The following is a 112,492-nucleotide window of genomic DNA, read 5'->3' as shown; positions in this document are numbered from 1 at the left end:
GCCTGGACCAGCTCGGCCGGGCTGTCGGTACCGTCGGACGCCGTCGAGTGGGTATGAAGATCGATGAGCACCTCGACAGTGTTCCAGGCTCTCCGTCTCGTCGTTTTGCTGGCGTACGATTGCCCGCCATGCCGTCCCTTCCACCTCGACCGTCGCTACCGTCGCTGCATCGACGAGGACCCAAGGCCGCACACGATCCGGGCCCGAGAATTCCGGTGCCCACGGCCCGCGCGATCGTCGACTGCGCGGTGTACGTCGACGGCTCCCGATTGCCCGGCAGATTCACCCACACCTCGGCCATTGCGGAGGTCCGTGCGCGCGGCGAGGGGTTCGTGTGGGTCGGCCTCCATGCGCCCGACGACCATCAGATGAACGCGATCGCGCAGTGCTACGGACTGCACGAATTGATGGTCGAGGACACCGTGCACGCACACCAGCGACCGAAACTCGAACGCTACGACGACGTTGCATTCCTGGTGCTGCGCACGGTGAAGTACGTCGAGCACGAGTCGGTCACCACCGCCAACGAGATCGTCGAGAGCGGCGAGATCATGGTGATGGTCGGCAGCGACTTCGTCATCACCGTCCGGCACGGTGAGCATTCGGGGTTGGCCGGCGTCCGGCAGCGCCTCGAAGCGAACCCGGAACAGCTCGCACTCGGGCCGTCCGCGGTGCTGCACGCTGTGGCCGACCACGTCGTCGACGAGTATCTGGCGGTGACCGAGTCGATCGAGCGAGACGTCGACGGTATGGAAGAGGAGGTGTTCTCCCCGCACCACCACGTGCCCATCGAGAACATCTACCTGCTCAAGCGGGAGGTCGTCGAGCTGCGCCGATCGGTGACGCCGCTGTCGACGCCGTTGGCTCGTCTGGTGCAGGAACCGAGCGTGCCGAAGGCCGTGCGACGGTATCTACGAGACGTCCAGGACCACCACACCACCGTTGCCGAGCGGATCTCCGAGTACGACGAGGTACTCAGTTCGCTGGTCGACGCCGCATTGGCCCGGGTGACGATGCAGCAGAACCTGGACATGCGCAAGATTTCGGCGTGGGTGGCGATCGCGGCAGTGCCAACGATGGTCGCGGGCATCTACGGGATGAACTTCGACAACATGCCCGAGCTGCACTGGACCTACGGCTACCACCTGATCGCCGGGATCGTCGCCTGCGTCTGCATCGGATTGTGGCGCACGTTCCACAAGAACGACTGGCTCTAGCAGCCACGCTCGACGTTGGACGTCGTCCAACGTCGAGCGCCGGTTGTTGGTGATTGCCCCGAACGCCGCCGGGTGACGAACCCACCTGTCCTCGCCGGATGAGACTGCAGAAGCCCTGCATTGTCATTCGGAAGGGATCGATGAGAATCCGCACGCTGGTATCGGCCGTCGCCGTCGCCGTGATCTGTTCGTCCGCACCGGGGGCCGCGTCGGCTCAGCCGGTCAACGCCGATCCCGCCGGTCCGCCGCTGACCGTCGCGCAGGCCGATCTCGACAAGGCACTCACGTGCACCACGGATGTGCACGAGGCCACCCGCGATCCGGTTCTGCTCACCCCCGCTTTCGCCACCGATCAGCAATCGTTCGGTTGGAACTATCTGCAGTCACTGCCCGCCGCAGGGATACCGGTGTGCAGCCTCTCGCTGCCGGACGAAGGGTACGGAGACCTACAGGTCGCCGCCCAGTACGTGGTGCACGCGGTTCGGACGATGGCAGCCGACAGCGGTCGCCAGGTCGTCCTGATGGGTCACCAGCACGGCCCGCTCGACGAGCTGTGGGCGTTGACGTTCTGGCCGGACCTGCCTGCCCTGGTGTCGGATTTCATCTCCCTCGCCACCCCGTACAACGGCACCGACTCGGCCCGCTCGGGGTGCGACGACTCGCAGGAGTGCCCGCCGGCGAACTGGCAGATCGCCACCGGATCGAAGTTCCTCACCGCGCTGGCGGCCCGTCCGCTGCCCGTCGGACCCAGCTACACCTCGATCTTCACGCGCTTCGACGAGCTCATCTATCCGCAACCGCACGCCAGCACTCTCGCTGGAGCCGCGAACATCGCCGTCCAGGACATCTGTCCGCTGCGGCCCGTCGAACACTTCAACATCATCGGCGACAACGTCGCCTTTCATCTCGTCCTCGACGCGCTCGAACACGACGGACCTGCTGTGCGCGAGCGCATCTCGGACAATCTGTGTTTCACCACCGCGATGCCGAACCTGCGCTACGACGCGCGTGCGGCGATCACCGGACTGAAGTATCTGGCTCAGGTACCTCGGCACCTGTTCGACGATTCCGTCACCGCCGAACCGGAATTGGCGTCCTACGCGCGGTGACTTCGTCAGAGGCTGGCGGCAGACCGGTTGGGATCGCGGACGTCGATTCCCGCCTCGGCCCAGGCCTCACGCAGCGCATCGGCTCCGCGCAACCGCACCCAGGCTGCCTCGGTGCCGGTGATAGGGACGGCGGCCAGAAAGCGAACCGGATCGTAGGGCTCGGGCAATGTCAGGTCTGCGATGTCGCTCGCCCCGAGCAGCACAGCGGTGAACGGCGCGTTGGTCCACAGCGGCTCACTCAGATCGAGCAGCGCGTCCTCGACGAGTACGACGCCCTCCACCGCGGGTGACGCAGCAAGGATGGCCAGGCTCTTGTGCACGCCCGAGGCCACGCCTGCGCCGCCTCGGAGAGTCAGCACCAGTTCGGCTCGGGGGCCACGCGAGGGATCTGCGACGAGTTCGTTGGGATCGGCCATGGGGTGCCGGGAACAGCCGAGACTGACGTACCGGACCACGTCGGAGTCCGCGCCGAATCTCAGGACGTCCAGCGGCTCGAGGCCGAGGAACGTCACCGACGCCGACGAAGGATTCTCGTCGCCGATCTCGGTCAGCAGATGTGCGCGTACCGCTGCAATGACACTGTCACTCACGTGACCCATCCAACACTGTCGCTCACCTGACCCATCCAACACCACCGATGCCCGAGAAGTCCGTTCGGAGGTGCCACGCAGCGGAGGTGGGTACCGTCGTACCCGTGGTCTCCGTTCTCGCAGTGTCCGACGAAACGATCGAATCCCTGTGGAGTCCGCAGGTGAAGTCGCTCGGAGTCGACTTGATTCTCGGCGCAGGCGACCTTCCGTTCGACTACCTCGAATACCTCACCGATGCCTTGAACGCGCCGTGCGTATTCGTTCCCGGCAACCACGACGCGGACCTCACCGGCTACTCGGCCGGACGTGCGGGATGGATGCGCGCCGGGCTCCCCACCACCTGGCCCGGACCCGTCGGAGCCGTCAACGTCGATCGCCGAATCGTCTCCGCGGCGGGCCTGCGGATCGCCGGTCTCGGCGGGTCCATCCGCTACAACGGTGGGCCCAACCAGTGGACCCAGCGGCAGCAACGTCGACGCTCACGCACCCTGACTCGGACGTTCGCGTGGCATCGCAACGTCCGCAAAGACCTTCGGCCCCTGGACATTCTGCTGACCCACAGTCCGCCGCTCGGCGTCGGAGACGACACCGACCCCGCACACATCGGTTTCGACTGCCTCGACGAGGTGACGCGAAGACTCGCCCCACAGTTGTTGTTGCACGGCCATATTCATCCGCACGGCGCAACGCCGGAGGATCTGACCCTGCACGGCGCAGCGGTGATCAACACCGTCGGGTACACCCTGCTCGAGATCGAACCGGGCGGACAGAGAACCGAATTCGAGGCACCGAGGATCGTGAGGCGCAGGCATGGCACGTGACACCGGATTTCCGGCCGCCGATGCGGAGAACGACTTCACCCGCCAGCGCCGACGCGCCGACGTCGCCCGTCTGGTCGGATGGCTCCGGCGTCAACCCGACGACGTCAACACCATCCTGCCGTTCGACGAGGTGGTCGCCGCGCTCGGCAAGGTAGGCGAGCGTCACCTCGGACTGCAGGTCATTCGCGTCGAGACCATCGTCGGAAGCGTCGACCGCACTCGCGATTTCGACCGCTTCTTCCGCCCGACGTCGGCGCGCATTCGTGAACGCTGGCAGCGACTTGCAGCCGCTCAACGCCGCGGCGAGGCGATGCCCCCGATCCAGGTGTACCGCATCGGCGGCATGCACTTCGTCGTAGACGGCCATCATCGAGTGTCCATCGCGTTCGCCATGCACCGAACGTCGATCGACGCCGTCGTCACCGAGATCATCACGCGCATCTCCCCCGAGGGCATCACCCGACGCGGCGACCTGCTGATCAAGGATCACCGGCGCATCTTCCTCAGTCGTGTCCCGTTGGTGGGCAAGGCCCGCGAGGCCGTCCAGGTGACCGATCCGTTCGACTACGCCCAACTCAGCGAGTCGGTGGAGGCGTGGGGCTTCCGGTTGATGCAGGAGGTCGGTGAATTCGTCGACCGCGGTACCGTCGCGCGGCGTTGGTTCGGTGAGGAGTACCTGCCGGTGGTGCGCATGGTGCGCGCGGCCGAGATCCTCGAGGATCGCACCGACGCGGAGGCGTACCTCTGGATGAGCCGGGAGCGTTACCGCCTGGTGCGCGAACACGTCTGGAACGACGAGATCGTCAGCGAACTCCGGCAGAAAGCGCTGGGCAAACCCACCCGGCCGTAGTACTGCCCGCGTCGATGCTCGGCCGTCGTGGCAGCCCCGGCTCACTTCCCTGGTGCACCGATCTCTGATAGTTACTTAGATGCGTTCATCATTTTAATTTTTTGTTCCACCGCATAGTCGATAGGTAACGAGGTAGTTCTTTCATGTCCACCCGCCGCATACTGCTGCCCGGACTCTGTTTCATCGTCATGACCCTCGCCGTTCTGCAGACGATGGTGGTCCCCATCGTGCTGACCATCGGCACCCAACTCGGGGTCAGCACCACCGCCGCCGGATGGGTACTGACGGCCAATCTCCTCGCGGCGGTGATCGCCACCCCGGTCATCGGTAGGCTCGCCGACCTGCACGGTAAGCGTCCGGTGCTGATCGGTGTGCTCACCGTCGTCCTCGCCGGATCTCTGCTCGCGGCCCTGACTCACTCGTTGCTGTGGCTGATCGTCGGCCGGGTCCTGCAGGGCGTGTCCTACGCACTGTTCCCCATCGCGCTTGCCGTCCTTCGTGACGAGATGCCTCCTCGTAAGCTCGTGGGCTCGATGGCCGTCCTGTCCGGCACACTCGGCGTCGGCGGCGGGTTCGGACTGGTGTTGACCGGGCTGCTGACGGCCAACGGTGCCGACTACCACCGCGTGTTCTGGCTCACTGTTGCGTTCGTGGTGCTCGCCCTCGCGATCGCCTGGTTCGGTGTACCGGCACGTCCGAGAACCAGTGGCGGCACCGTCGACTGGTGGGGAGCTGCACTGCTCGCGGTGACTCTGCTTCTGCTGTTCCTCGCCCTGACCCAGGGCCGCACCTGGGGGTGGGGTTCGGTTGCCACCATCGGCTGCGCGGTTGTCGGTGTAGTCGCGGGGGCCATCTGGTGGAAGTTCGAGAAGCGCACCGACGAACCACTCGTCGCACCGCGCATGCTCACCCACGGCCCGTTGCTCGCCACCAACGTCGCCACCCTGTTCGTCGGAATCGGGATGTTCGTCAATTTCCTCGCCTGCTCGTACTTCGTGCAGACGCCACGAGCCGTGGCCGGGTACGGCTTCACCGCGAATGTTCTCCAGGCGAGCGTCGTCTATCTGCTGCCCGGCGCGGCCGTCGGAGTGGTCGCAGCCGTCGTCAGTGGCCGCCTCATCCGCTCGTTCGGGCCGCGCCGAGTACTGATCGCAGGAGCCGTGATCGGGTTGTTCGGATTCGTCTTCGTCGCACTCGCCCACGATCACACCTGGCAGCTGATCACCGCAGGCATCGTCATCAACATGTTCGTCAGTCTTGCGTTCGCTGCCCTGCCGAACCTGCTCATGGCCGAGGTCAGCGCAGCGGACACCGGGGTGGCGAACAGCGTCAATTCGATCGTCCGGACAGTCGGTACCTCGATTGCCAGCGCCACGCTGTCCACCGTCCTGGCCATGTTCACCATCGACGGAACAGCCGTTGCCCGCGAGAGCGTATACACCGCAGCCTTTGTCGCAGGCGCGGTGGCCTGCCTTGTCGTCGTACTCGCTGCCCTGGCCATCAGGAGCACCCCCGCCGCAGGGGAATCGGTGCGAGTGGCCGAGTCCGAGCCGACCACCACGTCGAACATGCCGGTATGACGCACTGCCGACCGCCTCACAGCGACCTGACAGGTGACACCCTCCTCCGACCAGGACATGGACCGTCCAACCGCTGGTCGAGGCCCCTGGCAGGAAACTCGTAATCTACTGGGAGTCAACGAATCTGCCTTTCCGGCGACCTCATGCGTACCTAGTGTCGTGGAGGTACGAACACCGACGAGAGGCACACCGAATGAACACCAAGAAGATTCTCACCCGCGCAGCAGTCACCGGAGCATTGGTGGCCATCCCCCTGGTGGCAGTCACCGGCACCGCGTCGGCCGATCCTCTGTGGTCCGACCGCGACGATCGTGACCACAGCGCGCCGCAGTATCAGCAGAACCAGCAGCCCGATCAGTTCCGCCTGCCCGAACTGTTCCCACAGGCACCGGCACCGCAGCTACAGAACCCGGCACCGAACGTGGTGCCGTTCGACTTCTTCCAGGGGTACCAGTTACCGACCACCGGTTCGGCGTTCTGAGTGCTGCGCAGTGGTGTGGTCGAGTGCCGTCTGGGGCACTCGACCACACCACTGCCGTAGGCACTACAGCGTCAGATTGGCACCCGAGGCCTGGTCGAACACCGAGATCTTCGCCGGGTCGAACCACAGTTCCACCTGACCGCCCTCGGCGGCCTTGGACTCGGCCGCCAGACGTGCAACGACCTGTGCGCCACCGAGATCGGCGATACCCGCATCGGCCGCCAGCTCCTGCAGCTCGCTCGACTCGACGCGGGCACCCTTGAGCGTGAAGTAGACGTACTTGTCGCTGCCCATCGACTCGAGCACGTCGACGGTGGCAGTGAAGGTGGCACCGCTCATCTTCTGGTAGCCGTCGATCAGCGCCGCGTCCTCGAAATGCTCGGGGCGGATGCCGACGACCACCTCGCGGCCCGGGTTCTTGGCCTTGATCGCATCCATCCGCTCGAGCGGGATGTCGATCTCACCGAGCGCGGTGGACACGCCGTTCGAGGTGAGCTGTCCGGGAACGAAATTCATCGAGGGCGATCCGATGAAGCCGCCCACGAACAGGTTTCGCGGCTTGTCGTAGAGCTCCTGCGGCGACCCGATCTGCTGCACCAGTCCGCCGCGCAGCACCACGACGCGATCGCCGAGGGTCATGGCCTCGGTCTGATCGTGCGTGACGTAGACAGTGGTGGTGCCCAGGCGCTTCTGCAGCCGCGAGATCTCGGCGCGCGTCTGCACACGCAGCTTCGCGTCGAGGTTGGACAGCGGCTCGTCCATCAGGAAGGCCTTGGGTGTGCGAACGATGGCGCGGCCCATGGCAACTCGCTGGCGTTGACCACCGGAGAGGTTCGCCGGCTTGCGGTCGAGGTGCTGACTCAGGTCGAGGATCTTGGCTGCCTCCTCGACCTTGGTGTTGATCTCGGACTTCGAGAGCTTCGCCAGAGTGAGCGGGAAGGCGATGTTCTGACGCACCGTCATGTGCGGGTACAGCGCGTAGGACTGGAACACCATCGCGATGTCGCGATCCTTCGGAGCACGCTCGTTGACCCGCTCCCCCGCGATGCGCAGTTCGCCCGAGGAAATGTCTTCGAGTCCGGCGATCATGTTGAGGGTGGTGGACTTTCCGCAACCGGACGGCCCGACGAGGATGATGAATTCGCCGTCGGCGATGGTGATGTCGACGTCGCTCACCGCAGCCGCGCCGTCGGGGTAGAGCTTGGTGACTTTGTCGAGAACTATTTCGGCCATGACGGTTATCCCTTCACTGCGCCGGACGTCAAGCCCGCCACGATACGTCGTTGGAAGAAGAGCACAAAAATGATGATCGGGATCGTGATGACGACTGCTGCCGCCGCGATCGACCCCGTGGGCTCCTCGAACTGAGAGCTACCGGTGAACTGCGAGATGGCCGCCGGGACGGTGACCGAACGTTCCGTTGCCGTCAACGAGATGGCGAGCAGCAGGTCGTTCCAGGCGAAGATGAACACCAGGATGGCGGCGGTGACGATGCCGGGGGCGGCCAGCGGGGCGATGACCTTGCGGAACGCCTGTGCGGGCGTTGCGCCGTCCATCTTCGCTGCCTTTTCGAGCTCCCACGGAATCTCGCGGAAGAACGCCGAGAGGGTGTAGATCGCCAACGGCAATGCGAAGGTGATGTACGGAATGATCAGTCCCGGCCAAGTATCGAACAGTCCGAGCGAGCGGGAGATGTCGAACAGCGGTGTCACCAGCGAGATCTGGGGGAACATCGCGATGAGCAGCGCTGCACCGACGAGTGCCTTCTTTCCCGGAAAGTCCAGGCGAGCAACGGCATACGCGGCCATCGTGCCGATCACCACGGCGATCACCGTGGTGATCAGTCCGATGCCGATCGAGTTCACCAATGCCGAGGTGAACTGATTGGTCGAGAAGATGCCCTTGTAGTTGTCGAAGGTGATCGAACGCGGAATGAAGTTGCCGTCGGCGATGGTGGCCGTCGACTTGAACGACAGGCTGATGATCCACAGCAGTGGAACGAGTGCATAGAGCAGGACGAGGACGTTGACTACCGTCCAACCGACCTTCTTGCGAGGCGTAACAGTGGTCATTACTTGCGGCCTCCGTCGTCGGATCCCGGTGCCGAGGCACCGAACAACTTGATGAACACGAACGCGATGATCGCGACGCAGAAGAAGATCAGGATGCTGATCGCCGACCCGAGTCCGAGGTTGAACGCCCCGAACAGGTTGTTGTAACCGAGAATCGAGACCGATCCGGTTTCGTTGCTACCTCGGGTGAGCACGTAAATGTTGTCGAAGATGCGGAACGCGTCGAGGGTGCGGAAGAGCACCGCGACGAGAATCGCCGGCTTCATCAACGGAATCGTGATGCGCATCAACCTGGTCCACGCGCCTGCTCCGTCGACCTCGGCCGCCTTCAGCAGATCGTCGGGCACCAACGCCAGCCCTGCCAAGAGCAGCAGCGCCATGAACGGAGTGGTCTTCCACACCTCCGCCAACACGACGATCGCCAGCGACGGGAACTGCTCGGTGAGCGGAGCACTACCGTCGGGCAGCAGATTGGCGAGATATCCCGTGCCCGGGGTCCATGCGTAGTACCAGCTGTACGCCGCGGCGACGGTCACGATGCCGTACGGGATGAGCACCACGGTGCGCACCAGTCCGCGACCGAAGATGGTGCGGTGCATGACCAGAGCCACCGCGAGGCCGAGGACGAACTCGATGATCACCGAGATGATCGTGATGCCGGCCGTGACGCCGAACGCCGTCCACCAGTACCCGTCGGAGAGCACCGTGACGTAGTTGGAGATGCCGACGAATTCACGGTCCTCGGGGAACGCAAGGTTGTACTTCTGCAGGCTGAGCCAGAACGCGTAGATGATCGGATAGCCGGTGACGGCGATCATCAGAATCGCTGCGGGTGCGATGAGCAACAGCCCCAGCCGCCGTTCGGCCTTCTTGCCGTCGGAGACGTTCTTCAGGGCTGCCTGCTTGTCCAGAGGCTGCGACTGGGGCTCTGAATCGGTAGGAGCACTCATGGAATCAACCCTTCGGAATTGACGGCCTTCGTGACCAGATCTGCGAGCTTGTCCACGTCGGCTACCGGATCGATGTTCTGCGGTGGGTTGAGCGCATCGGTCAACAGAATCGAGATGCTCTGGTAGGCAGGCGAAACGGGTCGCACAGCCGCCGATTCGATGGAACCGAGCACGCCTTCCCACGCGGGGTAGGAGGCCTGGAACTCCGGATCGGAATACAGCGACTTCAGCACCGGCGGCACACCACCGTTGATGGCGTTGTTGCGCTGGTTCTCCTCGTTGGTGAGGCACTCGACGGCCTCCCACGCGAGATCCTCGTGCTGGGTCGTCTTGGCGACGCCGATGTTGAATCCACCGATGGTGACCTTCGCGGGCTCGCCGGGGTTCACCTCCGGGTAGGGCGCGCTGCGGAAGACCTCGGCGATCCGCGCGTCCTGCTGGTCGGCAGGCACGTTTGCCAGATCGAGGAACGAGACGGCACCGGCGATCGCGTTCTCCTTCAGACCGGGCAGCACGAACGGGTAGTTGACCTGGAAGGCCATCCGTCCCGATTCCATCCCGAGCCGGGCCGTTGCCTCGTCGCTCTGCGAGACCGACGGGTCGTGGCCGTCGGCCGTGGCGACCCGCTTAATGATCTCGAGGGCCTTCTCGGTGGCCGCGCGATGCTCGGGAGTGTCGTTCAGCGTCACCGTCGTTCCGTCCTCGGCGACGACCGAACCACCTGCACTCTCGAGCAGCGAGTTGAACCACACCATGAAGCCCTCGTACTGCTTGGCCTGTACGCCGATCTGCCCTGGCTTGCCCGCGGCCGCATTGGCCTCGGCCACGTCGATCAGCTGATCCCACGTCTGCGGCGGTACCCCGTCCGGCACCTCGTCGGGCCGATACCAGAGCAACTGGGTGTTGGAGTTGAGCGGAACCGCATACAGCTGGTCCTGCCATTCCGCAGTGGCGAGCGGTCCTTCGAGCGTGGAGCCGTCGCGCAGCTTCGCGGACAGGTCTTCCGGGACGGGCAATGCCCATCCGGCTTCGGCGAATTCGGCCGTCCACACCACGTCGAGCGTCATCAGGTCCAGCGTCTTGTCGTTTCCGGCGAGGCGTCGGGCGAGCTGGAGACGCTGATCGTTCGCGCTCTTGGGCAGCGTCCGCTGCTCCACGCGGTATCGACCGTTCGAGGCATCCGAACACACCTGCGCCGCAGCGGCGTACTGCTCTGCGCCGTCTGCGGCGGTGTAGAAACTCAGAACCGGAACCGAACTGTCGGACGAACCACACGCTGCGAGCAACGGACTCGTGACCAGAGCCGCTGCTGCCAACACCCCTATTCTCGTCGCTTTGCCACGCCTACGACCACGATGTCTCGGCACTTTCCGCCTCCGTACGTTCAATTACTCGCGCAGCACACTGTGTGGGACTGCCGTGCACGAAAGAAACGTAACCGAACTCACTGGCATAGAGGGCGATTTGGGGCTATTCCGTTACCTGTCGGTTGCCTGGTCGTCCACCAGGTGTGATCAGATCGACAGTTTGGCGAGCAGGTCGCGTGCTTTCTCCGCCGTTCGAGGCTCGCAGAGGACGTCGTATCGACCCGCCACCAACTGCATGCTCGACGCGAAATCTCGCTGCCCCTTGGTGGCCGCGTACGGAATGGACGCCGAGATCAAGCCGAAGATGATGCCGCCGCCGACACCGATGAGCAGGGCTCCGAAGATGTTCTCGCTGAAGATGCCGAGCACCAGGCCGAGGAACACTCCCAGCCACGCACCCGAAACGATGCCTCCACCAATGACTTTGGGCCACGTGAGGCGGCCGAGGACGCGTTCGACCTGCATCAGGTCGACGCCGACGATCGTGACGTCCTGTACCGAGAACTCTTCGTCGGAGAGATAGTCGACGGCGCGCTGCGCCTCGGCATAGGTGGGGTACGAACCGATGGGCCAACCGGAGGGCGGCGTCGGCAGTCCCTGCCCTGGGCGACCGGACTGAGAGAGGGGATTGGTCATGGCTCCATTGTGCCCCGAAACGGACACCGTCACACCCATTGTTCTGTCCGCGAACACGCCGTGGATCAGGAGGTGGGCGGCTCGAACGTCGTCGTGCGCGTCAGGCCGGCCGCGCGACCCTTCGCCGAGACGACCAACGCCATCTTGCGGCTCGCCTCGTCGATCATCTCGTCGCCGAGCATCACCGCACCGCGCGCGCCTCCCGCCGCGGAGGTGTGGAACTCATAGGCGTCGAGAATCATCTCGGCCTTGTCGTAGTCGGACTGGCGCGGCGCGAAGATCTCGTTGGCGGCCTCGATCTGCGTCGGATGCAGTACCCACTTGCCGTCGAAACCGAGGCCTGCCGTGCGGCCGGCCGCCCGACGAAAGGCGTCGAGGTCACGAATCTGCAGGTACGGGCCGTCGATCGCCTGCAGTCCGTGGGTCCGTGCGGCGAGCAGAATGGTCATCAGAATGTGGTGATAGGCGTCGCCGGTGTCGTATCCCACCGGCTGTTCGCCGACAACGAGGGTGCGCATGTTCACGCTGGCCATCAGATCCGCGGGCCCGAACACCAACGTCTGCACCCGGGGACTCGCGGTCGCGATCTCGTCGATGTTGCGCAGGCTGCGTGCACTCTCGATCTGCGGCTCGATCCCGATCGCACCGACGTCGAGACCGTGCTCCTTCTCGAGCTGAGTGAGAAGAAGGTCCAACGCCTGTACGTGCGCGGCGCACTCGACCTTCGGCAACAGGATGGCGTCGAGATTGCGGCCTGCACCCGAGACGACGTCGATGACATCGCCGTACGTCCACTGCGTCGTCCAGTCGTTGACGCGCACTACCTTGATCTGATCGCCCCAGCCATCGGAGTTGAGCGCATCGACGATGCGCGCCCGAGCCTCGACCTTCGCGATGGGTGCGACGGCATCTTCGAGATCGAGGAAAATCGCGTCTGCAGGCAGACCCTTGGCCTTGGCGATCATCTTGTCCGAACTGCCCGGAACTGCCAGTACCGATCGCCGTAGGCCCGACGCATTCACCGCAGCACAACCCCTGTCTGATTCATGTTCTGTATTGCCCAGCCTCTAACCTTGCCATCATGGCAGCACTGAGCAAGGTATTCGCGGCCAGGCTCGCAGGCCTGGGTGTCCTGGGCCCCGACGGCGAATCGATCGGCCGGGTTCGCGACGTGGTCATCTCGATGCGCGTCGGCAGAGCGCAACCGAGAGTCCTCGGCCTGGTGGTCGAATTGGCAACTCGCCGAAGAATTTTCGTGCCGATGCTCCGCGTGACCAGTATCGAGCCCAACTCCGTTCAACTCACGACCGGAAACGTCAGTCTGCGCCGATTCACCCAGCGCGCCAACGAGATTCTGGTGTTCGCGCAGATCCTCGACTCCAAGGTGCGCGTCGACGACCCCGAGCTCGACGAGCTGCACGACGCCGATTCGATCGTCGTCGACCTCGGTATCGAGCTCACCCGAACGAGGGACTGGGTGGTCGCCCGAGTGGCTGTGCGTAAGCAGCGTCAGCGCCTCGCCCGCCGCGGCGCGATCCACGTCGTGGACTGGCAGCACGTGCAGGGGCTCACGCAGAACGAGCTGTCGATGCCCGATCAGGGTGTGGCGCAGCTGCTCATGCAGTTCGAGGATCTTCGCGCGGCCGACGTGGCGAACGCGATGCGCGAGCTGCCCGTCAAGCGCCGCATGGAGGTGGCGCGAGCTCTCGACGACGAGCGGCTCGCGGACGTCGTTCAGGAGCTGCCCGACGACGATCAGGTGGAGTTGATGCACTACCTCGGCGTGGACCGTGGTGCCGACGTGCTCGAGGCCATGGACCCGGACGACGCCGCCGACCTCCTGGGCGAGCTGCCCGAGACCGAGGCGGAATCGCTTCTGCGCCTGATGGATCCGGAGGATTCCGCGCCTGTCCGTCGCCTGCTCGAGCACTCCCCCGACACCGCCGGTGGTCTGATGACCCCCGAACCCGTCGTGCTCACCGCCTCGACCACGGTGGCCGAGGCTCTCGCCCGGGTGCGCAACCCCGACCTGACGCCTGCGCTGGCCTCCCTGGTGTTCGTCGTGCGTCCCCCGACCGCGACACCGACCGGCCCGTACCTCGGCTGCGTCCATTTGCAGCAGCTACTGCGAGAACCCCCGGCCAGCCTGGTCGGCGGAGTGGTGGACAGTGCCCTTCCGCGATTGTCCCCCGACGACAGCCTCACCGCCGTCACGCGATACTTCGCGACGTACAACCTCGTCTGCGGCCCGGTTGTCGACGACGAGGACCACCTGGTCGGGGCCGTGACCGTGGACGACGTCCTCGATCATCTGCTGCCCGAGGACTGGCGAGATCAGGAAGTGGCCGGACAGTGAAAGAAACAGCACGCCAGAGAATGGACACTCCGCGCGGATCGCGGATGTTCAACGTCAATCTCGACTTCGATCTCGGCAAGTCGGGCGAGAAAGCCGCCAGATTCCTCGGCACCGGGCGCTATCTCGCTATTCAGACCGGCATCGTCATCGTCTGGATCTTCCTCAACGTCGTTGCGGTCAATCTGCAGTGGGACCCCTATCCCTTCATCCTGCTCAATCTCGCCTTCTCGACTCAGGCCGCCTACGCCGCGCCACTGATTCTGCTGGCCCAGAACCGGCAGGACGACCGCGACCGCGTCTCCCTCGAGGAGGATCGCTCCCGCGCCCAACAGACCAAAGCCGACACCGAATTCCTGGCCCGCGAACTCGCTGCGCTGCGTATCGCCGTCGGTGAGGTCGCCACCCGCGACTACCTGCGCCGCGAACTCGACGAGATCAAGGCACTGCTCGAGCACGCAACAGGTCAACCGGTCACCTCGCCGAAAAAAGCACGCAAGAAGGCCGCCGCGCGGGTGCAGGACGACGCGCGGGTGCAGGACGACGCCGGTGCGCCGGACGCGCCCGATAACGATCCGGCGCCCTGACCACACGGCATCGCCGCTGATAACAGCCCGATAACAGAACAGTCTCGAATCAGGTACCCTCGATCCCGGTCATCAGCTCGGGCCCCGGACGTCGTCCGGGGAAATCAGGAGGTACAGCACGCGTGGGTCGTCACAGAAAAGCATCGACTTCCAAGGTTCGACGGAATTCGGTGATTGCTCTGGCAGGTCTCGTCCCCGCAGGACTGGTCACCGCCGCCACCAGCGCCGGAGCCACGGAATACATTCCGTTCGTCAGCGCGAAGACCTCGCCTGCTGCGCAGGAATCGAACTCGGTGGTCGAGACCCCCCAGCCGATCACTCAGGACCAGCAGGCTCAGCCGGTGGCGCAGGCCGAGCTTCCGGTACCGGCACCGGTCCCTGCACCCGCGCCGGTCCCTGAGATCCCGCCCACACCGGAGCTCCCCACCAACCTGGCCGTCAGCCCCATCGCGATTCCGGTGGTCAACGTCGCCGCCTACAAGAACGCCGAGCGGATCCTCGCCCAGCAGCAGCCCGGCTGCGGCATCAGCTGGACCGTCATCGCCGGCATCGGCCGCGTCGAGTCCACCCACGCCAACAACGGCAAGGTCGACGACTCGGGCGAACTGCACGAGCCCATCCTCGGACCGGTTCTGAACGGCACCCTTGCAGGCAATCAGGTGATCCGCGACACCGACGGCGGCGCACTCGACGGCGACACCCAGTACGACCGCGCAGTGGGACCGATGCAGTTCCTGCCTTCGACGTGGAACCTCTATCACGCCGACGGCAACGGCGACGGAGTCTCCGACCCACAGAATCTGTACGACGCAGCCCTGGCCACCGGCATGTACCTGTGCGACGACGGCACCAACATGCGTGATCTGGGATCCACCACCAGAGCGATCCTGCGCTACAACAATTCGATGGCCTACGTGGCGAACGTGCTGGCATGGTCGGCCGGATACGCCACCGGCATCGTCCCGACGTCGGACCAGCTCCCGCGCATTCACTGATCGGGTGTCCGCACCTGCCCTGCTGTCCATCGACGCAGTGCCCACCGCCTAGCATGAGGCAATGGCTGTACTGACCGAATCCGACGTTCGGACCGCGCTCACGAAGGTGATCGACCCCGAGATCCGCAAACCCATCACCGATCTCGGGATGGTCAAGAGCATCGATGTGTCCGCCGACGGTTCCGTCGGTGTCGGCATCTACCTCACCACCTCCGGCTGCCCGATGAAGACCGAGATCAGCGATCGCGTCAAGAACGCCGTCGCCGACGTCGCAGGCGTGGGCACCGTGACAGTCGAGCTCGACGTCATGAACGACGAGCAGCGCACCGAACTACGCAAGTCTCTGCGCGGCGATTCCGCCGAGCCGATCATCCCGTTCGCGCAACCCGGATCCCTGACCCGCGTCTACGCGGTGGCGTCGGGCAAGGGCGGCGTGGGCAAGTCCAGTGTGACGGTCAATCTCGCGGCATCACTGACTGCTCGTGGGCTGTCGGTGGGGGTGCTCGACGCCGACATCTACGGCCATTCCGTGCCTCGTATGCTCGGCAACGACGCGCGGCCGACGCAGGTCGAGAAGATGATCATGCCGCCGCAGGCGCACGGCGTGAAGTTCATTTCGATCGCCCAATTCACCCAGGGCAACACTCCGGTCGTCTGGCGCGGACCGATGTTGCACCGCGCACTACAGCAATTCCTGGCCGACGTCTTCTGGGGCGACCTGGATGTGCTACTGCTCGACCTTCCCCCCGGCACCGGAGACGTGGCAATCTCTGTTGCCCAACTCATTCCGAGTGCCGAGATCCTCGTGGTCACCACTCCGCAGCAGGCCGCGGCCGAGGTTGCCGAGCGAGCCGGAGCAATTGCCCTGCAGACCCGCCAGCGCGTCGCAGGCGTCGTGGAGAACATGTCGTGGCTCGAACTACCCGACGGCACCCGCATGGACATCTTCGGATCCGGTGGCGGACAGGACGTATCGGACAGACTCACGAAAGCTGTCGGTGCCAGCGTTCCCCTGCTGGGCCAGATTCCCCTGGACACCGCCGTCCGCGAGGGTGGTGACGCCGGGATGCCGATCGTATTGAGCAACCCGGAATCGCCTGCGGCACAGGCATTGGAGGCCGTCGCCGCAAAGTTGGCAGTCCGCGAACGTGGACTGGTCGGAATGTCGCTCGGAATCGACTCGGCCCGCAAGCTCTAGAAACGACGGTTATACCCGACAAACGACGTCGGGAACAGGGTAGAAGCCTTAGGATTTGCCTTCAATCCTACTGTCGATAGAGAGTGGCCTTCATGAAGAAGCCGCATCGGATCAGGCCGGTCGTCGTTCCGGTTCTGATCGCCCTGATGATGACCCTGCTGGGATCGCTGCTCGGCCCTGGCCTGGCATCCGCACAACCCGCCCCGCCCGCGCAGAACTACTCGATCGCGACCGACACCACGTTCGCACCGTTCGAATTCCAGGACGAGAGCGGCAAACTCGTCGGAATCGACATGGACCTGCTGGCCGCGATCTCGGTGGATCAAGGCTTCGACTACACCGTCGAGCAGGTCGGGTTCGATACCGCGCTCCAGGGCGTCACCAGCGGCCAGTTCAACGGAATGATCGCCGGCATGTCGATCACCGACGAGCGCAAAGCCACTTTCGACTTCTCCGAGCCGTACTTCGATTCCGGTGTCCAGATGGCAATTCTGGATTCCAACGACGAGATCACGGGTTACGAGGATCTGCGCGGTAAGTCCGTCGCAGTCAAGAACGGCACCGAGGGCGCCACCTTCGCCGCGTCGATCGCAGATCAGTACGGCTTCACCATTCGCAGTTTCGACGACTCGGCCACCATGTTCGAGGAAGTGCGCACCGGCAACTCGGCGGCCGCCTTCGAGGACTACCCGGTGCTCGCATACGGTATCACCCAGGGCAACGGATTCAAGACCGTCACCGAGAAAGAAGCCGGTGCCAGTTACGGATTCGCCGTCGCCAAGGGCACCAACGCGCAACTGCTCGAACAGTTCAACACCGGCCTCGAGAACCTGCGCGCCAACGGCCAGTACGACCAGATTCTCGACACCTACCTCAACGCCGACGCCTCCACCGCAGACACGTCCATCCCCGGCCTGATCGCCAGCAGCTGGCAGTTGCTGCTCAAGGGCTTGTGGCTGACCATCGTGTTGACCGTCATTTCCATCGCCATCGCGTTGGTGCTCGGCGGAATCTTCGGCCTGTTCCGTGTCTCGACCAACATCGTGCTCCGCGGAATCGGCACCACCTACGTCGACATCTTCCGTGGCACACCGCTTCTGGTGCAGGCATTCTTCATCTACTTCGGTGTGCCCGCGGCGCTGAACTTCCAGATGTCGGCGTTCACCGCAGGCATCATCACGCTCTCGCTCAACGCCGGTGCCTACATGGCCGAGATCGTCCGCGGCGGCATCCTCGCCGTCGACAAGGGACAGATGGAGGCCTCGCGCAGCCTCGGCATCAGCTACCTCAAGTCGATGCGAAAAGTGGTGATGCCACAGGCAATTCGCACGATGATCCCGTCGTACATCAATCAGTTCGTCATCACGCTCAAGGACACGTCGCTGCTCTCGGTCATCGGCCTCGCCGAGCTGACGCAGACGGGTCGTTTGATCATCGCTCGTAACTTCGAGTCGTTCAACATGTGGCTCATCGTCGGCGTCCTGTACTTCATCATCATCATGGCTCTCACCAAGCTGTCGAACCGGCTCGAGAAGAGGATCAACAAATGAGCACCGAACTGACCAAGGACCTGCCGGTCGACAACGGTCCGGGAACGAAGATCTCGATCAAGGGCCTGCAGAAGGCGTTCGGCGACAACACGGTTCTCAAGGGCATCGACGCCGAGATCGCCAACGGTGAAGTGGTGTGTGTGATCGGCCCCTCGGGCTCGGGCAAGAGCACGTTTCTGCGCTGCCTCAACAAGCTCGAAGACATCACCGCCGGATCGGTCGTCGTCGACGGCACCGACCTCACGAGCAAGAACGTCGATCTGGACAAGGTGCGCCAGAACATCGGCATGGTGTTCCAGCACTTCAATCTCTTCCCGCACATGACCGCCCTCGAGAACGTCATGCTCGCGCCCGTCGAGACCAAGAAGATGTCGAAGTCGCAGGCGAAGGAGTCGGCTGCGAAGTTGCTCGAACAGGTCGGCCTGTCCGAGCGCGCCGACTACAAGCCGGCCAATCTCTCGGGCGGGCAGAAGCAGCGCGTCGCCATCGCCCGAGCATTGGCCATGAGCCCGTCGATCATGCTGTTCGACGAGGCCACCAGCGCACTCGACCCCGAGATGGTCGGAGAAGTACTGCAGGTGTTGCGCGACCTCGCCAAGGGCGGCATGACGATGGTCGTCGTCACCCACGAGATGGGCTTCGCACGCGAAGTCGCGGATCGAGTGATCTTCATGGCCGAGGGCGTCATCGTCGAGGAGGGAACCCCCGACGAGTTGTTCGGTAACCCACAGAACCCACGTACTCAGGACTTCCTGAACAAGGTTCTCTAGCCCGCCCGCTCTCCCGTTTGCGTCAGTGGACCACTGCCGCGCTCAGACGTGTGCAGTGGTCCATTCACGCAGCAGCGGGGTGTGGGTGAATGGACCATTGCCGCGCCCAGACGTATGCAAGGGTCCATTCACGCGGACGGGTGAGACCGAACGAGGAAGGGTTCAGGCTTACGTGGCGTCGGCGTCGATCGGCGGAGTCTCGCCCGCTGCGAGTTTCGGCGCGTCCTTGCTCATCGACACCCCACTCTGAGGGGTACCTGTCTGCGGCGTCGGTCCGCCGAGGTTCTTCGGCTTGGTGTCGAAGGGCTTGCCCTTGAAGGTGTCGTCCAAGGGGTTCTTGAAGATCGAATCGTCGCCGTCGAGCAGGTGCTTGGTGATCACCGCACGCGGCGTCATACCCCGGAGCTGGTTGAGGTCGGCGAGCGGTTTGCGAAGGTCCTCGAAGTCGGTACCCAGCTCGTCCTTGAGCTGCTGACTCGCGCCGTTGGCGTAGTCCTTGACCTGGCGGATGGACTTGGACACCCAGCTGATGGCGCCGGGAAGGCGATCCGGACCGAGGATGACCAGAGCTGCTACGAGGAGGATTACGAGCTCTCCCCAACCGATGTTGCCGAACACGCCTGCCAGCCTACGTCGTCAGTCCGAAACCGGCGTGACGGAGACGTCCACCAGCCGTCCCGAACGGACGAGTTGCACGGGTACCGCTTGACCGATCGTGGTCTCCTGCACCGCGACGACCAGTTCGTCCGCGTCTCCGACAGTGCGATCGCCGACCTTGGTGATGACGTCTCCTTCGACGATTCCGGCCTGCTGCGCCGGGCCGTCGGTGCGCACGTTGGCGACTTCGGCACCGGCCGAGGTGTCGTTGATGACCGAGCGGGCGTTGATGCCGAAGTCCGGATGTCTCATGACGCCGTCCCGGATCAGGCTCTGTGCCACCTCGGTGACCTCGTCGACCGGAATCGCGAAGCCCAAGCCGACCGATCCGCCGCTCTCGCTTCGGATCGCCGAGTTGATGCCGATGACGCGGCCCTCGAAGTCGATGAGCGGGCCACCGGAGTTACCGGGGTTGATAGCGGCGTCGGTCTGTACGGCGTCGATGACCGCATCGGTGTCGGTGCCCTCCCCCGACAACGCGACGGGACGGTCGAGCGCGCTGACGATGCCGGAGGTGACCGTCTTGTTCAATCCCAGGGGCGATCCGACGGCAATGACGTCCTGACCGACGCGAACGTCGCCGGAACTACCGAGCTGGGCCTCGGTGAGGTTGCCGACCTCGGTCTTCAGGACGGCGAGGTCGGTCTTGGTGTCGCGGCCGACGATGCGGCCGGGCACCTTGGTTCCGTCGGAGAAGGTGACTTCGAGTGTCGAGTTGTCCGGGTCGGACGCGGCAAGGGAGATCACGTGATTGTTCGTCACGATGTAGCCGTCACCGCTGATCACGACACCGGAGCCGGTGCCCCCGGTCTCCCCGAGCGTCACCTGGATCGACACGACGGACGGCAGAACCGCGTCGGCGACCTTGCTGATCTGCCCGCGCGGGATGTCGTCACCGCTGGACTGGGTCAGTGTCACTTTTTGGCTGGTCAGTGCGCCGGTCACCTCGGCGGTCAGGCGACCGAACAGGCCACCGACCAAACCGATGACGAGTGCGAGGACACCGAGTACGACGAGAGCTCGGACCGATACCGACCGTCCGAACAACACGTCGCGGACGCCGAGTTTGGTTCCGGGAGGAAGCACAGGAGGTGGTGGAGTATCGACCGCTGCGCTGCCGAGAGATACCCGGGACGCGGGATCACGCCACGGATCGGCCGGCTCCGACGCGGCGGTGTCGCCGTCGTTGTGTCCGTCGGGATCACGCTGGAGCGATTCCTGAGCGTCGTCCGGACGTCCGAATGCCTCGGCGAGGATCGGATCGGGTGGTCGAACGGACACACGCGACGGCAATTGCTCGCCGGGGCGGCGCGGCGAGAACGAGCCGTCGACGTCCTCGGGACGTCCGAACACTGAAGCCGATACCGGATCGACGGAGGGCCGATACACCGGACGCGGTGGCAACCGTGGACCGTCCGGACCGTTCTGCACGGCCTCGAAATCCGACGGGTCGGTGCCTGCGGTCTCGGTGCTGGTCGAATTCGATGTCACGCGTCCGGTTACCCCTCGCATACGTCGGTGTGAGAGTTCAGTATCACTCGAGCGGTCGGCTCGGCTCGATGCAGGTGAGAAGTCGGGCAGATCTCGATGTCGTCAGCGTCGGCGACGACGCACAGCGGCGACGGACGACATGAAGGTTCGCTTGGTGTGGGCCGGCCGATCCTCGCCGGCGCACGACGGGATCTGGCTGAGCAGGCCGAGCAGAGAGTGCGGCATCGACATCTCACCCGCCCCGCGCAACGCTTTGCGCGCTTGCTGCTGAGCCTCGACCTCGGCCGCGCATTCCGGGCATTCGGCGAGGTGGTGGGCAGCACGAAGGTACGCGGGCATCCGCAATTCGCCGTCGACGTATGCCGCAACGGCCTCACTGGCCAGATGTTCGGTGGAGCTGAACTGCCGGGGCTTGCGCGCCTGCGTCATCCAACCCTCCTCGTAGCTAGTGGACACTTGCGTGACCGGAGTCGACCTTCCCGTGCACTCGAAGGTACTCGCGTAGCGCCTGGCGTCCACGGTGAATGCGACTGCGGACCGTTCCGAGCTTGACGCCCAGTGTCGCACCGATTTCCTCGTACGACAGTCCTTCGATGTCGCACAGCACAATTGCGGCGCGGAACTCGGGTGCCAGCGAGTCGAGTGCCGACTGCAGATCGGGGTCGAGCCGCGCGTCGTGGTAGATCTGCTCGGGGTTGGGCCGGTCGGAGGGGACGCGGTCGTAGTCCTCGGGCAGTGCTTCCATGCGGATGCGGCTACGGCGACGGACCATGTCCAGGAACAGGTTCGTGGTGATGCGGTGCAGCCAGCCCTCGAAGGTGCCGGGCTGGTAGTTGGACAGGGAGCGGAACACCCGGATGAACGTGTCCTGAGTCAGGTCTTCGGCATCCTGAGCGTTACCGGACAGGCGGTAAGCCAGTCGGTAGACGCGGTCGCCGTGCTCGCGAACCAGCTCGTCCCAGGACGGCATGGTGGAGTCCTCGCCGGTCGCATCGAACACTGCGGTTCCGCTGAGGTCCTCGGGCGCGGGTACGGACTCGGGTAGACGCGCGGTGTCGCGATCGCCGTTGATCTTGTAAATAGCTGGATCCTCCTGCTCAGGACTGCGTACGTCCTTCTGACTCAACCGACGACTACCCTCGGATGTTCCAGCTCACACTTCGCAATCGAGACGGACCTTCGATTCCTCCATAGCCTGACCGACCCGCGTGTGGGTCCGGTATGAATCACCTGAGGCGCACCTGAGAATGTGTGCGTGAGATCGAGCCTCCGGCACGATAACCTCGGGGCGTGCCGACCAACGCCGAGAAGATGCTCGCCTACGCCGAAGACTCCGCTCAGGAGGACGAGGTTCTCATCGCAGCCAGAGAGCGCGCCATCGACCTCGGTGCCGCCCCGGTACCGCCGTCGGTCGGGGCGATTCTGAGTATCTTCACCCAGATGCTCGGGGCCAAGACGGTCGTCGAGATCGGAACGGGCGCAGGAATCAGCGGGCTGTGGCTGCTCGACGGGATGCGTGCCGATGGCGTTCTCACCACGATCGACACCGAGCCGGAGCACCAGCGCGCGGCCCGAGAAGCGTTCCGCGCCGGAGGAATTGCACCCTCACGCACCCGGTTGATCAACGGCTGGGCACTGGACGTGCTCCCCCGACTGGCCGACGACACCTACGATCTGGTGTTCATCGACGCCAGTCCCGCAGACCATCCACATTTTGTTGCCGAGAGCGTTCGGCTGCTCCGCCCCGGTGGAGTTCTGGTGCTGCACAACGCGTTGCTCGGTGGACGAGTTGCCGATCCCACTCAGCGCGACGCCACAGCGGTGGCCGTTCGATCCGCCGCGCGGGCGATCGCCGAGGACGAGCGGCTCACGACGGTGCTGCTGCCCCTCGGCGACGGTTTGATCTGTGCGTCGAGAGCGTGAGCGGCTGCGCCGCATGTGAGTGGTAGCTCGTAGCGGGCTACGAGGCAGGAGTGGAGCCCTCCAAACGACCGAGGGCTCTACCACTCACATGCCGCAGGCTCTAGATCCAGACGCCCTTACCGACCGAGACGACTCCCCCGGCGCTGACGTTGAAGCGTTCGCGATCGCGTTCGTGGTCCACACCGATGATCTCGCCGTCACCCACGACGACGTTCTTGTCCAGGATCGCGTGCCGGACGACGGCACCCTTACCGATCTTGACGCCGGGCATCAGGACACTGCCCTCGACGGTCGCGCCGCTGTCGATCATGACGTTGGAGCTGAGCACCGAATTGCGGACGGTGGCAGCAGACAGGATGCAGCCGGCACCGACCACCGACTCCTGAGCCAAGCCGCCCTGAACGAATTTCGCGGGTGGCAGGTTCTCGGCCGATCCACGGATGGGCCAGCGTCGGTTGTACAGATTGAAGATGGGGTGCACCGACACCAGGTCCATGTGGGCGTCGTAGAAGGCGTCGATGGTGCCCACGTCTCGCCAGTACCCGCGATCGCGTTCGGTGGCGCCGGGCACGACGTTGTCGTTGAAGTCGTAGACCGACGCGACGCCTGCTTCGACGAGCGCCGGAATGATGTCGCCGCCCATGTCGTGGTCGGAGTCGCTGTTCTCGGAGTCGGCCTTGATGGCGTCGACGAGCACCTTGGTGGTGAAGACGTAGTTGCCCATGGAGGCATAGGTGACATCGGGGTCGTCGGGGGTTCCGGGCGGTTGAGCCGGCTTCTCCAGGAACTGGGTGATCTTGCCGTCGGAGTCGGAGTCGATGCACCCGAAGGCGAATGCCTCGCTGCGCGGCACCCGGATACCGGCAACGGTGACGCCTGCACCGGAGTCGATGTGCTGCTGCACCATCTGCTCGGGGTCCATCCGATAGATGTGGTCGGCACCGAACACCATGATGTATTCGGGGTCCTCGTCGTACACCAGGTTCAGTGACTGGAAGATGGCGTCGGCGCTGCCGGTGTACCACCGGGGCCCGAGTCGCTGCTGCGCCGGCACCGGAGTGATGTACTCCCCGGCGAACCCGGACAGCCGCCACGTCTGCGAGATGTGGCGGTCCAGTGAATGGGACTTGTACTGGGTGAGCACGCAGAGCCGGAGGTAACCGGCGTTGACGAGATTGCTCAGCACGAAGTCGATGAGTCGGTAGGCGCCCCCGAAGGGAACGGCCGGCTTGGCTCGGTCGGCGGTCATCGGGTAAAGACGTTTACCCTCACCGCCGGCAAGCACGATCCCTAGTACGTGCGGTTGTGTCCTCACCCACTCAACCTATCCGCACCGAGAGAACCTTGCGAGCAGTACACGCACAACTGCTGGGGAATGTAGGTTCGTTCACGTGCGCGTAGCAATGATGACCAAGGAATATCCCCCGGAGATCTACGGTGGCGCAGGAGTTCATGTCACCGAGTTGTCCGCGCAGCTGAAGTCACTGTGCGACGTGGACATCCACTGTATGGGCGCGCCCCGCGACACTGCGCAGGTGCACGACCCGGATCCCGCCCTCGCCGGAGCCAACGCTGCGTTGACGACGTTGTCGGCCGAGCTGCGAATGGCGAACGCGGCCTCGGGCGCAGACGTGGTGCATTCGCACACCTGGTACACCGGCCTCGCGGGCCACCTCGCGGCCGAACTGTACGACGTTCCCCACATCCTCACCGCCCACTCGCTCGAACCGCGCAGGCCGTGGAAGGCCGAACAACTCGGCGGCGGATACCGCATCTCGTCGTGGTCCGAGCGCAACGCCGTGGAATACGCCGACGCCGTCATCGCCGTCAGCGAGGGCATGGCCAAAGACGTGCTCGACGCCTATCCGCGACTCGATCCGAGTCGGGTTCATGTGGTGCGCAACGGAATCGACACGCAGCGGTGGTTCGCCGACCACGGCACCTCGACCCTGGACGAGATCGGCGTGGATCGAAGCAAGCCGATCGTCGCGTTCGTCGGGCGCATCACCCGACAGAAGGGCGTCGGACACCTGATCGCGGCGGCCCACCACTTCGACCCGTCGATCCAGCTCGTTCTGTGTGCAGGCGCCCCCGACACTCCGGAGATCGCCGCGGAAACCGAGCGGGCCGTGGCGCTGCTCGCCGAACAGCGCGGCGGCGTGTTCTGGGTCAAGGACATGCTTCCCACCGACAAGATCCGCGAAATACTCACTGCAGCAGCAGTATTCGTGTGCCCGTCGGTATACGAGCCGCTCGGTATCGTCAATCTCGAAGCAATGGCCTGCGAAACCGCCGTTGTGGCATCGGACGTCGGCGGTATCCCCGAGGTGGTCGACGACGGCCGCACCGGACGCCTGGTGCACTACAACTCCTACGAACCCGACGTATTCGAGCGGAATCTGGCCGACACCGTCAACGCAGTCGCCCTCGACCCCACACTCGCGACGGCAATGGGTAAGGCAGGACGCGAGCGCGCCGTCGCCGAGTTCTCGTGGGCATCGATCGCGCAGCAGACCCTCGCCGTCTACGACGCAGCGTTGGCGCGGCGGCGATAGGTCGACACTGTCACCGACGCGGTGACCTCGATGCCGTCCGGTAGCTGCGCCAGCGCTGCGGACCGCGACTCGGGGTCACCGTGCCGCGCCGACGGGCCCATTCCGATCAATGTCTCGACGTCGCGGTGCGAGAGCATCATCGAGTACTCGAGCGGGGATTCTGCCACCGGCTCGAACAAGCCGGACAGCGATTCACCGAGCCTGCGTGTCTTGTTCTCCTCGACGCCGATGAGGCCCAGTGGGCCCCGCAGCTCGTGCTGGTGACGCGCAGTGGGTGTCACGACCACAAGCACGCCGTCGGGTACGAGAACTCGGCTGAACTCGGCGGCGTTGCGCGGAGAGAACACACACGTCACTGCGGACGCGGTTTCTGTTCGCACCGGTAGGCCACTCCAGATGTCCGCGACCACGGACCCCAGACGAACGTGTGATCGCGCAGCACGGCGTGCAGCGAACTTCGAGACGTCGACTCCTACGCCCCGGGCATCGGGACGGGCGTCGAGCACAGCCGCGAGATAGTGACCGGTACCGACCCCGACGTCGAGTACCACTTCGCTGTTCGACGGAACGGCAGCCGAGACCGCTGCTGCGATCGGGTCGAAATGGCCCTTCCCCAGGAACGTGTCGCGAGCGGCGATCATCTCCGCCGAGTCACCGGTGAACTTGCCGCCGTCTCCGGTCGACAAACTGACGTAGCCCTGACGAGCCACGTCGAACGAATGTCCTCGATCGCACAACAGCGTCCGATCGGTATCGCCGAAGTCCATGCCGGATTCGACGTCGCGCGCCCGGCATTGCGGACACAGCAGCAGATCGACGACATCGGTCAGCATCGAGCACCTCTCTCACACCGGAACGAACGCCCTTCGCCACGACACTCGTCGCCACAACACAAAGCCCCGCTTGCCGGTACGGCGAGCGGGGCTGAGCGACGAGCGATCGACGTGACTATCAGCCGGTGACACCCTTCAATTCGTCTCCGAGTGCCGCGGCCTCGTCGGGGGTCAATTCGACGACCAGTCGGCCGCCCCCCTCGAGCGGGACACGCATGACGATTCCTCGTCCCTCTTTGGTTGCTTCGAGGGGACCGTCCCCGGTCCGGGGCTTCATCGCCGCCATCCTCTGCTCCCTCCAGATCTGCGCCCATCAGCACGGCGCCTCGGCCTAAAAGATAAATTTCGTCGCGGGGCGACGGGTGTTGAGTCCTATTCTTCCCTATCGACCTCGATACCGGGAATCGGAGTCGGTATTCGTGACCTGCACACAACACCCCGACAGGTGATCGTCGACCATTCCGGTGGCCTGCATCAAGGCATAGGCGGTTGTCGGACCCACGAACCGCAGCCCCCGACGCTTGAGCTCCTTGGCCAGAGCCTTCGACTCGGAGGTCGAGGCAGGCACGTCGGAGGACTCCGTCAGCCGCCCCGGCCTGGGTTCGGGCGCAAAGGACCAGAGCAGGGTGTCGAGGTCGGTGTCGTTCAACTCGACGATGACCCGAGCATTGTTCACCGCAGCATCGATCTTGAGGCGATTACGCACGATCGACGCATCGTTCATCAACCGTTCGACATCAGCGGTGCCGAATCGGGCCACTCGTTCCGGATCGAAACCGGCGAATGCGCTCCGGAAACTCTCGCGCTTGCGCAGGATCGTGATCCACGCCAGGCCGGACTGGAACGCCTCGAGACACAGCCGCTCGTACAGTTCGTTTCGCCCGTGAAGAGGCTGCCCCCACTCGGTGTCGTGGTAATCCCGATACAGCTCGTCGTCGGTGGCACCCCACGGGCAGCGCAGCCTGCCGTCCGGTCCGGCGACAGCGCTCACCGCTCGCCCGGTTCGGTCGTGCCCGGCTCGTGGTCGACAGAGGGCCTGAACCCCAACTGTGCGCCGGCCTCCGCTGCAGACAACCGCGACCGAAGCATGTCGATTTCGCCGCCGAGCCGTTCGAGTGCCCAATCGACCTCGCTCGGCTTGTACCCCCGCACGGTCTGCTGGAACTTCAGCGCGCGCACGTCGGTACCGGTGACGCCCTCCGCGGGCAGCACGGTCGCGGTGGTTCCCTCGGGCAGTGGGCCCAGTTCCTCACCGCGACCGAACACCGTCGACGCCACGAAGAACAATGCAGCAGCGACGACGGCAATGACGACGACGTAGATCAGCAGCGTCAACATGCCACGATCTTGTCACGCCCGCCCGACACGCCTACTTCAGCGAGTTCATCGCCGGTCGATCCATCAGCGACACCTCGGTCGAGAACGGCTGGAAGGAATCACCGTCCACCCGGAACTGCATCAGCCCGGCACCGGAATCGACCATGCCGCACCGGTTCAGCATCGTTCCGACAATCTGTCTGCTCATCGCCCCGAGCTCCACCAGCGGACGGTTACGGTGCTTGCGTACGCCGAGATTCACCTGACCGATCGCTTGCAGACCGAGCCTGTCGTACGTATCGAGCAACAGCCCGATCTCCACTCCGTAGCCTGGCGCGAACGGCACTGCGGACAGCAGTTCGCGAGTACCCGCGTATTCCCCGCCGAGCGGCTGAATGACGCCCGTCAATTCCGGTCGCAGTGCAGCGAGCAGTGGCCTGGCCACGAGCTCGGTGACACGTCCACCGCCGTTGGCATCCTCGGTCCCGCTGACCCGCAGCGGACGCCGGTAGTAGCCCTTGACGAGGTGGATGCCGTCGCCCATCAGCAGCGGGCCGAGCAACTTCGGTACGAACGCCGGATCGGGATTGATCAGATCGGAGTCGACGAAGGCGATGAGATCACCGGTCGACGCTGCGACCGATCGCCACAGCACCTCACCCTTGCCCGGCACCGGGTCGATCCCGGGGACCGCTTCCTCGCGGCTGATGACTCGCGCGCCTGCCGCCGTCGCCCGGACGGCTGTTTCGTCGGTCGAACCGGAGTCCAACACGATCAGCTCGTCGACGAGTCCCCCGAGCAGGGGATGAATCGTGTCGATGACCGCGGCAACGGTCTGTTCCTCGTTCAGCGCCGGGAGTACCACCGACACCGTCCGGCCCGCCTTCGCGGCTTCCAGTTCGGCGATCGTCCAGTCGGGGACGTCCCAGCTGTTGGTCTCGGACCATGCCATGGTCACGTCCGTTCGATCCGCAAGTGTCATGCCAGACCCCTGACCGTCCGCGCCGGGGTTCGGAGCCCCTGGATCGCTGCCACCATGTCTACGACTCTTCTGGTCGACGCAACCTCGTGCACCCGGAACATTCGGGCTCCGCCTGCTGCGGCCAATGCTGTCGCTGCCAATGTTCCCTCCAACCGGTCGACGAGCTCTACCCCTAGAGTCTCGCCTACGAAGTCCTTGTTGCTCAGCGCCATGAGCACAGGCCACCCGGTGTTTACAAGATCGTCCACGCGCCGCAACAACTCGAGCCCGTGATAGGTGTTTTTCCCGAAATCGTGCGTCGGATCGATCAATATCGAATCTTTCTTCACCCCCTCGGCGACAGCATTCTCGGCGGCTGCGGTGACTTCCGCGATCACGTCCGCCACCACATCGGCATACCGAACCCGATACGGACGCGTCCGCGGCACGGCACCACCGGTGTGCGAACAGACGATGCCGACACCCTCGGAGGCCGCGACGCGCACCAACTCGGGGTCTGCCCCGGCCCAGGTGTCGTTGATCAGATCCGCGCCCACTCCGCAGGCCAACCTGGCGACTTCGCTACGCCAGGTGTCGACACTGATCAGCAGCTCGGGATAAGCACCCCGGATGGCTCCGACGAACGGAACGACACGTCGGATCTCCTCGTCGGCGTCGACGATGTCGCCCGGACCGGCCTTCACACCGCCGATGTCGACCATGTCGGCACCCTCGGCGACTGCCCGGTGCACCGACGCCATAGCGGCATCGTCGGTGAAATTCGCACCCCCGTCGTAGAACGAATCGGGGGTGCGATTGACGATGGCCATCACCAAAGCGCGGTCGTCGGCAACCGGTTTGCCGCAGAGGGTGCTCATGAAATCAATAGTGACACGCGCGCATCTTTCGGGTGCTCAGCCTTTGGGAGCCTTACCTGCGGCCACCTCGTCGACGTACCCGTCGTACGCCTTTTCGTAGCCACCGGACTTGCCGCGCAGCACGTACAGATCGCTGGCACTGTCTTCCTCGTACCCGAGCTTGCGAAGGGCAACCTTCTGGCTCTTGAACGTCGACGTCTGCTCCAGGCTGTCCACGACACGCACGAACAGCGGCACCGCGTAGCTCGGCAGCTTGTCGTAGAGGTGCTCGGCGACCGATTTGCCGTCGAAGGTCTCGCCTTCGCGCAGCGTGACCGCCGCCATGCCGGCCTTGCCGTCGGTTCCGTCGATATCGACGCCGTACACGACGGCACCGTCGACCGAGGAATGTCCGCCGAGGGCACCTTCGACCTGGGTGGTGGCCACGTTCTCGCCCTTCCAGCGGAAGGTGTCACCGAGGCGATCCACGAACGCGACGTGCATCCAGCCCTGCTTGCGGACCAGGTCGCCGGTGTCGAACCAGGCGTCACCGTCCTTGAAGCCGTCGCGCACCATCTTCTTCTCGGTGGCCTTGTCGTCGGAGTAGCCGTCGAACGGTGCCCGGTCGGTGATCTTGGACAGCAGCAATCCGATCTCGCCGTTGCCGACCTTGCGGAGCTTGCCGTCCTGGCCGCGCTTGGCCTTGCCGGATTCCTCGTCGTACTGCACCACGGCGTACGGAAGCGGGCAGATGCCCGCGGTCTTCTTCATGTTCAGGGCATTGATGAACGCGATGTTGCACTCGCTGGCACCGTAGAACTCGGCGACGCGGGAGATACCGAATCGCTCGGTGAACTCTTCCCAGATCTCCGGACGGAGGCCGTTGCCGACGATCAACTTGACCGAGTTGTCGCGATCGGAACTCTTCTTCGGCTGCGTCAGCAGGTAACGGCACAGCTCGCCGATGTAGGTGAAGGCCGTGGCCTTGTTGACCCGGATGTCGTCCCAGAAATTGCTCACCGAGAACTGCTTGCCGATGGCCATGGTGGCTCCGCCGGCGAGCACCGAGGACAGCGTCACAGTCAGTGCATTGTTGTGGTACAGCGGCAGGCAGCAGTAGATGACGTCGTTGCTGCGCAACCGGACACCCATGTTGCCCAGACCGGACATCGACTTGAGCCAGCGGAAATGGCTCATCAGGCTGGCCTTCGGCATGCCGGTGGTGCCCGAGGTGAAGATGTAGAACGCCTTCTCCTTGGCCTGGATCTCCGCGGTGACCTTCGGGTTGGCCGTGGACGCCGTTGCGGCCAGCTCGGCCAGCTTCTTCAGTGGCAGCACCGCTCCCACCTTCGGCTCCGCGTCGAGCGAATCGAGAGCTTCCTGCGCGTTCTCGTCCAGTACCAGGACCTTCGCGTCGAGAATCCCGAGGCTGTGCTCGAGCACGTCGCCGCGCTGGTTGTAGTTCAGCATGCCTGCGGTGGCACCGAGCTTGACGGCAGCGAGCGCGGCGAACAGCGCCTCCGGACGGTTCTTGCTCAGCACGCCGACGACGTCACCGCGCTGTACACCGTGGTCGGCAAACACTGCGGCATATTGGTTGACCAGCTCGTTGGCGTCCTTGTACGAGGTCGATTCACCCTCGAACCGCACGAACGGGCGGCTGCTGTTCTTGGCAGCGGCCTCCTGAAAGATCAGGCCGATCGACACCTTGTGATCGGGCTTGCGGGTGAATCCCGCCAGACCCTTGAGCAGGCTCGGCACCTCCGTCACCATTTTCGGCAACGCGACCGCGAGGTCGGTCACTCCAATTTTCTGACGGGCATCGACAGCCATGAACTCCCCTTCGAAGACAGTGTGAGATTTCTTACCCTACTTGAGAGTAACAACTTTGAGGAGCTCACTCCGCGGGCACGGTTCGTGACCTGTCACAACGTTGCGCACGCATCCAGTGCCGAATCGACCGTCGTCGTCCTGACCAGTGCGTCGAGTGCTCGCTGTTGCACGAATCCGGTCGACCGGAGACCGTCGATCCACTGCATCATCCCGTCGAAATGGCCGAACGGATCGAGCATCACCATCGGCTTGCTGTGCATGCCCAGGTAGCCCGCAGTCCACGTCTCGAACAGTTCCTCGAGCGTTCCGATACCGCCGGGCAGCGTGATGAACGCGTCGGCGCGATCCTCCATGATCTTCTTGCGCTCGCGCATCGTGTCGGTGACGATCAGCTCATCGGCATCGACGTCGGCGACCTCGCGGTGCACGAGCGCCTTCGGGATGACGCCGACGGTGTTCCCGCCTGCCGCTCGCGTCGCCGCGGCCACCGCGCCCATCATCGAGACGTTGCCACCGCCCGAGACGAGTTGCCAGCCACGTCGGCCGATCTCGGTTCCGACGTCACGAGCGAGTTCGATGAACGAGGAGTCGACGGGACCCGACGCGCAGTAGACGCAGACACTGAGCGTGTGTCCCCCAGTTGCTGGGTTGCTCACTGCTGGGTTGCTCGCTGCTGGATTGTTCACTGCTGGGCCTCGCGGACGATGCGGACGGCCTCGTCGACGCTGTCGGTGCAGTGGATGAGATCGAGGTCCTTCTCGGACACCTTGCCTTCTTTCACGAGAGTCGTCTTGATCCAATCGAGCAGTCCCGACCAGAAGTCTTTGCCCAACAACACGATCGGGAACTTCGTGACCTTGGCGGTCTGCACCAGGGTCAGCGCCTCGAACAGTTCGTCGAGGGTACCGAAGCCGCCGGGTAGGCATACGAACGCCTGGGAGTACTTGACGAACATGGTCTTGCGAACGAAGAAGTATCGAAAGTTGACGCCCAGATCGACCCACTCGTTGAGTCCTTGCTCGAACGGCAATTCGATGCCCAATCCGATCGAGTATCCGTCGGCCTCGCTCGCACCGCGGTTGGCACCTTCCATCACGCCCGGCCCGCCACCGGTGATGACGGCAAAGCCCTCACCGGCGAGAGCGGCCCCGAGCTGCCGGGCTCGGGCGTACTCGGGATGGTCGACGGGGGTGCGGGCCGAACCGAATACCGTCACAGCTTTCGGTACCTCGGCGAGAGCGCCGAATCCCTCGACGAACTCACTTTGGATGCGCAACACCCGCCAGGTATCGGAGTGAATCCAGTTACCTGATCCTCGCTCGTCGAGCAGGCGTTGATCCGACGTGGACGTCTCGGTGTTTCGGCCACGCCGGAGTACTACGGATCCCTTGTGCTTGGCCGGCTTCTCGGTGCCGTGTTCCTCGAAACTGCTTGGGCCCTCGACGCTGTTCATGGCGTCCAGGCTATCCGGCAGAGAGGTAGCTCCGGAGAACCTGTGTGACGTGGCTGATCTGCTCGACGGGGACGCGTTCGTCCCGCTTGTGGGCGAGGTTGGGATCGCCGGGCCCGTAATTGACCGCCGGGATGCCGAGTGCCGAGAACCGAGACACGTCGGTCCAGCCGTATTTCGCCCGAAACTGCCCGCCCGCGGCCTCGATCAGCGCAGCCGCCGCGGGCTGGTTCAGACCGGGGAGGGCACCTGGTGACGAGTCGGTGACCTCGAAGCCGAGATCGAGCCCATCGACCACCTCACGAACGTGCTCGACGGCTTCAGTGACACTGCGATCCGGTGCGAACCGGAAATTCACGTCCAGTTCGGCGGCGTCGGGAACGACATTTCCCGCAACCCCACCGGAGATCCGAACTGCTTGCAACCCTTCGCGATACACGCAGCCGTCGATGTCGACGGTGCGAGCTCGATAGGCAGCGAGCCGGTTGAGTACGGCACCGAATTTGTGAATTGCGTTGTCTCCCAGCCAGGAACGGGCACTGTGCGCCCGCGTTCCCGACGCCGTCAGCCGGACCCGCAGCGTCCCTTGACACCCGGCCTCGATGAAACCGCCGGACGGTTCACCGAGAATGGCGACGTCGGCTTCGAGCCACTCCGGCAGTTCTCGCTCGATGCGGCCGAGTCCGTTTCGCGAGGCCGCGATCTCTTCGCAGTCGTAGAACACCAGAGTCAGGTCGTGCGCGGGGTTGTCGATGGTTGCCGCGAGATGCAGGAAGACGGCGTCCCCCGACTTCATGTCGACGGTTCCGCACCCGTGCAGGATGTCGCCCTCGGCACTGTCGTGTTCCCGCCTCGACGGCACGTTGTCGGCGATCGGCACCGTGTCGAGATGGCCGGCCAGCATCACCCGCGATCCGAGTCCGCGGTTGGTTCTGGCCAGAACGGCGTTGCCGCTCCGAATGATCTCGAAGCCTGTGGTCTGCTCGCGGAGCGCCTGCTCCACCTCGTCGGCGATGCGCGATTCGTCCTCACTCACACTGGGGATGTCCACCAGCGCAGCAGTGAGATCTATCGGGTCGGCATGAAGTTCGAGCGTCACGCCGACAACCCTAGGCTTTGGGTCCCGGAATCTCGCGGACCACGCCGTCGAAGCCTGCACCGAACAATCGTCCGCTCGAAAAACCCTGTTCGGAGCGACCGTAAGCGACAACGCTCGTCAACCGGGTACCGGTGCCGATCACGCAGGTGGCCCCCGGCGCATCGATGCGGACGACGGATCCGCCGGCATTGAGCGGCACCACGGGGCGTCCGGCGGAATCGAGAGTCAGGCCGTCCGGCGCTGCGAAGGAGCCCAGTCCCGACAGGTCGAGCAGGCTCTCCGGTGCCGACGGGTTGGCGATCGGAATTCGGCTGACCCCTGGGTTCACGAATGTTCGCGAGACGTACAGATACTGATCAGCGGCGTCGAGGACAGCGCCGTTGGCGCTCGGAAAGCGAGCCCAGTCCGGGTCGACGGAACCGTCGGGACCGATCCGACCGATGAGCGAGCCGAAGTCGTTGGTGGCGTACACAGTTCCGTCTGCAGCGACAGCGAGTCCGTTGGCAGCACTCAGGCCGGTCGCAAACGGGGTGACGGCAAGCGTGTTCACGTCGAGTCGAACTATGCCGGCCGCCTTGACGAGGTCGCCGACGAAGACGCGAGGGTCGGCCCCGTAGCCAACCAGGAGTGTGCCGTCGGGCATCCAGGCCAGAGCTCCGCCGCCGCCGCTCGGAACCTTCGCGATGGGGTACGCGGCCCGGCCCGGCGCATCGATGCGGTACACCCGGCCGGAGACGATGTCGGTGACGTAGGCGCGGCCCGACGCGTCGACGGCCAGGCCTTCGAGAGCTGCCCCGGGAATTCTCGTGACCACGGCCGACGAACCGCCGGCTCCGGCGCAGTTGGGATCGGCGGCAGCGGTGCCCGAACCGACAACGGCGCTGCTCACGGCGATCAGCGCCGCAGCGATCACTGTTACTGCCGAACGCGTGCGTGTGGACTTGCTCGAACTCATGACGCCCCCCAGACTCGGCGACCCCCTGTCAGCCGATGGGCATGTCTACCACGCGCCTGCGACAACCAAACCCAGGGCGACTCCGAGGACGATCGTCGTGGCCAGCGTCGTCACCAATCCGGTGAAAGAGACGCCGTCCGCCACCACCGCGGCGGCTCCACGGCTGCGCGAGCCGATGCGGGTGGTCATCGGAGAAACTCTGTCAGCTCCCCCGCCCTCTACCCGTCCACCCGCATCCCGATGCGATCACACTCGACAGTCGAATCGGTAACGAACCGACGCGGCATCAGGATCGGATTCCGGAAACCAGTCCGCGTACCCGCGATGACGGGTGAACCCGCGCACGAAACCCACCGCGTATTCTTCCTGCCGTGAGCGCACAGGGAGCATCAGCAGTAGGTATTGCCAACATCACGACGTCGGGTGTCGTTCTCGACACCTGGTTTCCGAGCCCCGAGCTCGGGTCGGGCTTCGAGACCGGCACCACTCGACTCGAGGGATCCGACATCCCGGAGGAGTTCTCTTCTCTCGTCGGACCGGACGACGCGCGCGGTGTCGAGGTCGTTGCGGTTCGCACCAGCATCGCCTCCCTCGACGACGCCCCGATCGACGCGCACGATGCGTATCTGCGACTGCATCTGCTCTCGCACCGGCTGGTTCAGCCGCACGGGCAGAACCTCGACGGAGTGTTCGGCCTGCTCGCCAACGTCGTCTGGACCAACTTCGGCCCCGCAGCGGTCGACGGCTTCGAGACGGTGCGCGCGAAGCTCCGCGCCCGCGGGCACGTGACGGTGTACGGCGTCGACAAGTTCCCGCGTCTGGTCGACTACGTCGTTCCCACCGGAGTTCGCATCGCCGATGCCGACCGTGTGCGCCTCGGTGCTCATCTGGCCAGCGGTACGACCGTCATGCAGGAGGGCTTCGTCAACTTCAATGCCGGGACGCTCGGCAACTCGATGGTCGAGGGGCGCATCTCCGCCGGAGTCATCGTGGGCGACGGTTCCGACGTCGGCGGCGGCGCGTCGATCATGGGCACACTCTCCGGCGGCGGCAAGAACGTCATCTCCGTCGGGAAGAGCTGCCTACTCGGTGCCAACTCCGGACTCGGTATCTCTCTCGGTGACGATTGCGTCGTCGAGGCGGGCCTGTACATCACCGCCGGCACGAAGGTCAGCGGACCGGACGGAACTGTGGTGAAGGCGGCGACGCTGACCGGAAAGTCCAACCTGCTGTTCCGCCGCAACTCGCTCTCGGGCGCGGTCGAGGTGGTGCCGTGGAAGGGCACAGGAGTCGAACTCAACGCAGTGTTGCACGCCAACGACTGAGAGCTGCGTTCTCGAATTAGCTTTACAGCCAACCTCTTCCAGCCCCGCACCGTGTTCTCGGTGCGGGGCTGGATTGTTTGTATGGGCTTACGCGATGTGGGGCCCGGCTCGGGCGTGGGATTGTCTGGGTTCTCGGTACGGGTCGACGGTGGCTGGTGGGACGAACCAGGGGTGGTTGTCTGCGGCGATGAACACTTCCCAGTCACTGTGGTGGATGAGTCGGTGGTGGAATCCGCACAATAGGACGAGATTGTTCATGTCGGTGGGTCCGCCGTCGGTCCAGTGCCAGATGTGGTGACCTTCGGTCCACGCTGCGGGTTTTCCGCAGCCGGGGAAGGCGCAGCCGTGATCGCGGGCGGTGAGGGCGCGTTTCTGTTTCGCGGTGACGGTGCGGGCGGTGCGGGCCAGGTTGATCGGGGAGCCGTTCTCGTCCATGACGATGGCGGTGAGAAGACAGTCGCAGGCGAGTTGCCGGGACGTGTTGCGGGTGAGTGGTCCCATCCAGGGCAGCCACCCGACGGTGGTGCCGTCACCGAACAGGTCCCGATATGCGCCACGATCGGAGGCCGGTCCACTGTCACAACCATCGGCATCATCGCCGCGGGTGCTGCTGCTCGCGCTATCGGATCTGGTTGCCGTACCTGTGTTTTCGTCACTACCGCTGCCGCTGCCGCTGCCACTTTCACGGTCACCGGAGCCTGCGCCTGCTGCAGTGCTGCGGAGGTTGGTGAGGTCGCGGAGGGTGATGTGCAGGTTGACGTGCGGTTTTTCGCCGCCTTCGGTGGGTCGGTTGCTGGAGGCGAGGTAGCGGTCGAGGATGTGTCCGAACGCCTCGGCGCGGCGTAGGGCGGGGCTGCGTTCGTCTGGGGTGCCGTCGGCGGCGGGTCGGGGTTCGGTCAACGGCGAGAGTGCGGCGAGCAGTTTCTCACCGGTGATCGCATCGAAGTCACCTTTGAGCGCCAGCCGCCCGTTCAGGGTTTTCGAGGCGAAGAGTTCGTTGCGGTCGGTGTCTTCGGGTGGTGGTTTGTTGCCACCGTAGGTGTCTTTCAGTTTGGTGATGGCTTCGCGGATGCGGTCGGTGCGTGCGCCGGGTCCGGTGGCGGCGGTGATCATCGCCTTCCGAGCGATATCGCTACCCTCTTGCGGAAGGTTCTTCGGTGGTGTTTCGGCGAAGTCGAGGATCAGAGCGGCATGGTCGACGGACATGACGCCGGTGTTGACCGCGTCGGCGATGTCGGGGAAGTTCTTCAGTCCGCGGGCGAGGGCGACGATCTTGGTGGCTTTGCTGGGGGTGAGCAGGGTGGTGGAGGTCAGCCAGCCGGCGGGTCCGGGGAAGCCGAGTTTCTCGCGGGAGACGCGGGTGTCGATTTCGGCGACGAGGGCGATACGTCGGGCTTCGAGCAATTGGATTCGGTGGGAGAGATCAGCAGCGTCGGAGAGGAGTTCGCTTTCGCTCAGTTGCCAGATCTCCGTTGCCATGGACCAAGTGTATCGAACATGTGTTCGACTGGCAATGATAGTCGAATCGAAAACTATTGCCGTGCTTCACTATTCACGAAACGGAACCTGTCGGTAGCTCGTGGTAAAGGTCAACTCATCCGTCACACATCACGATTCATGGTCTGCGATCACGGTTCCTTGGTGATAGAGGATTCTCCAGTCACCGTCCCGTCGCTGCCACAACGTTGTTCTGCGGGTATACCTGCCGTCGAGCCGCAGCGTGTAGGTCAGCAGGTAGGTCGCCGGGGCAATTTCCCGGAGCTCGAATCCGCTGGTCTCCCAATCACCGTCGAGCCGACCGCTCGGGTCGGACGAGTATCGATCTTCGAGGACCGACCAAACGTGTTCGCGACTGTAGAGCCGACCCGAAGCTCCGATCTCCCAAAAACTTGGATCGGTGAGGCACTCGAAGTCTTCCCGCGTGGTGCCGTACTCGCGGCGATGGAAGATCGGTTCTCGCCGTTCGAGTTCCGCGAGTATCTCATCCAGCTCGGCCACTGAGCGGCCATCGGGCCCGCGCAGAGAATCTGCCATGGCGTCGGCCCCAGCGTCAGCCGATGGTTCCCAGCGACGCCAGAGTTTTGACGACAGCTCTCGCCGCCTCGGCACCTTTGGTTTCGAGATGCGCTGTGAAGAAGGCATTGTGGTCGGCGTGCTCGTGGAAATGGTGGGGAGTGAGCACCACCGAGAACACGGGGACGTCGGTATCCAGCTGCACCCGCATGAGACCGTCGATGACCGCCGTCTCGACGAAGTCGTGTCGATAGATTCCGCCGTCCACCACCAGTGCGGCGGCAACGATCGCCGAGTACTTCCCGGTCTTGGCCAGCCGCTGCGCATGCAGCGGGATCTCGAATGCTCCCGGGACCTCGAAGACGTCGATGGACGTCCCGGCCTGGCCGAGCCGCTCGAGTTCTGCTGCGAAACCCACTCGCGCGCGGTCGACGATGTCCAGGTGCCAGCTGGCGTGAACGAAGGCAATGGATCCGGCGAGTGGAGTCGTCATGGGTGCGATGCTAGCGGTATCGCTCGTCGAGCAAGTCGAGTGTTCCGCCATCGGATTCACCGTCGAAATACTTTTGCAACACTTCACCGAAAACGGACGTGCCCTTGGTAGCTTCGGCGAAAAGGGTCATGGACGAGTGCAGTTTCAGATTGTCCGGATAACCGAAGATCTCGTCGACCGTCCGGCCCTCGATTCCAACGGTCAGCCGAGCTGCCTTGCTCAGGCGCGGCCCCAGCACCTCGTGAGACAAGTACAGTTCCGCCTCGGTCAGATCGGCGATGCCGAAGTGCTGAGCAGTTGCACTGCGGCCCAGCCCCGCCAACTGCGGGAACACGAACCACATCCAGTGCGTCTGCTTGCGTCCCGCCTTCAGTTCCTTCGTCACTGCATTCCAGACGGGGTCCTGGGCGTCGACGAAGCGTTGCAGGTCGTATTCGGTCATGCCGTTCAACTTAGGTGAACCCGCGCATCAGGGTGTCGACGGTTGCGTCCAGTAGATCCTCGACCGGGACGCCGTCGAGGAGATCACCGGTGGCGAGCACCGCGAGGCCGTGCACACTCGCGAACGCCACCCGAGCGAGTATCTCGGTGGGTGCCTCGGTGATCATGCCGGCGCCAATGGCGTCCTTCAACAACGCCTCGGTTGCCGTCATACTCTGGCCCGCAGCAGCTTTCAGGTCGTCGCTGGCATCGGGGTGATGTTTGGTGCTGTACATGACATCCAGCAGTTCAGGATGCTCGACGGCGAATCCGAGATACGCACGGGCGACGCCACGAAACCGCGACATCAGCTCACCGGGACCCGTCGCGGCGGCGGCCATCCGGCGATTCATCTCCTGAAAACCGTGCAGGGCCAGCGCATCCAGCAATGCCTGCTTGTCTCGGAAGTGACGAGCCGGGGCGGCGTGACTGACTCCGACATCTCTGGCCAACTGCCGCAGCGAGAGCGCGTCGACGCCACCCTGCGCAATGCTCCGTTCGGCCGCGTCGAGCAGTACCGCCCGCAAGTCACCATGGTGATAGCGCCGCGTTGCCATGCACTCACCCTAAGCGATGTTGGCATTGACAACAATGCTGACACTGCCTACATTTGCGCTCATGACTTCCACAGTGCTCATCACCGGCGCAAGCTCAGGCCTCGGCGAGGAATTCGCCACCCGATTCGCCGCACGCGGCGAGAACGTCGTCCTCGTGGCACGACGGGCCGATCGACTCGAGGCTCTCGCTCGCCACATCGAGGCCGACCACGGCGTCACTGCCACCGTCGTGGCGATGGACCTGGGCGTACCCGGAGTCGGTGCAGCACTGCGAACCACGTTGACCGAGAAAGGGATAACTCCCACTTCTCTGGTCAACAACGCCGGCTTCGGAACACACGGCCGGTTCGCCGACGAGGATCCGGAGCGCGTAGCCGCAGAAATCGCCCTCAACGTCAGTGCGCTGGTCGACCTCACTCACGCATTCCTGCCGAACCTGACCGGTGCGCTGATCAACGTGGCGAGTACCGCTGCGTATCAACCGACGCCCAACATGGCCGTGTACGGGGCGACCAAAGCGTTCGTCTTGAACTTCACCGAAGCTCTGGCATTCGAGTACCGCACCTCGTCGCTGAAAGTCCTCGCGCTCTCCCCCGGTCCGACGCGCACCGAGTTCTTCGACGTCGTGGGATCGAAAGACGCCGCGGTGGGCAACTTTCAGACGTCCGAGCAGGTTGTCTCGACGGCGTTGCGCGCGTTGGATTCTCGTCGCACTCCGGCCAGTGTCGTGTCCGGTCTGTCCAACAAGATCAGCGCGGGCAGCGTGCGCCTCGCCCCGCGCGGTCTGGCAACAGTGATCAGCGGTCGCCTGCTGAAAGCGTGAGGCCGACGAGGATGCGCTCGAATGCCGCTCGCTCGGAAGCCGGGATCGCGTCGAGCAGATGCCGTCTGACCGCCTTGGCGTGAACGGGCCGAGCGCGCACGACGGCATCGCGTCCCGCGGTGGTGAGAAATACCTCCACTCCCCCGTCGACCTGACGTCGAGCGATGAGTCCGCGGTCGGCCATTCGGGTCAGATGGTGCGACAGCCGGCTGCGATGCCACTCGAGCAACGCGGCCAAGGCGAGGACGGCGCATGGGTGGGCACGCCGTCGATGGCGTATTCGAGCTCGAAGACCGCTCTGAACGCCCTCACTGTTCACTACGCCCGAGACCTTGCCGATACCCCGATCAAGGTCAACGGAGCAGCCCCCGGGCACGTCGCCACCGACTTCAACGGATTCCGCGGAACACGATCGCCGGACGAGGGTGCGGCCGTCGCGATTCGCCTCGCCGCCCTCGACGCCGATGGACCCACCGGACTGGTGTTCGAGGACAACGCCGTCCTGACGTGGTGAGGCGTGCGGCGCGCCTACCCCCGTGTACGACGCGAATCGATCACTCCCGTATCGAATCCGGCCAGATGCAATCCACCGTGGAATCGCGCGTGTTCGATCTTGAGGCAACGGTCCATGACAACGTTCAATCCGGATGCTTCGGCGTCGTGGGCCACCTGCTCGTGCCACAGCCCCAGCTGCAGCCAGATCGTCTTCGCCTGCACTGCAATGGTTTCGGTGAGAACCGCAGGAAGGTCGTCGTACTTGCGGAAGACGTCGACCAGATCCGGCGGCTTCGGCAGGTCTGCGAGCGTCGGATAAACCGTTGTTCCTTCGATCTCGGTGATCGTCGGATTGACGAGAAAGATCTCGTAGTTGCTCGTCGACGACAGATATCGGTTGACGAAATAGGATGCCCGCGAGGGATTCTTGGACGCACCGACGATTGCTACCGTCCTGGTTTCCCGCAGAATGCGCTGGCGCTCTTGGGCGGACGGGCCCTGCCAGGTGCGTTCGGTCACGAGCGTGCCTTTCCGGTTGCCAGCTTCAGGGCCTGATCCAGATCCCAGAGAATGTCCTCGACGTCTTCGAGTCCGACGCTGATGCGGATCAATTCCGGGCCGACACCCGCTCCGCGAAGTTGATCGTCGGTCAGCTGCCGGTGGGTGGTGCTGGCCGGGTGAATCACGAGCGTACGCACGTCGCCGATGTTGGCGACATGGCTGGCAACTCGGACACTTTCGACGAACGTCTGCCCAGCGTCGCGACCCCCGTCGATTCCGAAGGCGAACACCGCACCGGGTCCGGCGGGCAGATATTTCAAGGCGCGGTCGTGATGCGAATGACTCTCCAGCCCAGCCCATCTCACGTAGTCGATGCGCGGATCCTGTTCCAGCCACTCGGCGACCGCTCGGGCATTGGCAACATGTGCGTCCATACGCTGCGGCAACGTCTCGACACCCTGGATCAGGGTGAAGGCCGACTGTGGTGCCAACGCACCACCGATGTCGCGCAGTTGCTCGCTGCGCAGCTTGGTCAGAAAGCCGTACTCGCCGAAGTTTCCCCACCACGACAGGCCCCCGTACGAGGCCACCGGCTCGGTCATCTGCGGGAATTTGCCAGAGCCCCAGTCGAATCGACCGGATTCGACCACCACTCCACCCAGCGTCGAACCGTGCCCACCGAGAAACTTCGTCGCCGAGTGGATCACGATGTCGGCACCGAACTCGATGGGCCGGCTCAGCCACGGGGTCGCCATCGTCGCGTCGATCACCAACGGAATTCCGTGCTCGTGCGCAACGGCCGCGAGACCGTCGAGGTCGGCGATCTCCCCCGACGGGTTCCCGATGATCTCGGCGTACATGAGTTTGGTCGAATCCGTGACCGCAGCAGCGTAATCCGCCGGATCGGTGCCCGGAACGAACGTGGTCTCGACACCGAACCGGCGGAGTGTGACGTCGAGTTGGGTCACCGTGCCGCCGTAGAGACCAGCCGCCGCGACGATGTGGTCCCCGGTGCCCGCGAGAGCAGCGAACACCGCGAACTCGGCCGACAACCCACTGGCGAACGCGACCGCTCCGATGCCGCCTTCGAGGCTCGCGATGCGCTCCTCGAAGGCGGCGACGGTCGGATTGCCGATACGGCTGTAGACGTTGCCGTACTTCTGCAGAGCGAACAGATCGCCTGCGTCAGAGGAATTCTCGAACACGTAGCTCGCCGTCTGATAGATCGGCACAGCACGCGAACCGGTGGAAGGATCAGGCCTTGCTCCGGCGTGAATTGCTCTGGTACGTAGGCCGAATGTCCGTTCGCTCATGACCTCAGGCCGTTTCGAGAACGGTGTGGATCGGGGTGGGATTGCGCGTCAGATCCAGCACGGGGCAGTGATCGTCGACGGCCTGTTGCAGCTCCTCGTACCGTTCCCGCGTCTCCGGCCCCGTGACCGTGACGACAACACGCACCTCACCGAACCCCGGGCGCACCGCGTCGTCGAACCCGAAGAATCCGCGCACGTCGAGATCTCCCTCGGCCTTTGCGCTGATGTCGTCGACGACGATGCCCAGCTTCTCGGCCCAGACACGATAGGTGACCACCTGGCAGGACAGCAGCGACGCGAGGTAGTACTCCACGGGATTGGCGGCCTTGTTCTCCCCGCCGAGGGCCGGCGGCTCGTCCACCTCGACGCTGTATTTGCCGAGTGTGACGGTGCTGGCGACGGCGTCGTGTGCGGTGGCCGAACCACGAAAGACGACCTGGGCGTTCTTCGCGTCGGCCTGTACGGCGTCATCGGTGGCAGCGATGACGCCGCCGAGATGAGAGACGGATGTGGTCATGAGAATTCCTGTTCGATTCGAGGGTTGCCGGAACTACCCGAGGAGCGCAAAAGCCCGTCGGGAATGGGTTCGATCGACTGTTACGAACAGGAGGAGGTGCAGACGAGACCGAAGTCGATGGTGCGACGACGAACGAGCCTTCTGGCTGCGTCGGTCACATGTGTCTCGGTCACGAAGCCGACAATAGCCTAGGAACGTCTCGCCTACGAGAACTGGTCCGCGCCGACGTCGGTCTCGTCGTCGGTGATGGCCGCGACGATGCGCGCTGCCACCGACTCCGGGGTCAGCCCCTGTGGCAGTTTCGGTGCCTGCCCGGCGATCGGCCTAGTGGCCAAGCCGGTCTCGGTGTGCGGTGGCCGCACATCGACGATCCTGATCTTCGACTTACGGGCTTCTGTGCGAACACTTTTCAGCAGCGCACTCACCGCGGCCTTGCTCGCAGAGTAGGCACCCATATTCGGCATCGGCTTGTCGGCCACCACCGCACTGATGTTGAGGACGAAGCCGCCCTGATCGAGTGTGGTCAACGCTTCGCGCATGATGCGCAGCGGCGCGAGGTAGTTGAGCAGCAGCAGTTCGTCGACGGTGTCGTCGTCCACTTCGGTCACCGGCCCGAACGCCACGACACCGGCGGCGATCACGATCCCGTCCAGACCGCCGTGGTGTTCGACGGCCTCTGCGATCACCGAGCGAGCCGAATCCGGAAGCGTCAGATCGGCATTCACCACGTGATGATCCGAGGACTCGAGGCTGCGACCGCTGACGGTCAACCGCGCACCGGCTTCTGCGAGCTGGTCGACTATCGGGGACCCCAGCCCACCACTGGCACCGAATACGAGAATGCGTGCGCCGTCGAGAGAGGTCATACCACGAACTTAATCGCCGCCTCGTACCCCGCGCTGACGTTGAGCCATTTTGGGTCATTCCGCAGGCTCCACTCCCGCGACGACTAGCTCAACAACTTCTTCTGTACCTTGCCCATCGCATTGCGCGGCAGCGAGTCGACCACGCGAATCTCGCGGGGCCGCTTGTGAATCGACAGCTCGGTGGCCACCAGATCGATGAGCACCCTATCCTCGACATCGGTACCCACGACGAAGGCCACGATGCGCTGGCCCAGGTCGTCGTCCGGCAAGCCGACGACAGCGACCTCGTCCACGCTCGGATGCCCCAGCAGCACCGTCTCGATCTCCCCCGCGCCGACGCGATAGCCACCGGATTTGATCAGGTCCGTCGACGCGCGCCCGACGATGCGATGAAAGCCGTCCGGCTCGATCAGAGCGACATCTCCGGTGTCGAACCAGCCGTCCTCGGTGAAGGTCTTCGCTGTCGCCTCCGGGTTGTTCAGGTAGCCGTCGAACAGCATGGGGCAACGGATCTGCAGTGCTCCGATCGATTCACCGTCGTGGGGCAGGATTTCGCCCTGCTCGCCGCGCAGTCGGGTTTCGACGCCTGCGACCGGTAGTCCCACCGAGCCCGGGCGACGCTCACCGTCGGCGCGGGTGCTGATGGTGATGAGGGTTTCGCTCATGCCGTACCGCTCGATCGGGGCCTGGCCGGTGAGCTCGCGCAGCTTCTCGAACACCGGTACCGGAAGCGGCGCACTGCCGGAGACCAGCAACCGGGCGTCCGCGAGAGCTCGGGCGGACGTCTCGTCGGCGGCGACCCGCGACCACACCGTCGGCACCCCGAAGTAGAGGGAACCACGCGCTTCCGCGTAGAGCTCCGGAGTCGGCTTACCGGTGTGAATCAGTGGGCTGCCGACCCGCAGCGGACCGAGGACCCCGAGGATGAGACCGTGCACATGGAACAGCGGAAGCCCGTGCACCACAGTGTCTTTCCACGTCCAGCTCCACGCATCGGCCAACGCGTCGAGGCCGGCCGCGATGGCGCTGCGAGAGATCAGGACGCCCTTCGGCGGGCCGGTGGTACCGGAGGTGTAGAGCACGAACGCAACGGAAGACGGCTGCGGTTCGGCGTAGCTGTGCCACGACCGCGCGTGCTGACGCACCGGTAGAACCTCGAGCCCGGCGGTATCGGGCGGAGCTTCGCCGAGCCACGCCTGCGCACCCGAGTCTCGGAGAATGTGCTCGCGTTCGGCCACGCCCGCGTCCGGCGGTACCGGGACCACGGTGACTCCGGCGATCAGGGCACCGACGACCGCGAGCACCGTCTTGACCGACGGCGTTGCGTAGATCGCGAGCCGATCTGCCCGCGCGATGCGTTCGGCAACCGAGGTCGCAGCACCCAGGATGTCGGCGCGAGAAAGCGAGACTCCGTCGATGGTGATGGCGTCGGGAATATCGTCTCCCCGCGCAACGGCGAGTGGGTTCAGTGAACGAAGCAGCACATGGCTACCGTACATACATGGACGTGGACGGAATCGACACCGGCGATTACGCCGAGTACATGACGGTCGCCGCCGGTGACCTGCAGGCGGGCGTCTATCTGATCGGAACCGACGCCGAGCAGGACACCGATTCCGAGGACGAACTCGACCTGGATCTCGAAGACGAGGATTCGGACGACGACGCCATCGACATCGCGCACGTCACCGACGGTGCGCCGAGGCTGGTCTACTCGGTCCAATCGGACGATTTCTGGACGCGGGTGGAACTGGCCGATCTGCGAGCCACTCAGCTCTACGAGGAAGCCCACGCACGCAATCCCGAGGTCAACACCGAGCCGAAGCGCTTCACCACCGTCGAAGCGTTCGGCAGCAATGAACTGGTCTACATCCTGCGCATCAGACGCGGCGGCTGGGACGTGGGCGAGCCCGACCTCGATTGACCGCTGTCGCCGCTAGGCCGAGGACGCGACGGTTCCGACGCCGAGGGCGACCAGGAATCCGGCACTGATGCGGTCCAGCCAGTCGGTCACCGCGGGCTTGCGCAGCAACGCGACCGCGCGTGAGGCGACGACGGAGAACACTCCCATCACCAGGGCTGCCACCACCACCTCGACCAGACCGAGCGTCATTGCACCGGTGAACGTGACCACGGTGAGGAACTGCGGCACCACGGCCAGGTAGAACAGTCCGACCTTGGGATTGAGCGCGCACGAGAGAACTCCGGCACCGAACGCCGACCATGCGGCCGCCGCGACCGGCACCAGCGGCTCACCGGCCACCTTGTTCTTTCGGCGTGCCCGAAACGCCTTCACGCCCAGGTACAGCAGATACAGCCCGCCGAGGATCTTGACCACGCGATACGCCGTCGCCGACTGCTCGACGATCGCCGCCAGCCCAACGGCTACCAGCACGGCCCAGAACAGTCCGCCGATCGCGACGCCCATCGCCGCGGCTATCCCGGGCTTGAGGCCGCCGATGCTGTACCGCAGCACCAGAAACGAATCGGGCCCGGGCAGGATCGCCAACAGAAAACACACGCCGGCGAAACTGAGCAGCAGGGTGAGGGTCATGCGTACATGAGAACACCCAGGCGGAGCCGGAGCCAACTGACTCGAGTGTCCACAATTTGGGTCGAGAAACGGGATCCCGTGCGCCGAACCGAATTGTGGACGCTCAGCGCGCTGGAGAAACCCGACTACCCGCGCAAGCGAGTAGCCGCAGCCTCGATGCGCTCGTCCGTAGCCGTCAGTGCGATACGCACGTGCTGTCCGCCGCCCGGCCCGTAGAACTCTCCCGGAGCGGCGAGGATGCCGCGTTCGGCGAGCCAGTCGACGGTGTCGCGGCACGGTTCGCCCCGAGTGGCCCACAGGTAGAGCCCGGCCTCGGAATGATCGACGGCGAATCCTGCTGCTTCGACGGCAGCTTTGAGCACCGTTCGCCGGGCGCGGTATCGCTCGCGTTGAATGCTCTCGTGCTCGTCGTCGGCCAGTGCTGCGGTCGTGGCAGCCTGGATCGGCAGCGGCACCATCATGCCGGCGTGCTTGCGCACCTCGAGCAACTCGGCCACGAGGGACGCGTCGCCGGTGACGAAGCCGGCGCGATAACTCGCCAGGTTCGAGGTCTTCGAGAGTGAGTGCACGGCAAGCAGATTGGTATGATCGCCGTCGCACACGCGAGGATCCAACACGGACACGGCGTCAGCATCCCAGGTCAGTCCCAGATAGCACTCGTCGGAGACGACAATGGCGTCGCGCTCGCGGGCCCAGTCGACGACCTTGCGCAGGTGATCGACACCGAGCACCTTGCCCGTCGGGTTGGACGGAGAGTTGACGAAGACCAACGACGCCCGCTCCGGCCCGAGCCGCGACAGGCCGTCTGCCCGCAAAATACGAGCGCCGGCCAGCAGAGCACCCACTTCGTAAGTGGGATAGGCCAATTCGGGGATGACGACCAGGTCGTCGGCACCCAGACCCAACAGAGTCGGCAACCAGGCGATCATTTCCTTGGTGCCGATGGCCGGCAGCACCGCGTCGAGCCCGATGCCGGTGATCGAGTAGCGGCGCTCGAGCGCAGCCACCGCGGCCTCCCGCAGCGCAACGGTACCGACGGTCGTCGGGTATCCGGGTTCGCCCGCAACCGAATTCAGTGCGGTGCGGATGACCTCGGCAACCGGATCGACCGGCGTACCGACCGACAGGTTGACGATGCCGTCCGGGTGCGCCGACGCCTTCTCCTTGGCAGCGGTCAACGAGTCCCAGGGAAAATCGGGCAGCGTCGCTGCCACCGCTCTACGTGCCAAGGCGTCAGTTCTCGCCCATGGGAGGCAGAGCCTTGATGAACGGCGGGTCGTAGTCGGTCTTGCCGAGCTTCGCGGCACCGCCGGGAGATCCCAGGTCGTCGAAGAAGTCGACATTGGCACCGACGTAGGCGCTCCACTGCTCGGGAACGTCGTCCTCGTAGAAAATGGCCTCGACGGGGCACACGGGCTCGCAGGCCCCGCAGTCGACGCATTCGTCGGGGTGGATGTACAGCATTCGGTTACCCTCGTAGATGCAATCCACCGGGCACTCTTCGATGCACGCTTTGTCCAGTACATCTACGCACGGTTCTGCAATCGAGTAGGTCACTGCTGCTCTCCCCTCCTGTATCGATCGTGGGCGCTCGCGCGCCCTGAGCATCCTAGTATCGCCGTCCGAACATGGGGCAAATCGACCAGGGTGGCCTCACCTGCCCCGAACGGCTATCGCCGCAGCTGCTTCGCGGGCACGTCTGCACCGAGTGCGGACGCCTTCTTGTGCGCCGCGAGCCACTTGCGGCCCTGCTTGGCGGCGCGCGAGAGCGCGCCCCGCTCACCGAGGTATCCGGCGACGCCGCCGATGAGCGGAATGGCTCCGAGTACGCGGTAGAACCCACGGGGATGCGGGCGCTTCTCCAGTTCGCCGGCAACGTCGCGCAGCACGTTGGCGATCTGCCACATTCCGCGCAGCAGTGCGAACGGGCCGGATTTCGGGGTTTCTTCCTTCTTCGCGGGAGCGCTGTCGGCCAAGGACGTCAGGTCGCGCTTGCACAGCACCGAGCCGAGTAGCGCCACGTGCGTCTCGCGGTCGGTCACTCCGGATTCGCGGGCCACCGCCACGAGCACCATCGCCTGGTTGGCGAACCCGAGCAGATCCTGGATCGGCAGACGGTTGACCAGGATGCCGAATACACCGGGGAATGCGACGGCAACGGTGTTGAGAGCTCCGATGCGATTGACCCACCACTGCGAACGAGCGTCGCTGTCGAGCTTTTCCCAGCCGGCGGTGCCCGGGAAGTCGGTGGTGTCGAAGGCTTTCGCGAGAAAGTCGATGACGTTGTCGAGGGTCGAATCGTCCGCAGAGGACTCGCGGAACGTCCGACCCTTGAGACCGATCGGATCACGTGTGGCAAGGATGTCGAGCACAGGATGAATGATGGCGACGGCGCTGCTCAGCACCGCGGCGACTCGACGGTCGTCCATGTCAGACAAGCTCCATTTCGAAAATCAGGACCCAGGGTCAGATCAGGCCGGCGACCGACACCTCTGGTGCCGGGCCGTACGTGGTGGTGCGCTGACGAACCGGTCGTCCGATGCCGTCGGCGATCTCGTGCAGTTCCGCGACGGTCTTCTCCGAACCGTTCTGCGAACCCGCCATCCGCGAGATCGTCTCTTCCATCAGGGTCCCGCCCAGATCGTTCGCGCCTCCGTTCAGCATCGCCTGTGTACCCGTGATTCCCAATTTCACCCACGATGTCTGGATGTTGTCGATCCGGCCGTGCAGCATGATCCTGCCCAGAGCATGCACCGCGCGGTTGTCCCGGTTCGTCGGACCTGGCCGCGACGCCCCGGCCAGATACAACGGTGAGGACTGGTGCACGAACGGCAGCGGCACGAACTCGGTGAATCCACCGGTCTTGTCCTGGATCTTCTTGAGCACGTTCAGGTGACCGACCCAGTGCGACGGGTTGTCGACGTGCCCGTACATCATCGTCGAGCTCGACCGCAGCCCCACCTCGTGCGCGGTGGTGATCACTTCGATCCACTCGGCGGCAGGAAGCTTGCCCTTGGTGAGCACCCAGCGGACCTCGTCGTCGAGGATTTCCGCGGCGGTACCCGGAATCGAGTCCAGGCCGGCGGCCCGGAGCTCGGTGAGCCACTCGCGGATCGACTGACCACCGCGCGAGGCCCCGTTGACGATCTCCATCGGCGAGAACGCATGCACGTGCATCGAGGGCACCTTGGCCTTGACCGCCCGTACCAGATCGGCATATCCCGTCACCGGCAGTTCGGGGTCGATTCCGCCCTGCATGCACACCTCGGTGGCTCCGACGACATGCGCTTCCCACGCCCGATCGGCTACCTCTGCGGTGGACAGGGTGAACGCGTCGGCGTCGCCCTTGCGCTGCGCGAACGCACAGAAACGGCACCCGGTGTAGCAGATGTTGGTGAAGTTGATGTTCCGGTTCACCACGTAGGTGACGGTGTCCCCGTTGACCTGCTTGCGCAGATCGTCGGCGAGCGCAGCGACGGCATCCATTCCCGGGCCCTCGGCTGTGGCCAGCGCGAGGTACTGCTCGTCGGACAATCCGGCCGGGTCCTTCTCCGCTGCCGTCAGCGCTGAGACCAGGTCGCGGTCCACCCGCTCGAGCCCGGCGAGATCACGGACCTGCTCGCGGATCGATTCCCAGTCGCCGAACGCATTCGCCAGATCCGAGCGGGTCTCGGTGTTGCGGCCCTGGGTGTCGATCTCGGTGTTCAGATCCACCCGACCCGAGGACTCCCACTCCTCGTCCGGCTCCTGCCACGGCAGACCCGTCGGGTTCACACCCTCGCGAGCCATGCCGGTCTCCGGATCGGCCACCGCCCGCACGTGCGCCGAGATCCGCGGATCGATCCACGGTGCACCGGCGAGAACGTACTGCGGCTGCGCGGCGGTGCGCTCGACCAACCGGTATCCGGCCGTTGCCGACAGCTCGGCGAGAGTGTCGAGGTTCGGCCACGGCCGCTCGGGATTGACGTGATCGGGCGTCAGGGGCGAGACCCCGCCCCAATCGTCGACCCCTGCCCCCAGCAACGCGGCAGTCTCTTCCGGTGCGACCAGATTCGGCGGAGCCTGAATCCGCATCGAGGGGCCCAGCACCATGCGCGTCACCGCGATGGTCGCCAGGAATTCTTCGAGACCGGCGTCGGGCACCGACCGCATCGCGGTATCGGACTTGGCCAGGAAGTTCTGCACGATAATTTCCTGAACGTGTCCGAAAGACTTGTGCACCTTGCGAATTGCCATGATCGACTCGGCGCGGTCGCGCAACGTCTCGCCGATGCCCACCAGAATGCCGGTGGTGAACGGGATATTGAGCCGGCCCGCGTCGGTCAGGGTGCGCAGCCGAACCTCGGGATCCTTGTCAGGGCTGCCGTAGTGCGCCTGCCCCTTCTCCTCGAACAACCGACGCGAGGTGGTCTCGAGCATCATGCCCATCGACGGGGCGACCGGCTTGAGTCGCGAGAGTTCCTGCCACGACATCACTCCCGGGTTGAGGTGCGGTAGCAAGCCGGTCTCTTCGAGTACCCGGATCGACATGGCCCGCACGTAGTCCAAGGTCGAGTCGTAGCCGCGGGAATCGAGCCACGCCTTGGCCTCGGGCCACCGCTCCTCCGGTCGGTCGCCGAGAGTGAACAGCGCTTCCTTGCATCCGAGCGCGGCACCCTTGCGGGCGACGTCGATGATCTCGTCGGGGTCCATGAACATCCCGTGCCCGGCGGCGTTGAGCTTGCCCGGCACCGTGACGAACGTGCAGTAGTGGCACTTGTCGCGGCACAACCGCGTGATGGGTACGAATACCTTGCGGGAGTACGACACCGTCTTCGGCCGGCCCGCGGATTCGAGCCCGGCATCGCGTACCCGGGACGCCGACGCCATCAGATCGGTCAGATCGTCACCGCGAGCGTGCAGCAGTACCGTGGCCTCGTCGACGTTGAGAGACACTCCATCGCGGGCACGACGCAACACTCGTCGCATCGCAGAGGGGGCTGGTACGGGATCCGGTAGAGAAGTCACCCCTCGATCATGCGCCTTCCCGGTACGCCCGTGCCACTGCAGGGTCTTCGGGCTGCCGCCCCCACTCCGACTCGGGGTGGTGGATACCAAAAGACACCACTAGGTTTGTAGCCGTGACAACGATGACCGACCCCCAGTGGCAACCGTCTCCACGTGCACGTCTTCTCTGGGCTCTGAGTGCCGGTCTGCTGTGGCTACCGGTCTTCGTCGCCCAGATCGTCTGGGCCGTCGTCGACTCGACGTGGACCTCGTGGCCGCATGTCGCCGTCCTTGTGGCATCGATAGTGCTGGCGGCCCTGCACATCGCGATCGTGCCGCAGTGGAGGTACCGCGTCCATCGTTGGGAGATCAGCGACACGGCGGTGTACACCCGCACCGGCTGGCTCAGTCAGGAGCGCCGCATCGCGCCGATCTCGCGAGTACAAACGGTCGACACCGAGCGCGGACCACTCGACCGGCTGCTCGGATTGGCCACGGTCACCGTCACGACGGCGTCGTCGGCCGGAGCAGTGAAGATCACGGCACTCGATCGAGACGTCGCAGACAAGACAGTGGCCAGACTCACCGATATCGCCGGCCGCACCGTCGGAGACGCCACGTGACAGATCAGGAGCTCCTCGCCGTCGAGGAAGAGCAACCGTGGCTACGCCTGGACAAGCGAATGTTGTTGGTGCACCCGGTGAACGAGGGCATCAAGATCCTGCCGGTGCTGCTGTTGTCCTTCTTCGTCGGCAGCCAGAGCGGTAATCACTACTGGAGTCTCGGCATCCTCGCGGTCGTGGTGGTGTTCGCAATTCTGCGCTGGTTCACCACCAGCTACCGGATCGGCCCGGTACATGTGCAACTGCGCACCGGAGTGCTGCAGAAGAAGGTTCTGTCCATCCCGCGCAACAGGATTCGTTCGGTCGACGTGGAAGCGAACGTGCTGCACCGGATGCTCGGATTGTCGATCCTGCGGATCGGAACCGGCCAGCAGGCGGGCAAGGGCGAGGCCTTCGAGCTCAACGCCCTCGACACCTCCCTGGTCCCCGCACTGCGTGTCGATCTGCTGCAGCGAGTGTCGGGACAGATTCCGGCAGCCGACGGTACCCCCACCGCAGCACCGAATCCCGAAGTGGAGATTGCCCACTGGCAGTTCTCGTGGGTGCGATTCGCCCCGTTCTCGATCACCGGCATCGTCACCATCGCCGCTGCCGTCGGCGTGCTGTTCCAGTACGGACTGGGGCAGACGCTGGCCGAGTCGTCGGTGGTCTCGAACAGCATCGACTCCGCCGAGCAATTCGGAATCGCCGTGTTCGTCGTCGTAGCCCTGATCGCCCTGCTCGTCGTGTCGAGCATCTTCGCGTGTGTCCGCTACCTGTTGACCTACGCCAATCTCACTGTCACCGACCAGGGTCGCACCTTGCACGTCAGCCACGGACTGCTCCGCACCCGTCAGTCGACACTCGACCGGAAGCGGCTGCGCGGCACCTCCCTGTCGCAACCGCTGCTGCTGCGTGCTGTCAGCGGTGCCCGCCTGGACGCCATCATGACCGGTGTCAGCGCCGAGAAGAAGGAATCGTCTCTGCTGCTCCCCCAGGCCCCGCAGGCCGAGGCTCTACGCATGATGACAACGGTGCTCGGCGACGCCGGTCTGCATGGCGGCGCCGACCGGCCACTGCTGCAACACGGCCCCGCAGCGCGACGTCGCCGTTACACCCGGGCAGCGCTGCCGCTGCTGGTCGTCGCCGCCGGCCTGGGAGCTGCGCAGTATTTCGGCGCGCCGATTCCGATCCTCGCGTGGACGGCGATCGGGGTGTTGTTCGTCGCCGCGGTCGGCCTGGCTCACGATCGCTACCGAGGCCTCGGCCATGCAGTGCTGCCCGGCTGGCTCATCACCCAACACGGCTCGCTGGACAGAACTCGGCACAGCCTCGAGGCCGCGGGCATCATCGGCTGGACGGTGCGGCAGACGTTCTTCCAGCGCCGCGCCGGGGTGGCGACCATCGTCGCGGCAACTCCGGCAGGCGTCGGCCACTACGAGGTGATCGACATCCCGGTGGAGAACGCGTGGGCCATGATCGACGCCGTCACCCCGGGAGCCGGAGACATCTGGCTGCAGCGCACCTGACCCGCTATGAAGAAGGCACGCCCGCAGAGCATCGAACAACTCGACATCGCGGTATCGCAATGTCGCGCCTGCCCGCGCCTGGTGCGGTGGCGCGAACAGGTCGCCGCCGAGAAGCGTGCGGCATTTTCGGACGAAACTTATTGGGGCAAGGCGGTTCCCGGGTTCGGACCGGCCGATGCAGCGATGCTGATAGTTGGGCTCGCTCCGGCGGCACACGGGGCGAACCGCACCGGCCGAATGTTCACCGGCGATCGAAGTGGTGACGTGCTGTACCGAGCCATGCATGCCGTCGGGCTGGCAAGCCAACCCACCGCGACACATATCGGCGACGGGTTGACGCTCAACGGAGTTCGCATCACGGCCCCGGTGCATTGCGCGCCGCCGCAGAACAAGCCGACTCCGGCCGAACGAGACAGGTGCACACCGTGGTTGGAAGACGAACTGCGGTTGCTTCGTCCGACGTTGCGATCGGTGCTCGTTCTCGGCGCCTTCGGCTGGCAGTCCCTGCTTCCGATACTGGCCGCCAACGGATGGGAAATACCCAGGCCTGCACCGAAATTCGGCCATGGAGTTCGACTGGAGCTGGGCTCGATCACGGTGTTCGCCAGCTACCACGTCAGTCAGCGAAACACCTTCACCGGACTGTTGACGCCGACGATGATCGAGGATGTCCTTCGGGATGCGGGTCGGCATGCACGCTTGCTGTGATCGCCTTCATCCGGAACGTGAACAGCAGAACACCGGCCGGGCCCGCCCCTGCAATGATGAGCAGCATCGTGCGCCAGTCGGCGAGCAGCAGCACATCGTTGCCCGGGCCGCCCAGCATGCACAGCACCACCGCGACGAACCAACCGATCAGGGGTGACGCCACCCAGATCGACCGCTCGGCAACCTTACGCGCGGCCAGGATCAGCGCGACGTTGGCGATGCCGCCGAGTAGTGCGCTGATGGGGAATTGCACCGAACCGAGGTAGGTCGGCAAGAAAAAGACCGACAGAATTCCGGAGAGAAAGCCGTCGAATACCAGTACTGCGACGGTCGCCCAGGACACCAGGGCGACAGTATTGGATGCGGCCTTCGAGATCATGCGCCCAATACTGCCTTGACCCGGGTTGTTTCAGTGCATCGCATTCAAAAACCGGGCACCGGCACTCAGGAAACCGGCGGATAGCCCAGCGAGGTGAGCAAGTTGCTCGCACCCATGGCGATCTGACCCAGAACGTACTGGTACAGATCTGCCTGCGCGCCGAACTGCGGCTTGAGAGAATCGACGAACGCGACGATGGCGTCCTGCACTACCCAGTTGTACATATGTGTTCCGCCCCTGCTGTGATGAGATCGACCCTGTGGTCATTCAGTGATGCGAAGCACAGCCTAGTACGCCGGCGAACAGGTCGGTCTCCCTGCCCGTCCCATCGACGCCGAGTGTGCCCCGAACCAGCACGTACTGCTCGTCCAGCAGGATCGGCTGGGCGATGTCGTTGGAGAGTGCGTAGTCACGTCCCGACGGTGCGACGGTCACCTGAGTGGCGTGTGCGCGCAACGCGTCCCGCTTGGCGTCGAGCACACCGCGAATGTCGATGCTGGTCGTGATCGTGCTCTCGGGCACGCTGGGTAGCTCACCGTCGAGGGGCAGTCGCCATCCGGCCGGAATGTCGTCGATCGCGGCGAGTCCCGACTGCAGTTGGTCCTGACCGGTGACGGTCCAGTAGAACTTCGACACCTCCCATGGCGACCCGGCCCGGGGGTAGGAATCCGTTCCGCAGACCTCCACGGCCTCGGTCACCAACGAGTGCACCTGCTGATGATCGGGATGGCCGTAACCGCCCTCGGGGTCGTATCCGATGACGACCTGCGGCCGAAGCTCACGCATCACCGCCACGAGCGCTCCGAGAGCCTCGTCGCGGTCCGCGTTGACGAACGCACGCGGCTTGCGGGCAGCAGACGTCCCGGCCATTCCGGAATCCCGCCAGCGGCCGGCTCCGCCGAGAAAGCGCGGCGGATTGCAGCCCAGCGCCGCGAGAGCACGGTGCAATTCGAGAATCCGATAGCCGCCCAGCTGATCGGCACGATCGACGACCAGATCGGCCCACGTCTCGCCGATCACCTCGCCCTCCTCGCCGAGCGAGCAGGTGAGTACCGTGACGTCGGCCCCGGCGCGAACGTAGTGGGCAATGGTGCCGCCGGTGGTGATGGTCTCGTCGTCCGGATGCGCGTGCACGAGAAGCAGCCGCTGCGGCTCCGTCATCGCCTGCTCCGTCACTGCTTCTGTCATCGATCCAGTGCTCACTTCGTCATTGGTCGCGGTGTCGCCGCGGCGATCGGTCACGAGGGCGTCCGTATCCACTGCGCGGCGTCGGCGAAGATGCCGACCTCGATCGGGCCGGTCAGGGAGACGCCGGTGATGCCGGGAACTGCGGCCACCACCGACGAGTCCTGCATGATCGGCAGCGTCGACGCCAGCGACCACAGCTTGGGCTCGACGTCGTTGGTGGCGACGGACGGATCGAGTCCGTTCACGAGAGCCCTGTCGATGGTCGGCCCGAGTTCGGGAACACACAGGCCGGACAGATTTCGCGGGGCCGCCGCGCGGTCGCCGCTGCCTGCTGCAGGCTCCTGGACACAGCCGAACCGTGATGCGAGCGCCGTCGCCGGGTCCACTCCTGCGCTGTTCCAGCCCACCACCGCATCGACGGTGCCCTCGGTCAACGCCGTCGAATACAACTCGTCGGCGGGCAGTGGGGTGACGGTCGCATCGATTCCTGCGCTGACGAGCTCGTCCGCAGCCGTCCCCGCGACAGCGAGCGCGATGTCGTCGTTCTCGACGGCGCCGATCACGAACCGCAACGCGGTACCGGTCGCGTCGGCAAGACGGGTCACCCCCGGAACCGGAGCACTCGTGGTCGCCGGGTCGGCGGTCGGGGTACCGGTTGCCGGGGCGGTTGACGTCGGCGCGGTTGCAGTGGTCGGTGCGGTTGCATTCGGTGTCGATGTCACCACCGCGTCGGGCGTCGGAACGAAGCCCGCGCGTCGCAGCAGGTCGAGGGCCGCGGTTCTGCCGATGGGAGCGGGCGACGTCGCGGTGTATCCGGGGTCGGAGGGAGAGAGGAGCTGCGCTGCAGCTCGACGATCCGTCGCGCCACCACCTGCCCCGACGGTGGCGAGCAGATTGGGATCGAGCAAGCCGAAAATACCCTGACGCACAATGGAATCCGACATATTGGCCGCTCGCCCGTTGACCGTCATCGACAGCACCCGTGATTGCCGGATCGTGTCGGTGCGGACGCCGGGAATTGCCGAGAGCTGGGCTCGCAAGGCCGCGTCACCACGAACCTGGGCGATCTGGGCGTCGGCCGACCGCAGAGAATCGGCCAGTTGCGCGGGGGTACCGCCGCGGCGGATGAGGATCTGATCGGGCGACGCGGGCTCGCCCCAGAAGCGGTCGTTGCGCTCGAGCAGAATCTCGTCACGACCCTGGTCGACGGTTTTGATGTTGAACCGGGATCCGGAGACCGGCACGTTGTCGGTGAGACCACCTTGGAAACCGCCGGGCGAGTCCTTGAGCAAGTGCGAGGGCACCAGGTCCGTGAACAAGCGCTGCCACGCCGGGTACGGCGATTCGAGAGTCACGTCGACCGTCTTGCCACCGCCCGAGGATGCGACGTCGCTGATCAGGGCATACCCGGCGGAATCGACCACACCGGGTTGGGTGATCATCTGCTGCCACAGGTAGCGGAAATCCTCGGCGGCGATCGGTGCGCTGTCGGACCACTGCGCCTCGTTGCGCAGCTGATAACGAATGGTGAACGGCGACTGCGAGGTCACCTCGGCCGAGATCATCAGCGACAGGTCGGGTTCCCAGGTGGTCACCCCGGTGTCGGCGTTTCGAATCGGCCGAAACGGGCTGGGTAGCACCAGGGAACTCACCGCGGCCGTTGCGGGCGATTGGTCTGCCAGCAAGTGCGGGTTGAATCCGATTCCGACGTCGTCGATGGCGACGACCACCGGATCACCGGTCTTGGCCGGAACCATCGTCGTGCTGACCGGCGTCTCCACGCTCTCGATGGGAGGTGGCGGATCCGCGGTGCACGCAGTGAGTACCAGTGCGATGGCAGAAACCAGAACCGCCGGCATCAGCACGTTGCGCAACGAGGATCTCCTTCGTGATCGGCTACCGGTACAGGAGAAGCGACGCCCCACAAAAGTGACACGTCGCTTCTCCCGCACGAGATGAGTCTTACAGAGCAGCCTTGTCGCGAGTCTTGCTGCGTGAACGCTCACGGGCGCGCTCGTTGGAATCGAGGTGCACCTTGCGGACGCGGACGACCTCGGGGGTCACCTCGACGCACTCGTCGCCTGCACAGAACTCCATGGCCATTTCCAGGTCCAGCTTCTTGGGCTTGGCCAGGGTCTCCATGACGTCTGCCGAGGACTGACGCATGTTGGTCAGCTTCTTCTCGCGGGTGACGTTGATGTCGAGGTCTTCCTGACGCGGGTTGATGCCCACGACCATTCCCTCGTAGGTGTCTGCGCCCGGCTCGACGAAGAACGTGCCGCGGTCGGCCAGCTGGATCATCGCGAACGGGGTGACGGTGCCGTGACGGTCCGAGACGAGCGAACCGGTGTGGCGGGCGCGGATCTCGCCGGCCCACGGCGCGTAGCCGTGGAAGACGGCGTTGGCGATGCCGGTACCGCGAGTGTCCGTGAGGAACTCGGTGCGGAAGCCGATCAGGCCACGAGAGGGAACGATGAATTCCATGCGAACCCAGCCTGCGCCGTGGTTCGTCATCTGGACCATTTTGCCCTTGCGTGCGGCGAGCAGCTGAGTGACGGCACCGAGGTACTCCTCCGGTGTGTCGACCATGAGCTCTTCGAAGGGCTCGTGCAGCTTGCCGTCGACCTGCTGGGTGACCACCTGGGGCTTGCCGACAGTGAGCTCGAAGCCTTCACGACGCATCTGCTCGACGAGGATGGCGAGTGCGAGCTCGCCACGACCCTGAACCTCCCAGGCATCGGGGCGACCGATGTCGAGGACCTTGAGCGAGACGTTGCCGATGAGCTCCTGATCGAGGCGGCTCTTGACCATGCGCGAGGTGAGCTTGTGGCCGCTGACGCGTCCGACGAGCGGGCTCGTGTTGGTGCCGATGGTGACCGAGATGGCGGGCTGGTCGACGGTGATACGCGGGAGAGCGACCGGGTTCTCCAGGTCGGCGAGCGTGTCACCGATCATGATGTCCGGGAAGCCCGCGACGGCGACGATGTCTCCTGCGACACCCTTCTCGCCGGGAACGCGCTCGACGCCGATCGTGTTGAGCAGCTCGGTGATCTTGGCCTTCTGGACGACGGGCTCGCCGTCGACCTCACGCATCCAGCTCACGGTCTGGCCCTTGGAGAGCTGACCGTTGTGGATGCGGACCAGGGCGAGACGGCCGAGGAACGCAGATGCGTCGAGGTTGGTGACGTGCGCCTGCAGTGGCGCGTCGACGTTGCCCTTGGGCGCTGGAACGTAGCTGAGCAGAACCTCGAACAGCTCGTCGAGGTTCTCGGCGTCGGGAGCGTGTCCGTTCTGGGGCTGGACCTTCGAGGCCTTGCCCTCACGACCGGAGGCGTAGAGGACGGGGAGGTCGAGTGCGAGCTCGGCTGCCTCGGACGCTTCGTCGTCGAGATCTGACGCCAGATCGAGAAGCAGGTCGTGGCTCTCCGAGACGACCTCTTCGATACGCGCGTCGGGACGGTCGGTCTTGTTCACGACCAGGATCACCGGCAACGACGCGGCGAGCGCCTTGCGCAGCACGAAACGGGTCTGCGGCAGCGGGCCCTCCGATGCGTCGACGAGAAGGACGACGCCGTCGACCATGGACAGGCCGCGCTCGACCTCTCCGCCGAAGTCGGCGTGGCCGGGGGTGTCGATCACGTTGATGACGGTGATGGTGCCGTCGGCATTGCGCTTGTGAACGGCCGTGTTCTTGGCCAGGATCGTGATGCCTTTTTCTTTTTCGAGGTCACCCGAGTCCATGACGCGGTCGATCGCTTCGGCACGTTCCTCGAACGCGCCGGACTGCCGAAGCATGGCGTCGACCAGGGTGGTCTTGCCATGGTCGACGTGTGCAACGATGGCGACGTTGCGAAATGTAGTGGTGCTGTCGATGTTGTCTGCACTGCTTGGGGCGCTCACGCGAAAAATTCTCCTGGAGTCGAATGCGGGCTCTTGTTCGCTAGCGGGCTTATGTCGCTAGAGAAGCGCGCTGCACCGCGAGGTTCTCGCGACTGATCGAGTTTACCCGTAGTTCGACCGTGCCCCGCGCCACCCTCAGGTCTGTGACCTGCGCCACCCATTAGTCTTGGTGCTCATGGGCAAGATAAAGGCCGCAGATGTCTCGGGGATGAAGCCCAAGAAAAAATGCTGCCGCAAGAAGGTTCGGTGCATCAAATGCCCGGTCGTCATCATGCGAATGAAGAAGCTCGAATCGGCGGGTGCAACCAAGAAAGACCTCAAGAAGGGCCTGAAGACCGCTCGGGCGAAGTGAGCAGGATGTCCAGGAGCTCGGGTAGCCAGAGTCGGTCGGCATCGACCAGATCCATCGTCGGCAGCGTCTCGGCGTCCACCCACCGCAGAGCCGAATGTTCCAGCGCCGCAGGGGTTCCCGAGACGAGCGCCGCGCGGTAGGTGCGAAGCACCAGTCCGCCGGGGAGATCGACATCGCCGTTCAGCGCGGCACCGATGGAGCACTCGACTCCCAATTCCTCGCGAAGCTCACGCGCGAGCGCTGCGTCCTCGGACTCCCCCGGCTCCACCTTGCCGCCCGGCAGTTCCCAGCGGCCGGCCAGCTCCGGCGGACGGGTTCGTTGCGCGAGCAGGAGTCGGCCGTTCTCGATCAACGCGGCAGCGACAACCACGGCGGTAGGGGTACCGGACATGCCACCATCTTTCTATGACCGAACTGCTGACCGACCGCGACATCGAGGACGCCCGGCTCACCGACTGGACGGTGGTGGAAAAATCCCTGACGCGAACCGTCGAACTGGGCTCGTTCCCAGCAGCCATCGAGGCGGTGAACCGCGTGGCCGACGCCGCGGAGGAGGCGGACCATCACCCCGATATCGACATCAGGTGGCGGACGCTCACCTTCACGCTCTCGACGCACTCTGCCGGCGGTCTCACGCAGAAGGATGTGGATCTGGCGCGTCGGATCGACGAGCTGATCGCGCACTGATGCGTCCCGCATAGACGACCCAGCCGAGGAAGAGAGCAGAGCCGATCACATCGACGGCACCCGCCCATGCCTCGAACCCGGGACGAGGGATGGTCCAGATCGATTCCTGGAAGAAGCTCAGCAACCACGGCACCCCCACCGTGACCGTCACCAGCCAGTATCCCGCGACGAGCTTGGCACCGGCGATGTTGCGCAGTGGACCGTGCACCAGCCAGATCACCATCGGAATCACCCAGATCCAGTGGTGCGACCACGAGATGGGCGACACCAACAGGCCGAGGAGTTGGACGATGACAAGGGTTCCCAGGTAGTCGCGGCGATCGAGTGCTCGCCATGCCGACACGGCAAGGACCGTGGCGATCACTGCGGCGGCGATCCACAGCGGGCCCTGGCCGACGTCCTCGCCCACGATCCGGCTCAGCGCTCCGCGCAGAGACTGATTCCAGACCGAACCGACGGGCCCGATGCGGTCGGCGTCGCCGAGCAACGTGGTGAAGTAGGTGGCGGCCTGATGCCCGAGCACCGCGTAACTGACCGCGACCGTCAGAGCGAAGGCCACGGCCGAGAATGCTGCGGCCTTCCACCTGCGCGTGGCCAGGAAGTACAGGCCGGTGATGGCCGGGGTCAGCTTGATTCCCGCGGCGAAGCCGACCAGGCCGCCTGCGACCCACCACCGCGAGCTGCGTACGGCCAGTAGCGCCAGCAGCACCAGGAAAACGTTGACCTGGCCGTAGTCGAGAGTTGTCCGTACGGGTTCGGACCACAGCCCCAGCGCGGTCCACAGCATCGCGATCCGCACCCAGCGCGGTTCTGCGGCACGCCCGTCACCCAGCACCATCGACAGCGCCAGCCGAACCACCGCGAACAACGCGGCCATGGTCGCGGCCTGCCAGACGACGCCGACCACCGTGAACGGCAGGTAATGCAGTGGGAAGAACACCAGGGCTGCGAACGGTGGGTACGTGAACGGAAGCGGAAAGTCCGGGGTCTGCACCGAGTAGGTGTAGTCGTACAGGTTGTCGCCCAGCAGCGCCGCCGAGCCCTCTACGTACACGTGCAGATCGACGAGGTTCATGCCGTTCGGTGTCACGAAGGCCCAGACGAAGCGGCTGATCACCGACATCGCCAACAGAACGGGGGCCAGCCGAACGAGTCGGTTCACTGTGCGTGCGGTTCCGTTCGGTATCGGTGCTGTATATCGATAACGAAGCTTATAGGTCGTCACAGGCCTTCCCTAACCACGTGGGTAGACGAGTAACATTTGCATCACCTTTAACACTGATAACTCCAGTAACAGGCTATTGTTTGTCCCTGCGGAGAATTCGCAGCGTGGACCACATAGACTGCCCTGGCACAGTTGCGACGGGGAGGGTTCGACGTCAACGGCTGTACATCGGGGATCGCGCTACATAGAGTGACCCCTCGAGCACCGGCTGTCGCCGGAGCCCGCGTCATGATCAGAATGGGGATTATCACCGTGCTTCGTACCCGCGGAACGCGTCGCGTAGTGACGGCATTTGCCGTTGCAGCAGCCGCCGCACTCGTCGTGCCGACCAGCGCATCCGCGCAGCCTCTGGTGCCCATGGCGCCCGCCGATCTGCCTGCTGCACCGGCCGATCCCGCCGCATTGATCGCTCAGTTCCTTCCCGCTCCCGGTGAGCCCATGCCCAACCTGGCCGACATCGAGGCGCTCGCCTCGTTCGCGCCCGCGATCGTCGGTGCTGCCGCTGGACCCGCCGATGTCGGAGCCGCTCCGGCCGCAGATCTGCTGAGCCAGGCTCGCGCTCTGCTCGAAACGGCGCAGCTGCCAGAGCAGGTCAAGTCGCTGCTCGAGTCCGTCATCACCTTCCTGGACGGATCAGGCGGCGGTGGTCCGGAACTGCCCGCCGACGGACCGGCCATCGCTCAATTCCTCTACCCGACGCTCGGCAAGGGGTGCATCTCCGACACCGCCGATTCCGTCGGAACTGCTCTCGCCGTACCGGGCCCGGCCACGTTGCCTCCTCCCGGACCGGCCGCGGGCCAGGCAGGTTTCGTGTTCACTGCGCTCGGCACCGCCCCCATCGCCGCCGAGCAGTCGGCTCCGCTCACCGTCACCTGGCTCAACATCGACAACCGCCGCTCGGGAACACAGGACCTGACCGGCGCGGCGAAGATCAACGCCGACGGCCCGGCTACGTTGTCGGCCATTGCCGATACCGGTCCCGGACGCGTTCTGTCGGTGGTCTCCGGCTCGATCACCACGCAGTCGAAGGAAGATCCCGCGGCCGCTCCCCGCAGCTGCACCTTCCTGCCCACCATCGGAACGGTCTACGTTCCGTAGTTCCTGCGCACGACGCATTTCGCCCCCGGCTGCTCGTCAGCCGGGGGCGAAATCCTTTCGAAGATGTTTCGGACAGTCGACTTACATAATGGAATGCAACAAACACCGTGGAATTACATCGATGTAATTCAGGTGATATCGGCGGCGGATTTCGACCACTGCCCGTAATCGGCTTTGAGAATATTGTTGATGTCCACTTTGACTCCGCCGACAGAATCCTTGTCGATTCGGATCTGATGAATATGCGCCGCCGGGTGAACGAAGCCCTTGGGTGTCCCCCAATTGTGCTGCCAATACCACTGGCCGAGACCGGCTACCGAGGCCAATTCAATGGTGGGCGAATTGGCATAGATGCCGGTGTTCTCGGCCCCGATCACCGACTGCCAACCCAGGATGTACGGCGCGATCAGAGTCGCGAACTCCACCGCGGAAGGATTGTCGTCGATCGACGCGTAGATCGGGCGGTCCGCGGGACCTCCGGCAGCTGTGTGGAGTTCGAGGCCGCGCTTGGCATGCTTCACCCCCGCTGCGTACCCACCGCGCCAATCCGACGTCGCTCCTTTTCCGAACTGGTAGTTCGAGACCACCTCCAGTCCGGCTGAGGTCAGCGAGTCGGCCTCGGACTTACGCATCGGCTTGCCGATCATCCAGTTCGCGTCGGGTCTGCGATCGGAGACGTACCGCACCGCCCCGAGGTGACCGGCCTGCTTGATCGCCGAGGCCGACGGCACCCCGCCCGAATAGTCGACGAGTGTTCCCAGTCCGGCGTCCGCGTGCGCGGTCGCCGTCCCCAGCGCAACCAGACCGACGGCGGCAGCGGACCCTGCGGCGGCGTATTTGAACAGTTCACGTCGCGAAACCTGCACAGAAATCTCCATCGTTCGATCGATCGCCGCGGCGCGCCTACTCACAGAACTGCACCACCACTGATAATTTGTGATCTTTTGTCGTATCCCACCACAAACCCATCGGTACCGCCAGCCCCACTGTTCACACCCCTCACGCTCCTCCCGTGGTTCACACCGGCAACTCGGGCACCGCGACGGCAGGCATGAATAGGGTGGGTACGACGATGCACGGACGAACCTGCGAAGGAGTGGATGGACATGGGCGTAACTCTCGCCAAGGGTGGAAATGTCTCACTGACGAAGGAAGCACCGAACCTGACCGCTGTCTCCGTCGGACTGGGCTGGGACGTCCGTGCAACCACGGGCGGCGACTTCGATCTCGATGCCAGCGCCATCGGCCTCGGCACCACCAAGAAGGCGCTGAGCGACCTCTACTTCGTCTTCTACAACAACCTGCGCTCCCCCGACGGTGCCATCGAGCACACCGGCGACAACCGCACCGGTGAAGGCGAGGGCGACGACGAGAGCATCGATGTGGACCTGGTGGCCCTGACCCCGGAGGTCGACTCCATCGTCTTTCCGGTGTCCATTCACAACGCAGACGCGCTGGGGCAGAACTTCGGTCAGGTCGTCAACGCCTTCATCCGCGTCGTCGACAAGTCCGACGGACGCGAACTCGCCCGCTTCGACCTCAGCGAGGATGCCTCCACCGAAACCGCCATGGTGTTCGGTGAGCTCTACCGCCGCGGTGCCGAATGGAAATTCCGCGCCATCGGCCAGGGCTACGCATCGGGCCTGGAAGGAATCGTTCGGGACTTCGGCATCGACGTGGGCTGATCCGTTCGTGGACAGTCTCGATCGGACCGTCTCGATTGAACAACGGATTCCGACAGAACTTGTGACGTCGAGATGATGTGTGTTGATATCAGCGCAACCGCAACATAAGCCACATCAGTCACAGGAGTCACACATGTCTCGACGCCTCAGCCGTCTGGCGGGCGCGCTCGCGCTCTCCTGCGCAGCATTGCTCGCAGTCCCCGCTACCGCGACAGCGGAGCCGGCACCGGTAGATCCGCTGGCTCAGGCAATTGCCGCACTGCAGGGTCAGGGCGGTGCATCTCTCGAGGCCGCGAATGCCATCGCCGACTCACGCACCCCGGTCGCCGAGGATGCGAGCACCGATCCGTTCGCCGCGCTGAACGCAGCCAACAAGGCGTTGACCGATTTCGGCATCACCCCGTTCTTCTACCCGACTGCGGCCGTCAACTGCGCGGCGACGGGTGCCTCACCCCTCGGCATCGTCCCGGGCGTCGCCGGTGGCGCCGGCGGACCGTGGCCCCAGCTGACCGTGCCGCCGATCGCCACTCTGCCCGGCCTGCCCTCCATCGCCGTGCCCGAACTCAACGCGGTGAACAAGGGCGAGACGATGTTCGCATTCGTTCCGGCCGGCATCGTGAACGACTCGGCCGACAAGTCCGGCATGCAGGTGGCGTGGTTCAACGTCAACACCCTGCAGGGCGGCTTCGCCGACTTCGGTGGGCTGGCCACCACTCTCGCCCAGTCGATCCTCGACAACTCCGGCATCCCGGCAGAGTTGAAGGAATTGGCCCGGCCTCTCGTGGTCAACGCACTCAATGCATTGCCCGCTGCCGGTGCGCGCGCCGTGCCCGTGGAAACCGGATCGGGAACCGTCCTTGCGGCGGTGTTCGGCACGGTGAACCACAAGGGAATCGACGGCGCCGACAAGAGCTGCTTCTTCTTCCCCACCGTGGGTCTGGTCAACGTCGCCTGATATCGAAAGCGAAGGCCCTGCAGCGCGTGCGCTGCAGGGCCTTTCGCTGCTCATGCTCCGACTGCTCGGCCCAGCCTCCCCACTACTGCCTGCATCTCGGTGCGTTCCGAGCGCACCGCCCAGGGACGCTGCCGGTTCCTTCCTCGCATCTGCATCGCGGCTCCCGTGAGCAGGTCACCGTTGGGGGCGAAGTGCACCCGAACGATGTCGTCGAGTGAGCGTCCCAACGCGAAATCCTTGACGCCACCGCGGAAGCCGTGCGGAAACAGTGGTGCGTCGGGTTCGTTGTACTTGCCGCCGACGAACACCGGGCGGCCGGTGCGAAAGTCACGACACTGTGCGATGAACCCGTGGAATGCGCGCCCTCGCTCACGCCCGTAATAGGCGATGCCCACTCGCCCGGACCCGGTGGCGGTGATGGCGGCGAGGCGGGCATCGCGCACTCCGGGCGCGGAGACGACCACCGGCCTCGACCAGGTCACCGTTCCGTCGAAGGACCAGGCGGCATGGAGCACTCCGTCGCGGTCCGGCCACACCACGTAGACGTTGCCCTCGTCGTCGACGGCCGTCGACTCCGGCAGCCGATAGCGCGAACCGCGCAGCAGAAAATGCAGTGGGTTGTGGTACCGCGCCAGTGCCGACCCGGGGACCATGCGGACATCCCAGGTCAGACCCTCGTCGTGACTGACTGCCACGGCGAACCGTCGACCGTAACGGCCGCCGATGTAGACCGTTCCATCCGGGCCGACGACGCCCTTGCCGAACGTGACGTACTCGCGGCTCGGTAGACCGGGGATGTTCTTCGGATCGATGTCGAATCCGCCGGCCACTTCCCACTTCACGCCGCCGTCGTAGGACCGCCAGATCACCTGACGGGTCACGTTGATCAGCGGTCGTACACGTAGTACGAACGGCGTCGGAGCAGACAGGTACGTCACCCTCGTACTGCTCGAATTACGTGGGCCGGCAAAGATTTTCGCGTTCGTTCTGGCTTTGGACGCCACCTTTCGGATGCGCCAGGTCTCACCTCGGTCGTCACTGACCCCGAGAGCGAATCCCGTCCGAAACAGGCGCTGCGGTGCCGCGCCGAATGTGCCGGCATGGAGAAACAGTCGGTCGTCGACATCGTCGAAGTACAGGTACGGCCGACGTCCACCGTTCTGCATGCCCTCCGGAACCGATGCGCGCCATGACTTTCCGAAGTCCGACGACCGCAACACACCGATCCCGTCGACGGTGAATGCAGGGGCGAGAAAGACGGTGTTGTCCGACGCGACCCCGAGGGTGCACGCCGCCGAGCCGTACTCCGTGTAGGAGATGTCGGTGACGTAGTCGGCCGAGGCGGCGGCGTTGGTCGAGGAACGCAGACCCGCCCGATAGCCCGAAGCAACTCTGGGCGTCACGACACCGACCATGCCGGTTCGCGGCGTTGCGTACGGAGGGCTAGGCGATGCATCGACCCAGGCTAACGGGGATTCGGCGAGTAATCGCCGAGGCAATCGAAGAAGTCCTCGGCCCGTGGTGGTGAGAGTTCACAGAACCGAACTGGTCAGTTCGTAACCGGTCCGGTCCGGCCGCGGCGCTTAGGCTCTACCGTGTGCCCCACGATCGCCCCGACGCCAATCGCCCCGGGCCGATGCGTCTGCACCCGGCCGATGCACGGGCGTACTGGATGGCGTCGAAGATCCCCAGCGACCAGTTTCTGCTGTACTGCTTCGACACCGGGCCCGACGACCTCGATGCCGAGGTGGTCCGACTGCTCGAACGTAGCGCTCGCATCGACGTACTGAGCCGACACGTCACCGATGCGCCTCTCGCCCTCGACTATCCCCGGTGGACGTCCGCGAATCCGTGCACCGACGCGATCATCGTGCACCGGGCACCGCGCACCTGGTCGGAATGCCTCGATGCGATCTCGTCGTCGTTCGAGCATCAGGTGGACCCCCGAGTATCGGTGTGGTGTCTGCAGCTGCATTCGCAGGTCTCCGACGCTCCTGGCGGAGCAGGACCGGCTATCGTTGCTGTACTTCAACTTTCGCACGCAGCGGCCGACGGGGCCCTGGCATCGAAGACCGCCCGCGACCTATTCGGCACACATCGACTCCCGCCCGCAACCGAGAGCACCTCGCGTTCCACCGGGACCGAACTGGCCTCCGCAGTGCGTGCCGCTGCAGTCCTTCCGCTGCGCATGGCGCTGATGGTTCGCGGCGGTCTACGCGCTCGACGGGACGCGCTGGCCCTCGGGCGAGCCACCGACTCGGGTTCGATCCCGCCGCCTGCTCGGTCGCGGGCCCTGACAACCCTCGACGTACCCCCCACCGGCCGGACGTCCGTGCGGACCATCGTTCTTCCGAAGTCCGATCTGCACGCCGAGGGCACCACGGTCACCGCGTTCGCACTCACCGCCATATCGATTGCACTGCGAGCCTTTCTCGACACTCCAGGCGATCTGGCCGCAGAGGTGACTCTCGCGCGACAGACGCGTGGATCCGCGCGCAACAACTTCGGCAACGTGGGAGTCGGGCTGTTCACCGCAGAGCCGGATATTCGCACACGCATGCGCCTCATCTCGGACGACTTGGCCGCACGGAGAGTTCGCGCCAGTCATCCACTGACGGAGGCGGCCCGCGCCTCCCAAGACGAGGTCGAAGTACACGTGCCGGCGTTTCTGGCCGAATGGGGAGTCGCGCAGTTCGATCCGACCGCGACGCCACCGACGGTCACCGGCAACACCGTCGTGTCCAGCGTCTCGCGTGGTGCCGCGGATCTGACGCTCTGCGGCGGTGCCGTCCGGTTCACCACAGGCTTTCCCGCCCTCTCCCCCGCCATGAGCCTGACCCACGGAATACACGGCATCGGCACTACCGTCACCATCGGAATCACGTCCAACAGCGCCGCCGTACCCGACCCGGACCGCTACGAGGCGCTGCTACGCGACGCCCTCGAACAGATGCGCGCTGCCTTGACCTGATCGGGACCGAACTGCCAGACAGTTCTCAGCATTTGCCGGGCGACGAGCTCAGGTTCGACCGCCAGACTCGACACCATGAACCACGATCAGGTCACCGTCCTCGCCGTCGGGGGTACCGGAGAATCGCATCCGTCCGACCACCGGACGTCGGTGACCGGACTGCTCGCCTGTGTGGTCGGTGAACTCGACGACCGTTTCGTCGGCCGATGGGTCGGCTACCCGGCGTCGTACGGTCCCGTCTCACTCGGCGGACTGTGCTTCCGGCACAGTGCCGACATCGGCGTCCGACGCCTCCGTCGCGCAGTCGAAGGCACCACCGGGCCGATCGCACTGATCGGCTATTCCCAAGGTGCGACCGTTGTGCGCGAGGTGCTCGGACTCGTCGCCGACGGAACGATCGACGGCACCCGAATCGTCGCTGCGGGCTTGGTGTCCGACCCCCAGCAACCGGCCGGCGCGGTGAGCGGATGCGCTGGACGAGGGGTCGCAGGCCCGGGTCCGGCTCTGCCCGAGTCGATTCCGGTTCGGTGGATCGGCCTCGAGACCGACATGATCTGTAACGCCAGCGACGACAGCCTGATTCGCGACATCGCCGACCTCACCCGCTGGATGTCGTTTCGCACCCCGAGAATCTGGCTTCGCGAACTGTGGACCTTGCTGCGCAGCAACAGTTTCCAGAATGCGACCCGAACTCGCCTGCGACCCTCCCAGTGGGTGAAGGATGTTCGACGCCTCCGCACCGCGGCCACCGAGGTGGCCGGCTATCTGCCGCAGTCGATGCGCTGGCACCGATTCGAATGGGCCAACCCCGGCGGCGGCCGCCACATCGCCTACGCGCGTGAACCGTACGACGGCGAACTCACCGGATGCCAGGTACTCGCGCGCTGGCTGAGCGAGCAGGCAGACCGTCTCGAGGACGAACTCAGCCCTTCTCGGCCACAGCCGCGAGCTGCCTGAGGCCCTTCTCGAAATCCGGTCCGACGAGCTTGTCCATCGAGAAGACTTTTCCGATCAGAGCGAAGAGCTTGTTCTGCTTTCCCGACATTCGCCAGGTCACTCGGGTTCCCTCGGTGTCAGGCTCGAGCAGGAACGCCGTGACGTTCCGGTTCTTGAACGGCTTGGTGAACGCAAGATCGAGCACCACTCGTTCAGCCGGAATCGACTCGGTGATGGTCATCGTCCCGGCACCGGCCTTGCGGTTACCCGACCATGAGTACGACGCCCCCACCCCAGCGTCGGGACCGGTGTAGGTGCGCTGTAGACCAGGGTCGAGTCCCTCGTAGGGCGACCACTTCACCCACTCGTGAAAGTTGTCGATCAGTCCGTGCACGGTTGCGGCGTCGGCCCGGACGAGGGCCGATCGCTCGACGAGTACCGGGTGGGTTTCGCTGGCCATGACGGTTCCTTCATTTTCTTTTGCACAAGCAGAAGATGTGCCCCGCGGGATCGCGGTACACCCAGAACGAGGACTGCGCGTGGTCGATGAGTGTCGCCCCCGCGTCGACGACGAAGTCCCGTGCTTGTTCCATGTCGTCGACCACCAGGTCGAGATGGATCTTGATGCCCTCGCTCGGCCAGTCGATCGGGGTGAAGTCCGGTGCCCGCTGAAACGCCAGGCGGAGTTCACCGGGACCATGGACGACCACCCAGTCGCCGTCGTCGTCCACCGATCCCCAGCCGAGGATGGTGCTGTAGAAGCGAGCCAGCTCAGCGGGTTCCGGGCAGTCCAGCACCGTGTAGTCGACGGTGATTCTCGGGGGCGTCATGGCGACAGAGTAGCTATCAGCCGCCGAGCGCAGGGGCAATTGTCTCGAACCATGCCTCGTGCAGATGCTGCTCCCAGTGGTTCCACCAATGCACACCGGTACCGGTGATCTTCACGTTGGGTCGCCCGCCTGCGGCCTGCAGCAACGGAACGAATGCACGGCTGCTCATGCCGGCGGCGGTCTCCAGCGGAACCATCTGCGCGAACTTGACCGGGTCGAAGCTGCTGCTGGCCGGGTTGAACACAGGGTCCGTAGCCGGTGAGCCGCTCCCCGAAGAGACGAAGACTGCCGTGTTGCGCAATGCGCCGACGTTGAGGGACGGGTCGTTGCGGATCCAGTCCGCGGACGGCCAGCTGCCCCACATGTTGCGAGCGTTGCCGCCCATCTCGCCGACGGCCACCGAGATGCCCTGCGCAAATCCGGGGCTGCTCGCGGTCGGGTAGCCGCTGAACGATGCCACCGCCTTGTAGAAATCCGGACGATGCGCGGCCAGGTTGAGCGCGGAGGTTCCGCTCATCGACAGTCCTGCGACGGCATTGTTGACGTTGTCACTGCCGAAACGATCGGCCATGACGGGCGGCAGTTCCTGAGTGAGGAAGGTTTCCCACTTCACTCGTCCGAGCTTGGGGTCGTCGCGCTGCCAGTCGGAGTAGAAGGTTCCGCCGCCACCGAACGGAATGACCACGTTGACGTGCTTGTCGGCGAAGAAGCTCTCGACGTCGGTCTCGATCAGCCAACCGCTGTTGTCCTCGGGCGCGCGCAGCCCGTCGAGCAGATACAGGGTGGGCGCGGGTCCCCCACCGGCAGCTTTGAGCACCTTGATCGGGATGTCCTTGTCCATCGACGGCGAGTAGACGTAGACGAGCTCGGAATCGGCCCTTGCCACACCGGTCCCCATCAGCACCGTTGCCATCGTGGCTACCAATACCGCCACCACAGCGAGCACCAGACTTCGTATCCGAGCATGCAGCATGGAGATTGTCCCCTTGTTCGTATCGACCGACCGTCTCGGGGAGGGTAACAGCCCGGTCACGGTAACGCTCCTTCTAGCGCAGAGGGCTGTCGACGATCCACCACGCCGCGTACGGGGGCAACCACACCGATCCGGAGTCGTCGACGTGCAGATCGTGTTGCGAGAGCACCTCGGTCGGAGCCGGGATGCCGAGCTCGATCAGCTGCGCGTGGGGAAAGGGTCGATGGTCGGCCGTCACGTTGTACAGGCCGACCAGGGTGCCGCTCGGATGACGCCTGCGCACGACGAGCAGACCCTCGTCCGATTCGGTCTGCACGTCCACCGGTGCCTCGGCGTGCAGCATCGGCAGACCGGCGCGTACCTTCGCGATTCGAGCGATACCGTCGAACACCCGCTGCGCGTCGCTTCCCTGCTCGAACCGACCGGCGCGGTCGGCGTCGGTGACGCGGGGGCGATGCACCCACCTGTTGTCCTCGGCATGAGCCGGTTCGTCCGCCCAGTTCGGGTCTCCCGGGGAGCCGAGCTCGTCCCCGCTCCACACGACGGGAATACCGCCCCAACCGGCAATGATGGCGTGCGACAGAAAGATTCGCCCGAACGCGCCGTCGGGATCCAGGCGTGACGGGCCCAGGCCGGTGAGCGCGGCCGCGGTTCCACTGATCCGGCGGTCGCCGGTGTCGGGGTTGTACTGGAACACGAGACCTTCGGCCCAGGAGCCCTCGAATTCACCGGAGTACCAGTCGGCCAGAAAGTGCCGATGCCCTGCGCCCGAAAGTCCGAGTGACGCTGCGTCGCCGTCGTCGATGGCCCAGCCGATGTCGTCGTGGCAGCGAACGTAGGTCACCCAGGTTCCACTCGGCGGTGTCGGGGGCAGCGACGCCAACGCGTGACGCGCCAAAGCCGTACTGCCCGTAGCCAACATCGACCAGACCTGCACCATCAACGAGTTGTGGTAGGCGATGTCCGAGACTCGTCCGGTGTGCCGCCCCTGGCCCAGGTACGGCAGCAGATCGCGGGGTCCGACGATCGCCTCGGCCTTGAACAACGTGGCCGGAGCGGCGAGTCGAGCGGTGGCGCGCAGGGCCTGGGTGACCGCATGCACCTCGGGTTGATTCTGGCAGTTGGTGCCGAGCCGCTTCCAGAGGAACGCGATCGCGTCGAGGCGCAGCACCTCCACCCCCAGGTTGGCCAGATGCAGCACCACGCTCGCGAACTCCTGCAGCACAGCAGGATTGGCCCAGTTCAGATCCCACTGCCATTCGTTGAACGTCGTCCACACCCATTCGCCGAGCTCGTCGTCGAACGTGAAGCTGCCGGGAGCGAAGTCGGGAAATACCTCGGGGAGAGTGCGCTCGTACGAGTCCGGAGTGGTCCGATCGGGATAGATCAGGAAGTAGTCACGGTATTTCGGATCACCGGCACGCGCCTTGGCTGCCCACTCGTGCTCGCGAGCAACGTGATTGAGAACCAGGTCGACCACCAGGCTGATACCGCGTTGACGCAGCGTCTGCGCGAGGGTGCGCAGATCCTCGTTGGTGCCCAAGTCTTCTCGCACGGCGCGGTAGTCCATCACCGCGTATCCGCCGTCGTTGTCGCCGGGCCTTGGCTGCAGCAACGGCATCAGGTGCAGGTAGGTGACACCGAGGTCGGTCAGATGGTCGAGCCGCTCGCCGACCCCGCGCAGCGTCTGTCCGTACCGGTCGACGTAACAGGCGTAGCCGAACATGTCGGGCTGCTGAAACCAGTCGGGCTCGAGCAGTCGACGCTGATCCAGCCTGTGCAGATCCTCGGCTCGGGCGGCATAGGCGCGAGCGGCGATGTCCACCAGTCCGGCCGCCACGGCGTCGGGATCGGGATAGACCGCAGTGACCGCGTCGTGCAGATCGGGAAACCACTGCTCGAGACGCAACTCGAACGTCTCGCGTCGGTGTGCGGGAAGTTCGGCGAGTATCTCGCGGGTGACGTCGGAGACGGCGGGGTGAACCATGGACTCATTCTGGCATCGACCCCAGCGTGCGGACGCGCATACATCCGGTTACCGCGGGGTATCAGAGCGGCATGTCATTGCTGAGCCGCTCGGTCGACACGATCCTCGACAGAGCAATCGTTCCCGGATACTCCCGCATCGGTGCCACGGTGCGTCGACGATTCTGGGCCGCGGATCCGACGCCGTTCCCCTCCCCCATCGACATGGTGGTGACCGGCGCGTCGTCCGGTTTGGGAGCCGCCACCGCGAAAGAACTCGCACGGCTCGGGGCTCGGGTGCACATGGTCGGCCGATCCGCCGACCGACTCGAGTCCGCCGCCGCGGCCATCAGAACCGAGGTGCCCGACGCCTCTCTCGTAGTGCACGAGTGCGACATCAGCGATCTCGATTCCGTGGCGGCGTTGATCGCGACGTTGGCCTCCGAGCTCACGGCCGTGCACGCGCTCGTACATTGCGCCGGGGTGATGCCGGATGGACGGCAACTCTCTGCGCAGGGACACGAATCCGCTTTCGCTACCCACGTTCTCGGGCCGGTCGCGTTGACCGTGGGATTGCGCGAGCTCTTCGACGCCGGATCGCGAGTTGTGTTCGTCTCGAGCGGCGGCATGTATGCGGTGCCGCTGCAGAACTCGGACTTCGAGTACGAGAACGGCAAGTACTCCGGTATGACCGCCTACGCTCGCACCAAGCGCATGCAGGTGGTGGTGGCCGAGCAACTGGCCGAACGCTTTTCACTCGAAGACGATCCGGTGGTGCACAGCATGCACCCCGGCTGGGCGTCGACTCCCGGCGTCACCGGATCGATGCCTCTGTTCGGTTCGGTGATGAAGCCGATTCTTCGCAGCGCCGACGACGGGGCCGATACCATCGTCTGGCTCGTGGCAGCCGATCCCGCGTTGACCAGCACCGGCACATTTTGGCACGACCGTGCGCCGCGCCCGACTCATTACCCCTCCTGGCGTGGAGATTCACCTCGCGTGCGAGAGGCATTGTGGGCCAGCGTGGTCGAGGCAACGGGAATCGAGATCGAACCCGCGGCCGGTGACTCACAGACCGAGTAGGTCGGCCGATCTGCGCAACCGCATCAGCACCTGAAGATCGAGGGCATCGTCCGGGTCGCGCCACTGTGTACCGATGAGTCGGTCGATCGCCTCGAGTCGTTGATAGAGCGTGTTGACGTGTACACCCAGGCTCGACGCCGTAGCCGAATGGTGCCGTCCGTGTGCGAGATACACCGACAGCGTCTCCATCAGCGGGACCCCGCGCTTGTTCTGCTCCGCCATCAAGGGGCCGAGCAGTTCCTCGGTGAGCTCGTCCAAGTGCTCACGGGCCATGTGGCTGAGCAGGATTCGATAGATCCCCAGACCGCGGGCCGAGGACACTTCCCCGTCCCTGCCCAGAGTCGTCAGAACATCGACGGTCTGTTGCGCCTCACGGAACGCTGTTGCCAGGGCGTCGGCACCCCGGGCGGGCTCGGAGATTCCCACCGTCGCACGGGTGGAGATCATGCGGCGAACGGCAGCCGCCTCTCGGGCCGGCACGACCAGTAGAACCCTCGAACCCTGCTCCGCCACAACCGAACCCGGAGGTAGTGCAATAGCCTCGAACTCAGATCTCGACGCATTCCCTTGCCCCACTGCGACGCAGTACGTCACGTCCGGCGTCAGTCCGGCACGGTGGAACTGCCTGCGTTCGTCATCGGGTGACGAGGTGGGATGAAGGAGCAGATCCACCAGAAAGGCGTCCTGCGCGCGGCGTGCAGATTCCGCTGCTGCACGCTCCTCGGCCAGCGACAACGCAATGGCCGGCGCGGCCCGATCGAGAAGCAAACGGGTTTGATGGTCCTCGGGTCCGACGGAGATCAACACACCCAGGAAGTGACCAGCAGCCACCACCCGATGAGCGGTCATCGCGTCGTCGACGGCCGTTTCCGCGCCCGCCCTACAGCGGTCGACGAGGGTTTCGACCGTGGTTGCCGTGTACTCCAGAGCGGCCGGCACGGACCCAACATCCGCCACGAAATACGCCGGGCGTTCGGTGGCCGCAGCGACCTCCCGAACCAGACTCCGCACACCGCCCCCTTGGAGCACGACCTGAGTCAACGTGCGGTCCCATTGCAGAGTTTGTTCCAATTCCGCAGTGCGAAGGGATAACTCGGCGTTGAGAGTTTCGAGTTTGTCGATCGCCCGCACGTTCTCGATGGCGATGGCCGCATGTGCGGCCAGTGCCGACAGCAGAGCGATCTCACTGTCTGCGAAGTCCCGCTCCGACCGTTTGCACGCGAACAGTGCGCCGATCACACGGTCGCCCACCCGCAGCGGTACGCCCAACAAGCCGCGCATGTTCTCCGATCGCGCTGCGCTGTCTGCGCCGGTGATGTGCCGAAAGGCAGGTTCGTTCTGATAGTCGGGAGTCCACGACGGTGAGGCTCCGCGCACGATGAGGCCGACCAGCCCCTCGTCCTGCGCGAGCCTGATGCCCACGAGCTTCGGCGTCAGTGCACCGCTGGTGACCTCGATGACGAACTCGTTCCCGTACACCGAACCCATGTAGGCCAGATCCACGCCCAGAAGTGTGCGCGCCTGGTCCACCACCTCCTGCAGCAGAATCCGGTTGTCTCGCACGGTCGTCAGGCGCACCGCGATGTCGTTCAGCGCCGACAGTTCGGTGCTGCGCTGTTTGCGCTGATCGAGCAATGCGCGCAACCTCGAGGCCGCGTGCGCCTCGGCACCTGGATGTGTTCGACGGTGGGCTTCCAGTTCGTCGATGGAAGCATCGGCCAGCAGCAATTCCATCCATGACTTCACGGGCGACATAGAGAAAACCTACATTGGCCGAGACCCAGGTCACAGCTAGAGTCGAGATATGTCGCTCGTCGAACAGTTGTCGAATTCTCTCCCCGCGGACCGCGTCGTCGTCGATCCCGACGTCATCGCGTCGTACCAGCACGACGAGGCGGAATGGGCACCGTTTGCGGTGCCTGTTGCCGTCGTGCGGCCCCGTAGCGCCGAAGAAGTGCAGGCTGTCGTTCGCGCCTGCCTGGCCCATGGCGCACCCGTCGTCACTCGCGGGGCGGGCACCGGGCTGTCCGGCGGAGCGAACGCCACCGAGGGATGCGTTGTACTCGCCCTCGACGGCATGGATGCGATCAAGGAAATCGACCAGCTCGAGCGATACGCCGTGGTCGAGCCAGGAGTGGTCAACGATCACCTGCGAGCGGCGGTCGCCGAGCAGGGTCTCTGGTACCCACCGGATCCCGCCAGCGCACCGTGGTCGACCATCGGCGGCAACGTCGCCACCAACGCAGGCGGACTGTGTTGCGTGAAGTACGGCGTCACCCGCGATTACGTCATGGGAATGCAGGTGGTCACCGGAACCGGAGAACTGGTGAGGCTCGGCCGTAAAACCGCCAAGGGCGTTGCCGGATACGACCTTGCGGGTCTGATGGTCGGATCGGAAGGCACGCTGGGCATCATCACCGAGGTGACCCTCAAGCTGCGCCCGCTCCAGGATCCGCAGCGGACCGTTGCCGGCTATTTCGATTCGATCGTCGACGCCGGCCGTGCCGTGGCCGCGGTCGCCGCCGCCGGATTGACTCCCTCCGCGTTGGAACTGATCGACAAGCAATGCCTCATCGCCGTCGACGCCTGGAAGAACATGGGCCTGTCGGTCGAGGCAAATGTGGTGTTGCTCGGGCGGATCGACGATCCAGGGCTCATCGGAGACCAGGAAGCCGAGAAGATGCTCTCGTGCTTCGACGAGGCCGGGGCCACGTGGTCTGCGGTCTCGACCGATCAGGAGGAGGCCGATGCACTGTTCTCGGCTCGCCGGTTGGCGTATCCGGCGATGGAGCGCCTGGGTCCGGTGTTGACCGAGGACGTATGTGTGCCGAAGAAGCATGTGCCCGAGATGCTTTCGCGTATCGAGCAGATCGGCCTGCGGTACGAGACCACGATCGCCAACATCGCACACGCCGGTGATGGAAACCTGCATCCGTTGCTCATCACTCCGCACGACGACCTTCCGGCCCGCGAGCGCGCTCAGGCCGCCTTTGCCGAGATCATCGACGCTGCTTTGGAACTCGGCGGCACCGTGACCGGCGAACACGGAGTGGGGCTACTCAAGATGGACGGCTTGGTGCAGGAACTGGATCCGGTGGTGTTGGACATGCACCGCGCGGTGAAAAAGGCACTGGATCCATACGGGATCCTGAACCCGGGCAAGGTGTTCGCGTCCTGACAGCGCTGAGATCCTACGGTTGAGTGCGCAGATTGCCGTTGTGCAGCGCGGTCACCAGCAGACTCGGCAGGCCGTTGACCAACAAGAGAACGGCCACCATGAGGCATATCGCCAACCACGGCTCGGTCAGCCAGAAATGATTGCCGAGCTGTAGCGCACCGACGATACTCAGCATCCATCCGGCAGCCTGGGCACGTCGGGCACGCTGGGCAGGTCTGACCGGATACGAGCCGTTCACGGCTGGCAACCTACGGCCATAATTTTCACGAGATGCGATTCGAGCCGCCACGACGTGGAGCAGTACAGCGAACGTGATGGCACACAACGCAAGCGACATACAGTCATCTCCCCTTCCGACTGCTGTCTACGCGCAGTCTCACGGGACTGGAACGATAGACCGATGACGACCAAGCTGACCATGGACTTCGGATCTACGCTACCCATCGGGTGGACCGAACTCGACCGAACTGCGCAAACGCAGCACTGGTCGGTGTTCAACAGTAAGTTCGGGTTTCGGCCCGGGACCACACCTGAGTCGTGGCCGGCCATTGCCGAGCCTGCACCCTCCATGACATTCGACCTGGACGCCCATACCGTCCGCACGACGGCCTCGTGGTCTGCCCGGGTCGACGCCGTCAACGCGGAAGCTTTGCGCTGCTTCGTCACCGAGTTTTCGGACAACCCGACCTTCGTCGTCCTGGACTGGCAACACCCCGGCTACAGCTTCGACGCGGAAGCGCACGCCGACGCGGCCGAGAACGGCGAGTGGCGGGTCCCCGTCCACCCGGACGGCGATTACTACATTTTCGCCCGCGACGGATTCACCGAAGGGACCTTCGGCCACCCGTGGGAACGCACCTTGTGTGTCTTCGGACCGCGCATGGTCGCCACGCTCGGCCGCACCTTGGCGACATGGCTTCCCACGATCCGCGTCGACGGCGAACAGGTTACGGCTCAATAGCCGTCGGAGGCCGCCGTGAGATCAGAGCATCATTGTTTTCGATCGATGCGTCAGCCCTCGAATCGCTCGATCCGCCACGGCGGAATCTCGCGACGCGGTCGCACCTTGATCGCGCGAAACCGATAGCTGTCCTGATCGATAGCAGGCTCCCACTCGAAGTCGACCTGCTCGCCTACTTCGAGGTTGGACTCACCCCCACCGATGCTGAAACCTCCGACCGAGCGCGAGTCGATGACTTCGTCTGGATGAAGGGCACTGAAGAAAGTCCAGCACCCACCCGGAGTGTCCTCGGAATCGATCACACCCCAACTCTCTTCGCCGTTCCACACGGACACCACTCCGACGGACCACGTTCCAATCCGAATCGGTTCTTCCCAATCCAGATCTGTCACTTCGGTGACGGTGCCGTCAGGGGCAATATCCCAAGCACCGGATGTCGGACGATCCGACTGTGCGACCGGCTCGGTACCCAGCGGCCAGGCGCGAACTGTGAAGAAGCTGTACCCGTACAGAGGTTCTGCCTGGTGCTGCCACTCGAACTCCACCTCCTCGCCTGGAGCCAGAACAGGCAATCCGCGAACAGCGACGGATGCCGACGGCGTCCAACTGCCGCCCGGGGTGTCCTCGGAATCGATCACGCCCTCCATGCCGAGAATCTCCCAGCTCCGGACCCGCCCGCGACTCGTCATCTGTCGAGTATGTCCGGTGTTCGGTGGAAGAGCTGGATCCGGTTGCGTGGAGATACACCGCTCCGTGAATGCGCAGCCGTTCGTCAGTGTGCCACCGGCACTTCCGTATTGGTCTCGGAGCGGACACCCATCCGGCCCCGCAGCACGATCACCAGCACCACCGCCATCAGCATGACACCACCGACGACCCACAAACCGGCCTTGGCGTTGCCGGTAGCGTCGAGAAGCCACCCCGTCACGTACGGGGCACCGAAGCCCGAGGTGTTGCCGACCGAGTTGATGATCGCGATTCCAGCCGCTGCACCCGCGCCGGTGAGGAACGTACTGGGCAGATACCAAAACACGGGGAGCGCGCAGAACACGCCGACGGCGTTGACCGTCACCGCGATCATGGTGGTGAACGGTGAATCCATATACAGCGCAAACGGAATAGAGATCGCACCGATCAGGGTGGGGATCGCGACATGCCAGGTGCGCTCACCGGTCCGGTCCGAGTGTCGACTCCAGAGCACCATCGCCACTGCGCCCACTGCGAACGGCACGGCCACGATGAGACCCGTCGTCACGAGAGAAAAGTCGGTGTCGAACGTCTGCTTGAATCCCGCGACAATGCTGGGCAGGAAAAAACTCAGAGAGTAGAGACCGTAGGTGATGCCGAAGTACACCAGGCCGAGCATCCAGACCCGGACGTCACCGAGAGCGCGCTTGACCGAGCCGCTGATGTGCCCGTCCCTCACAGCGTCCTCGGACTCCAATTCGTTAGTAAGCCAATTCTTCTCGTCCACAGTGAGCCACTTCGCCTGGGACGGTCGATCCGTGAGATAGAACCAGGTGACCACTCCGAGCAGGATCGCAGGAATGCCCTCGAGGAGGAACATCACCCGCCAACCCGACAGTCCGAACAGCCCGTCCATGTACTGAATGATCGCACTCGAAAGGGGCGCACCGAGCGCCGACGACACCGGTAGCGCCAGCATGAACAGGCCCATCAAACGGACTCGGTAGGCGCGCGGAAACCACATCGTCATGTACAGCAGCACACCGGGGAAGAAGCCGGCCTCGGCGATGCCGAGCAGAATCCGTAGCCCGTACAGCCACCCTGCTGTCGGTACGAATGCCATGGCGGCGGCCACAATTCCCCACGACACCATGATGCGGGCGATCCACCGTCGGGCACCGAATTTGTGCAGCGCCAAATTGCTGGGCACCTCGAACAGCAGATACCCGATGAAGAACAGTCCCGACGCCAGACCGAACATCGTTTCGGTGAGGCCCAATTCGTCGCTCATGGTCAGCTTGGCGAGACCGATGTTGGTGCGATCGAGATAGTTGACGAAGTAGGCCAACCCGAGAAACGGGATGATGCGTCGGGCGACCTTCTTGACCACCCGCGTTTCGATCTCGGGCTTCGAAATGACTGCAGGCATGGGCTCGGCTTTCCCTAGAGCGAAAGTGACCTGGACCACACTATGGACCTATCGGGCACGGGTCTATGGAGATATCACCCACCCAAGGCGGAGATTCGAGGGCGAAGTCTCCAACGCTCGCCGAGGGCTGCCCTGTTGCAGTCGAATGCCCACGCTGCGATCCTGTGGTTGTGCGGATAGCTCTCATAGCCGATATTCACGGCAACATCGCGGCGCTCGACGCCGTCCTCGACGACATCGAACGGCAAGGCGTCGACTCGGTGGTGAACCTCGGTGATCTGCTGTCCGGCGGACTGCATCCGCGTCGGACTGCCGATCGGCTCATGGCGCTGAATTTTCCCACCATCGCCGGAAATCACGATCGCTACCTGCTCGAGCAGGATCCCGAGTCCATGGGTAGTTGGGATCGGCACGCCCATGATCGACTCGACGACGAGCACCGACAGTGGCTGGGCTCGCTGCCGTTCTCACTCGCGCTGGATCACGGAATCCTGGCAGTACACGGAACACCCACCGACGATCAGCAATACTTCCTGCACTCGGTGGACGCCAACGGTTCGCGCGAGGCGACCGAAGCCGAAATCCTCGAACGGGCAGCAGGTTTCACGGACCGATCTGTCATCGCCTGTGGACACACCCACCTACAGCGCCAGTGGACTCTTCCCAGTGGCACACTCGTGGTCAACCCGGGCAGCGTCGGCACCCCCGCGTACGACGACAATCAGCCCTACCCTCACGTCATGGAATCCGGGTCGCCGCATGCGCGTTACGCAGTACTCGACGATCGCGGCACAGGCAGCTGGTCTGTGTCTTTCGAGCTGGTCGACTACGACCGCATCGGTGCTGCCGCCGATGCCCGCGCGCACGGCATGAACGCCATCGCCGACGCCCTCCTCACCGGTTTTGTCGGCCCTGCGCCACAAATGCCGTCACACTGATCGCGTGAAGATTACCGACGCCCAGCGGCGACACCGGCTCGTCGCGCAACACTTCTCCGATCCTTCGACCGTCGAAGCCGTGGTGTCGTCCCTGCTCGCGTTGCACGCGACCGACCCGGCGACTGTGTATCTCTCGGTGTTGGCGCGTGCTCGATCGCTGGGACTGTCCGATGTTCGTGACGCGATGTACGAGCGCCGAAGTCTGATCCGCCTGATGGCGATGCGGCGCACGATGTTCGTCGTCGCTCACGACGACGTCCCGGTGATTCATGCCGCGGCGAGTCTCGGGGTTGCACGCACCATGCGGGCACGCCTGGTCAAACAGGTCTCGACGCTGCCCACCGAACCGGTGATCGTCGATGTCGAATCCTGGCTTGCCGCAACGGAAAAAGAAGCCGAGGCGGCGCTTCGCTCGATGGGTACAGCGACCGGAGCCGAGCTGTCGACAGTGGTCCCCGGCCTCAAGACGGCGCTGCTACCGACCACCGACAAGGTGTACGACGTCAGGCGATACGTCACCTCCGAGGTGTTGGTCATGATGGCCGCCGAAGGAAAATTGGTGCGGGTCGAGCCACGGGGAGCATGGACTTCTCGGCGGCATGCGTGGGCACCGATCGACCACTGGTGGCCGGACGGGATTCCTGATCTCGATGAAACCGAGGCACGCGCCGAACTTGCCCGACGCTGGCTCGAAGTATTCGGACCGGCGACGCTCGACGACCTCCAATGGTGGACGGGGTGGAACAAGACGCAGACTCGTGGTGCAGTTTCCGGCCTGGACACAGTGGCGGTCGAACTGACCGAAGGCGACGGAATCATGTTGACCGGCACTACCTTCGACAAGCCCGCCGGCACAAGCGTCATGCTGCTGCCCGCACTCGATCCCACGCCGATGGGCTGGAAGCACCGCGCCTGGTATCTCGGCGAACACAAGGCCCCGCTGTTCGATACCTTCGGCAACATTGGCCCGACCATTTGGTCCGGGGGTCGTATCGTCGGAGGTTGGGCCGTGACCGGATCCGGAGAAGTGGCGACCGAGTTGCTCGAAGACGTCGGCTCGACGGTGTCGAAAGCCGTTGCAGCAGAGACTGACCGCCTCACCACCCTGCTCGACGGCACCGCGGTGGTCCCGTCATTCCCGACACCGTTGGAGAAAATGCTACGGGGAAAGAAGTGAATCAGAAGACGTAGCGTCCCTCGGCCCAGGCACGGGCTGCCGGCGGTGTCACCGCATCGACAGGTTCACCGTCGCGGAAGTAGCTGGTGTGCAGGATTCGACCCTCGTCGACTGCTTCCTGCCACGCTTGGGTCGGTCCTTCACCGAACCAGAGCCACGGGGTGATGTCGTCCATCACGACCACCGACTCGACGGTAGCGAGCGCACGTAAATCGTCGAGGTCTGCGCGAGCACCCTCCACCGAATGGTCGCCGTCGACGAAGATGACATCGAATCGCACGTCCGGGTGTTCCTTCGCGTATGCGGTGATGGTGGTGTGCGAATCACCTTGTATCAGGGTGTGGCGGCCCGGAAAGTGTTCATCGATATGGGCTTTCGCGGCGGCACTGTATGTGTACGCGGCCAAGTCGAAGGACACGACGGTCACGTCGGGTGACGCGGACAGAAAAGCCCAACTCGAGAAGCCTGCATTGAACCCGACCTCACAGATCAGCTTCGTACCCGGCCGGGCGGCGAGCGAAGACAAGTATGCCTGCTCCGCCTCATCGGCTCCACGCTCGAAAGGTTCCCCAGCAGTGGCCGTTTGGTGTACCAATGCCTCGAGTTCCTGCAGACCCATCCACGTTCTCCTATCGTCTGATTCGGAGCGTAGCCAAGTTCGATGGGCGGCGCAGACGACTGCGCTCAACGGTAAGTTACCGATAGGCGTCTCGCCGATGCCATGTTGAGCCAGGAATACGACCAGGTGTGGCGGAACTTGCGGAGTGTGAACGGAATCAATCCGCGTGAACCTGCTGGACTTGCGCGGGGTACCTACCGCTCCGCGAGCAAGCTCACGGCTCGAGCCCCGCGGCCAGCGTCGGCCAGCTCTTTGCAAGCTGGTCGGCCCAGTACGGCCACGAGTGCGTACCAGGGCTGCCCAGATCGAACGTGGCCGGGATGTTCAGCTCGACGAGTTTGTCGCGCAGCAGGCGCGTGCAGGAATCGGTGCCTACTTCGATCGCCCCGCCGATCACCAGCGTGTCGAGGTCTTCGAGCGTCTCGTACCGCTCGTGCGGACCGGGGAGGCCACTGGCGGAAAAGAGGTAGATGGACATTCCGCGCAGCGCTTCTGCGTTCACCAGCAGATCGTGGGCGGCCCAGCCCGCGTTGAGGGGGCCACCGAGCATATTGTTGGCGTTGCCGCCGTAACCGGCGACAATGGTTCGCATGAGGGTTTGCCCGAGTATGCCCTCGGATAGAAAGCACCCGCTGTACGCCGCGACGGCCGAGTACCTGTCCGGGTTCCGGGCGGCAAGCATCATCGCCGACTGAGCGCCCATCGACAGGCCCGCCACACCGTCATTGCCGTTGCCCTCGAACTCCGCGTCGATCAACGGCGGAAGCTCCTGCGTCAGAAAGGTTTCGAAGCGGTAGCGGCCGAGTCGGGGGTCGTCGTTCTCCCAGTCGGTGTAGAAGCTCGCTGGACCGGCAAGCGGGAGAACCACGTTGACGTTCTTGTCACGAAAGAACTCCGCCGCGTTGCCCTTGCGAAGCCAGATGCTGCTCGACGGTTCGTTCTCCCCGGATCCGCTGAGCATGTACAACGTCGGGCGCGTGCCTTTACGCTCCGCGGGGGTCAGAACCTGCACCTCGATGGTCCGATCCATGCTCGGCGAGTACACCGACAGCCACGTCAGCGTCGGGCCGGTATCGATTCGGTTCTCGATCCGCGCCGGCTGGCTCGGTGCAGGATTTTCAGTGTCGATGTCTTGAGCAGCGGCGGGCACGCCCGCCACGAAGGTGAGCAGAACTGCGATCACCACCAGAACCGGCCGCACGCCGAACATAGGACCCCCACTGCCCGCGGCGCTGTGCGACCGCTGTTGTCGGGGCAGTTTTGCACGAAGGAGGGGCAAGAATCGGACTGATCGTCAGCAAATTGTGAAAAATCCGGCATTCAGCCTGTTTTGTGCCTCGCCGATGGGAACAGTTCAGTACGTACCGAGGCCGCGAGCAGCCAGTGTGCTGCCGACCAGTGACATGCTGGGTGACCTACTGATGTCGCGCGTCAAGCTAGACGTTGAAGCGGAACTCCACCACGTCGCCGTCGGACATGACGTAGTCCTTGCCCTCGATGCGCACCTTGCCGGCAGCCTTGGCCGAGGCCATCGACCCTGCGGCTACGAGGTCGTCGAAGGAAACGATTTCGGCCTTGATGAAACCGCGCTCGAAGTCGGTGTGAATGACTCCCGCAGCCTGCGGAGCCGTGTCGCCTCGATGAATCGTCCACGCGCGGGCCTCTTTCGGGCCTGCGGTGAGGTAGGTCTGCAGGCCCAGAGTGTGGAAGCCGGCGCGAGCCAATGCGTCGAGACCGGGCTCCGTCTGTCCGACGGATTCGAGCAGTTCCGCTGCCGATTCTTTGTCGAGTTCGAGCAATTCGGATTCGATCTTGGCGTCGAGGAACACCGCGTCGGCGGGGGCAACGAGACGAGCCAGTTCGCCGATCTTCGCGTCGTCGGTCAGCACCGACTCGTCGGCGTTGAAGACGTAGAGGAAAGGCTTGGTGGTGAGCAGCTGGAATTCACCGAGCAGCTCGAAGTCCAACTTCGCCTTCGCCGAGAACAAGGTCTTGCCGTCGTTCAGAACCGCCTGTGCTGCCAGCGCCGCGTCGAGCGCGGGCTTGCGATCCTTCTTGATCCGCACCTCTTTCTCGAGGCGCGGGATGGCCTTCTCGAGAGTCTGCAGATCGGCGATCGCGAGCTCGGTTTCGATGACCTCGATGTCTGCGGTCGGGTCGACGCGACCATCGACGTGCACCACGTCGTCGTCGGCGAAGACACGAACGACCTGGCAGATGGCGTCGGCCTCACGAATGTTGGCGAGGAACTTGTTGCCCAGGCCTGCGCCCTCGGACGCACCCTTGACGATGCCGGCGATGTCGACGAACGACACCAGCGCAGGCACGAGCTTCTCCGAACCGAACACCTCGGCCAGCTTCTCGAGCCGGGGATCCGGCAGCGCGACCACACCGACGTTGGGCTCGATGGTGGCGAACGGATAGTTCGCGGCCAGCACATCGTTGTTGGTCAGCGCGTTGAAGAGGGTGGACTTGCCGACGTTGGGCAGTCCGACGATTCCGAGGGTGAGGCTCACGATCTATGGAGTCTACTTTGACAACACCACCAGCTCGGACAGTGCCCGGCCAGCCTCGATACTCGACGCACCCAGCGGTGCCAGAACGACGTGATCTGCGCCGGCAGCGTGGTGCGCGGACACTCGCTCGGCGATGTCGTCGACACTCCCCCACACCGCCAAGCCGTCGACCAGACGGTCGCTGAGATCGTCGACATCCGCCTCGGTGAACCCCATGCGCAGGAAGTTCTGCCGATACCCAGGGACCGTGGCGAGAAAGCTCAGCGGTTCCCGAGCTGCAGCGCGCGCCCGATCCGGATCGGACTCGACCACGACGAACTGGTCGACCACCAACGTCGACCAGCCGAGTGCACTGCGCGCCTGCGCCGTCCACTCCGGCGTCACCAGCAACGCGATTGCGCCGGCAGCGCGGTCCCGCGCCATCTCTAACTTCTTCGGACCGAGCGCCGCAAGCAGAAGGTGATCGGCGGGCACCTCGAGCTCGTCGAGGTACTTCCTCAACCCAGCCAAAGGCCGAGCACTCTGCGGCCCACCGAGGCCGAGGACGAATCGACCGGTGCCCGAGAGCTCGTCGAACAGTTCACCGGTCTGCGCAGGCGAGTACACATCGACCGGCACGATCCCCGGAACGATGGTCGCAGTCTCGGTCGCGTGGACCAGATCGGCCAGCCTGCCGAGTCGATCGAGCTGCCCACCCGGCAACCAGACCGAGGTGAATCCGAGTGATTCCAACTCGCGTGCGTCGTCGAGGTGCGACGGTGACACGTCGATGGAAATGCCGATTGTGCCGAGACCGAGTGTGTCCATGGCTACGACGCTAAAACCTCGAGTGTTGTTCAGGTCAAGAGGTGATCGCCGAACTCGGGTCCCAGCTCGCCAGGATCGGCAGTACTTTCGCCGTACTCGACCCTTCCTCGACCGTGTAGACGATCAGACTTTGATCCGGCTCGCTCGGCGACGTCAGAAACTCGATCCCGAATTGGAGGGTGCCCGCCGCCGGGTGCTGAATGATCTTGGTTGCACCTGCAAATTCGGCGACCTCGTGATCGCTCCACCATTGCTCGAAACATGTCTCCGACGAACGCAATTCGTCGATCAACGCCGTCAGGGTCGGGTCTCCCGGTCGACGGGCAAGATCGCGGCGAAGCGCCGCGACCGAGGCCGCCGCGAACTGCGACCAATTGACGATTCGCTCGCGGGCGATGGGATTGCGAAACAGATAGTGGAACAACGAGTGATCAGCGGGCGGTTGCAGACTCAGTACGGATCGAACCAGCGAGTTGCTGGCCAGGACGGCCCCGCTACGCCCGAGCAGAATCACCGGCACATGGTCGAGCGCCTTCATGACCTGTAGCAGCCCCGGATTCGGTAGCTGCGCAACATCCTCGGTGGGCATCGCCGGGGACGCGAGATCGAGTAGATGTGCGGACTCGACCTCATCGAGCTTCAACGCGCCGGCGATTGCCCGCAGCACCTCGGTCGACACGTTGGCCTGACGACCCTGTTCGAGTTTGCTGTAGTAATCCGGACTCACTCCGGCCAACGCTGCCAGCTCTTCGCGCCGCAGCCCCGGCACCCGTCGGGCACCGGGATACGTACGAATCCCCGCCTCGATCGGGGTCATGCGGTCGCGCCGATCACGCAGAAACGCGCTGAGGGCGGACCTGTCCTTGTTCACGAATTCCACAGTAGCGACATGGGCGATTGCCAACCTGGTCATGACAGACCTAGGCAGAACGACGCCTGGTTGACTGCCTCGACCGACCGTAGACATAGCGTCATGACTTCTTCTACTTCTCCGCAGCTCCTCGGACGCACCGCCGTCGTCACCGGATCGACCAGTGGGATCGGTGCTGCCATCGCGCTGACCCTCGCCGCCCAGGGGGCATCGGTGGTCGTCAGCGGCCGCGACGCCGAGCGCGGCAAGGCCCTGGCGCACAGCATTTCCGAGACAGGCGGCACTGCGGCCTTCATCGACGTCGATCTCTCGGGCAGCTACCAGGAGCTCCGCGAATTCGCCGCCCGCAGCACCGACGCTCTCGGCGGCCGCGTCGACATTCTCGTCAACAACGCCGGCATCTATCCAGCCACCGCCACCGCGGACCTGCCCGATGATCAGCTCGACGCGATGCTTGCCGTCAACGTCCGAGCTCCACACGTGCTCGTCGGCGAGCTGGCCCCGGCCATGGCCGAGCGCGGTAGCGGAGTCATCGTCAACATCGGGTCGTGGATGGCCACGATGGGCAGCCCCTTTGCCGCTATGTATTCCGCCACCAAGGCAGCCGACGAGCAACTGACCCGCAGTTGGGCTGCAGAATTCGGCCCACGCGGCGTGCGAGTGAACTCCCTCGCGCCCGGAGCGACTCTGACTCCGGGCAACGAGGATGCTCGTCAAGTCCTCGACGCGATGACGGCCGGCACGCCGGCAGGCACAGTGCTCTCTCCGCAGGACATCGCCGACGGCGTTCTGTTCCTGGTCTCGGACAACGCGGCGATGGTCCACGGGACGACCCTCTACGTCGACGGCGGCATCTCGGTGACCCGCGGGTGAGCAGCACACCGCCGTCGACCGGTCACATGGTCGAGACGACCAAGCCGATGAACGCAAGGTAGAGAACGATGAAGGCACCGAAGATGATCAGCGACAGCTTCCCGAAGAACCCGGCCCGATTCGACGAATACTCTGCTCCCTGAACGTCTCCCATCATCCACAGCGGGTGCACCTTCAGTGCGTGGTTGAACGCGGGAATGGCCAGCGGCCAGAAGAAGATGACGGCCACGACGGCCCAGCCTGCATTGGAGGACGGCAGAGCAGCTGGCTGCGGATACGGCTGCGGATACGGCTGCGCGGCCGGAAAGGACTGCCCCGCTGGAAACGACTGTGCGGCTGGGAACGGTTGCTCGTACGGACCTGACATGAGAATTTCCCCCGATTGTTCGATGACGGACAACCAGTAGGACGCCGCACCGTCACGTCTGGTTCCATCGGAGGACGGGGAATCTCAGACCAATTCGGCTGTGGCTGCCGCAAGAGCGACGATTGCATCCCAATCTTGTTCTGCGACAGCCGCGGCCGGAGTGAGCCACGATCCCCCGACGCATCCGACGTTCGGCAGCGCCAGGTACGTCGACGCATTGGCGGTGGAGATTCCACCCGTCGGGCAGAAGCGTGCGGCCGGGATCGGCGAGTGGATCGACTTCAAGAAATTCGCACCACCGGATGCTTCGGCCGGGAAGAACTTGAGCTCGGTGTAACCGGCTTCGAGCAGCGTGAGCACCTCGGATACCGTTGCGGCACCGGGCAGATGCGGTAGTCCGGTATCACGCATGGCCTTCGTCAGTGAAGGCGTGCAGCCGGGCGAGACCAGGAACTGAGCACCCGCGTCGGCGGCCTGCTTGGCCTGGCCGGGAGTGACGATCGTGCCCGCGCCGACGAGGATCTCGGGGACCTCCGCCGCGATGCGCTCGATGGCGTCGAGTGCCACCGGAGTCCGCAACGTCAGCTCGATGACGGGCACTCCGCCCGCCACCAGGGCACGTGCGATCGGAACAGCATGATCGAGGTTCTCGATGACGACGACGGGGATGACGGGTACGCGGTCGAGCAGAGATGCAGTCACGTTCTTACCTTCTTGTGGAGTTACAGGGACTCAGCGCATGACGAACATTGCGCCCTCGTCGGCAGGGCCGACGAGCGCACGCATGCCCGAGAACAGGTCACGACCGGTGCTGGACCATTCGTCCTTGTCCAGGACTCGTCCGGTGACCGGTCGAGCCTCGAACTCGTCGAGCGGAACGTCGATCGACAATGTGCCGTCGAGAGAGTCGAGGGTGATGATGTCACCGTCGAGAATTTTCGCGATCGGTCCCCCACTCGCAGCTTCGGGAGTGAGATGGATTGCTGCAGCAACCTTTCCGGAGGCCCCGGACATCCGGCCGTCCGTGATCAGCGCTACGGACCGACCCTTGTCCTGCAGGATTCCCAGAGCCGGGGTCAGCTTGTGCAACTCGGGCATGCCGTTGGCCTGCGGGCCCTGATAACGCAGTACCGCAACGAAGTCGCCGTCGAGGAGCCCTGCATCGAATGCCTCGAGGAAGTCCGCTTGGTCGTCGAACACTCGCGCCGGTCCGGTGACCACCCGATGTTCGGGTGCCAATGCAGACGTCTTGATGACACACTTTCCGATCGGCCCGGTCAGCATCTTCAGTCCGCCGTCGGCGCTGAACGGCTCGTCCGCGCCACGTAACACGGTGTCGTCGTGGCTCATCCGAGTACCGTCCTGCCACATCACCCCGTCGCCGTCGAGCTTCGGTTCCTGTGTGTAGCGCCGCAGGCCCTGTCCGGCAACGGTTTTCACATCCTCGTGCATCAATCCGGCGTCGAGTAGAGACCCGATGACGAACCCGAGTCCACCGGCCGCGTGGAAGTGGTTGACGTCGGCTTTGCCGTTGGGGTAAATCCTGGCCATCAGCGGCACCACGGCCGACAGATCGGACAGGTCCTGCCACGTCAGCGTGATGCCGGCAGCTCTCGCGATGGCGACGAGGTGCATCGTGTGGTTGGTCGAGCCGCCGGTGGCCAGCAGTGCAACGCAGCCGTTGACGATCGACTTGACGTCGACGACCTCCCCCACCGGGGTGTAGTTGTCTCCGAGGGACGTCAGACCGGTGACGACGTGCGCGGCCTCGCGGGTGAGCGCGTCGCGCATCGCGGTTCCGGGGTTGACGAACGACGAGCCCGGCAGATGCAGACCCATGACCTCCATGAGCAGCTGGTTGGAATTGGCCGTTCCGAAGAACGTGCACGTGCCACTGCCGTGATACGACGCGGCCTCGGCGTCCAGCAGTGCCTCACGGCCCACCTTGCCCTCGGCATACAACTGACGAGCTTTTGCCTTCTCGCCGTTGGGAAGTCCGGATGTCATCGGGCCCGCGGGCACGAACACCGCAGGCAGATGGCCGAAACTCAGTGCGCCGATGAGCATTCCGGGGACGATCTTGTCGCACACGCCGAGCATCAGGGTGGCGTCGAACATGTCGTGGGACAACGCAATTGCCGTCGACATCGCGATGATGTCCCGACTGAACAGGGACAGCTGCATGCCGTCGCGGCCCTGCGTGATGCCGTCGCACATCGCTGGGACGCCACCGGCGAACTGCGCGATGCCACCGGCGTCGATGACCGACTTCTTCAGTACGGCCGGGTATGTCTCGAACGGCTTGTGCGCCGAGAGCAAGTCGTTGTAGGCGGAGACGATCGCGATGTTGGGCTTGACCATGCCGCGCAGCGCTTGCTTGTCGGCCTTCCCTGAGGCCGCGAATCCGTGGGCGATATTGGCGCAGGCGAGTCGGCCACGCGCCGGGCCTCGAGCCCCGGCAGCAGCGATTCGAGCGAGATATTTCGTGCGGTCGGACTGGCTGCGGTCTGCGATGCGGTCGGTGACCTGACGCAGAACCGGGTGAAGTGTGTCCATGAGCATCTCCGATGTTCGGTCTCTCACGACTCAGCCTAGAGCCGGTTAAGTCGATCAGCAACCCAACATATGTTTTTAAAAGTTCTAAGTAGCAATTCTTAGGGTGTTGCCGTAAAAGTTGCCAGTTGGTTGAATGGCGTATATGTCGATGCCGCGCCTGAGCGCTCCACCTGCGACCGCAGGTGAGATCTTTGCTCTGGTTCGCGACGGCGAAGCCGACACCCGCGCCGAATTGGGCCGGATCACCGGACTGTCTCGCTCGGCCGTCGCCTCCCGGGTCGCTGCACTCGCCGGACTCGGCTTGATCATCGAAACCGAGGACACTCAGTCGACGGGTGGACGCCCCCCTGCGCGCTTGTCCTTCGACGTCGACGCGGGTGCCGTACTCGCGGCCGCGATCGGACGAAGCCGCTCGCAACTGGGCGTCTTCACTCTCGGTGGGGAGTTCCTCGCCGGCGATACCGTCGATCAGGAAATCGGCATCGGGCCGGACGAGCTGATGCCGCAGATCACCAAGCGATTGCAGGCATTGCTCGACGAATCGCACCGAACCGAACATCGCATTCTCGGCGTCGGCCTGTCCATCCCCGGCACCGCCGACACCGCGCGCGGGTGCAGCCTGGACTCACCGATCATGCACGGCTGGGACGGAGTGCCACTGGCCCCGTTCTTCGCCGACACCACATCTGCTCCGGTCTTTCTCGACAACGACGCCAACGCGATGGTCCTCGCCGAACGCCGGGACAATCGAGATCGCTTCCAGAACGCCCTCTTGGTCAAGGCCTCGACGGGTCTCGGTGCCGGGATCGTCGCGGGCGGCGCACTACAGCGTGGATCACTGGGCGCAGCAGGCGAATTCGGCCACACCAAGACCGCAGCCGCAGCGGGCGTCGCGTGTCGGTGCGGCGACAGTGGTTGCCTCGAGGCCATTGCCGGCGGCTGGGCATTGGTGCGCGCGTTGAACGAGCAGGGCCGAGAAGTGGGACACATCCGCGGTGTTGTCGACCTCGCGGTCAGCGGTGACCCCGAAGCACGCAGACTCATCCGCGACAGTGGACGCCACATCGGCGAAACCCTGGCCGGAGCCGTCAATCTGCTCAACCCCGAGGTCCTCATCGTCGGCGGCGACATGGCCAATGCGTACGACATCTTCGTTGCAGGACTGCGCGAGACCGTCTACGGAAACGCGACTGCGCTGGCCACCAAGGCTCTCACCATCCAGGCCACCACCCACGGCGACCTCTCCGGGGTCATCGGTAGCGCAGCACTGGTGCTGGATCAGGTACTCAGTGCCCGGGCCGTCGACGACGCTCTCGGTAGCTGACGGCCCCGGAGACATTTCCGTTCGTCGCACTCCAGCGACCGCCGGGCGCAACGCGATGCGTCGATTCGAGGACGAGCACCGGCTGCCCACATAGGGTGATCGCAGTCACACCTGCGATCCTGGAGACCCCACACATGTCACTGAAAGCACCCGACGATCCACACGTCGAACTGCTGAAGACAGATCCCGACCTACCACCCGTCGGCGTCGTCGAGTCACATCCGATGACGCCGATCAAGCGTCTGATGCTCGTCGCGATCGGCCTCCTCGGCGGTGTCGCCTGGACGATCATCGCCATCGTGCGCGGGGAGAACCCCAACGCCGTCTGGTTCGTCATCGCCGCCGTCTGCACCTACATCTTCGCGTTTCGCTTCTACGCCAGGTTGATCGAACGCAAGATCGTCTTTCCTCGAGACGACAGAGCCACACCGGCCGAGATTCTGGAAAACGGCAAGGACTACATGCCGACCGATCGTCGGGTGCTGTTCGGCCACCACTTCGCCGCGATCGCCGGAGCCGGCCCCCTCGTCGGACCCGTTCTCGCCGCCCAGATGGGCTACCTACCCGGCACGATGTGGATCATCATCGGCGTCGTGTTCGCCGGTGCCGTCCAGGACTTCCTGGTGCTGTGGATCTCGACGCGCCGCAACGGCCGCAGCCTCGGCCAGATGGCCCGCGACGAACTCGGCGTCGTCGGTGGTACCGCGGCGCTGATCGCGGTGTTCGTCATCATGATCATCCTGATCGCGGTGCTGGCACTCGTCGTCGTCAACGCGCTCGCCGAAAGCCCATGGGGCGTCTTCTCCATCGCGCTGACCATCCCGATCGCACTGTTCATGGGCGTGTACCTGCGCTACCTGCGACCGGGCAACGTCACCGAGGTCTCGCTCATCGGTGTCGTCCTGCTGCTGTTCGCCATCGTCGCCGGCGGCTGGGTTGCCGAAACAGAGTGGGGCACCGACTGGTTCACCCTCTCCAAGGTGACCGTCGCCTGGTTGCTGATCGGCTACGGCCTGCTCGCCTGCATCCTGCCGGTGTGGCTGTTGCTCGCACCGCGCGATTACCTGTCGACGTTCATGAAGGTCGGCACCATCGCGCTGCTGGCCGTCGGTATTCTCATCGCTCGTCCCGAGATCCAGATGCCCGCCATGACGAGCTTCGCCACCGAGGGCAACGGCCCGGCATTCGCGGGATCGCTGTTCCCGTTCCTGTTCATCACCATCGCCTGCGGTGCACTCTCCGGTTTCCACGCTCTGATCTCCTCCGGCACCACGCCGAAGTTGCTCGAGAAGGAAAAGCAGATGCGGATGATCGGCTACGGCGGCATGCTCACCGAGTCGTTCGTCGCCATCATGGCGCTCATCACCGCCTGCGTTCTCGATCAGCACATCTACTTCGCATTGAACGCACCGGCAACGTTGACCGGCGGCACTCCGGAGACTGCGGCAACGTACGTCAACGGATTGGGCCTGAGTGGCGGCGACATCACCCCGGCCGAATTGAGCCAGGCGGCAGCCGATGTGGGCGAGGAATCGATCATCTCCCGTACCGGCGGCGCACCGACACTCGCGTTCGGTATGTCCGAGGTACTGCACCAGGTATTCGGCGGCGAATCGCTCAAGTCGTTCTGGTACCACTTCGCGATCATGTTCGAGGCCCTGTTCATCCTCACCACGGTCGATGCAGGCACCCGCGTCGCGCGCTTCATGCTCTCCGACAGCATCGGCAACCTGCCCGGAGCCTCGGCCAAGAAGTTCAAGGACCCGTCCTGGCGTCCCGGAGCCTGGATCTGCTCGCTGATCGTCGTCGCAGCCTGGGGCGCAATCCTTCTCATGGGCGTCACCGATCCACTGGGCGGCATCAACACCCTGTTCCCGCTGTTCGGTATCGCCAACCAGTTGCTCGCGGCGATCGCGTTGACAGTGGTGATGGTCATCGTCGTCAAGCGTGGCCTCTACAAGTGGGCCTGGATTCCCGGGGTCCCGCTGGCCTGGGACCTCATCGTCACCATGACGGCGTCGTACCAGAAGATCTTCTCCTCGACCCCGGCCATCGGCTACTGGACTCAGCACTCGCAGTTCCGCGACGCCAAGGCGCAGGGTCTGAGCGAGTTCGGCAGCGCCAAGACACCCGAGGCCATCGACGCCGTCATCCGTAACACCTTCATCCAGGGCACGCTGTCGATCGTCTTCGCGGTACTCGTCCTGGTGGTCGTGATCGCCGGAGTGTGGGTGTGTATCAAGGCCGTTCGCGGAGCTGATCTGCCCGACAACGAAGAGCCGGAGGTGCCGTCGAAGATCTTCGGTCCCAGCGGCTTCGTGCTCACTCCGGCCGAGAAGCAAGTGCAGGCCGAGTGGGACGAGCTGATCGACGCGGGCACCGTCCGTAGACCCGGATCGGCGCACTAGATGCGCGGGCTGTGGTGGTGGATCACCTCGGTGATGGGCGACCACGATTACGACCGGTACGTCGCCCACCTGGCTCGGCACCACCCGGGTCAGGAACCGCCGACCGTGCGTCAGTACTGGAAGGACCGGCACGCGGAAGCGGACCGAAATCCGGGGGCACGGTGCTGCTGACACGGTGCTGTCCGATTTCCGCTAGCACTGGCGGGATCGCGCTGACACAGTAGGTACATGAGCAGCGAACGGCAGGTGCAAGAACTGGACTTCGATCGGTGTTATCGCGCGGTCTCCTCGCGTGACGCACGGTTCGACGGCCAGTTCTTCACCGCCGTTCGCACCACCGGCATCTACTGCCGCCCGTCCTGCCCGGCGCGCACACCCAAGCCGGGCAACGTCTCGTTCCTGGCCACGGCCGCCGCAGCTCAACAATCCGGCTATCGTGCGTGCCGCCGCTGCCAGCCCGACGCCACCCCCGGTTCCCCGCGGTGGAACATCCACTCCGACCTCAGCTCTCGCGCTATGCGACTGATCTCCGACGGGGCCGTCGAGCGCGGCGGCGTCGACGGCCTCGCCAGCACCCTCGGTTACTCGAGCCGACAACTGACTCGGGTGTTGACCGCCGAGGTCGGTGCAGGCCCGCTGGCATTGGCCCGCGCGCACCGAGCACACACCGCCCGCACACTGATTCAGACTACGGACATGTCGATGTCCGACATCGCCTTCGCAGCAGGCTTTTCCAGCGTTCGGCAGTTCAACGACACCGTCAAGGAAGTGTTCGCCGTCGATCCATCGACGCTGCGGCGGGAGGCACACCGCACCGCGGTGACAACCGCGGGTGGAACGGTCACGTTGCGACTGCCCTACCGCCAGCCGTTGGACCGCGGCTGGATCGAGTGGTTCCTTCGTGGTCACGTGGTCGAGGGCATCGAATCGTTCTCCGAGGACGGGGAATACGTCCGATCACTGCGCCTGCCGCACGCCGGCGGACTGGTGGCTCTGCGGGTGATGGACGGATTCGTCAGTGCCGCAGTGACATTGCAGGACATGCGCGACCTCGCTCCCGCCGTCGCCCGAATCCGACATCTCCTCGACCTCGACGCCGATCCACTTGCCGTCGACGACGCCCTGCACGCCGACCCGCAGTTGGCACCGAGTGTCGAGGCCCATCCAGGAATTCGGGCCCTCGGGGTGGTCGACGGCGCAGAGATGGTGCTGCGCACCGTGATCGGACAACAGATCTCGTTGAAGGCGGCGGCCACCCACACTGCCCGGCTCGTCGACGCGCTCGGCGCACCACTCGACCTCGGCAACAACACCGTCACCAGGTTGTTTCCCGAGGCCGCCGTCATCGCCGAACGCGGTCACGAGGTTCTCACCGGCCCTGCGGCCCGCGTCCAGACCGTCATCCGCGTCGCCGACGCCATCGCGTCGGGAACCGTCGAGCTGCATCCCGCGCGCGAGGGTCCCGAACTGGAGCGAGAACTACTGGCGCTCAAGGGCATCGGACCGTGGACCGCTCGCTACGTCGTGATGCGGCTGCTCGGCGACCCCGATGTTCTCCTCGACACCGATCTCGTCGTCCGCCAAGGCGCTGCTGCGCTGGACATCTCGTTGAAGAACTCCGCCCGCTGGGCACCGTGGCGCTCGTACGTCTCGATGCACCTGTGGATCACCGCACTGGAAAGAAGACAACCATGACCGCTACCTCAGCCACCCGAGACACCCCGATCGGCCCGTTCACCACCATCGTCGACGCCGATCAGCGCGTACTCGCGTCGGGCTGGACCGATGACATCGAGGAGCTGCGAATCCTGATTCACCCGACGATGCGACCCGACACCGTTCGCAGTGCCGCCGACCTCGGCACGGTCACCGACGCCGTCGACGCCTACCACCGCGGCGAACTCGATCGGATCGACGATGTGCCCGTCGCGCAACGGTCCGGTGAATTCCTGATGCACGCCTGGGATGTGCTGCGCACCGTCGAACCCGGCGCTCCGGTGACCTACTCCCGATTCGCGGAGCTGTCTGGCCGACCCGCCGCTATCCGCGGTGCGGCGTCCGCCTGTGCGCGCAATGCGGCTGCGCTGTTCGTGCCGTGTCACCGGGTAGTCCGTATCGGCGGTGCCCTCGGCGGATTCCGTTGGGGATTGCCCGCCAAGAAATGGCTGTTGGCACACGAGAGCGCCTGACCGCTGCCGCGTCGGGTGGCGGTGGCCCGCGGCCTAACGGTCCCGGGCGTTATGGTTCTTCACGATCCGCCATCCGCCGAATGTGAGGAAGCCCCAGTGACCGAATCGGCAGTGCCAGGAAAATCCACGGCATCCGCCAAGCCCGACAAGGACCGCGGGGACCTCATCGGGGTCGGCGGCCTGTGGCTCGCCAAGTGGTCGCTCATCCTGGTGTCGATCGCGGCCGGAGCCTGGGTGTTCGGTTGGCTGATCGGTCATCTGTGGGTGATCCTGTTGCCGGTCCTGCTCGCAGTCATCGTCGCGACGGTGTTGTGGCCGCCGGCGAAACTGATGATGCGGCTCGGATTTCCTCCCGCGCTGGCCGCGTCGGTCTCGCTCGTGGTGTTCTTCGTCGTCATCGGCGGCGTCATCACCCTGATCATTCCGTCGGTGGCCGAGCAGGCTCCCGAGTTGGTGGACCAGGCGTCGGGCGGAATCGCGCAGGTTCAGGACTGGCTGAAGGGCCCGCCGCTGAACATCGGCGACGACCAGATCGACTCGGCCGTGTCGGCGATCGTGTCGCGTCTACAGGACAGCGGCGAGGTCATCGCCACCGGCGTGTTCACCGGCGTCTCCGCCGCCGGCTCGCTGCTGGTCACTCTCGCGTTGGTGCTGGTTCTGTCGTTCTTCTTCGTCAAGGACGGTCCGAAGTTCCTGCCGTGGCTGCACGGGTTCTCCGGTGGCCGCGCCGGACGCCATCTGGGCGAGGTGCTCTCGCGGATGTGGGCGACGCTGGGCGGATTCATCCGAACTCAGGCCATCGTCAGTTTCATCGACGCCTTCTTCATCGGCCTCGGACTCGTCATTCTCGGCGTTCCGCTGGCACTGGTACTCGCAACGCTGACATTCCTCGGTGGGTTCATCCCGATTGTCGGTGCTTTCGTCGCGGGTGCGCTCGCAGTTCTCGTGGCCCTGGTGGCGAACGGGCTGACCACGGCGCTGATCGTGCTCGCCATCATCGTCGCGGTGCAGCAGTTGGAAGGCAATGTGCTGCAGCCGATTCTGCAGAGTCGAAGCATGAACCTGCATCCGGCGATCGTGCTCCTCGCGGTGACGGGCGGCAGCTCGTTGTTCGGCATCATCGGTGCATTCCTCGCAGTTCCGGCCGCTGCTGTTGCCGCAGTGCTGATCCGATACCTGTCCGAACAGATCGACGCACGCTCGAACGAACCGGACCAGGACGAACTGGAAGACGAGATCCCGCCGCCCGAGGGACTGACCGACGAGCAGGCCGGTCTGGACGACGAGGGCGAGTCGAAGCCCGACAAGACTGCGTCAGGTCAGGACGCGACGACCTGAAGCGTCGAACCGGTGCGCTCCCGTTTGACGTAGAGGCGACTGGGAATGCGCTGGCGCATCTCGTCGACGTGACTGACTACGCCGACGACGCGTCCGCCTGCGCGTAGTTCGTCGAGGACGGCCATCACCTGCTCGAGAGTGTCGGCATCGAGCGTGCCGAACCCCTCGTCGATGAACATGGTGTCGAGTACGACGCCACCGGATTCGGCGGCCACCACATCTGCGAGTCCGAGCGCGAGGGCGAGCGAGGCGAGGAACGCCTCGCCGCCCGAGAGAGTCTTCGCCGAGCGCACGACACCGGTGTAATCGTCACGGATGTCGAGGCCGAGACCACCGCGCTTGCCCCTCGCACCCGCCTCGTCGGAATGGACGAATTCGTATCGCCCCGAGGACATCCGACGCAGTCGCGCCGAGGCCGACTCGGCGACGTCCTCGAGCCGGGACGCAAGAACATAGGACCGCAGCGACATCTTCCTGGCATTCTGACCGCGCCCGGCCACCACGTCCGCCAGGTTGGCGAGCTCGTCGAATTCCGCGCGTTGCGGCGCGATGGCCTCGGCCGCAGTCGACAGTTCGGCGATCAGCCGTTCCAGATCGTCTGCGCGCCTTCGGCATTCCGCTACCGTGGCGGCGGCGGATCTGACCTGCCGGTCCAGCTCGGTACAGGCCTGACGCAGCGGATCCAGGTCCACCGGCGCATGCCCGTCGACGGCAACGATGGTGGGCTCACGTAGTACGTGTTCGGCATGCGCCCGACGCTCGTCGGCGGCGCGGAGTTCGGCCTCGATTCGCTCGACGCGATCGGCGGTCAGAACGGCCCCGGCAGCGGCCTCGACGGAGGCGAAACTCGATGCGGTAACTCGTCGATCCAGCTTGGCGCGCAGCGCATCGGACTGTGCGGTGGCGTCGAGCCAGACGATCCGTGCCTCCTGGATTCTCCGCGCACCGTCTATCAGGGCCTCACGTTCGGCAATTCGATCGATCAGCGACTCGCCCTCGCCCACTTCCTGCGACACCGACGCACGCATCTGCGTCAGCGATTCCTCGGTGGCCGATATTCGCTCGTCCACGGCCACGCGGGACGCGACGAGGTTGTTGAGTGTGACCGTCAGTTCGTCCGTCTCACGGCGCAGTCGGCTCAGTTCCGCCCGCGCCGGATCGGCATCCGCGGCGCTCACACGGGCATCCTGCACCGAACTCGTTGCGGTATCGAGGGCCTGGGTCAGCTCCGCAAGAGTCGCTCCCCCGGTGCGATCGTGCAGCAGGTCCACTGCGAGTCTGGCCTCCGCGACAGCCCCGACCGCCTGATCGAGGGCGGCAGCTGCCTTACGTTCGGCAGCGGCTGCCTTGTCTTCCTGCGCCTTGGTCACCGTCGACGTCGAGGCCGCAGCGGGGTGAGGATGCGCGGCCGATCCACACACCTGGCACGGCTCGCCGACTTTCAAGCGGGCCGCCAGCTCTGCTGCCATCCCGTCGATGCGGCGCTCACGAAGATCGAGCAGGTGCTCCCACGCGGTGTTGTGTGCGGCGGCGGCAGTGTCGCGGGAACGTTCGCTCTCGAGAAGCGCGGCGCGCTTGCGTACCAATTCGATGGCGGATTCGGCGGCCACGCGAGCCCGTTCGCAGCGCTCGTCGAGGCCCGGAAGCTGTGTCGCGGCGGCATCGGCTCGCGCTACCCGAGATTCGGCGGCCGCGATCTTCTCGGGCATCGACGCCTGCCGCTGCTCGGTGCGCTCGATCTGCGCTGCAATGCTGCGTTGTTGTGCTCGATAGTCGACCAGGGCACCGTCGAGCTTGTCTGCTTCGCGTACGACCCCGAGCAACGACTGCATACGTGCGACGTCGGTGGTCCAGTCGCGCACGAACTGCGCGACGACGGTGCGCTCGTCCGCAGGATCGCCCGGCACGGGTGGCCAATGCAGGGCGTCGTGAAACCGCTGCCCCTCCAGCGACGTCGGTAGCTCGCGTTCGGCTGCGGCCAGCGCGGCGGTAGCCGCCTCGCCCGCCGCACGTGCCAGAGACAGATCCGCAGCGGCGTCGGCGATCGGTCCTGCGGCCGCGGAATCTGCCAGCTCGGTTCTGCGCGCTGCTCGTGCCGCCTCCCCCTCGTGGTGCTGAGCGAGTTGCTCCTCGGCGAGAGCACGCCTGCGCTGCAGATCCAGAACGATCGTGGCCTGAGCCAGCGCCTCGGACGCCCGCCGAGCTGCCGCGTCGACCAGCACCGCGCGCCCCTGAGCAAGGGTCCGATTCTGGCGAGCGTCGGTCAGGACGTCGGCCGCCCAGTCGAGCGGGTCCTGTTGTTGGCGGTCGTCGGTGACGGGGTCGGGCACTCCCGATGCCTGCGACACCCGCCCGAGCATGATGTCGATGTTGTGGTGGGCATCGGCGAGATCGGCCGCCAATTCTCGGCGGCGCTGCGCGAACCACTCTTCGACGTCACCGAATCGGCCTGTGTCGAAGAGCCTTTCGAGCAGGCTCCCGCGCTCGTCACTGTCGGCTCGCAGGAATCGCGCGAATTCGCCCTGCGGTAACAGCACCACCTGAAAGAACTGGTCGGCGCTCATTCCCAGCAACGCGTTGACGGCGTCGCCGATCTCGCTCAGCCGGGTGAGGTTCTGCCCGCTACCGTCGAGCCAGGTGAGACTGGCTTTGGCGTGTTGCTTGGTGGTTCCGGTGCTTCTGAGCTTGGGGCGCAAGAACTCCGGACTGCGCACGATTCGGATGCGCCGTCCGCCGAGGGTCGCCTCGAGGGTCACCTTCGGTACCGCTCCCACGGCCGCGTGGTCGGACAGCAGTCGCTTACCCTCGCGGCGCGCCCCTGGCACGGTTCCGTACAGGGCAAACGCCACGGCGTCGAGAACCGTCGTCTTGCCGGCCCCCGTGTGCCCGTGCAACAAGAAGAGCCCATCGGCTCCGAGCGCATCGAAATCGACCGTCTCGGTACCCGCGAAGGGTCCGAAGGCGGTGATCTCGAGCGAGTGCAGCCTCATGCAGCACCGCGGTCTGCGGTAGCTCCGTCGGTGACCTCGTCCTCGCGCTGTACCGACGCCAGAGCGCGGGCCAGCAATGCGGACTCCGCTGCGGTGGGTTCGCTACGCATGTCCGTCAGGAACGAGGTGGCAATGGCGAGATCACTGCGACCGCGCACCCGGTCGCGGTAGCGAAGCTCTCCCGACCCCTCGGGGCGACGCCACTCGAGGTGTATCGCGTGCCGAAACCGCTGCTGCAGCAACCGCATTGCGTCCACCGGACGGACGTCGTCGGTGAGCACGGCAGAGACGTAGTGGTCCTCGACATCGGAATAGGTTGCGTCCGAGAGCAATTCCTCGACCGTACCTTCGATGCGGGCGAGCCCGCGCACCACCGGCAGGTCCACTCGCTCGACGCTGCCGAGTCCGTTCGCGTCGAGTTCGAGAATCCACACGGCCTTGCGGTGCGATCGCTCGCCGAACGAATACGGCAGAGGAGACCCGGAGTACCGCACTCGGTCGGTGAGAATCTGCGGAGAATGCAGATGACCGAGCGCGACGTAGTCGACTCCGTCGAACGCCGACGCCGGTGCGGTTTCGATGCCACCGGAGGAAATGGACCGCTCCGATCCGGTCGCCTCACCACCGACGATGAACGCATGCGCCAGCACGACCGACCGAACATGTTCTCCTGCAGCGGCTCTCGCATCGAGGTCGCCGCGAACACGATCCATCGCGGCTCCGAGCACCTCGGCGTGGGTACGCGCTGCAGGAACATCGAGTTCCAGGCGGGTGGTCTCCGGCTCGAGATACGGAATGCCGTAGAACGCAACGCCGCCGTGCTCGTCGTCGATGACGACCGGTGTGGCGACATCGCCCACCCGAGTCATCAGGTGCAGGCCTCCCGCCGAAGCGAACGCAGCACCGGCTCCCAGCCGAGCCGGGGAGTCGTGGTTGCCCGACGTCGCGACGATGACGGCACCCGCTGCTCGAATTGCTTCCAGCCCGCGATTGCAGACCAGCACGGCGTCGGCGCTGGGCACAGCACGATCGTAGATATCGCCCGGTACCACCACCACATCGATCGATTGTGCCGCAACCAGTTCCGCGATGGACCCCAGCACAGCGCCTTGATCGGCCAACAGGTCGACACCGTGAAAGGTGCGACCTATGTGCCAGTCCGAGGTGTGCAGGATTCTCATGCGTTCGACGCTATCGGCAAGCACCGACAAACTATTCGAGGCGCGTCGGCCTGTCGGGAACTGAGGACGGTCAACGAACTCCGCGCAACGAAGTCTGTCGGTACCTTCCTGCATCATCTGTTTCCATGAACATTCTCACGGCGTTCGGCCTGCTCGTGGCCCTCGGCATCGGTGCGGTGGTGGGCTGGTTGCTGCACGCCTCGCGGATGGGCGACAGAGCTGTGCGGGCCGAGGCGCAACTGGCTGCGCTGCGCGAGCACGAAGGCATGCTTCGGCAGTCGCTGAGCGCGGTCAACGAGGATTCCGCTCGGCGACACTCCACCGTGATCGGGCAACAGGTCTCGCACCTGGTCGAGCCGTTGCACGATGCCGTCGATGCACTGTCCGAGCACGTCCGGCAAGTCGAACACAATCGAATCAGGGCCTACGCAGGATTGTCCGAGCAGGTCACCGGCATGCATCGAGCGTCGATGCATCTGTCCACCCAGACCAGCCAGTTGGTGACGGCGCTGCGCGCCCCGCAGATCAGAGGACGGTGGGGAGAGATCCAGCTCGAGCGGGTCGTCGAGCTCGCGGGCATGCTCAAGCACTGCGATTTCGACACTCAGGTCAGCAAGGACGGCATCAGACCGGACATGATCGTCCGTCTCGCCGGCGGTCGTCAGATCGTCGTCGACGCCAAGGTGCCGTTCGCGGCCTACCTCGATGCTGCTCAGGACGATGCCCCGGGCGCTCGCGAGAAGAACCTGCGACGTCACGCCAAACAGCTGCGGACCCACATCGATCAGTTGGCCGACAAGGCGTACTGGGAGGCGTTCGAGCCGACGCCGGAATTCGTCGTGCTGTTCGTTCCCGGCGACCCGTTTCTGGATGCAGCACTGACGTCCGATACCGGCCTGCTCGAGTACGCCTTCGGAAGGAACGTGATCCTGGCCACCCCCACCACCCTGGTCGCGCTGTTGCGCACGGTGGCATACACCTGGAAGCAGGAGTCGTTGGCCGAGGACGCGGCGCGCATCCAGCAGTTGGGGCGCGAGTTGTACACCCGCATCGGCGTCGTGTCGACGCACTTGGACAAGCTCGGGGCCAATCTGGGCAAGGCCGTGGACTCCTTCAACTCCACCGTCGGATCGGTGGACTCCAGGGTGAGCGTGACGGCGAGAAAACTGCACGAACTCGAGCTGTTCGACGCCGAGCCGGTATCGATCGGTCGGGTGGACGGGCGCCCCACACTGTCCGATTCGTCCCGCTACCGGCACGACTTCGGTCATGTCGACGATGCAGTCGGCTGAACTACGGCTAACCTCGAGGGGTGTCTACCTCCCAACGTGCCCGATCCGGGGTACCGCTGGATCACCGATCCATCCTCGCGACTCTGCCCGGTGTGCCCGCGTGGGGTGCCGTCGCGATCGCCGCAGGCCTGACTTTCCTCGGGTTTCTCATCGATGCCGCCCGCGGCACCGAGCTGACCGGCGCGTTCGCGTTCTTCTACATCCTCGGCTGCATCGCTGCCGTGGTGCTCGTTCGTTACCGCGGGCTGTTCACCGCGATGGTGCAAGCTCCGCTGATCCTGTTCGTCGCCGTACCGCTGTCGTACCAGTACTTCACCGACAACGCAGGTACCAGCCTCAAGGACATCATTCTCAACGTCGCGATTCCGCTGGTCAATCGCTTTCCGTTGATGCTGCTCGGTACCGTCGTGGCCGTCGGACTCGGAGCACTGCGCATCGTGCTCAAGCGGCAGAACACACATGCCCCCGCCGTTCGGCGAAGCCAGAAGGCCGAGGGCACCGCTCGTCGAAGCTCGAGGTCCGAGAGTGCAGTACGCCGCACTCCGAAGACCGGTGACGACAAGCCCACCCGTGCGCAGCGACGTGCGCAGGAAGAGCGTCCCGAACGCACCCGGAGACGGGCTAACCCGTCGGCCGATCGCAGCGCCGTCTCCGCGACGGAGGCCACCGATATCGTGTCCGAGCCGTACGTCGGCCGAAGAGCATCCGATTCCCGTTCCAATCCGGCTCCGCGCACGTCACGGGTCGTGGATCCGAGTGCGAGCCCACGCCGCTCGTCCGGGGCGGTACCAGCGCCGCAGAGCCGACACTCCGGAACCGACTCACCTCGGCAGGATCACGCCAGGTCGGAGCACCAGAAGCCCGATTACCAGCGTCCGCAGTACCCACAGGCTCAGCCTCAGCAGCCTCAGGCCCGGCAATCACCGCGGCCGCAGTCGGGCGAACCTCGGTACTCGACGGAGCCTCGCCGCCCGCGGTCGACCCAGGTGCAGCCTCCCCGTGAGGTCCCCGGCCCGTACGCCACCGGCTCCCGGCCCGTCGTGACTCCACAGACCACCTCGTCGAGCCAGACCAGCTCGTCGACCGACGCGAATCAGGCTCCCGGCAACCACTCGCTGCCCGGCGCTCATCGGGACGACATTCCGCCGCATCCGGTGCCGCAGGTTCGCTACCGCGACCGCCACACGGACTGAACGAGTCCCGTGGGCGTCGGCGATCGGGTCGAAGACCTACCGAGCCGGACGAAGTTCGCGGGGAAGTGAGAACACCAGCGTCTCGTTTGCCGTGGTGACCGGCTGCACGTCTGCGTAGCCGTGCTCGGCGAACAGGTCGATGACACCCTGCACCAGGATCTCCGGCACCGACGCACCCGAGGTGATGCCGATGGTCTCGACCCCGTCGAGCCAGGCGAGGTCGATCTCCTTGGCGTAGTCGACGAGGTAGCTGGCCCGCGCACCGGCGTTCAGCGCAACCTCGACCAGACGCACCGAGTTCGACGAGTTCTTCGAGCCGACGACGATCACCAGATCGCATTCCGGAGCCATTGCTTTCACCGCGACCTGACGGTTCTGGGTGGCGTAGCAGATGTCGTCGCTCGGCGGGTCCTGCAGCGTCGGGAATCGCTCGCGGAGCTTGGCGACCGTCATCATCGTCTCGTCGACGCTCAGAGTGGTCTGCGACAACCAGATCACCTTGTTCTCGTCGCGGACGGTGACGTTGTCGACCGACTCGGGGCCGTCCACCAGCTGGATGTGCTCGGGAGCCTCACCTGCGGTGCCCTCGACCTCCTCGTGACCCTCGTGACCGATCAGGAGAATGTCGTAGTCGTCGCGAGCGAACCGCTTCGCTTCCTGGTGCACCTTGGTCACCAACGGGCAGGTGGCGTCGATGGTGCGCAGGTTCCGCTCCGCGGCGGAGGTGTGCACGGCCGGGGATACGCCGTGCGCCGAGAACACGAGCAGGGAACCCTCGGGCACCTCGTCGGTCTCCTCGACGAACACCGCGCCGCGATCGGACAGCGTCTCGACGACGTGCCGGTTGTGCACGATCTCCTTGCGCACGTAGACCGGCGCACCGTGTTGTTCCAATGCTTTCTCGACGGTCTCGACCGCACGATCGACACCTGCGCAGTAGCCACGGGGCTCCGCGAGCAGCACTCGCTTACCCCCGGCGTACGCGGACTTACCCGCGCCGGCTGATTGTGCGATACCAAGATTCAGAGGAACGGCCGAAGACATACCTCCAGGATACGTGTAGGTCGGAACCACGCTGCGTCTCCAGCCTGTCGGCTACCCAAAGTTCACGACTTCGGGCAGTCTGGTGGGCATGACTCGAGTCCCCTTTGCAGCTCGCGTGGCCGCTGGCGTCGCAGTGACCGTGGTAGAAGAGGCTCGCAAGCTTCCCGGTTCCGCCCTGATGCTGCCGATGACGGTTGTCAGTGAAGCGCTGGCCCGCGGTATGCGATTTCAACAGCAGGTGACGGCGCTGGCCATCAAGGGCGATCTGATCATCGCGACCCTGCCGGTTGTCGGCACTCCGCGCGAGGAGCAGCCCGCGTGGGCCTCATTCGACGAGGACGACGACGCTTTCGATACCCCTGTCATCACCGACGACGTCGATGTACCCGATGCGCCGGTGGCCGAGCCGGTCGCCGCCAACGGCCGCTTTGCGCTGTACTCGACGCCTCCGCTGGACGAGCCCGTCCAGGACACCTCGGCCAAGCGGGCTCCGTCCATCGACAAGCCCGAGATCGTCGAGATGATCGACTTCGACACCCTCGCGCTGGCGCAGCTGCGCGCACGGTTGCGCACACTCTCGGTCGAGGACCTCGAAACTCTGCTGGACTACGAGAACGACACGCTCGCCCGCGCGCCGTTCCGGACGATGCTGGCCAACCGAATCACCACCGCCAAGGCCAAGTGAGCACTCCCCCACCTCAGTCCGGTCCTACCCAGCCAGGCGCGAGCACCGCCGAACAGCCATGGCCGGTGCGTACCGTCGCGATGAAGGTCGCCGGCTGGATCGACAAACTCGGCAGCATCTGGGTCGAGGGGCAACTCACCCAGATCAACGCCAGACCCGGCACCCGCACGGCCTTTCTGACGCTGCGTGATCCGTCGGCCGACATGTCGTTGTTGGTGACGTGTTCGCCTCAGCTACTCGACCGTTCGCCTGTTCCGCTGACGGAGGGCGCACGCGTCATTCTCTACGGCAAACTGTCGTTCTTCACCGGCCGCGGAACCATTTCGCTGCGCGCCACCGACATTCGCGCTGTGGGCGTCGGCGAACTGCTCGCCCGCATCGAACGTCTCCGAGCTCTGCTCGCCGCAGAGGGGTTGTTCGACCCGCGCCTCAAGCGACCGTTGCCGTTTCTGCCCGGCACCATCGGACTCATCACCGCCAGGGCCAGCGCAGCCGAGAAGGATGTCCTCACCGTCGCCCAGAGGCGTTGGCCTGCGGTTCGATTCGAGGTCCGCAACACCCCGGTTCAAGGACCTCAGGCGGTGCCGGCGATTCTTGACGCGCTGAAAGACCTGAACGACGACCCCGCTGTCGACGTCATCATCCTGGCCCGCGGCGGTGGCAGCGTCGAGGATCTGCTGCCGTTCTCGGACGAGGCTCTGTGCCGCGCCATCTCTCGGGCCACCACACCGATCGTCAGCGCGATCGGTCACGAGCCCGACAGTCCGCTCAGCGATCACGTCGCAGACCTACGCGCCGCAACCCCCACCGATGCCGCCAAACTCGTGGTGCCCGACGCCGTCGCCGAGCAAGCGCTGGTGTCGGAGCTGAAGTCCAGAAGCGCTGCAGCTCTGCGTAACTGGGTCGAGCGCGAGGCACGTGGCCTCGATATGCTCCGGCACCGACCGGTATTGGCAGATCCACTCGCCTCACTCGAGCAGCGACGCGAGGAAATTCGACGCCTGACCGACGCGGCACGACGCGACGTGCAGCGCGAACTCACCACCCAGGACACGCTCGTCGAACATCTGCGGGCGCGGCTGTCGACGCTGGGACCGGCTGCCACACTTGCTCGGGGCTACGCCGTCGTGCAGCGGGTGGTGGCGGGCTCCGACCCCGAAGTGCTGCGTTCGGTGGACGACGCGCCGCCGGGTACACAGATCAGAGTGCGGGTGGCCGACGGTGCCGTCACCGCCGCAGTGATGGGCCGAGTGAAATGACGAAGGAGATTCGATGAGCGAGAACGAAGACAAGCCGGTATCGGAACTGGGCTACGAGGAAGCCCGTGACGAACTGGTGGGAGTGGTGAGGATTCTCGAGCAGGGCGGGCTCGATCTCGATGCGTCCCTGGCTCTGTGGGAACGCGGCGAGCAACTGGCATCGCGCTGCGAGGAACAGCTTGCAGGCGCCCGCAAGCGGATCGAGACCGCGCTCGCGAGCACCGAGAAGGACGGCTAGGGAACGAGCGGTTCGGTGGCCTCGAGGATCGACGCGAGAGTGGTGAAGTCCTCGGTGGTTGCGGTGCCGCCCAGCAGTATTCGGACGTCACCGAAATCGGAGACCCAGTAGTTTCGCGAACCTTCCTCGCCGTAGACCACCCAATCTCGACCCGACACGTTCTGTGCGCCCGACGCGTACGCAGTTTCACTTCCGGCCACGAACGGAACCAGCTGTTCCTCGGACGCCGAAGACTGGGTCAGTTGCAAGTAGGCACCGGTACCGGTGATGTATCCGACAGTCGATACCGCTCCGCCGTTGTCGCCGGAGATGGTCGCGCGACTGCCCGAGTTGGGCGTCCAGCCCTCGGGAACACTCGGATTACGCACCGGGAAGCCGATTTCGGATGCGTCGTACTGCAACGCGGTGTTCACGTCGAAGTTGGGGATGGGCCCCTGCTTGGGGCCACCGGGGCTCAGCGAGCACTGGCTGGCCACACCCGCGATCAGCAAACAGGCAATGACCAGCGGAATGAGCGACCAGACCATGTCGCGGTTGTTGTTGAGAATCCGAGGTTTGCTGTTCGCCACTTCACCAGTATCCCCTCTGCGCGGCAGTGCTCGGTCGGCGCGTACCTCACAGTCGACCCGACCCCACCGCAGGCATCACAGAAGTGAGATAATCGCGCCTGGGTAACACCCCACCAACCAGGAGGCTACAAACCGATGACGGCCAGCACCGAGTCCACTCGCGCCATGGCGCCAGATCGCAACCTCGCACTCGAACTCGTACGCGTCACCGAGGCCGGTGCGCTCGCATCGGGCCGCTGGGTCGGTCGCGGCGACAAGGAAGGTGGCGACGGAGCAGCGGTCGACGCCATGCGTCAGTTGGTCGCCTCGGTCTCGATGCGCGGCGTCGTCGTCATCGGTGAAGGCGAGAAGGACGAAGCGCCGATGCTCTACAACGGCGAAGAGGTCGGCAACGGCAACGGACCGGACGTCGACTTCGCCGTCGACCCCGTCGACGGAACGACGCTGATGGCCAAGGGCATGCCCAACGCCATCTCGGTCCTCGCCGTCGCCGAGCGTGGCGCGATGTTCGACCCGTCCGCCGTCTTCTACATGGAGAAGATCGCCGTCGGTCCCGATTACGCGGACGTCATCGACATCACCGTCCCCGTCGCCGAGAACATCGCTCGGATCGCCAAGATCAAGAAGGGATCTGCGTCGGACGTCACGGTGTGCATCCTCGATCGCCCGCGGCACGCCGAACTGATCCAGCAGGTGCGCGACGCCGGATCCCGCATCCGGTTGATCTCCGACGGTGACGTGGCCGGTGCGATCGCCGCCGCTCGTCCCGACTCGGGCACCGACATGCTCATCGGAATCGGCGGCACGCCCGAGGGCATCATCGCCGCCGCCGCGATGCGGTGCATGGACGGTGCCATCCTGGGGCGTCTGGCACCCACGGACGACGACGAGAAGCAGAAGGCCATCGACGCGGGCCACGACCTGGACCGCGTCCTCGACACCAAGGACCTCGTCTCGGGTGAGAACGTCTTCTTCACCGCCACCGGCGTCACCGACGGTGACCTGCTGCGCGGCGTTCGCTACGCAGGCGGCGGTGCGCACACCCAGTCCATCGTCATGCGATCCAAGTCCGGCACCGTGCGCATGATCGACGCCTACCACCGCCTCGAGAAGCTGCGCGAATACTCCTCGGTCGACTTCGACGCCGACGAATCCGGCCAAGCACCGTCCTTCTGATCCCTGAAACCACGACTGGCAAAGTAAGGCTCATGACGCAGACAGACGAACAGCAGTTCCGGATCGAACACGACACCATGGGAGAGGTTCGCGTTCCCATCGACGCACTCTGGCGTGCCCAGACTCAGCGTGCGGTGGAGAACTTCCCCATCTCGGGACGTCCGCTCGAGCGCACCCAGATCCGCGCGATGGGTCTGCTCAAGGCAGCCTGCGCACAGGTAAACAAGGACCTGGGCCTGCTCGACGGCGCTTTGGCCGACGCGATCATCGCAGCGGCCACCGAGATCGCCGACGGCAAGCACGACGACCAGTTCCCGATCGACGTCTTCCAGACCGGCTCGGGCACCAGCTCCAACATGAACGCAAACGAGGTCATCGCGTCGATCGCCAAGGCGAACGGCGTCGAGGTGCACCCCAACGATCACGTGAACATGTCGCAGTCCTCCAACGACACGTTCCCGACGGCCACCCACGTTGCCGCGACCGAGGCAGCAGTCACCTCACTGGTGCCTGCGCTGAAGCACCTGCACGAGGCACTCGCCGCCAAGGCTGTCGAGTGGAAGACCGTCGTGAAGTCCGGCCGCACCCACCTCATGGATGCCGTGCCGGTCACCCTCGGCCAGGAATTCGGCGGCTACGCCCGTCAGATCGAGGCCGGCATCGAGCGCGTCGAGGCCACCCTGCCCCGACTGGGTGAGCTCCCCATCGGCGGCACCGCCGTCGGCACCGGCCTCAACGCACCCGACGGCTTCGGCCCGAAAGTTGTTGCAGAACTGGTCAAGTCGACCGGCATCGATGCGCTCACCGCAGCCAAGGATTCGTTCGAGGCCCAGGCCGCACGCGACGGCCTCGTCGAGGCATCGGGCGCACTGCGCACCATCGCGGTGTCACTGACCAAGATCGCCAACGACATTCGCTGGATGGGATCGGGACCGCTCACCGGACTCGGCGAGCTCGCCCTCCCCGACCTGCAGCCCGGTAGCTCCATCATGCCCGGCAAGGTCAATCCCGTTCTGCCCGAAGCTGTTACGCAGGTCGCCGCACAGGTCATCGGCAACGACGCCGCAGTTGCCTTCGGTGGCGCATCGGGTGCATTCGAGCTCAACGTGTACATCCCGATGATGGCGCGCAACGTCCTCGAATCGTTCAAGCTGCTCGCCAACGTCTCGGTGCTCTTCGCCGACAAGTGCGTCGTCGGCTTGGTTGCGAACGTCGATCACCTCAAGACTCTCGCCGAGTCCTCGCCGTCCATCGTGACGCCACTGAACTCGGCAATCGGCTACGAGGAAGCGGCAGCCGTCGCCAAGCAGGCACTGAAGGAAAAGAAGACGATCCGTCAGACGGTCATCGACCGCGGACTGATCGGCGACAAGCTCAGCGAGGCAGAACTCGACAAGCGCCTCGACGTCCTCGCCATGGCGAAGGTCAAGGACTAGCTTCCCCGCTTGCCCCGCCGGACCCCTGAACGCGTGAATGGTCCATTGCATTGCACTGGACCCCGTGGGTTGGACTGCTCAATGCAAAGCCTAGGCGGCGAGGGCCTGAGCTCGGTATCGCACCGGGCTCAGGCCGTCGAGGCGT

The 112,492-nt window shown here is 64.8% G+C and carries 117 protein-coding genes (1 of these 117 cut by a window edge); 47 read left to right on the top strand and 70 right to left on the bottom strand.

Annotated elements, in window-relative coordinates:
* On the bottom strand, positions 1 to 71 hold the beginning of the coding sequence (locus CH286_RS15810) for a PHP domain-containing protein (protein WP_037153364.1). 766 nt of this gene lie to the left of the window's left edge; the window shows 71 of its 837 coding nt (coding positions 1–71); the start codon lies at positions 69 to 71; the stop codon falls past the left edge of the window.
* 57 nt (positions 72 to 128) lie between these two features.
* Between CH286_RS15810 and CH286_RS15805 the strand changes: the two genes are divergently transcribed.
* Together CH286_RS15805 and CH286_RS15800 are read left to right on the top strand one after the other, a co-directional pair.
* Positions 129 to 1,217, top strand: coding sequence for a magnesium and cobalt transport protein CorA (locus CH286_RS15805; protein WP_032375912.1), 1,089 nt, complete (start codon positions 129 to 131; stop codon positions 1,215 to 1,217).
* A 140-nt stretch (positions 1,218 to 1,357) separates the two neighbouring features.
* The gene (locus tag CH286_RS15800; protein ID WP_094609731.1) at positions 1,358 to 2,326 is read left to right on the top strand and encodes a lipase; all 969 of its coding nucleotides are present in this window, start codon (positions 1,358 to 1,360) and stop codon (positions 2,324 to 2,326) included.
* A 5-nt stretch (positions 2,327 to 2,331) separates the two neighbouring features.
* On the opposite strand, the gene CH286_RS15795 is transcribed toward CH286_RS15800, so the two are convergent.
* On the bottom strand, positions 2,332 to 2,916 hold the full coding sequence (locus tag CH286_RS15795; RefSeq protein WP_094609730.1) for a suppressor of fused domain protein: 585 nt from the start codon (positions 2,914 to 2,916) through the stop codon (positions 2,332 to 2,334).
* Between the two features lie 104 nt (positions 2,917 to 3,020).
* On the opposite strand from CH286_RS15795, the gene CH286_RS15790 reads away from it, so the two are divergent.
* The 4 genes from CH286_RS15790 (at position 3,021) to CH286_RS15775 (ending at position 6,648) form a co-directional block, all read left to right on the top strand.
* Positions 3,021 to 3,737 carry a metallophosphoesterase family protein gene (locus CH286_RS15790; protein ID WP_032375944.1) on the top strand — a complete coding sequence of 239 codons (717 nt, stop codon included), beginning with the start codon at positions 3,021 to 3,023 and terminating at the stop codon, positions 3,735 to 3,737.
* Positions 3,727 to 4,587 (top strand): hypothetical protein, encoded by an 861-nt coding sequence (locus tag CH286_RS15785; protein WP_032375913.1) that lies wholly within the window; start codon positions 3,727 to 3,729, stop codon positions 4,585 to 4,587. The genes CH286_RS15790 and CH286_RS15785 overlap by 11 nt, the downstream gene beginning before the upstream one ends.
* 143 nt (positions 4,588 to 4,730) lie before the next feature.
* The gene (locus tag CH286_RS15780) at positions 4,731 to 6,167 is read left to right on the top strand and encodes an MFS transporter (RefSeq protein WP_094609687.1); all 1,437 of its coding nucleotides are present in this window, start codon (positions 4,731 to 4,733) and stop codon (positions 6,165 to 6,167) included.
* 193 nt (positions 6,168 to 6,360) lie between these two features.
* Positions 6,361 to 6,648, top strand: a complete 288-nt coding sequence (locus CH286_RS15775; RefSeq protein WP_032403030.1) for a hypothetical protein — start codon at positions 6,361 to 6,363, stop codon at positions 6,646 to 6,648.
* Between the two features lie 63 nt (positions 6,649 to 6,711).
* On the opposite strand, the gene CH286_RS15770 is transcribed toward CH286_RS15775, so the two are convergent.
* From CH286_RS15770 to CH286_RS15745, 6 genes are all read right to left on the bottom strand, one after another.
* A complete protein-coding gene (locus tag CH286_RS15770; RefSeq protein WP_032375915.1) occupies positions 6,712 to 7,881 on the bottom strand; it encodes an ABC transporter ATP-binding protein in 1,170 nt (389 codons plus the stop codon).
* Positions 7,882 to 7,886: 5 nt separating this feature from the next.
* Positions 7,887 to 8,720, bottom strand: coding sequence for a carbohydrate ABC transporter permease (locus CH286_RS15765; RefSeq protein ID WP_032375916.1), 834 nt, complete (start codon positions 8,718 to 8,720; stop codon positions 7,887 to 7,889).
* Positions 8,720 to 9,670 (bottom strand): carbohydrate ABC transporter permease, encoded by a 951-nt coding sequence (locus tag CH286_RS15760; RefSeq protein ID WP_032375917.1) that lies wholly within the window; start codon positions 9,668 to 9,670, stop codon positions 8,720 to 8,722. The genes CH286_RS15765 and CH286_RS15760 overlap by 1 nt, the downstream gene beginning before the upstream one ends.
* Positions 9,667 to 10,989, bottom strand: coding sequence for an ABC transporter substrate-binding protein (locus tag CH286_RS15755; RefSeq protein ID WP_032403028.1), 1,323 nt, complete (start codon positions 10,987 to 10,989; stop codon positions 9,667 to 9,669). The genes CH286_RS15760 and CH286_RS15755 overlap by 4 nt, the downstream gene beginning before the upstream one ends.
* A 195-nt stretch (positions 10,990 to 11,184) precedes the next feature.
* Complete coding sequence (locus tag CH286_RS15750) at positions 11,185 to 11,673, bottom strand: general stress protein (RefSeq protein WP_008714301.1); 489 nt, start codon at positions 11,671 to 11,673, stop codon at positions 11,185 to 11,187.
* Between the two features lie 65 nt (positions 11,674 to 11,738).
* Positions 11,739 to 12,695 (bottom strand): HpcH/HpaI aldolase/citrate lyase family protein, encoded by a 957-nt coding sequence (locus CH286_RS15745; protein ID WP_094609686.1) that lies wholly within the window; start codon positions 12,693 to 12,695, stop codon positions 11,739 to 11,741.
* Positions 12,696 to 12,754: 59 nt separating this feature from the next.
* Here CH286_RS15745 and CH286_RS15740 point away from each other — a divergent pair, with 59 nt between their 5' ends.
* From CH286_RS15740 to CH286_RS15715, 6 genes are all read left to right on the top strand, one after another.
* On the top strand, positions 12,755 to 14,029 hold the full coding sequence (locus CH286_RS15740; protein WP_032375920.1) for a magnesium transporter MgtE N-terminal domain-containing protein: 1,275 nt from the start codon (positions 12,755 to 12,757) through the stop codon (positions 14,027 to 14,029).
* A gap of 20 nt (positions 14,030 to 14,049) precedes the next feature.
* Positions 14,050 to 14,613: a DUF1003 domain-containing protein gene (locus CH286_RS15735; protein WP_094609685.1), complete on the top strand. Its 564-nt coding sequence runs from the start codon at positions 14,050 to 14,052 to the stop codon at positions 14,611 to 14,613.
* A gap of 122 nt (positions 14,614 to 14,735) precedes the next feature.
* Positions 14,736 to 15,608, top strand: a complete 873-nt coding sequence (locus tag CH286_RS15730) for a lytic transglycosylase domain-containing protein (RefSeq protein WP_032375922.1) — start codon at positions 14,736 to 14,738, stop codon at positions 15,606 to 15,608.
* Positions 15,609 to 15,669: 61 nt separating this feature from the next.
* Positions 15,670 to 16,806 carry an Mrp/NBP35 family ATP-binding protein gene (locus CH286_RS15725; RefSeq protein WP_032375923.1) on the top strand — a complete coding sequence of 379 codons (1,137 nt, stop codon included), beginning with the start codon at positions 15,670 to 15,672 and terminating at the stop codon, positions 16,804 to 16,806.
* 92 nt (positions 16,807 to 16,898) lie between these two features.
* Complete coding sequence (locus CH286_RS15720; RefSeq protein ID WP_037153377.1) at positions 16,899 to 18,356, top strand: amino acid ABC transporter substrate-binding protein/permease; 1,458 nt, start codon at positions 16,899 to 16,901, stop codon at positions 18,354 to 18,356.
* On the top strand, positions 18,353 to 19,126 hold the full coding sequence (locus CH286_RS15715; RefSeq protein ID WP_052077604.1) for an amino acid ABC transporter ATP-binding protein: 774 nt from the start codon (positions 18,353 to 18,355) through the stop codon (positions 19,124 to 19,126). Before CH286_RS15720 ends, CH286_RS15715 begins: the two co-directional genes overlap by 4 nt.
* Before the next feature lie 168 nt (positions 19,127 to 19,294).
* Here the strand turns inward: CH286_RS15715 and tatB are convergent, their stop codons facing one another.
* The 4 genes from tatB to sigE form a co-directional block, all read right to left on the bottom strand.
* The gene (tatB, locus tag CH286_RS15710; protein ID WP_032403023.1) at positions 19,295 to 19,744 is read right to left on the bottom strand and encodes a Sec-independent protein translocase protein TatB; all 450 of its coding nucleotides are present in this window, start codon (positions 19,742 to 19,744) and stop codon (positions 19,295 to 19,297) included.
* A gap of 18 nt (positions 19,745 to 19,762) precedes the next feature.
* Positions 19,763 to 21,295, bottom strand: coding sequence for a S1C family serine protease (locus CH286_RS15705; protein WP_230592465.1), 1,533 nt, complete (start codon positions 21,293 to 21,295; stop codon positions 19,763 to 19,765).
* 81 nt (positions 21,296 to 21,376) lie between these two features.
* A complete protein-coding gene (locus CH286_RS15700) occupies positions 21,377 to 21,703 on the bottom strand; it encodes a zf-HC2 domain-containing protein (protein ID WP_032375948.1) in 327 nt (108 codons plus the stop codon).
* A 16-nt stretch (positions 21,704 to 21,719) separates the two neighbouring features.
* Entirely contained in the window at positions 21,720 to 22,346 is a 627-nt protein-coding gene (gene sigE, locus CH286_RS15695) for an RNA polymerase sigma factor SigE (RefSeq protein WP_052058682.1), read from the bottom strand.
* A gap of 239 nt (positions 22,347 to 22,585) precedes the next feature.
* On the opposite strand from sigE, the gene CH286_RS15690 reads away from it, so the two are divergent.
* Positions 22,586 to 23,197, top strand: coding sequence for an O-methyltransferase (locus CH286_RS15690; RefSeq protein ID WP_032375949.1), 612 nt, complete (start codon positions 22,586 to 22,588; stop codon positions 23,195 to 23,197).
* Positions 23,198 to 23,297: 100 nt separating this feature from the next.
* On the opposite strand, the gene glgC is transcribed toward CH286_RS15690, so the two are convergent.
* Positions 23,298 to 24,512 carry a glucose-1-phosphate adenylyltransferase gene (gene glgC, locus CH286_RS15685; RefSeq protein WP_037171542.1) on the bottom strand — a complete coding sequence of 405 codons (1,215 nt, stop codon included), beginning with the start codon at positions 24,510 to 24,512 and terminating at the stop codon, positions 23,298 to 23,300.
* A 76-nt stretch (positions 24,513 to 24,588) separates the two neighbouring features.
* On the opposite strand from glgC, the gene glgA reads away from it, so the two are divergent.
* The gene (gene glgA / locus CH286_RS15680) at positions 24,589 to 25,752 is read left to right on the top strand and encodes a glycogen synthase (RefSeq protein WP_094609684.1); all 1,164 of its coding nucleotides are present in this window, start codon (positions 24,589 to 24,591) and stop codon (positions 25,750 to 25,752) included.
* Here the strand turns inward: glgA and CH286_RS15675 are convergent.
* From CH286_RS15675 to CH286_RS27870, 12 genes are all read right to left on the bottom strand, one after another.
* Positions 25,722 to 26,585 carry a methyltransferase domain-containing protein gene (locus tag CH286_RS15675; RefSeq protein ID WP_037153384.1) on the bottom strand — a complete coding sequence of 288 codons (864 nt, stop codon included), beginning with the start codon at positions 26,583 to 26,585 and terminating at the stop codon, positions 25,722 to 25,724. The genes glgA and CH286_RS15675 overlap by 31 nt on opposite strands.
* A 118-nt stretch (positions 26,586 to 26,703) precedes the next feature.
* Positions 26,704 to 26,871 carry a DUF3117 domain-containing protein gene (locus CH286_RS15670; RefSeq protein WP_008714277.1) on the bottom strand — a complete coding sequence of 56 codons (168 nt, stop codon included), beginning with the start codon at positions 26,869 to 26,871 and terminating at the stop codon, positions 26,704 to 26,706.
* A 96-nt stretch (positions 26,872 to 26,967) separates the two neighbouring features.
* Complete coding sequence (locus CH286_RS15665) at positions 26,968 to 27,576, bottom strand: DNA-3-methyladenine glycosylase I (RefSeq protein WP_032375930.1); 609 nt, start codon at positions 27,574 to 27,576, stop codon at positions 26,968 to 26,970.
* Complete coding sequence (locus CH286_RS15660) at positions 27,573 to 27,923, bottom strand: DivIVA domain-containing protein (RefSeq protein ID WP_032403018.1); 351 nt, start codon at positions 27,921 to 27,923, stop codon at positions 27,573 to 27,575. The genes CH286_RS15665 and CH286_RS15660 overlap by 4 nt, the downstream gene beginning before the upstream one ends.
* A gap of 31 nt (positions 27,924 to 27,954) precedes the next feature.
* Positions 27,955 to 28,884, bottom strand: coding sequence for a glucosyl-3-phosphoglycerate synthase (locus CH286_RS15655; protein ID WP_032403017.1), 930 nt, complete (start codon positions 28,882 to 28,884; stop codon positions 27,955 to 27,957).
* Entirely contained in the window at positions 28,881 to 29,741 is an 861-nt protein-coding gene (gene folP, locus CH286_RS15650) for a dihydropteroate synthase (protein WP_094609683.1), read from the bottom strand. The genes CH286_RS15655 and folP overlap by 4 nt, the downstream gene beginning before the upstream one ends.
* Positions 29,742 to 29,777: 36 nt before the next feature.
* Positions 29,778 to 31,553 (bottom strand): long-chain-acyl-CoA synthetase, encoded by a 1,776-nt coding sequence (locus CH286_RS15645; RefSeq protein ID WP_094609682.1) that lies wholly within the window; start codon positions 31,551 to 31,553, stop codon positions 29,778 to 29,780.
* Between the two features lie 92 nt (positions 31,554 to 31,645).
* Positions 31,646 to 32,209, bottom strand: coding sequence for a TIGR00730 family Rossman fold protein (locus CH286_RS15640; protein ID WP_094609729.1), 564 nt, complete (start codon positions 32,207 to 32,209; stop codon positions 31,646 to 31,648).
* A 26-nt stretch (positions 32,210 to 32,235) separates the two neighbouring features.
* The gene (locus tag CH286_RS15635) at positions 32,236 to 33,006 is read right to left on the bottom strand and encodes a TIGR00730 family Rossman fold protein (protein ID WP_032403014.1); all 771 of its coding nucleotides are present in this window, start codon (positions 33,004 to 33,006) and stop codon (positions 32,236 to 32,238) included.
* Between the two features lie 10 nt (positions 33,007 to 33,016).
* Entirely contained in the window at positions 33,017 to 34,102 is a 1,086-nt protein-coding gene (gene dapE / locus CH286_RS15630; RefSeq protein ID WP_037171557.1) for a succinyl-diaminopimelate desuccinylase, read from the bottom strand.
* Positions 34,103 to 34,112: 10 nt separating this feature from the next.
* Positions 34,113 to 35,057: an SMP-30/gluconolactonase/LRE family protein gene (locus tag CH286_RS15625; protein WP_037171558.1), complete on the bottom strand. Its 945-nt coding sequence runs from the start codon at positions 35,055 to 35,057 to the stop codon at positions 34,113 to 34,115.
* 45 nt (positions 35,058 to 35,102) lie between these two features.
* On the bottom strand, positions 35,103 to 35,246 hold the full coding sequence (locus CH286_RS27870) for a hypothetical protein (RefSeq protein ID WP_155289287.1): 144 nt from the start codon (positions 35,244 to 35,246) through the stop codon (positions 35,103 to 35,105).
* Between the two features lie 182 nt (positions 35,247 to 35,428).
* On the opposite strand from CH286_RS27870, the gene dapD reads away from it, so the two are divergent.
* Entirely contained in the window at positions 35,429 to 36,382 is a 954-nt protein-coding gene (dapD, locus tag CH286_RS15620; protein ID WP_094609681.1) for a 2,3,4,5-tetrahydropyridine-2,6-dicarboxylate N-succinyltransferase, read from the top strand.
* Positions 36,383 to 36,469: 87 nt separating this feature from the next.
* On the opposite strand, the gene CH286_RS15615 is transcribed toward dapD, so the two are convergent.
* The 5 genes from CH286_RS15615 to CH286_RS15595 form a co-directional block, all read right to left on the bottom strand.
* Positions 36,470 to 37,861, bottom strand: a complete 1,392-nt coding sequence (locus tag CH286_RS15615; RefSeq protein WP_094609680.1) for an HNH endonuclease signature motif containing protein — start codon at positions 37,859 to 37,861, stop codon at positions 36,470 to 36,472.
* A 129-nt stretch (positions 37,862 to 37,990) separates the two neighbouring features.
* Positions 37,991 to 38,416 (bottom strand): nuclear transport factor 2 family protein, encoded by a 426-nt coding sequence (locus CH286_RS15610; RefSeq protein WP_094609679.1) that lies wholly within the window; start codon positions 38,414 to 38,416, stop codon positions 37,991 to 37,993.
* A 16-nt stretch (positions 38,417 to 38,432) separates the two neighbouring features.
* Entirely contained in the window at positions 38,433 to 38,888 is a 456-nt protein-coding gene (locus tag CH286_RS15605) for a 6,7-dimethyl-8-ribityllumazine synthase (RefSeq protein WP_032380598.1), read from the bottom strand.
* A gap of 10 nt (positions 38,889 to 38,898) precedes the next feature.
* Positions 38,899 to 39,330, bottom strand: coding sequence for a DUF1810 domain-containing protein (locus CH286_RS15600; protein ID WP_032403008.1), 432 nt, complete (start codon positions 39,328 to 39,330; stop codon positions 38,899 to 38,901).
* A gap of 10 nt (positions 39,331 to 39,340) precedes the next feature.
* Positions 39,341 to 39,925, bottom strand: coding sequence for a TetR/AcrR family transcriptional regulator (locus tag CH286_RS15595; protein ID WP_094609678.1), 585 nt, complete (start codon positions 39,923 to 39,925; stop codon positions 39,341 to 39,343).
* Between the two features lie 61 nt (positions 39,926 to 39,986).
* Here CH286_RS15595 and CH286_RS15590 point away from each other — a divergent pair, with 61 nt between their 5' ends.
* On the top strand, positions 39,987 to 40,748 hold the full coding sequence (locus tag CH286_RS15590) for an SDR family NAD(P)-dependent oxidoreductase (protein WP_255182669.1): 762 nt from the start codon (positions 39,987 to 39,989) through the stop codon (positions 40,746 to 40,748).
* Here the strand turns inward: CH286_RS15590 and CH286_RS15585 are convergent.
* Entirely contained in the window at positions 40,723 to 40,932 is a 210-nt protein-coding gene (locus CH286_RS15585; protein WP_094609676.1) for a hypothetical protein, read from the bottom strand. The genes CH286_RS15590 and CH286_RS15585 overlap by 26 nt on opposite strands.
* Positions 40,933 to 40,962: 30 nt before the next feature.
* Between CH286_RS15585 and CH286_RS15580 the strand changes: the two genes are divergently transcribed.
* Positions 40,963 to 41,262, top strand: a complete 300-nt coding sequence (locus CH286_RS15580) for an SDR family NAD(P)-dependent oxidoreductase (RefSeq protein WP_255182668.1) — start codon at positions 40,963 to 40,965, stop codon at positions 41,260 to 41,262.
* 14 nt (positions 41,263 to 41,276) lie between these two features.
* Here the strand turns inward: CH286_RS15580 and CH286_RS15575 are convergent, their stop codons facing one another.
* The 5 genes from CH286_RS15575 to CH286_RS15555 form a co-directional block, all read right to left on the bottom strand.
* Entirely contained in the window at positions 41,277 to 41,762 is a 486-nt protein-coding gene (locus tag CH286_RS15575) for a CoA-binding protein (protein WP_094609674.1), read from the bottom strand.
* Positions 41,759 to 43,057, bottom strand: a complete 1,299-nt coding sequence (locus tag CH286_RS15570) for an O-acetylhomoserine aminocarboxypropyltransferase/cysteine synthase family protein (protein ID WP_032403004.1) — start codon at positions 43,055 to 43,057, stop codon at positions 41,759 to 41,761. The genes CH286_RS15575 and CH286_RS15570 overlap by 4 nt, the downstream gene beginning before the upstream one ends.
* A 4-nt stretch (positions 43,058 to 43,061) precedes the next feature.
* Positions 43,062 to 43,574, bottom strand: a complete 513-nt coding sequence (locus tag CH286_RS15565; RefSeq protein WP_032380590.1) for an OsmC family protein — start codon at positions 43,572 to 43,574, stop codon at positions 43,062 to 43,064.
* Between the two features lie 203 nt (positions 43,575 to 43,777).
* Entirely contained in the window at positions 43,778 to 44,440 is a 663-nt protein-coding gene (locus tag CH286_RS15560; RefSeq protein WP_094609673.1) for an SDR family NAD(P)-dependent oxidoreductase, read from the bottom strand.
* An 83-nt stretch (positions 44,441 to 44,523) separates the two neighbouring features.
* Positions 44,524 to 45,939, bottom strand: a complete 1,416-nt coding sequence (locus tag CH286_RS15555) for an acyl-CoA synthetase (protein WP_032403002.1) — start codon at positions 45,937 to 45,939, stop codon at positions 44,524 to 44,526.
* 2 nt (positions 45,940 to 45,941) lie between these two features.
* On the opposite strand from CH286_RS15555, the gene CH286_RS15550 reads away from it, so the two are divergent.
* A complete protein-coding gene (locus tag CH286_RS15550; RefSeq protein WP_032380587.1) occupies positions 45,942 to 46,364 on the top strand; it encodes a hypothetical protein in 423 nt (140 codons plus the stop codon).
* 12 nt (positions 46,365 to 46,376) lie between these two features.
* Here the strand turns inward: CH286_RS15550 and CH286_RS15545 are convergent, their stop codons facing one another.
* The 5 genes from CH286_RS15545 to CH286_RS15525 all read right to left on the bottom strand — a co-directional run bounded on the left by CH286_RS15545 (position 46,377) and on the right by CH286_RS15525 (position 52,001).
* Positions 46,377 to 46,994: a LysE family translocator gene (locus CH286_RS15545; protein ID WP_032380586.1), complete on the bottom strand. Its 618-nt coding sequence runs from the start codon at positions 46,992 to 46,994 to the stop codon at positions 46,377 to 46,379.
* 125 nt (positions 46,995 to 47,119) lie between these two features.
* Positions 47,120 to 48,223, bottom strand: coding sequence for a succinyldiaminopimelate transaminase (gene dapC / locus CH286_RS15540; protein ID WP_094609672.1), 1,104 nt, complete (start codon positions 48,221 to 48,223; stop codon positions 47,120 to 47,122).
* 4 nt (positions 48,224 to 48,227) lie between these two features.
* On the bottom strand, positions 48,228 to 48,551 hold the full coding sequence (gene fdxA, locus CH286_RS15535; protein WP_008714223.1) for a ferredoxin: 324 nt from the start codon (positions 48,549 to 48,551) through the stop codon (positions 48,228 to 48,230).
* Positions 48,552 to 48,664: 113 nt separating this feature from the next.
* Entirely contained in the window at positions 48,665 to 49,423 is a 759-nt protein-coding gene (locus CH286_RS15530) for a hypothetical protein (protein ID WP_094609671.1), read from the bottom strand.
* A gap of 37 nt (positions 49,424 to 49,460) precedes the next feature.
* Positions 49,461 to 52,001, bottom strand: a complete 2,541-nt coding sequence (locus CH286_RS15525; protein WP_170944749.1) for a bifunctional FO biosynthesis protein CofGH — start codon at positions 51,999 to 52,001, stop codon at positions 49,461 to 49,463.
* A 122-nt stretch (positions 52,002 to 52,123) separates the two neighbouring features.
* Here CH286_RS15525 and CH286_RS15520 point away from each other — a divergent pair, with 122 nt between their 5' ends.
* From CH286_RS15520 to CH286_RS15510, 3 genes are read left to right on the top strand one after another with little or no spacing between them, the layout of a single operon-like run.
* Positions 52,124 to 52,603, top strand: a complete 480-nt coding sequence (locus CH286_RS15520) for a PH domain-containing protein (protein WP_032402997.1) — start codon at positions 52,124 to 52,126, stop codon at positions 52,601 to 52,603.
* A 59-nt stretch (positions 52,604 to 52,662) separates the two neighbouring features.
* Entirely contained in the window at positions 52,663 to 54,111 is a 1,449-nt protein-coding gene (locus tag CH286_RS15515) for a PH domain-containing protein (protein WP_255182672.1), read from the top strand.
* Positions 54,112 to 54,117: 6 nt separating this feature from the next.
* Positions 54,118 to 54,819: a uracil-DNA glycosylase gene (locus CH286_RS15510; protein ID WP_094609669.1), complete on the top strand. Its 702-nt coding sequence runs from the start codon at positions 54,118 to 54,120 to the stop codon at positions 54,817 to 54,819.
* Here CH286_RS15510 and CH286_RS15505 read toward each other — a convergent pair.
* The 5 genes from CH286_RS15505 to typA all read right to left on the bottom strand — a co-directional run bounded on the left by CH286_RS15505 (position 54,746) and on the right by typA (position 60,286).
* A complete protein-coding gene (locus CH286_RS15505) occupies positions 54,746 to 55,198 on the bottom strand; it encodes a hypothetical protein (RefSeq protein WP_032380580.1) in 453 nt (150 codons plus the stop codon). The genes CH286_RS15510 and CH286_RS15505 overlap by 74 nt on opposite strands.
* 65 nt (positions 55,199 to 55,263) lie before the next feature.
* A complete protein-coding gene (locus CH286_RS27865) occupies positions 55,264 to 55,422 on the bottom strand; it encodes a hypothetical protein (protein ID WP_008714214.1) in 159 nt (52 codons plus the stop codon).
* 43 nt (positions 55,423 to 55,465) lie between these two features.
* Positions 55,466 to 56,359: an N-acetyl-1-D-myo-inositol-2-amino-2-deoxy-alpha-D-glucopyranoside deacetylase gene (gene mshB / locus CH286_RS15500; RefSeq protein WP_094609727.1), complete on the bottom strand. Its 894-nt coding sequence runs from the start codon at positions 56,357 to 56,359 to the stop codon at positions 55,466 to 55,468.
* Positions 56,360 to 56,436: 77 nt separating this feature from the next.
* Positions 56,437 to 58,245, bottom strand: coding sequence for an ABC transporter family substrate-binding protein (locus tag CH286_RS15495; RefSeq protein ID WP_094609668.1), 1,809 nt, complete (start codon positions 58,243 to 58,245; stop codon positions 56,437 to 56,439).
* Between the two features lie 103 nt (positions 58,246 to 58,348).
* Positions 58,349 to 60,286 (bottom strand): translational GTPase TypA, encoded by a 1,938-nt coding sequence (typA, locus tag CH286_RS15490; protein WP_032365354.1) that lies wholly within the window; start codon positions 60,284 to 60,286, stop codon positions 58,349 to 58,351.
* A 175-nt stretch (positions 60,287 to 60,461) separates the two neighbouring features.
* Here typA and CH286_RS27860 point away from each other — a divergent pair, with 175 nt between their 5' ends.
* Positions 60,462 to 60,638, top strand: coding sequence for a hypothetical protein (locus tag CH286_RS27860; RefSeq protein WP_094609726.1), 177 nt, complete (start codon positions 60,462 to 60,464; stop codon positions 60,636 to 60,638).
* On the opposite strand, the gene CH286_RS15480 is transcribed toward CH286_RS27860, so the two are convergent.
* A complete protein-coding gene (locus tag CH286_RS15480) occupies positions 60,604 to 61,029 on the bottom strand; it encodes a (deoxy)nucleoside triphosphate pyrophosphohydrolase (protein WP_032380578.1) in 426 nt (141 codons plus the stop codon). The two genes, CH286_RS27860 and CH286_RS15480, sit on opposite strands and share 35 nt — an antisense overlap.
* A gap of 14 nt (positions 61,030 to 61,043) precedes the next feature.
* Between CH286_RS15480 and CH286_RS15475 the strand changes: the two genes are divergently transcribed.
* The gene (locus CH286_RS15475; protein ID WP_032402993.1) at positions 61,044 to 61,325 is read left to right on the top strand and encodes a 4a-hydroxytetrahydrobiopterin dehydratase; all 282 of its coding nucleotides are present in this window, start codon (positions 61,044 to 61,046) and stop codon (positions 61,323 to 61,325) included.
* On the opposite strand, the gene CH286_RS15470 is transcribed toward CH286_RS15475, so the two are convergent.
* Positions 61,270 to 62,487, bottom strand: a complete 1,218-nt coding sequence (locus tag CH286_RS15470) for a mannosyltransferase (RefSeq protein ID WP_094609667.1) — start codon at positions 62,485 to 62,487, stop codon at positions 61,270 to 61,272. The genes CH286_RS15475 and CH286_RS15470 overlap by 56 nt on opposite strands.
* A gap of 300 nt (positions 62,488 to 62,787) precedes the next feature.
* On the opposite strand from CH286_RS15470, the gene CH286_RS15465 reads away from it, so the two are divergent.
* Complete coding sequence (locus tag CH286_RS15465; RefSeq protein WP_094609725.1) at positions 62,788 to 63,648, top strand: Rv1157c family protein; 861 nt, start codon at positions 62,788 to 62,790, stop codon at positions 63,646 to 63,648.
* A 128-nt stretch (positions 63,649 to 63,776) separates the two neighbouring features.
* Here the strand turns inward: CH286_RS15465 and CH286_RS15460 are convergent, their stop codons facing one another.
* Positions 63,777 to 64,526: a DUF1906 domain-containing protein gene (locus tag CH286_RS15460; protein ID WP_032402990.1), complete on the bottom strand. Its 750-nt coding sequence runs from the start codon at positions 64,524 to 64,526 to the stop codon at positions 63,777 to 63,779.
* A gap of 228 nt (positions 64,527 to 64,754) precedes the next feature.
* On the opposite strand from CH286_RS15460, the gene CH286_RS15455 reads away from it, so the two are divergent.
* Together CH286_RS15455 and CH286_RS15450 are read left to right on the top strand one after the other, a co-directional pair.
* Positions 64,755 to 65,333, top strand: a complete 579-nt coding sequence (locus tag CH286_RS15455; RefSeq protein ID WP_032380864.1) for a TerD family protein — start codon at positions 64,755 to 64,757, stop codon at positions 65,331 to 65,333.
* Positions 65,334 to 65,466: 133 nt separating this feature from the next.
* Positions 65,467 to 66,288 carry a hypothetical protein gene (locus CH286_RS15450; protein ID WP_094609666.1) on the top strand — a complete coding sequence of 274 codons (822 nt, stop codon included), beginning with the start codon at positions 65,467 to 65,469 and terminating at the stop codon, positions 66,286 to 66,288.
* Positions 66,289 to 66,338: 50 nt separating this feature from the next.
* Here the strand turns inward: CH286_RS15450 and CH286_RS15445 are convergent, their stop codons facing one another.
* On the bottom strand, positions 66,339 to 67,691 hold the full coding sequence (locus CH286_RS15445; protein WP_141215850.1) for a sialidase family protein: 1,353 nt from the start codon (positions 67,689 to 67,691) through the stop codon (positions 66,339 to 66,341).
* 194 nt (positions 67,692 to 67,885) lie between these two features.
* On the opposite strand from CH286_RS15445, the gene CH286_RS15440 reads away from it, so the two are divergent.
* Both CH286_RS15440 and CH286_RS15435 read left to right on the top strand, forming a co-directional pair.
* Positions 67,886 to 69,259 (top strand): WS/DGAT domain-containing protein, encoded by a 1,374-nt coding sequence (locus tag CH286_RS15440; RefSeq protein ID WP_141215849.1) that lies wholly within the window; start codon positions 67,886 to 67,888, stop codon positions 69,257 to 69,259.
* 75 nt (positions 69,260 to 69,334) lie between these two features.
* Positions 69,335 to 70,216 carry a PE-PPE domain-containing protein gene (locus CH286_RS15435; RefSeq protein WP_037153488.1) on the top strand — a complete coding sequence of 294 codons (882 nt, stop codon included), beginning with the start codon at positions 69,335 to 69,337 and terminating at the stop codon, positions 70,214 to 70,216.
* Here the strand turns inward: CH286_RS15435 and CH286_RS15430 are convergent.
* The 4 genes from CH286_RS15430 to CH286_RS15415 form a co-directional block, all read right to left on the bottom strand.
* Complete coding sequence (locus tag CH286_RS15430) at positions 70,182 to 70,655, bottom strand: SRPBCC family protein (RefSeq protein WP_032402986.1); 474 nt, start codon at positions 70,653 to 70,655, stop codon at positions 70,182 to 70,184. The two genes, CH286_RS15435 and CH286_RS15430, sit on opposite strands and share 35 nt — an antisense overlap.
* Positions 70,656 to 70,665: 10 nt before the next feature.
* Entirely contained in the window at positions 70,666 to 71,025 is a 360-nt protein-coding gene (locus CH286_RS15425) for a VOC family protein (protein WP_037153490.1), read from the bottom strand.
* Positions 71,026 to 71,041: 16 nt separating this feature from the next.
* Positions 71,042 to 71,998 (bottom strand): alpha/beta hydrolase, encoded by a 957-nt coding sequence (locus CH286_RS15420; protein WP_037171606.1) that lies wholly within the window; start codon positions 71,996 to 71,998, stop codon positions 71,042 to 71,044.
* Between the two features lie 73 nt (positions 71,999 to 72,071).
* On the bottom strand, positions 72,072 to 73,985 hold the full coding sequence (locus CH286_RS15415) for an alpha-amylase family protein (RefSeq protein WP_094609663.1): 1,914 nt from the start codon (positions 73,983 to 73,985) through the stop codon (positions 72,072 to 72,074).
* A 71-nt stretch (positions 73,986 to 74,056) separates the two neighbouring features.
* On the opposite strand from CH286_RS15415, the gene CH286_RS15410 reads away from it, so the two are divergent.
* Positions 74,057 to 75,046: an SDR family NAD(P)-dependent oxidoreductase gene (locus tag CH286_RS15410; RefSeq protein ID WP_094609662.1), complete on the top strand. Its 990-nt coding sequence runs from the start codon at positions 74,057 to 74,059 to the stop codon at positions 75,044 to 75,046.
* Here the strand turns inward: CH286_RS15410 and CH286_RS15405 are convergent.
* Positions 75,032 to 76,780, bottom strand: coding sequence for a helix-turn-helix domain-containing protein (locus CH286_RS15405; RefSeq protein WP_094609724.1), 1,749 nt, complete (start codon positions 76,778 to 76,780; stop codon positions 75,032 to 75,034). The two genes, CH286_RS15410 and CH286_RS15405, sit on opposite strands and share 15 nt — an antisense overlap.
* A gap of 70 nt (positions 76,781 to 76,850) precedes the next feature.
* Here CH286_RS15405 and CH286_RS15400 point away from each other — a divergent pair, with 70 nt between their 5' ends.
* On the top strand, positions 76,851 to 78,224 hold the full coding sequence (locus CH286_RS15400) for an FAD-binding oxidoreductase (RefSeq protein ID WP_094609661.1): 1,374 nt from the start codon (positions 76,851 to 76,853) through the stop codon (positions 78,222 to 78,224).
* 13 nt (positions 78,225 to 78,237) lie between these two features.
* Here CH286_RS15400 and CH286_RS15395 read toward each other — a convergent pair whose 3' ends face one another.
* Positions 78,238 to 78,462 (bottom strand): hypothetical protein, encoded by a 225-nt coding sequence (locus CH286_RS15395; RefSeq protein WP_255182666.1) that lies wholly within the window; start codon positions 78,460 to 78,462, stop codon positions 78,238 to 78,240.
* Between the two features lie 162 nt (positions 78,463 to 78,624).
* On the opposite strand from CH286_RS15395, the gene CH286_RS15390 reads away from it, so the two are divergent.
* A complete protein-coding gene (locus CH286_RS15390) occupies positions 78,625 to 79,185 on the top strand; it encodes a DUF2716 domain-containing protein (protein WP_094609659.1) in 561 nt (186 codons plus the stop codon).
* Between the two features lie 50 nt (positions 79,186 to 79,235).
* Here CH286_RS15390 and CH286_RS28220 read toward each other — a convergent pair whose 3' ends face one another.
* Both CH286_RS28220 and CH286_RS15380 read right to left on the bottom strand, forming a co-directional pair.
* Entirely contained in the window at positions 79,236 to 79,874 is a 639-nt protein-coding gene (locus CH286_RS28220; protein WP_052058653.1) for a hypothetical protein, read from the bottom strand.
* An 83-nt stretch (positions 79,875 to 79,957) separates the two neighbouring features.
* On the bottom strand, positions 79,958 to 81,301 hold the full coding sequence (locus CH286_RS15380; protein ID WP_094609658.1) for an MFS transporter: 1,344 nt from the start codon (positions 81,299 to 81,301) through the stop codon (positions 79,958 to 79,960).
* Between the two features lie 170 nt (positions 81,302 to 81,471).
* Between CH286_RS15380 and CH286_RS15375 the strand changes: the two genes are divergently transcribed.
* Positions 81,472 to 82,239 carry a metallophosphoesterase family protein gene (locus tag CH286_RS15375; RefSeq protein WP_094609723.1) on the top strand — a complete coding sequence of 256 codons (768 nt, stop codon included), beginning with the start codon at positions 81,472 to 81,474 and terminating at the stop codon, positions 82,237 to 82,239.
* Between the two features lie 4 nt (positions 82,240 to 82,243).
* Positions 82,244 to 83,416, top strand: a complete 1,173-nt coding sequence (locus tag CH286_RS15370; RefSeq protein WP_094609657.1) for a winged helix DNA-binding domain-containing protein — start codon at positions 82,244 to 82,246, stop codon at positions 83,414 to 83,416.
* Between the two features lies 1 nt (position 83,417).
* Here the strand turns inward: CH286_RS15370 and CH286_RS15365 are convergent, their stop codons facing one another.
* The 5 genes from CH286_RS15365 to CH286_RS15345 all read right to left on the bottom strand — a co-directional run bounded on the left by CH286_RS15365 (position 83,418) and on the right by CH286_RS15345 (position 88,229).
* Complete coding sequence (locus tag CH286_RS15365; protein ID WP_037153500.1) at positions 83,418 to 84,035, bottom strand: class I SAM-dependent methyltransferase; 618 nt, start codon at positions 84,033 to 84,035, stop codon at positions 83,418 to 83,420.
* Positions 84,036 to 84,249: 214 nt separating this feature from the next.
* The gene (locus CH286_RS15360) at positions 84,250 to 85,245 is read right to left on the bottom strand and encodes an alpha/beta hydrolase (protein WP_094609656.1); all 996 of its coding nucleotides are present in this window, start codon (positions 85,243 to 85,245) and stop codon (positions 84,250 to 84,252) included.
* Between the two features lie 226 nt (positions 85,246 to 85,471).
* Positions 85,472 to 86,551, bottom strand: coding sequence for a redox-regulated ATPase YchF (ychF, locus tag CH286_RS15355; protein ID WP_032386277.1), 1,080 nt, complete (start codon positions 86,549 to 86,551; stop codon positions 85,472 to 85,474).
* Positions 86,552 to 86,563: 12 nt separating this feature from the next.
* Positions 86,564 to 87,358 carry a TIGR03620 family F420-dependent LLM class oxidoreductase gene (locus tag CH286_RS15350; RefSeq protein ID WP_094609655.1) on the bottom strand — a complete coding sequence of 265 codons (795 nt, stop codon included), beginning with the start codon at positions 87,356 to 87,358 and terminating at the stop codon, positions 86,564 to 86,566.
* A 34-nt stretch (positions 87,359 to 87,392) separates the two neighbouring features.
* Positions 87,393 to 88,229, bottom strand: a complete 837-nt coding sequence (locus CH286_RS15345; RefSeq protein WP_094609722.1) for a helix-turn-helix domain-containing protein — start codon at positions 88,227 to 88,229, stop codon at positions 87,393 to 87,395.
* Positions 88,230 to 88,331: 102 nt separating this feature from the next.
* Between CH286_RS15345 and CH286_RS15340 the strand changes: the two genes are divergently transcribed.
* Positions 88,332 to 89,102, top strand: a complete 771-nt coding sequence (locus CH286_RS15340; protein ID WP_094609654.1) for an SDR family NAD(P)-dependent oxidoreductase — start codon at positions 88,332 to 88,334, stop codon at positions 89,100 to 89,102.
* Between the two features lie 22 nt (positions 89,103 to 89,124).
* On the opposite strand, the gene CH286_RS15335 is transcribed toward CH286_RS15340, so the two are convergent.
* From CH286_RS15335 to edd, 3 genes are all read right to left on the bottom strand, one after another.
* The gene (locus CH286_RS15335) at positions 89,125 to 89,469 is read right to left on the bottom strand and encodes a CD225/dispanin family protein (RefSeq protein ID WP_094609653.1); all 345 of its coding nucleotides are present in this window, start codon (positions 89,467 to 89,469) and stop codon (positions 89,125 to 89,127) included.
* 84 nt (positions 89,470 to 89,553) lie between these two features.
* Positions 89,554 to 90,171 carry a bifunctional 4-hydroxy-2-oxoglutarate aldolase/2-dehydro-3-deoxy-phosphogluconate aldolase gene (gene eda, locus CH286_RS15330; protein ID WP_032402974.1) on the bottom strand — a complete coding sequence of 206 codons (618 nt, stop codon included), beginning with the start codon at positions 90,169 to 90,171 and terminating at the stop codon, positions 89,554 to 89,556.
* Positions 90,172 to 90,201: 30 nt separating this feature from the next.
* Positions 90,202 to 92,025, bottom strand: a complete 1,824-nt coding sequence (gene edd, locus CH286_RS15325; protein ID WP_094609721.1) for a phosphogluconate dehydratase — start codon at positions 92,023 to 92,025, stop codon at positions 90,202 to 90,204.
* A gap of 142 nt (positions 92,026 to 92,167) precedes the next feature.
* Between edd and CH286_RS15320 the strand changes: the two genes are divergently transcribed.
* From CH286_RS15320 to CH286_RS15295, 6 genes are all read left to right on the top strand, one after another.
* On the top strand, positions 92,168 to 93,349 hold the full coding sequence (locus CH286_RS15320; RefSeq protein WP_094609652.1) for an ROK family transcriptional regulator: 1,182 nt from the start codon (positions 92,168 to 92,170) through the stop codon (positions 93,347 to 93,349).
* 134 nt (positions 93,350 to 93,483) lie between these two features.
* On the top strand, positions 93,484 to 95,757 hold the full coding sequence (locus tag CH286_RS15315) for a carbon starvation CstA family protein (RefSeq protein ID WP_037153842.1): 2,274 nt from the start codon (positions 93,484 to 93,486) through the stop codon (positions 95,755 to 95,757).
* Positions 95,758 to 95,928, top strand: coding sequence for a YbdD/YjiX family protein (locus CH286_RS15310; protein WP_072692145.1), 171 nt, complete (start codon positions 95,758 to 95,760; stop codon positions 95,926 to 95,928).
* 57 nt (positions 95,929 to 95,985) lie between these two features.
* Positions 95,986 to 97,452, top strand: a complete 1,467-nt coding sequence (locus CH286_RS15305; protein ID WP_094609651.1) for a DNA-3-methyladenine glycosylase 2 family protein — start codon at positions 95,986 to 95,988, stop codon at positions 97,450 to 97,452.
* Complete coding sequence (locus CH286_RS15300; protein WP_094609650.1) at positions 97,449 to 97,946, top strand: methylated-DNA--[protein]-cysteine S-methyltransferase; 498 nt, start codon at positions 97,449 to 97,451, stop codon at positions 97,944 to 97,946. Before CH286_RS15305 ends, CH286_RS15300 begins: the two co-directional genes overlap by 4 nt.
* A gap of 96 nt (positions 97,947 to 98,042) precedes the next feature.
* The gene (locus CH286_RS15295; protein WP_032402970.1) at positions 98,043 to 99,284 is read left to right on the top strand and encodes an AI-2E family transporter; all 1,242 of its coding nucleotides are present in this window, start codon (positions 98,043 to 98,045) and stop codon (positions 99,282 to 99,284) included.
* Here the strand turns inward: CH286_RS15295 and CH286_RS15290 are convergent.
* Together CH286_RS15290 and CH286_RS15285 are read right to left on the bottom strand one after the other, a co-directional pair.
* The gene (locus CH286_RS15290; RefSeq protein ID WP_094609649.1) at positions 99,266 to 102,274 is read right to left on the bottom strand and encodes an AAA family ATPase; all 3,009 of its coding nucleotides are present in this window, start codon (positions 102,272 to 102,274) and stop codon (positions 99,266 to 99,268) included. The two genes, CH286_RS15295 and CH286_RS15290, sit on opposite strands and share 19 nt — an antisense overlap.
* On the bottom strand, positions 102,271 to 103,455 hold the full coding sequence (locus CH286_RS15285) for an exonuclease SbcCD subunit D (RefSeq protein ID WP_094609648.1): 1,185 nt from the start codon (positions 103,453 to 103,455) through the stop codon (positions 102,271 to 102,273). Before CH286_RS15285 ends, CH286_RS15290 begins: the two co-directional genes overlap by 4 nt.
* 125 nt (positions 103,456 to 103,580) lie before the next feature.
* Here CH286_RS15285 and CH286_RS15280 point away from each other — a divergent pair, with 125 nt between their 5' ends.
* Positions 103,581 to 104,747, top strand: a complete 1,167-nt coding sequence (locus CH286_RS15280) for a DNA recombination protein RmuC (protein WP_032380535.1) — start codon at positions 103,581 to 103,583, stop codon at positions 104,745 to 104,747.
* A 20-nt stretch (positions 104,748 to 104,767) separates the two neighbouring features.
* Positions 104,768 to 105,940, top strand: coding sequence for a DUF6542 domain-containing protein (locus CH286_RS15275; RefSeq protein WP_176458259.1), 1,173 nt, complete (start codon positions 104,768 to 104,770; stop codon positions 105,938 to 105,940).
* Positions 105,941 to 105,976: 36 nt separating this feature from the next.
* Here CH286_RS15275 and CH286_RS15270 read toward each other — a convergent pair whose 3' ends face one another.
* Complete coding sequence (locus tag CH286_RS15270; protein ID WP_032402967.1) at positions 105,977 to 106,984, bottom strand: 4-hydroxy-3-methylbut-2-enyl diphosphate reductase; 1,008 nt, start codon at positions 106,982 to 106,984, stop codon at positions 105,977 to 105,979.
* An 88-nt stretch (positions 106,985 to 107,072) separates the two neighbouring features.
* Between CH286_RS15270 and CH286_RS15265 the strand changes: the two genes are divergently transcribed.
* The 3 genes from CH286_RS15265 to CH286_RS15255 are packed head-to-tail and all read left to right on the top strand — an operon-like array spanning position 107,073 to position 109,166.
* Complete coding sequence (locus CH286_RS15265) at positions 107,073 to 107,669, top strand: lipid droplet-associated protein (protein WP_094609647.1); 597 nt, start codon at positions 107,073 to 107,075, stop codon at positions 107,667 to 107,669.
* Positions 107,666 to 108,928 (top strand): exodeoxyribonuclease VII large subunit, encoded by a 1,263-nt coding sequence (xseA, locus tag CH286_RS15260; protein ID WP_094609646.1) that lies wholly within the window; start codon positions 107,666 to 107,668, stop codon positions 108,926 to 108,928. Before CH286_RS15265 ends, xseA begins: the two co-directional genes overlap by 4 nt.
* A gap of 13 nt (positions 108,929 to 108,941) precedes the next feature.
* Positions 108,942 to 109,166, top strand: coding sequence for an exodeoxyribonuclease VII small subunit (locus CH286_RS15255; RefSeq protein ID WP_032380531.1), 225 nt, complete (start codon positions 108,942 to 108,944; stop codon positions 109,164 to 109,166).
* Here the strand turns inward: CH286_RS15255 and CH286_RS15250 are convergent.
* Complete coding sequence (locus CH286_RS15250) at positions 109,163 to 109,735, bottom strand: DUF4245 domain-containing protein (protein ID WP_032402964.1); 573 nt, start codon at positions 109,733 to 109,735, stop codon at positions 109,163 to 109,165. The two genes, CH286_RS15255 and CH286_RS15250, sit on opposite strands and share 4 nt — an antisense overlap.
* 135 nt (positions 109,736 to 109,870) lie before the next feature.
* Here CH286_RS15250 and glpX point away from each other — a divergent pair, with 135 nt between their 5' ends.
* Positions 109,871 to 110,911 carry a class II fructose-bisphosphatase gene (glpX, locus tag CH286_RS15245; protein WP_032402963.1) on the top strand — a complete coding sequence of 347 codons (1,041 nt, stop codon included), beginning with the start codon at positions 109,871 to 109,873 and terminating at the stop codon, positions 110,909 to 110,911.
* 32 nt (positions 110,912 to 110,943) lie between these two features.
* Positions 110,944 to 112,347, top strand: a complete 1,404-nt coding sequence (locus CH286_RS15240) for a class II fumarate hydratase (protein WP_032402962.1) — start codon at positions 110,944 to 110,946, stop codon at positions 112,345 to 112,347.
* The last annotated feature ends 145 nt before the right edge of the window (positions 112,348 to 112,492 follow it).

The organism is Rhodococcus sp. WWJCD1, from assembly GCF_002258735.1.
Taxonomy (GTDB): Bacteria; Actinomycetota; Actinomycetes; order Mycobacteriales; family Mycobacteriaceae; genus Rhodococcoides.
Note: the sequence above shows the minus strand (reverse complement) of the source record. Positions and strands in the feature narration are given on the sequence as shown.

Bases quoted from the DNA above. Each gene is read 5' to 3' on its own strand.
- CH286_RS15400 (WP_094609661.1), top strand. From the start codon at position 76,851: ATGTCGCTCGTCGAACAGTTGTCGAATTCTCTCCCCGCGGACCGCGTC.
- CH286_RS15320 (WP_094609652.1), top strand. From the start codon at position 92,168: ATGTCGATGCCGCGCCTGAGCGCTCCACCTGCGACCGCAGGTGAGATC.
- CH286_RS15690 (WP_032375949.1), top strand. From the start codon at position 22,586: ATGCTCGCCTACGCCGAAGACTCCGCTCAGGAGGACGAGGTTCTCATC.
- CH286_RS15610 (WP_094609679.1), bottom strand. From the start codon at position 38,416: ATGGCAGATTCTCTGCGCGGGCCCGATGGCCGCTCAGTGGCCGAGCTG.
- CH286_RS15510 (WP_094609669.1), top strand. From the start codon at position 54,118: ATGAAGAAGGCACGCCCGCAGAGCATCGAACAACTCGACATCGCGGTA.
- CH286_RS15450 (WP_094609666.1), top strand. From the start codon at position 65,467: ATGTCTCGACGCCTCAGCCGTCTGGCGGGCGCGCTCGCGCTCTCCTGC.
- folP (WP_094609683.1), bottom strand. From the start codon at position 29,741: ATGAGCACCCTCTGCGGCAAACCGGTTGCCGACGACCGCGCTTTGGTG.
- CH286_RS15615 (WP_094609680.1), bottom strand. From the start codon at position 37,861: ATGGCAACGGAGATCTGGCAACTGAGCGAAAGCGAACTCCTCTCCGAC.
- CH286_RS15735 (WP_094609685.1), top strand. From the start codon at position 14,050: ATGGACACTCCGCGCGGATCGCGGATGTTCAACGTCAATCTCGACTTC.
- CH286_RS15315 (WP_037153842.1), top strand. From the start codon at position 93,484: ATGTCACTGAAAGCACCCGACGATCCACACGTCGAACTGCTGAAGACA.
- CH286_RS15565 (WP_032380590.1), bottom strand. From the start codon at position 43,574: ATGACCACATCCGTCTCTCATCTCGGCGGCGTCATCGCTGCCACCGAT.
- CH286_RS15475 (WP_032402993.1), top strand. From the start codon at position 61,044: ATGACCGAACTGCTGACCGACCGCGACATCGAGGACGCCCGGCTCACC.
- CH286_RS15770 (WP_032375915.1), bottom strand. From the start codon at position 7,881: ATGGCCGAAATAGTTCTCGACAAAGTCACCAAGCTCTACCCCGACGGC.
- CH286_RS15285 (WP_094609648.1), bottom strand. From the start codon at position 103,455: ATGAGAATCCTGCACACCTCGGACTGGCACATAGGTCGCACCTTTCAC.
- CH286_RS15670 (WP_008714277.1), bottom strand. From the start codon at position 26,871: ATGGCGGCGATGAAGCCCCGGACCGGGGACGGTCCCCTCGAAGCAACC.
- CH286_RS15760 (WP_032375917.1), bottom strand. From the start codon at position 9,670: ATGAGTGCTCCTACCGATTCAGAGCCCCAGTCGCAGCCTCTGGACAAG.
- CH286_RS15240 (WP_032402962.1), top strand. From the start codon at position 110,944: ATGACGCAGACAGACGAACAGCAGTTCCGGATCGAACACGACACCATG.
- CH286_RS15420 (WP_037171606.1), bottom strand. From the start codon at position 71,998: ATGCTGCATGCTCGGATACGAAGTCTGGTGCTCGCTGTGGTGGCGGTA.
- CH286_RS15335 (WP_094609653.1), bottom strand. From the start codon at position 89,469: ATGTCAGGTCCGTACGAGCAACCGTTCCCAGCCGCACAGTCGTTTCCA.
- CH286_RS15255 (WP_032380531.1), top strand. From the start codon at position 108,942: ATGAGCGAGAACGAAGACAAGCCGGTATCGGAACTGGGCTACGAGGAA.
- CH286_RS15465 (WP_094609725.1), top strand. From the start codon at position 62,788: ATGGGGATTATCACCGTGCTTCGTACCCGCGGAACGCGTCGCGTAGTG.
- CH286_RS15495 (WP_094609668.1), bottom strand. From the start codon at position 58,245: ATGCCGGCGGTTCTGGTTTCTGCCATCGCACTGGTACTCACTGCGTGC.
- CH286_RS15560 (WP_094609673.1), bottom strand. From the start codon at position 44,440: ATGACCTCTCTCGACGGCGCACGCATTCTCGTATTCGGTGCCAGTGGT.
- CH286_RS15290 (WP_094609649.1), bottom strand. From the start codon at position 102,274: ATGAGGCTGCACTCGCTCGAGATCACCGCCTTCGGACCCTTCGCGGGT.
- CH286_RS15725 (WP_032375923.1), top strand. From the start codon at position 15,670: ATGGCTGTACTGACCGAATCCGACGTTCGGACCGCGCTCACGAAGGTG.
- CH286_RS15520 (WP_032402997.1), top strand. From the start codon at position 52,124: ATGACCGACCCCCAGTGGCAACCGTCTCCACGTGCACGTCTTCTCTGG.
- CH286_RS27865 (WP_008714214.1), bottom strand. From the start codon at position 55,422: ATGTACAACTGGGTAGTGCAGGACGCCATCGTCGCGTTCGTCGATTCT.
- CH286_RS15720 (WP_037153377.1), top strand. From the start codon at position 16,899: ATGAAGAAGCCGCATCGGATCAGGCCGGTCGTCGTTCCGGTTCTGATC.
- CH286_RS15775 (WP_032403030.1), top strand. From the start codon at position 6,361: ATGAACACCAAGAAGATTCTCACCCGCGCAGCAGTCACCGGAGCATTG.
- CH286_RS15350 (WP_094609655.1), bottom strand. From the start codon at position 87,358: ATGGACACACTCGGTCTCGGCACAATCGGCATTTCCATCGACGTGTCA.
- CH286_RS15365 (WP_037153500.1), bottom strand. From the start codon at position 84,035: ATGGGTCTGCAGGAACTCGAGGCATTGGTACACCAAACGGCCACTGCT.
- CH286_RS15590 (WP_255182669.1), top strand. From the start codon at position 39,987: ATGACTTCCACAGTGCTCATCACCGGCGCAAGCTCAGGCCTCGGCGAG.
- CH286_RS15265 (WP_094609647.1), top strand. From the start codon at position 107,073: ATGACTCGAGTCCCCTTTGCAGCTCGCGTGGCCGCTGGCGTCGCAGTG.
- CH286_RS15435 (WP_037153488.1), top strand. From the start codon at position 69,335: ATGAACCACGATCAGGTCACCGTCCTCGCCGTCGGGGGTACCGGAGAA.
- CH286_RS15405 (WP_094609724.1), bottom strand. From the start codon at position 76,780: ATGGAATTGCTGCTGGCCGATGCTTCCATCGACGAACTGGAAGCCCAC.
- edd (WP_094609721.1), bottom strand. From the start codon at position 92,025: ATGGACACACTTCACCCGGTTCTGCGTCAGGTCACCGACCGCATCGCA.
- CH286_RS15805 (WP_032375912.1), top strand. From the start codon at position 129: ATGCCGTCCCTTCCACCTCGACCGTCGCTACCGTCGCTGCATCGACGA.
- CH286_RS15580 (WP_255182668.1), top strand. From the start codon at position 40,963: ATGCCACTCGAGCAACGCGGCCAAGGCGAGGACGGCGCATGGGTGGGC.
- CH286_RS15410 (WP_094609662.1), top strand. From the start codon at position 74,057: ATGTCATTGCTGAGCCGCTCGGTCGACACGATCCTCGACAGAGCAATC.
- CH286_RS15390 (WP_094609659.1), top strand. From the start codon at position 78,625: ATGACGACCAAGCTGACCATGGACTTCGGATCTACGCTACCCATCGGG.
- CH286_RS15635 (WP_032403014.1), bottom strand. From the start codon at position 33,006: ATGAACAGCGTCGAGGGCCCAAGCAGTTTCGAGGAACACGGCACCGAG.
- mshB (WP_094609727.1), bottom strand. From the start codon at position 56,359: ATGACGGAGCCGCAGCGGCTGCTTCTCGTGCACGCGCATCCGGACGAC.
- CH286_RS15305 (WP_094609651.1), top strand. From the start codon at position 95,986: ATGAGCAGCGAACGGCAGGTGCAAGAACTGGACTTCGATCGGTGTTAT.
- CH286_RS15515 (WP_255182672.1), top strand. From the start codon at position 52,663: ATGTTGTTGGTGCACCCGGTGAACGAGGGCATCAAGATCCTGCCGGTG.
- CH286_RS15765 (WP_032375916.1), bottom strand. From the start codon at position 8,720: ATGACCACTGTTACGCCTCGCAAGAAGGTCGGTTGGACGGTAGTCAAC.
- CH286_RS15625 (WP_037171558.1), bottom strand. From the start codon at position 35,057: ATGAGTTCGAGCAAGTCCACACGCACGCGTTCGGCAGTAACAGTGATC.
- CH286_RS15460 (WP_032402990.1), bottom strand. From the start codon at position 64,526: ATGGAGATTTCTGTGCAGGTTTCGCGACGTGAACTGTTCAAATACGCC.
- CH286_RS15645 (WP_094609682.1), bottom strand. From the start codon at position 31,553: ATGGCTGTCGATGCCCGTCAGAAAATTGGAGTGACCGACCTCGCGGTC.
- CH286_RS15605 (WP_032380598.1), bottom strand. From the start codon at position 38,888: ATGACGACTCCACTCGCCGGATCCATTGCCTTCGTTCACGCCAGCTGG.
- CH286_RS15785 (WP_032375913.1), top strand. From the start codon at position 3,727: ATGGCACGTGACACCGGATTTCCGGCCGCCGATGCGGAGAACGACTTC.
- CH286_RS15310 (WP_072692145.1), top strand. From the start codon at position 95,758: ATGCGCGGGCTGTGGTGGTGGATCACCTCGGTGATGGGCGACCACGAT.
- CH286_RS15430 (WP_032402986.1), bottom strand. From the start codon at position 70,655: ATGGCCAGCGAAACCCACCCGGTACTCGTCGAGCGATCGGCCCTCGTC.
- CH286_RS15270 (WP_032402967.1), bottom strand. From the start codon at position 106,984: ATGTCTTCGGCCGTTCCTCTGAATCTTGGTATCGCACAATCAGCCGGC.
- CH286_RS15740 (WP_032375920.1), top strand. From the start codon at position 12,755: ATGGCAGCACTGAGCAAGGTATTCGCGGCCAGGCTCGCAGGCCTGGGT.
- CH286_RS15600 (WP_032403008.1), bottom strand. From the start codon at position 39,330: ATGACCGAATACGACCTGCAACGCTTCGTCGACGCCCAGGACCCCGTC.
- CH286_RS15750 (WP_008714301.1), bottom strand. From the start codon at position 11,673: ATGACCAATCCCCTCTCTCAGTCCGGTCGCCCAGGGCAGGGACTGCCG.
- CH286_RS15340 (WP_094609654.1), top strand. From the start codon at position 88,332: ATGACTTCTTCTACTTCTCCGCAGCTCCTCGGACGCACCGCCGTCGTC.
- CH286_RS27870 (WP_155289287.1), bottom strand. From the start codon at position 35,246: ATGACCACCCGCATCGGCTCGCGCAGCCGTGGAGCCGCCGCGGTGGTG.
- CH286_RS15570 (WP_032403004.1), bottom strand. From the start codon at position 43,057: ATGAGCGAACGGACATTCGGCCTACGTACCAGAGCAATTCACGCCGGA.
- CH286_RS15660 (WP_032403018.1), bottom strand. From the start codon at position 27,923: ATGTTGACGCTGCTGATCTACGTCGTCGTCATTGCCGTCGTCGCTGCT.
- CH286_RS15380 (WP_094609658.1), bottom strand. From the start codon at position 81,301: ATGCCTGCAGTCATTTCGAAGCCCGAGATCGAAACGCGGGTGGTCAAG.
- CH286_RS15455 (WP_032380864.1), top strand. From the start codon at position 64,755: ATGGGCGTAACTCTCGCCAAGGGTGGAAATGTCTCACTGACGAAGGAA.
- CH286_RS15715 (WP_052077604.1), top strand. From the start codon at position 18,353: ATGAGCACCGAACTGACCAAGGACCTGCCGGTCGACAACGGTCCGGGA.
- CH286_RS15300 (WP_094609650.1), top strand. From the start codon at position 97,449: ATGACCGCTACCTCAGCCACCCGAGACACCCCGATCGGCCCGTTCACC.
- CH286_RS15550 (WP_032380587.1), top strand. From the start codon at position 45,942: ATGGACGTGGACGGAATCGACACCGGCGATTACGCCGAGTACATGACG.
- CH286_RS15415 (WP_094609663.1), bottom strand. From the start codon at position 73,985: ATGGTTCACCCCGCCGTCTCCGACGTCACCCGCGAGATACTCGCCGAA.
- CH286_RS15530 (WP_094609671.1), bottom strand. From the start codon at position 49,423: ATGGACGACCGTCGAGTCGCCGCGGTGCTGAGCAGCGCCGTCGCCATC.
- CH286_RS15700 (WP_032375948.1), bottom strand. From the start codon at position 21,703: ATGACGCAGGCGCGCAAGCCCCGGCAGTTCAGCTCCACCGAACATCTG.
- CH286_RS15555 (WP_032403002.1), bottom strand. From the start codon at position 45,939: ATGTACGGTAGCCATGTGCTGCTTCGTTCACTGAACCCACTCGCCGTT.
- CH286_RS28220 (WP_052058653.1), bottom strand. From the start codon at position 79,874: ATGACGAGTCGCGGGCGGGTCCGGAGCTGGGAGATTCTCGGCATGGAG.
- CH286_RS15780 (WP_094609687.1), top strand. From the start codon at position 4,731: ATGTCCACCCGCCGCATACTGCTGCCCGGACTCTGTTTCATCGTCATG.
- CH286_RS15505 (WP_032380580.1), bottom strand. From the start codon at position 55,198: ATGATCTCGAAGGCCGCATCCAATACTGTCGCCCTGGTGTCCTGGGCG.
- CH286_RS15595 (WP_094609678.1), bottom strand. From the start codon at position 39,925: ATGGCAACGCGGCGCTATCACCATGGTGACTTGCGGGCGGTACTGCTC.
- CH286_RS15280 (WP_032380535.1), top strand. From the start codon at position 103,581: ATGAACATTCTCACGGCGTTCGGCCTGCTCGTGGCCCTCGGCATCGGT.
- CH286_RS15705 (WP_230592465.1), bottom strand. From the start codon at position 21,295: ATGCGAGGGGTAACCGGACGCGTGACATCGAATTCGACCAGCACCGAG.
- CH286_RS15655 (WP_032403017.1), bottom strand. From the start codon at position 28,884: ATGACACTTGCGGATCGAACGGACGTGACCATGGCATGGTCCGAGACC.
- CH286_RS27860 (WP_094609726.1), top strand. From the start codon at position 60,462: ATGGGCAAGATAAAGGCCGCAGATGTCTCGGGGATGAAGCCCAAGAAA.
- CH286_RS15545 (WP_032380586.1), bottom strand. From the start codon at position 46,994: ATGACCCTCACCCTGCTGCTCAGTTTCGCCGGCGTGTGTTTTCTGTTG.
- CH286_RS15800 (WP_094609731.1), top strand. From the start codon at position 1,358: ATGAGAATCCGCACGCTGGTATCGGCCGTCGCCGTCGCCGTGATCTGT.
- CH286_RS15585 (WP_094609676.1), bottom strand. From the start codon at position 40,932: ATGGCCGACCGCGGACTCATCGCTCGACGTCAGGTCGACGGGGGAGTG.
- CH286_RS15425 (WP_037153490.1), bottom strand. From the start codon at position 71,025: ATGACGCCCCCGAGAATCACCGTCGACTACACGGTGCTGGACTGCCCG.
- CH286_RS15360 (WP_094609656.1), bottom strand. From the start codon at position 85,245: ATGTTCGGCGTGCGGCCGGTTCTGGTGGTGATCGCAGTTCTGCTCACC.
- CH286_RS15480 (WP_032380578.1), bottom strand. From the start codon at position 61,029: ATGTCCGGTACCCCTACCGCCGTGGTTGTCGCTGCCGCGTTGATCGAG.
- CH286_RS15675 (WP_037153384.1), bottom strand. From the start codon at position 26,585: ATGCTGACCGATGTCGTCGATCTGCTGCTGTGTCCGCAATGCCGGGCG.
- glpX (WP_032402963.1), top strand. From the start codon at position 109,871: ATGACGGCCAGCACCGAGTCCACTCGCGCCATGGCGCCAGATCGCAAC.